The following is a 97475-nucleotide window of genomic DNA, read 5'->3' on the forward strand; positions in this document are numbered from 1 at the left end:
TGACCTCCGGGTTGGCAGTTCGGCCGCCCTTGGAGTGGGACGGGGCGGCCTGTTCGTCCGCATCCGGGGGCTTCTCCGGACCGCCCGGGGAGCCCAGCTCTCCCCGGGCGGGCGTCGGCGTCGGATGGGTCAGGGCAGGAAGCGGGCCGCGGTGCAGGTCGGCGGTATGGAGGACGGTGGTGGTCGCCGCCGCTGCTGCGGTGAGCAGGACAGCGGCCACGAGTCGGTGAATCGAGCGGCGAGGTCCTTTCGAGGTGAGGAGGCTGATAGCAGTCACGCCGCCCATCAAGGCGCTCAGGAGCAGCGCCGGGTGGTGTCTCGTGTCCAGGTCGAGGACGGCGGCGGTGACCAGCCATGCGGTGATGGCCGGGAGGAGGAGCCGGTAGTCGGTTCGGTCGGGGACAGTGGGGGGCAGAGCCGGCATCGGGCACCTCCTCTCGGTGTGTTCGTTGGTCGACTTGTTGATTTGGCGGCTGATGGCGCAGCGGAACGGCCGTGCCACACCAACCAGAGCTGTACGAGGGGCGAGGGGCAGCTCCATATCTGGCAGGCGGTTGCAGAGGCATCGGGTGGGCCCGGACAGAGCGTCGTGCGAGCGGCCGTACCTCCCTCAGTCGGTGGGAACGGGGACGCGGGGCTTCGCTCAGCAACTGGGCGCTAGCTCATGGGCAACCTCCTGGCAGGAGAAGGGTCGTAAGGGTCACAGCGTCAGGAGCGGCTTGAGGTCCTCGTACTTTCGGGGGCCGATGCCGGGGACGTGACGCAGTTGGTCGAGGGACTGAAACGGGCCGTGTGTCAGGCGGTACTGGAGAATGCGCTGGGCCAGAGCCGGCCCTACGCCTGGCAGTGAGTCGAGCTGTTCGGCGCTGGAGTGGTTGAGGCTGACTGGTCCGGCTGGAGCGGCAGGGGCACCGCCGGGGGCGTTTTCGACACCTACGAGAATCTGTTCTCCATCAATGAGTGGGCGGGCAAGGTTGAGCAGGCTGGTGTCCGTCCCGGGGATCGGGCCACCGGCGGCGGCCAGGGCATCCGCGACCCGTGAACCTGCGGGGAAAGTTCGTAGGCCGGGATCCTGGACCTTGCCGGCGATGTGGACGACCAGCGACGGTCCGACTGGTTGGTGCGTGGGTACTCCTTCCGTTGCGCGGTCGGCGGTGGATTCGGCGATGGCAGTGGCGGGGACGGCGACGGGGTGCGGCCGTCCCAACCAGAAGTGCTGTGCGGCGTAGCCGATGGCGAGGACAAGCAGGACGGTGAGGCCGAGAACGGCACGGCGGTCGAAGGCGAAGGCCCCGGGGAACCGGAACCGCAGCGGTAGTCGCGGGTGGTCGGTGTGGTGGGACATGGCGGTCGGTGCGGGAACTGACGGTGCGTCGATCTGGGGTGGCGGATCCGGATCCGACTGGAGGTCGGCCCAGTTGCCCAGCGGGGTGTCAGGAACGGGTGGCGGCAGCGACTCGGCACCGGACGTGGAGGCAGGCGGGTCTCGCTCCGGGATCGCACCAGGCTGAACTCCGGGCAGTCCGACCGCCGGATCCGTGAAGCTCGGAGTGGCCGCGCCTGCCGAGCGCGCGGACGCTCCGTACAGCGCCAGAACGCGCGGCGACGACAGTGCGCGTAGCGGATCTGGAGCGGTCGTCGCACGTGCCACTGCCCACTCCGGCCCGGGAGCAGCACTGGCCGCCACACGAACCGCGGGCACTGACGAGTCGCCACTGCTCAGTTCTGCCGCCCCTGTGGGCTCCGAAGCCCCGGACACTGACTCGGCAGCCAGCCCGGAGGTCGGCCCGGAAGGGCGAAGGTCAGAGGGCTGGAGGGGCGGGAACAGCAGGCCGAGGCGGGCTCGGGCAACGGCGTTGGTCTGGCGACGACGGGCTTGGGGTGTGGTGATGGTCCTCATGGCGAGGAGAGTAGGACCGGCCTGGCATGCCGTCAGGAAATTGGGCCGACCCTGTGGATAACTCGGGCCTGTGGATAACTCTCGTCGCTCGGACGAGTGAGTTTGGTACTGCTCAGCGCGGGGATGCGACGAGCGGTGCCACCACGACGGCCAGCAGGCCGGGGCCGACGTGTGCGCCGATGACGGCGCCGACTTCGCTGACGTAGAGCTCGTTCACCGTCGGCACCCGCTCGCGCAGCCGCTCGGCCAGCGCCTCGGCCCGTTGCTCTGCGGCCAGATGATGGACGGTGATGTCCACCGGCTGTGCACCCGCGTGCTCGACGGCGATCTCCTCGAGCCGGGCGATGGCCCGGGAGGCGGTGCGGACCTTCTCCAGCGGCTCGATCCGGCCGCCTGCCAGATGGAGCAGGGGCTTTACGGCGAGCGCCGAGCCGACCAGCGCCTGGGCGGTTCCGATCCGACCTCCGCGCCGCAGGTGCTCCAAGGTGTCGACATAGAAGAATCCGCTGGTGACGTCGGCCCGCCGCTCGGCAGCGGAGACGACCTGGTCCAGGTCCGTTTCGGTGCTGCGGCGGTCCGCTTCGATGTCGGAGCGAACTGCTGCCACCTCAGCCCGGGTGGCGTCGAGGGCCTCGGCCAGTGCGGCAGCGGCCAGCACACAGCTTCCCAGTGCCATGCCGACCAGCCGACTGTCGACCACCCTGACCGGGATCGGTGCCGTGGCGGCGGCCAGCTGGGCTGCCTCCGCCGTACCGGAAAGCTCGGCGGACAGGTGGACGGAGACGACTCCCCGCGCGCCGGCCTCGGCGGCTGCCCGGTAGGCAGCCGTGAACGTTTCGGGACTGGGCCGGGAAGTGGTCACCCGGCGCTTGGCTCGCAGGGCCTCGGCGACGTCGTTAGGGGAGATCTCGACGCCTTCCGCGAAGACCTCGTCACCGACCGCGACACTGAGCGGTACCACCTCGATGCGGTGCCGGTCCACCGCTTCTTGGGGCAGATACGCAGTGGAATCCGTGACAAGTGCGAGGTGGCCGAGCATGAGGCGGAGGTTACCCTCCGCAGGGCCAGGATGACAGTGCCCGTCCTGTGGCGGTTTGACCTTCGCAGCAGCGGGTAACCCTCAGCGCACGGACAGCAACCACCTCCAGGCGCGGGGTCAGGGGTGGTTAGGTCCGGCCGGGTTCGGCTTGCGCAGGCGGTCGGCGAGGCGGGAGAGCGGCTCGGCAGCCAGCCCGAGAAGCTCCTCGGCACTGGTCTGGCGACCGGAAGCTATCCCCTTCCGGCGGTCGGCGGGGTGATCGGCGGAGGCAGCAGCAGCCCGGGCACCGGCAGTGGGGACAGCGCCGGCAGCGAATTCGGAGTCACGGTCGGCGGCGGGCTCGGCAGGGGTCCAGTGCCGCAGCGCACCGGCCTCATCCTGGCATTCCTTGCTGAGCCGGGCGAGCTCGTCATCCGCGAAGCGGCGCATGCGGTCCTGGGCGGCCCATCGCAGGGAGTCCGCGGAGTGCGTGATCCGTTCGGCACGCTCACGCAGTTCGGGGAGCTTGGCGGTGACGCGGCTGCTCATCGGCTCGCGCTCCAGCAGGCGCAGTTCCGCATCGAGTTCGGCGGCGTGCGAGTCGAGCCGGGCAAGGAGCTGGAGTGAGTCACTGAGCTGGCCATCCTGCGGGAGGCCGCCCTGCAGGACCTGGCGGGTCGAGTCCAGCGCGGTGCGCAGGGAAAGACGGAGGCCGGCGATCTTTCCGTGGTCGCCAGGCTTGGTCATGCTCTTCGCCCTGAGGGCGGCGTTCTCCATCGCCCTCTGAGCGTTGGAGCTGTGCCGATCGATCTTGGCGGCCACCGCCTTCGCCGCCTTGACCGTCCCGACCACTGCCATCACCAACAGCGTCACACCGAGCAGCGCGACCAGCGCTACGACGACACCGAGCGCTTCCATCGGGAGCCCACCTTCCGCCCGTGACCGGCGGCGGTCCACCGAGTGCGGCCCGCCCTGTCCACCGGTCTCCACCGTAGCTCGGCCCGGCAGGAGACAGCAGATGTTCAACCGCTTGGAGATCGGAGATCAGGGACAGCTCAGGGATTTCCCCCAAGCGATCACCCGGAGACCGCCAGTACACACTGCCCGGTCAGACCACCCACGAAGAACGGAGCCACCTTGTTCGAGGCCTTCCACCGCTTCCAGCACATTCGAGCAGTCCGCCGCACTCAAGGAACCCAAGGATCCCGAAGAACCCGACGCATCCCACACGTCTGGCGCGCCCTGCTACTCCCCATCCCCCGGGAATCGGTCTTCCCGTGCCCGTGGACGGCGAAGGGCCGGCCACCCCGAATCCGGGGCGACCGGCCCTGCCGATCTGGCGATGCTTCAGCAGAGGTGGCGTCAGCCGGTGACGATGTTCACCAGCTTCGGGGCGCGGGCGATGACCTTGCGCACCTCCGCGCCGCCGATGGCCGCGACCACGGTGGGGTCGGCCAGGGCCAGCGCCTCCAGCTCGGCGTCCGAGATGGACGGCGAGACCTCCAGGCGGGCCTTGACCTTGCCCTTGATCTGCACAACACAGGTCACGGTCTCGTCGACCACGTATGCCGGGTCGGCCACCGGGTAGTCGGCGAACGCCAGCGACTGCTCGTGGCCCAGGCGGCGCCACAGCTCCTCGGCGATGTGCGGGGCCAGCGGGGCGATCAGCAGGACGATCTGCTCGGCGACCGAACGCGGGGTGGATCCGCGCTTCACCAGGAAGTTGTTCAGCTCGATGGCCTTGGCCACGGCGGTGTTGAACCGCAGGCCCGCCATGTCACCCCGAATGCCGTCGATCGTCTTGTGCAGCGCGCGCAGCGTCGCCTCGTCCGGCTCCTCGTCCGTCACCACCAGCTCACCGGTGACCTCCGAGACGATGTTGCGCCACAGCCGCTGCAGGAAGCGGTAGGAGCCGACCACGGCACGGGTGTCCCACGGGCGGGAGACGTCCAGCGGGCCCATCGCCATCTCGTACAGGCGCAGGGTGTCCGCACCGTACTCGTCGGAGATCTCGTCAGGGGCGACGGCGTTCTTCAGCGACTTGCCCATCTTGCCCGCCTCGCGGCGGACCTGCTCGCCCTGCCAGTAGTACTGGCCGTCGCGCTCCTCGACCTCCGCTGCGGGAACCGGGAAGCCACGGGCGTCGCGGTACACGTCGGCGGTGATCATGCCCTGGTTGAACAGCTTGTGGAAGGGCTCGACCGAGGAGACGTGCCCCAGGTCGTGCAGCACCTTGTGCCAGAAGCGGGCGTACAGCAGGTGCAGCACGGCGTGCTCGGCACCGCCGACGTACAGGTCGACGCCACCGGCCGGCTTGTCGGCGGTCGGGCCCATCCAGTACGCCTCGTTGGCGGGGTCGACGACCGAGGTGGAATTGACCGGGTCGACGTAGCGCAGCTCGTACCAGCAGGAACCCGCCCAGTTGGGCATGGTGTTGGTCTCGCGGCGGTAGGTCTTCACGCCGTCGCCCAGGTCCAGCTCGACGTTGACCCATGCCTCGTTGCGAGACAGCGGGGTCTTCGGCGAGGACGCGGCGTCGTCGGGGTCGTAGGTGTGCGGCGAGTAGTCGTCCACCTCGGGGACCTCGACCGGCAGCATCGACTCGGGCAGCGCGTGCATCGCGCCGCTCTCGTCGTAGACGATCGGGAACGGCTCGCCCCAGTACCGCTGGCGGCTGAACAGCCAGTCGCGCAGACGGAAGTTGACGGTGCCTTCGCCGATGCCCTGCTCGGCCAGCCAGGCCGTCACCCGGGCCTTGGCGTCGATCACGGACAGGCCGTTCAGCGACAGGCCGTCACGCTCGGAGTTGATCAGCACCGAGTCGTAGGTGTCGAAGGCATCGTCCCAGGCGTGCGGGTCCTCGCCGCGGCCATCGGTGGGCTGGACGACGCAGCGCATCGGCAGGTTGAACGCCTGCGCGAACGCGAAGTCGCGGCTGTCGTGCGCGGGGACAGCCATGATCGCGCCGGTGCCGTAGCCCATCAGCACGTAGTCGGCGATGAACACCGGGATCTGCTCGCCGCTGACCGGGTTGGTCGCGAACGCACCGGTGAACACACCGGTCTTCACCTTGGCGTCGGCCTGGCGCTCCACGTCGGACTTGGCAGCAGCGGCTGCGCGGTACGCGGCAACGGCCTCGGCCGGGCTCGCGGCACCACCGGTCCACTCCTCGCGGGTACCGGTCGGCCACTCGGCCGGGACGATGCTGTCGACCAGGGCGTGCTCGGGGGCCAGCACCATGTACGTGGCGCCGAACAGCGTGTCAGGGCGGGTGGTGAAGACCGTGACGGTGGCGCCGCCGACGCCGAAGTCCACCCGCGCGCCCTCGGAGCGGCCGATCCAGTTGCGCTGCTGCAGCTTGATCGCCTCGGGCCAGTCCAGCAGGTCCAGGTCGCTGATCAGACGGTCCGCGTAGGCGGTGATCCGCATCATCCACTGGCGCAGGTTGGACTTGAACACCGGGAAGTTGCCGCGCTCGGAGCGGCCGTCCGCGGTGACCTCCTCGTTGGCCAGCACGGTGCCCAGCCCGGGGCACCAGTTCACTGGCACCTCCTTGGAGTAGGCCAGCCGGTACTCACCCAGCACCTCGTCACGCTCGACACCGGTCAGCTCGGCCCAGGCGCGACCGCCCGGCACCTCGCGCTCGCCGGACTCGAACTGAGCGACCAGCTCGGAGATCGGCCGGGCCTTGGCGGCGTCCTCGTCATACCAGGCGTTGAAGATCTGCAGGAAGATCCACTGGGTCCAGCGGTAGTACTCGGGGTCGATCGTAGAGATCGAGCGGCGAGAGTCGTGGCCCAGGCCCAGTCGGCGCAGCTGCCGGCGCATGTTGGCGATGTTGTCCTCGGTGGACACCCGCGGGTGCACGCCGTGCTGCACCGCGTACTGCTCGGCGGGCAGGCCGAAGGCGTCGTAGCCCAGGGTGTGCAGGACGTTGTGCCCGTTCATCCGCTGGAAGCGGGCGTACACGTCGGTGGCGATGTAGCCCAGCGGGTGGCCGACGTGCAGGCCGGCACCCGACGGGTACGGGAACATGTCCATGATGAAGCTGTGGGGCTTCGCGGCGACGGCCGACCCATCGGCCAGCGGGCCGGTCGGGTTGGGGGCGTTGAACGTCCCCTCCTTCTCCCACAGGTCCTGCCAGCGGGACTCGATCTCGGCGGCCAGCGCGGCGCCGTAGCGGAAAGGCTCGGTGGCGGCTTCGGCCGCGCCGGAAGCGGGGGTCGTCTCGCTCATGGTCCTTCAGGCTCCATCGTCATCAGTCAGCGAACAGGCCGTAGAAAGCAGAAAACCCCTCCGCAGGAGGGGACGCCACGCCGACTCCGGCACCCAAGCCGGTCCTGGTCAGCGCGGCCGGCTAAGAAGCAGGCGCACAGTTCGCATGGGCTCAGGGTACCGCACCCCTTCAACACCCTTTCGCGTCACCGCGTCAATCCCCCAACCACGCCCACAATCACGCCCCGGCCAGCTCCCCCATCCACGAGCGGAGTCGTCTTCCCGCCTGCTGCGCCTGCACCCGTGCCAACGCCCGCACCCGCACCCGCTACCCCGCCCGCTCCGCCCGCTCCCCCTGCTCCGCCGAACCGTCCAGCCGCTGCGTCGGTCCGGCCGCCCGCTCCACCACCCTGGCTACTCGGGCTCGTGCTACGCCTCCGCACGCATCGCGGTGTCGAACTCGCGCAGGGCCCGCGCCACGCGGGCGGACTGCATGCCGGCGGCGAGTTGGCGGGCCCGGTCGGCGGTGTGCTCGGCGTCGGTGCGTTCGCCAGTGCGGCGGTAGGAGTCGGCAAGGCGCACCATCAACAGCGCCTTGACCCGGGCGCGTTCCGGGGTGAACGTCTCGATCGCGCCCTGCAGCAGGCCGCGGGCCTGCTCGTGCTCGCCGAGCAGCAGGAAGCCCTCGCCGATCATGCCTTCCAGGTCGGCGCGTTCCTGGTCGTGCCCGTCCAGCCCCTCCAGCACCCGGAACGCCCGCTCGGCCACCGCCTCGGCGCTGATCTGCTCGCCCTTGCGACCGTGCGCGCGGGCGATCCGGCCGAGTTGCAGCGCCCGCTCACAAGGTGTCAGCACGTCGTCGGCGGCGCGGAGCGCGGTGGACAGCATCGCCACCGGGTCCAAGCCCCGGCCACCGGAGTTGTAGGTCGCCTGGACGGCGAGGCAGCCGACCACGCCGACACCGAGCCGGGAGTCGCCGGAGACGTGGGCGGCACGCAGAGCGGCGACGAAGGCGCGCTGCGCGGCGGCGTCGTTGCCCATGTCGTAGTTCGCCCAGCCGACCAGCCTGGCCAGCTTGCTGGCGGCCCCGTACAGCTCCCGGCCGAGCGGCTCGTCGTAGTTGCCGAGCTCCAGCAGCTTTCCCACCATCGCGAGTTCGGCCTTGGCCAGGTCGAGGATCAGTCCGCCGCCGTAGGCGCGCTCCAGGCGCTGCTTGGACTCGTAGGACAGCCGCAGGTCGGCCAGTTGCTCAGGGGCGATCCGCAGCGCGCCCTCGCCACCGGTGACGGGCGGCGGCGGGGAGGCCCAGTGCCGGGCCGCCTGCTCCAGTTCGTCGCCGCGGAACAGGTCGGTGAGCCGCACCGGTGCGCCGTCCGCGCCGGCCTCGCGGAGCGCGGTCTGCGCGGTGTCGGCGGTCCACGGGTCGGTCAGCAGTCGGGGCGACAGCATCTTGGCGCCCCGGTTGGAGCCCATCTGCCCCCACAGCTGCTCGTACGTGACGGCGATGCCGACACTGCGGCCGAGGACTTCGCAGACGGTCTGGTCGTGCGGCGAGCGCGGCACCATGCCCCGGTCGCGCCACTTGTAGGGCGCGGTCGAACTGATCGCCATGCTGGGCGGCAGCACCGCGTTCACCTCGCGGGCCAGCCGCTCCGGGCTCCATCCCAGCTGGTGGAGTATCCGGGCGAGCTCGTCGTTCCGTTTTCGCGCCAGATCGGCCATGGCACGACGGTAGCCGCCCCGCGCCCCGGGCGGCAGAGGAGGCGACGGAACGACCGAAGGCCGCCCCTTGCGGGACGGCCTTCTGTCTACTGTGGAGCTAAGGAGAATCGAACTCCTGACCTATTGCATGCCATGCAATCGCTCTACCAACTGAGCTATAGCCCCATGCTGTTACTGCTACTACTGCTGTCACCTGCGGTTTTCCTTGCGGTCCCCCTTGGCGACACCGATAACTGTACACGGTCGACGGTCCAGGCCCTAATCCGTTCCGGGCGCACCATGGGCCGCCCCGGGAACGCCGAAGGCCGCCACCCGTCTCGGGTAGCGGCCTCGCGGAACTGCTGTGGAGCTAAGGAGAATCGAACTCCTGACCTATTGCATGCCATGCAATCGCTCTACCAACTGAGCTATAGCCCCGCAACACTGATGACCACTCACGGACCATCGGTGCGGAGTGGAGCTAAGGAGAATCGAACTCCTGACCTATTGCATGCCATGCAATCGCTCTACCAACTGAGCTATAGCCCCGCAGTTCCGCGACTCTCGCCCCCGGTTTCCCGTCTGCGTTCCTCGCTGCGAACGAGGAAGACTCTAGCTGGTCAGAGCCGGAACTGTGAAATCCGGGTCGGGAGACCCTCAGGTCCCGTCGCCGATACCGCCTCAGGTCGTGCCTCAGGTCTCGTCGCCGATGACCGGCTGCGGGAGCGTGCCCGCGTTGTGCTCCTGAAGCCGCCAGCCGCGTGCGTCCTGCCCGAGCACCGACCAGCAGCAGTTCGAGAGACCGCCGAAGCGCTCCCACAACTGCGGATCCATGCCCAGCAGCCGGCCGATCATGGTGCGGATGGTGCCGCCGTGGCTCACCACCACCAGGGTGCCGCCCTCGGGCAGCTTGCCGACGGCGTCCAGCACCACCGGGACGGCCCGATCGGCCACCTCGGTGGAGAGTTCGCCGCCGCCGCGCCGGACCGGCTCGCCACGGACCCATGCCTCGAACTGCTCCGGATACCGCGCCCGGATCTCGGAGTTGGTGAGCCCCTGCCACTCCCCCGCGTAGGTCTCACGGAGACCCTCGTGGTGCTGCACCTCCAGGCCAGTGAGCGAGGCCAGCTCGGCAGCAGTGCGCCGGGCCCGCGTCAGGTCGGAGGAGATCAGCACGTCGGGGCGGAGCGCAGCGAGCAGCCGGGCGGCCCGCTGTGCCTGGAACAGCCCCTGTTCGGTGAGGTCGACGTCAGTGGTGCCCTGGAACCGCGATTCGAGGTTCCAGGGCGTCTGGCCGTGCCGCCAGAGGACGATGCGCGGCCACACCCCCGAGCGGCTCAGAGGTCGCCCCCGGAGACGGCGTTGCCGGCGGCGTCGGTGACGGCGTTCTCGGGCCGGTTGCGGGTCGCCAGCGCGTCCTCGGGGAGCGGCAGTTCGGGGCAGTCCTTCCACAGGCGATCGAGCGAGTAGAAGGAGCGCTCCTCGGAGTGCTGGACGTGCACCACGATGTCCAGGTAGTCGAGCAGGATCCAGCGGCCCTCGCGCTCGCCCTCGCGGCGCACCGGCTTGGTGTCGAGCTTCTCGCGCAGCTGCTCCTCGATCTCCTCGGCGATCGCCCGGACTTGGCGGTCGTTGGCGGCGGAGGCGATCAGGAAGGCGTCGGTGATCGACAGCACCTCGCTGACGTCGAAGGCGATGATGTCGTGCGCCAGCTTGCCGGCCGCCGCCTGCGCGGCGACGGTGATCAGTTCCTGGCTTCGGTCGGTGACGGTCACGATGCTCTTCCGGATCGGCTGTGGGGATACCTTCCCAGGATCTCACGAACGCGCCGGGGCCCCGGAGTGATTTCCACCCCGGGGCTCCGACCGCACAACCGGACCGCACAACCGAACCACACAACCGGACCGCCCGACCGGTCAGCACAACCAGGACTCACAGTCGCGCCTCACAGCGGGGCCAGGCCTTGCCCTGGCACTACGGCGAAGACGGCTGCGGCGGCTGGTAGTCCTTGCCGAGCATCAGCACCAGGTCCGCGTTCTGCGAATCGGTGACCTTCTTCACCACCGACTCCGGCAGCCCCAGGCTGATTGCCAGGGTGCGCGCCGCCTCCTTCTTGGCGTCGTCGGTGTAGCGGATCTCGGAGGTCGCCTGCGCGGAGGCCTTCGCGGTGGACGGCAGCGCTTCCATACCCGAGTTGGTGACGATCACCTTGGCGGCGGTCGCCGCGTTGTCATTGCCGGAGGCGTTGACCACGGTGACGCGGGTGGTGCCGCCGGTGCCCTTGGCCTGGCCGAGGGTGCCGCCGAGGATGTCCTTCACCTGCTTGCCTGCGGTGGCGTCGTCCAGGGTGCCGTCCGGCTTGACGGTGAGCTGGGTGGTGGTCAGGTGTCCGGCCTTCGCCTGCTTGGAGAGGTTGACCAGGACGCCGGCGAGCGCCTTTTCCGGCAGCGACGGGTCGGCGACGGACATCATCCGGTGCACGTCATCGGTGGCGTCCGCCAAGTTGACCGGCATCGTGTTGATCACCCCCGCCATCACCTGCCCGAAGCGGGCGAGTTGGGCCTCCCGGGCTTCGCCGGGGGCCTGCAGGGTGGCGTAGGCGACGGCAGCGGGGCCGCTCAGCAGAACGTCCTTGCCGGCGGCGGCGAGCACCTTGCCGTCCGGCTTGTTCTTCTCGCGTACCTCGGCGTTGGTGTCCACCTTGATGCCGCCGAGCTGAGAGACCAGTATCTGCAGGTAGGGGGTGTCCAGCCGCCAGGTGCCGGCCACCTTGGCGCCGAGCACGGTGGACAGGCCGTCGCGGGTGGCGGAGGGACCGATGGCGTCCATGGACTGGCCGACGGTAACGCTGGCGGTCTCGCCGTTGCTGGGCAGTTGGAGGGTGTCGGGGAGCAGCAGCACGGTCGCCTTCTGCCCGCCCTGGTCGTCGACCAGCAGCGCGGTGGTGACCTTGCCTCCCTCTTCACGCAGGTGCAGAACGTTGACGTACCGTCCGCCGGCCGCCTTGGTCGAGTCGTTGGAGTCGTCGAAGGCGCCGGACCACCACAGGTAGCCCACCGCGCCGGCCGCGAGTACCGCCAGCACCACCAGCAGGGCGATCAGCCGGTTGCGCAGCCGTCGCCGCCGCTCGGCCCGGACTTCACTGCGGGACTCGGCGAACTTCAGCCAGTCGATGGCGTCCTCGGAGTCCTCCGTCACCTCGTCGACGAAGTTGAACTCGCCCGTGGTGTACGAGTCGTTCGCCGCGCCCTTGGCCCGGGCGGCAGCCGCAGCCGCCCGCCCGCCGACCAGTTCGGACGGCTCGGACAGCCCCTCGGCCTCCGGCGCCGCTGCCGACGCTGCCGCAGCCGCCCGCGCCCGGGGCGGCATCCCCGCACCGGCCGGCGCCCCGGCCACCCCGGCCTGCGACGGCACCCGCCCTGCGGTCCCCTGCCCTGCGGCCCCTTGCCTCTCGGTCACTCGGCCGTCGAGCACCTGCCCACCCGGTGCCTGCGCACCCAGTGCCTGAACGCCCGGCGTCTGTCCCGGCACCTGCGGCTGCTGCTGGTAGAACCCCTGCGCGGGCTGCTGCTGTCCGTAGTACGGGTCCTGGGCCTGCTGCCCGTAGGCGTCCCCGACCGTCCCCCCGGCCCCCTGCTGGCCGCCGAACTGCTGCGCGTACCCGCGCTGTTCGAACCCCTGGGCCGCGTGGCCCCGCTGCGCGTACCCGGCCTGCTGCGCGTACCCGGCCTGCTGACCGTGCCCGGGCTGGTCGCCGCCGTACGGGTCCTGTCCGTATGCCCCGTGCTGCCCGACCTGCTGCGCACCCTGCTGGTCGTACCGACCGTAGGAATCGGCCTGCCCGTACGGCGGCTGCTGCTGCCCGTGGCCCGTCTGCTGCTCGTACCCCTGCTGCTCGAACCCGGACCGCCCCTGTCCGGGCTGCTCGTACCCGGACGACTCGTACTCGCCCTGGCCGTACCCACCCTGGCCGTATCCGCCCTGGCCGTACCCACCCTGGCCGTATCCGGCCTGCCCGTACCCGGACGACTCGTACCCGGAGGACTCGTACCCGCCCTGCTCGAACGCCTGCTGCTCGTAAGGCTGTTGTTCATACAGCGACTGCTCGTACGGCGGCGTCTGCTGTTCGTATCCCTGCGGGGGGTAGTGCCCGGGCTGCTGCTGGTAGGGCGATTGGGGCTGGCGGCCGTACCACTGCTCGTCGTCGGACGTTCCGGTCATGCGGTCCCTCCCAGGGATCAAGGCCGGGCCGACGCGTACAGCGCCCGCTTGTGGATGTAACGGACCACGCCGTCCGGCACCAGGTACCAGATGGGTTCGCCCTTGGCGACCCGCATCCGGCAGTCGGTGGAGGAGATGGCGAGGGCGGGCACCTCTACCAGCGAGACGCCTCCGACCGGCAGGCCGGTGTCGGAGAGAGTATGGCCCGGCCTGGTGCAGCCGATGAAGTGTGCGAGGTCGAAGAGTTCCTCGGAGGAGCGCCAGGAAATGATCTGGGCGAGGGCGTCGGCGCCGGTGATGAAGAAGAGTTCGGCGTCGGGGTGCAGGGCCTGCAGCTCGCGGAGGGTGTCGACGGTGTAGGTGGGGCCGTTGCGGTCGATGTCGATCCGGCTGACCGAGAACTGGGGGTTCTCGGCGGTGGCGATCACCGTCATCAGGTAGCGGTCCTCGGCCGGCGAGACCTGCCGGTCGGACTTCTGCCAGGGTTGCCCGGTCGGGACGAAGATCACCTCGTCCAGGTGGAAGGCGCTGGCCACCTCACTGGCGGCGACCAGGTGCCCGTGGTGGATGGGGTCGAAGGTGCCGCCCATCACTCCCAGCCGGCGTCGCCCGCGCGGCGTACTGGCCGGCGCGGAGGTGCCCGGCGCGGTGTCCGTCCCGGGGGTGTCGACCTGCTCTCTCATGGCGCCACACCTTACGCGACCGGGGTGTCCCGGGGATTCCGCCCGTTTGCGGGCCCGGGGCACTCCGTGTCCACCACCGCGACAGGCGGCGGCGCGGCCGGTCAGCGGTCGCGGTTGAAGCGGGTGGTGACGAAGAGCAGCAGCAGGAGGATGGCCAGCGCCGCCCCGCCCGTCAGGAAGGGGTTGAGGCTTTCGTGGTTTCCGCCCTCCTCGGCGAGGACGGCGAGGGTGGGCAGGGCAGCAGAGGTCATGATCGGCGGGACCTTCTCGGCTCGGTGAGGACCAGGCGGTCACGGACCGTGCGGCCCGCGGGGCTCATCGTACGGGGGCCTGACACGCAACCGCGCGGCGGCCCACCGCGTCTGACCACCAGTGAGCGGTCCCCGGCCATCACCCGGTCGCCGGGCTCACGACCTGGGGCAACACCAGCCTCCGGGACTCAGCCCCGCTCGGCCGCCTCGGCGCGGGCCCGCTCGCGCTCGGCGTCGCGCTTGGCACCGTCACGGCCGGCCCGGGCGATCGCCCACACCAGCAGGCCGACTCCGACGAAGGAGGCGATCAGGATGATCCTCAGGAACAGGCCGGGGCCGTTCTCGCTGGAGATCGGTCCGGCGAGCTGGACCAGGTCGGCAGGGGACATCACGGGGCTCCTTTTCGGTACGGCACAGCCAGGGTAGACCCGTTTATCGCCCGACCCGCCCCACACCCCGCCCCACCCGCACCGCCAGGGCCACCCGTGTGCCCGAGCACACAGGCACACGGACGCCCGGGCACAAGGGCACACGAACACGCGAACGCCCGGGCACACGGACGCCCGGGCGCACGGGCGACAGACACCGACGGCGTACCGTGGCGCCCGGGGACGAGTGCGGACACAGCGACGTTAAGAGGAAAGCAGCGGGGGCCGGCCACGGGAGCCGGTGCCGGCGTCGATCCAGGAGAGGTACTCAATGACCGACATGACCAAGGGCAACGCGCCGAGCCGCCGCCGCCAGCGGTTCCCGGAGATCTCCACCCGTGCCTGGGAGCACCCGGCGGACCGTTCGGGGCTGGTGGCCCTGCGCAAGCTGAGCGGTTTCGACGAGATCCTGAAGAAGCTGGCCGGCCTGGTGTCCGAGCGCAGCGTCCGGCTGCTGTTCCTGGCCACGGCGGTCAAGACGTCGGAGCGTCAGTTCCCGGAGCTGTACGACATGGTGCGGGACGCCGCGTACGTGCTGGACCTGGAGAAGGTCCCGGACCTGTACGTGACCCAGGACCCGAAGGTCAACGCGTACTGCATCGGCATGGACACGCCGGTGATCGTGGTGACCACCGGCCTGATCGACCTGATGGACGAGGAAGAGCTGCGCGCGGTGATCGGCCACGAGGTCGGTCACGCGATGTCGGGGCACGCGGTTTACCAGACGATGCTGCTGATCCTCACCAACCTGGCGGCCCGGATCGGCTGGCTGCCGCTGGGCAACCTGGCGATCACCGCGGTCATCACCGCGCTCAAGGAGTGGTTCCGCAAGGCCGAGCTCTCCAGCGACCGGGCCGGTCTGCTGGCCGGCCAGGACCTGCAGGCGTCGATGCGCGGCCTGATGAAGCTGGCCGGCGGCGCGAACATGGCCGAAATGAACGTGGACGCGTTCCTGGAGCAGGCCGCGGAGTACGACAAGGCGGGCGACCTGCGCGACAGCGTGCTGAAGCTGCTGCAGGTGCTGCCGCAGACCCACCCGTTCGCGGTGGTGCGGGTGGCGCAGCTGAAGAAGTGGGCGGAGAGCGAGGAATACCGCTCGATCATGGCGGGCGCGTACCCGCGCCGCGGTGACGACCCGGACACCTCGATCGGCGCGCAGTGGAAGGCCGCCGCCGACTCGTACTCGCAGTCGGTGAAGGAGAGCAAGGACCCGCTGATGGGCCTGCTGCGCGACCTCACCAACGGCGTCGGCACGGTCGGCGGCAAGCTCCGCGACACCTTCACCGGCGCCGGCCGCACCAACGGCAACGGAAGCAGCGGCGAGAAGCAGGACTGACCCTGTCGGGCAAGCGGCTCAACCGGCTCAGCCGGTGATCGGCCCGAGCACCCCGCAACTCTGCCAGGCCGGCCGGCTGTGGTCGGCCGGATTCACGGCGGGCGGGGTGTTCGGGTGCACGCCCGCCGCGGTGGCCAGCGTCGGCTGCAGGTAGTCGCTCTGCACGGTGCCGCAGCCGGTGGGCCCGGCCTGGACGGTGGAGTCGACCACCCGAACGCGCCCGGCGTCCAGGTCGGCCCGGTCGATGTCGATCCGCACCACGCGGCGCACCGAGTACAGGGTCACCGAGGAGTCGCTGGTGGTGCCGGCCGGGCGCAGCGCGTAGACCAGGGTGTGGTCGGCGGTGATCTCCAGCGTGCCGGGGTCGAGTTCGCCGACCTGGACGCCGCCGTTGACCTTCACGGTGTTGGTGGCCAGGGCGACCTGTCCGGGGTCGAAGCGCACCATCCAGCCGGTGGCGGCGTGGTGCTGGTCGTCACGCGGTGCGTTGATGCTGTCGTCGTACTGGGCGAGTTCGCCGGTCGTGAGCAGCTCGCGGACCTGGCCGGTCTCGTTGGCGGTCAGAGTGGCGGGGGTCAGCTCGGAGACCACCAGGTAGTGCTGCACGGAGTCCAGGGCGCGCTGCACGTCCGTCCCACCGAAGTGCGCGGTGGACGAGGCGGGCGGCATGCCGAAGCCGCCCTGGCCGTCCGCGTAGCCGCTCGGCAGTGCGGCGAACGGGTGGGCGGGGTCGGGAACGGCACCGACCGTGCCGGACGGGCTGAGCGGGGTGACGGCGGCGGTCAGCTGGGCGCCGCTGGGCGGGACGGCCTGGCCGTGCGGGGAGCTGACACCGAAGTACACGGCCGCGGCGAACGCCATCGCCACCAGCAGCAGCAGGATCACGGCCTGCCGCGGCAGCGACCCGAACCAGCCCCAGCCACGCGTCCTGGTGGCCCGGCCGAACGCGCCGGCCAGCCGTTCCTGCGCGGAAAGCTCCTGGATCCGGGCAGCTTTCACGAACGATTCGTCGAAGACGACGGACCGGAACTCGTCATCATTGGAACCACCCTCGGGCGTGCCCTCGGGAGGCTCGCGCGGGTCACCCATGAGACCAGGGTAGGCTCGCCCGCCGCGCGCGACGAGAGGGGCGCGGGTAACGAGACCGCCACAGCAGGTGATCTGTGAAGCGGCCCGCTCAGCCTGCCGGGACGGCCGCCGTCACGGGCGCTTGCACCGAGGGCGTCGTACCGGGGCTGCTGGTCCCGCTGGACGGCCGGGCCGGCGACTCGGGGGCGTTGCCGACGCCCCGGTACACGGCGGCGACGGCCAGCGCGACCACACCGATGCCCATCACCAGGGCCAGTACCCAGGCCACCGGCCGGTGCCAGCGCTGCTGGGCGACCGAACCGCCGCGCAGCGGGTCGAAGGCGCGCAGCCGCGAACGGCGGGTGCGCCGGTGCTGCCGGTCACCGCCCGACCACGGGTCGGGGTAGAAGCGGTCCTCGTCCAAGCCGCCGGGCAGCGGGCGCAGCTCCAGCGGCAGCACCTCGTTCCCGGAGGTGAACTCGTAGCTCCGGGCCGCACCGGCCTGTTCCGGCTCGAACCTGGTCTCGGCGGCGGCGAGTTGCCGCTCCCGGGCGCTCGGCTCGTGCACGGCGGCGGAGCGGACGAAGCTCTCGTCGAAGACCACGGTGGCGAACTCGTCGTCCGCACCACCGTGGTCGGCGCCGTCGGAATACGGCGAGCCCCCCACATCCTCAGCCACGGATTCAATGTATTACCGGCCGGGGCTTTTGTCTGTGGGTCGGGCCGATCGGGTATCCGACGCCCGCGGCATCCAGCCGCCGAGTCCGCCGGGGACGCCGGGGACGCCGAGGCCGTCAAGACCCGCCGACGGTCTGCCGGGCCTCGCCGCGCACATGCCCGTCGCCGGTGACGATGTACTTGGTGCTGGTCAGCTCCGGCAGGCCCATCGGGCCGCGGGCATGCAGCTTCTGGGTGGAGATGCCGATCTCCGCGCCGAAGCCGAACTCGCTTCCGTCGGTGAACCGGGTCGAGGCGTTGACGGCCACCGTGGTGGAGTCGACGAGCTGGGTGAAGCGGCGGGCGGCGGCCTGCGAGGTGGTGACGATCGCCTCGGTGTGGCCGGAGGACCAGCGGCGGATGTGCTCCACGGCGGCCTCCAGCGAGGGCACCACGGCGGCGGCCAGGTCCAGCGACAGGTATTCGGTCCCCCAGTCCTCCTCGGTCGCCGGGACGACCGTCGCACCGGTGCCCTCGGCGGCCTTCAGCACCGCGTCGTCGCCGTGCACGGTGACGCCCGCCTCGGCGAGCGCGGTCAGGGCGAGCGGCAGGAAGGCGTCCGCGACGTCCTGGTGCACCAGCAGGGTCTCGGCGGCATTGCAGACGCTGACCCGCTGGGCCTTGGAATTCAGCAGCACGCCGACGGCCATCGCCAGGTCGGTCCGGGCGTCCACGTACACGTGGCAGTTGCCGGTGCCGGTCTCGATCACGGGGACGGTGGAGCCCTCCACCACGGTGCGGATCAGCGAGGCGCCGCCACGCGGGATCAGCACGTCGACCAGTCCGCGGGCGCGCATCAGCTGCTGCACCGACTCGCGGCTCTCCCCCGGCACCAGCTGGATCACGTCGGCCGGCAGGCCCGCCCCGGCGACCGCCGTACGCAGCACCTCCACCAGCGCCGTGTTGGAGCGGTAGGCGGAGCCGGAGCCGCGCAGCAGCACCGCGTTGCCGGACTTCAGGCAGAGCGCGGCGGCGTCCACCGTGACGTTCGGCCGGGCCTCGTAGATGATGCCGACCACGCCCAGCGGCACCCGTACCTGGCGCACGTCCAGCCCGTTCGGCAGGGTGTAGCCGCGCACCACCTCGCCCACCGGGTCGGGCAGGCCGACCACGCTGCGCACGTCGGCGGCGATCGCGGCGATCCGCTCCTCGGTGAGCGTCAGCCGGTCGATCACCGACTCGGCGGTGCCCGCCGCCCGGGCCCGCTCGACGTCCTCGGCGTTGGCGGCGGTGATCTCCCCGGCCCGGGCGACCAGTGCGTCCGCGATCGCCAGCAGCGCGGTGTCCTTCACCGAACGCGGCACTGGTGCCAGGGCGGCGGCCGCCTCCCTGGCACGGCGCGCGGCGGCGAGGACGGGGCTGTCGGAGGTGGCGGTGAGGTCGCTCATGGAGCCAAGCCTAGCGAGACACCCACCCCGCCCCGGCGGACATTTCGCCCGCTGAGACGCGGCCCCCCGAGCCCGTCAGTACGGGTGCACCCCGCCCAGCTGCGGCAGCGGTCCGCCGAAGCCCTCCGCGACCCGCTTGTGGTACGTCGGACGGTCCACCACCTCCAGGCCGACGATCTCCCACGCCGGGAGCTTCGCGCTGGCCTTGTGCTCGCCCCACAGCCGCAGCGCGATCGCCGCCGCGTCGTGCAGGTCCCGCGCCTCTTCCCAGTACCTGACCTCGGCGTGGTCGGCGGCATAACGGGCCGTCAGGAAGAAGGAATGGTCGTGCGCCAGCTTCTCCAGCGCCGCCCGCAGCTCCGGCAGCGGAGTCGCCGCCCCGGCCACACTCAGCACCACGTGCCACAGCCGGCCCTGCTCCGGCTCCCGCACGCCCTCCTGCTCCTCGACGCCCCGGCCGCCCTCGATGCTGGTGAGCCGCCGCTCGGACCTCTGCCCCGGCAGCGCTTCCTCCCGCCTGCGAACCACCGGCGGCCTCCCATTCAGCGTGTCGCGCGGGCCCCCCGGCCCGCTGCTGCCACCCCCCGTACCGGCCCCGCCGCCCGCGCTCAGCCGCGCAGCACGACCAGGTCGTCGCGGTGGACGACCTCGCGTTCGTACGCGGCGCCGAGCTCCTGGGCCAGTTCTCGGGTGGACCGGCCGAGCAGACGGGGCAACTCCCTCGCATCAAAGTTGACCAGTCCGCGGGCGACGATGTGACCGTTTTCGCCAAGAAGGTCGACCGGATCACCCGCGGCGAACTCCCCGTCCACCCCGGTCACCCCGGCCGGGAGCAGCGACTTCCCACCGTGCACCACCGCCGCCACCGCCCCCTCGTCCAGGGTCAGCGTGCCGCGCGGCGTGGACGCGTGCTCCAACCACAGCAGCCGGTCCGCGGAACGGCTGCCGGTCCGCAGGAACAGCGTGCCGGTGGGCCGGCCGGCCAGCGCGTCGGCCGCCTGGCTGGCCGCCGTCAGCACCACCGGGATGCCCGCGCCGGTGGCGATCCGGGCCGCCTCCACCTTCGTCACCATGCCGCCGGTGCCGACGCCCGCCTTGCCGGCGCTGCCGACCTCCACGCCGGCCAGGTCCGCCGGGCCGCGCACCACGTCGAGCCGGCTGCTGCCGGGCTTCGCCGGGTCACCGTCGTACAGGCCGTCCACATCGGACAGCAGCACCAGCAGGTCGGCCCGCACCAGGTGCGCCACCAGCGCCGCCAGCCGGTCGTTGTCGCCGAACTTGATCTCGGCGGTGGCCACCGTGTCGTTCTCGTTGACGATCGGCATCGCGCCCATCGTCAGCAGCTGCTCCAGCGTCCGGAACGCGTTGCGGTAGTGCGCCCGCCGGCTGGCGTCCTCGGCGGTCAGCAGCACCTGCCCGACCCGCACCCCGTACCGCGCGAACGACGCCGTGTAACGCGCCACCAGCAGGCCCTGCCCGACACTGGCCGCCGCCTGCTGCCGGGCCAGGTCCTTGGGCCGCTTCTCCAGCCCGAGCGGCGCCAGGCCGGCAGCGATCGCACCGGACGAGACCAGCACGATCTCCGGCGCGTCCTTCCCCGTCCGCGCCCTCGCCAGCGCGTTCACCAGGGCGTCCACCCGGTCCGCGTCCAGCCCGCCGGCGGCGGTGGTCAGCGATGACGACCCGACCTTCACCACGATCCGCCGCGCCGAAACGACCTCCTCGCGGAGCAACTGATCCACCATCAGTCCGACCCTTCCGACACGACGTCCTGTACGCCCGCAATGTAGCCATTCGGCAGACACGGTACGAAATCGGCGCAAGGCGTGAGACAACGCAGGCGGGCGCGAAACCAGGAGCGCGGGGAACTGCGCGAAGCGGAAGACACCCCACCGCAAGATCGCGACGCAGGACAATGACCTGCACTTGCTCGCGACCTTGCGGACGGGCTTGCGCTTGTCGCGCAGTTCCCCGCGCCCCTGTTTTCGCGCCCAACCGCTCGCGCGAATCTCCTCGCGCCCCCGGTTTCGCTCCCGCTTACTGCTCCAGCTGCTCCCGGCCGGAGCTGAGCGCCTCGAAGTCCAGGTACTCCTGCTCCGCCGCGTCGCGCCCGCGCTGCTTCTCGCGGCGGCGGTCGACCGCAGGCCGCTGGGTCTCGAAGCGGTGGTCCTCGCCGCGGCGGCCGAGCATCTCCGCGCCGGCGGCCATGGTGGGCTCCCAGTCGAAGACCACGGCGTTCTCGTCGGGGCCGATGATGACGGTGTCGCCCTCCTTGGCGCCGACCTTCCAGAGTTCCTGTTCGACGCCGAGCCGGGCGAGCCGGTCGGCGAGGTAGCCGACGGCCTCGTCGTTGGCGAAGTCGGTCTGGCGGACCCAGCGTTCGGGCTTGCCGCCGCGGATGCGGTACGCGCCGTCCTCTTCCTCGATGGTGAAGCCGGCGTCGTCCACGGCGGTCGGGCGGATGACGATCCGGGTGTTCTCCTGGGCCGGCTTGGCGGCGCGCGCGGCGGAGACGATCTCGGCCAGCGCGAAGGAGAGTTCACGCAGGCCCTTGTGGGCGAGCGCGGAGACCTCGAAGACCCGGTAGCCGCGTTCCTCCAGCGAGGCGCGGGTGAGGTCGGCGATGTCCTGGCCGTCCGGGACGTCGATCTTGTTGAGGGCGACCAGTCGCGGCCGGTCCTCCAGGCCGCCGTACTGGGCGAGTTCGGCCTCGATGGTCTCCAGGTCGGTGAGCGGGTCGCGGCCCGGCTCCAGGGTGGCGCAGTCGAGGACGTGGACGAGCACCTCGCAGCGCTCGACGTGCCGCAGGAACTCCAGGCCGAGGCCCTTGCCCTGGCTGGCGCCGGGGATCAGGCCGGGCACGTCGGCGATCGTGTAAACGGTCGAACCGGCCGTCACCACACCGAGGTTGGGGACGAGGGTGGTGAACGGGTAGTCGGCGATCTTCGGCTTGGCCGCGGAGAGCACCGAGATCAGCGAGGACTTCCCGGCGCTCGGGTAGCCGACCAGCGCGACGTCGGCGACGGACTTGAGCTCCATCACGATGTCGCGGGCCTCGCCGGGCTCGCCGAGCAGCGCGAAGCCGGGGGCCTTGCGGCGGGCGGAGGCCAGCGCGGCGTTGCCGAGGCCGCCGCGGCCGCCCTGGGCGGCGACGAAGGTGGTGCCGTGGCCGACCAGGTCGGCCAGCACGTTGCCCTTGCGGTCGAGGACGACGGTGCCGTCCGGGACGGGCAGGATCAGGTCCTGGCCTTCCGCGCCGGTGCGGTGACCGCCCGCGCCGGGCTTGCCGTTGGTGGCCTTGCGCTTGGGCGAGTGGTGGTACTCGAGCAGCGTGGTGACCTGCGAGTCCACCACCAGGGTCACCGAGCCGCCCTCGCCGCCGTTGCCCCCGTCGGGGCCGCCGAGCGGCTTGAACTTCTCGCGGTGCACGGAGGCGCAGCCGTGGCCCCCGTTACCCGCGGCGACGTGCAGTTCGACGCGGTCCACGAAGGTGGTCATGTGTCTGCCTCCAGTGCGAAGAGAAAAGGGTTCCTGCTGGTAAAGCACGAAGGGTGGGCCCGGATAGTCCCGGCCCACCCTTCACAGCGAGTCTGTACAGACTCAGGCCTCGACGGCCACGATGTTGACGACCTTGCGGCCGCGACGGTTGCCGAACTGAACGGCACCGGCGGTCAGGGCGAACAGGGTGTCGTCGCCGCCACGGCCGACGTTCGCACCCGGGTGGAAGTGGGTGCCACGCTGGCGGACGATGATCTCGCCGGCGGAGACGACCTGACCGCCGAAGCGCTTCACGCCGAGGCGCTGGGCGTTCGAGTCACGACCGTTGCGAGTGGAACTCGCACCCTTCTTGTGTGCCATCTGGCTATCCCCTTTCTAGGAAGACCGCAGTAAGTGTGATTACTTGCTGACCGAGTCGATGCTGGTGATGCGCACCGCGGTGTACTTCTGGCGGTGGCCCTGACGACGGCGGTAGCCGGTCTTGTTCTTGTAGCGCAGGATGACGATCTTGTCGCCCTTGGTCTGGTCGACGACCTCGGCGTGAGCCTTCACGCCACCGAGCACCCACGGGTCGGAGGTGACGGACTCACCGTCGACGACGAGGATGGTCGAGAGCTCGACCGAGTCACCCGGCTTGGCTTCGATACGGTCGATCTCCAGCACGTCGCCCACGGCGACCTTGTGCTGGCGGCCGCCGGCGCGAACGATCGCGTACATGCGGTACCTACTTTCCTAACTCGGTCGGAACTCCGGATGCCAGCGGCCTGGGTATGGACACAGGCTGCCTCCCCCGGAAAGAGCCGAAATCGGCTCCCACCCGGGAGGTGAGATGCTCAGGAGCATGGCGTCAACACGCCGAGGGTCAAGAATACGGACCTGTCCATCCGAAGACAAACCGGGCCGTGCGAAGGGCCGGGACCGAGGTCCCGGCCCTTCGTGGCCTCACTCTGCGGCGCCGTCACCTTCGGCGGCCGCGGCCTTCTTGGCCGCCGCGCTGGTCCGCTTGGTGGCGGTCTTGCGGGCGGTGGTCTTCTTGGCCGCCGCGGCGGTGGTCTTCTTCGCCGCGGTCTTCTTTGCGGTGGTGGTCTTCTTCGCCGCAGTGGTCTTGGCGGCCGTCTTGCGGGCGGCCCGCTTCTTCGGCGCCGGCTCATCGGTCTCGACCGCCGCGGCGACCTCGGCCTCGGGCTCCACCGCGGCGACGGCCTCGGCCGTCACCTCGGCAGCGGTCTCGGCGACCGGCTGCTCGACGGCGGACTTCTCCGCGGCGCTCAGCGCGGCCTCCATCGCGGCCTCGGCGCGGGCCTGCAGCACCACGATCTCGGCCTCGCCGGACGCCCCGGCCGGAGCGGTGGCCTTGCGCACCGCACGGCGCCGGGTACGGCCCGCCGGGGCAACGGCCGGCGGGATCTCCACCAGGCTCGGCTTCTCCTCGGCGACCGGCTCCTCGGCCGCGGGCTCCTCGACCACGACGGTCTCCACGACCTCGACCGGCGCCTCGACCTGCTCCGGCTCCTCGACGGCCTCGACCGCGACCGCGGCCTCCACCGGCTCGGCGCTCTCGACCGTCTCGACGGCCTCCGCCTCGGCCTGCCCGGCCCCGCCGCGGCCCCGGCGACGGCGCTTGCCGCCGCCCTCGCCCGCACCGGTGACGGTGGCAGCCGCAGCGGCACCGCCGCCGTGGCTGTGCGGCTGGTCCATGTGGACGATCACGCCACGGCCGTTGCAGTGCACGCAGGGCTCGGAGAAGGACTCCAGCAGGCCCTGACCGACCCGCTTGCGGGTCATCTGCACCAGGCCGAGCGAGGTGACCTCGGCCACCTGGTGCTTGGTGCGGTCGCGGCCCAGGCACTCCAACAGGCGGCGCAGCACCAGGTCGCGGTTGGACTCCAGCACCATGTCGATGAAGTCGATCACGATGATGCCGCCGAGGTCGCGCAGCCGCAGCTGGCGGACGATCTCCTCGGCCGCCTCGATGTTGTTGCGGGTGACGGTCTCCTCGAGGTTGCCGCCCTGGCCGACGAACTTGCCGGTGTTGACGTCGATGACGACCATCGCCTCGGTCCGGTCGATCACCAGCGAACCGCCGGAGGGCAGCCAGACCTTGCGGTCCAGCGCCTTCATCAGCTGCTCGTCGATCCGGTACGTGGCGAACACATCGACGTCCGAGGTCCACTTCTGCAGGCGCTCGGTGAGGTCGGGGGCGACGTTCGAGACGTAGTCGTGGATGGTGTTCCAGGCGTCCGTGCCGCTGACGATGACCTTGGTGAAGTCCTCGTTGAAGATGTCGCGGACCACGCGCACCGTCATGTCGGGCTCGCCGTAGAGCAGCGCCGGGGCGTTGCCGGAGGCGGCCTTCTTCTGGATCTCCTCCCACTGCGTCTGCAGGCGCTGGACGTCGCGGGTCAGCTCCTCCTCGGAGGCGCCCTCGGCGGCGGTGCGGACGATCACGCCCGCGTCGTCCGGGACGATCTTCTTGAGGATCTGCTTGAGGCGGGCCCGCTCGTTCTCCGGCAGCTTGCGGGAGATACCGGTCATCGAGCCCTCGGGCACGTACACCAGGTAGCGGCCGGGCAGCGAGATCTGGCTGGTCAGGCGGGCGCCCTTGTGGCCGATCGGGTCCTTGGAGACCTGGACCAGCACGGACTGGCCGGACTTCAGCACCGACTCGATCCGGCGCGGGCCGCTGTGGCCGCCCAGCGCACCGAAGTTGACCTCGCCGGCGTACAGCACGGCGTTGCGGCCCTTGCCGATGTCGACGAACGCGGCCTCCATCGACGGCAGCACGTTCTGCACCTTGCCCAGGTACACGTTGCCGACGTAGCTGGTGGCCTGCTCCTTGTTGACGTAGTGCTCGACCAGCACGCCGTCCTCGAGCACGCCGATCTGGGTGCGGGTGCCGCTCTGGCGCACCACCATGACCCGCTCGACGGACTCGCGGCGGGCCAGGAACTCGGCCTCGGTGATGATCGGCACCCGGCGGCGACCCAGCTCGCGGCCCTCGCGGCGGCGCTGCTTCTTGGCCTCCAGGCGGGTGGAGCCCTTGATGGACTGCACCTCGTCCGGGTCGAACGCGGGCTCGGTGGAGCGGCGGCGCGGCTCGCGGACCTTCACCACGGTGCGCACGCCGTCCTCGGTGGTCTCCGCCGCGTCGGCACCGCCCTCACCGCTGCGGCGGCGACGGCGACGGCGACGGCGCGAGGAGGACAGGCCGGCGGCCAGGTCGTCCTCGTGGTCCTCGTCCTCGTCGTGGCCTTCCTGGGCCTCGGGCTCCTCGTGGGTGTCCTCGGTCTCGGTCTCGACGGTCTCGGTGCCCTCGGCCGGCTCGCCCGCGTCCTCGGCCTCACCACGACGGCGACGACGGCCGCCCCGACGGCGACGGCGGGACGGACGGCCGTCCTCCTCCCACTCCGACTCCTGCTCCGGGCCGGTGGCGGGCGCCTCGACCTCGGCCGGGGCCTCGGCCTTCACCGGCTGCGCGGCCTTGGCGGGCTGGGCGACCTTGGCGGCCTTGGCCCCCTTCGCGGGCTGCTGGACGCGCACCTGGGTGCGCACCCGGCGGCGGCGGCCGACGCCGCTGTACTCGAACTCGTCGTCGGTCTCGGCCTCGTCCTGCGGCGCGGCGGCCGGGGCCGGCTCGGCCTTGGCGGCGGGCGCGGCGGCTGCGGGCGCGGCCGCGGGCTCCTGGAAGACCGGCGCCTGGAAGATCGCGGTGGAGGGGCGGACGGCACGGCGGCGGGCGCGCGGCGGCTCGGCCGGGGTCTCGACGACCGGCTCGGCGACCGGCTCCTCGGCGACCGGCTCGGCCTCGGGCTCCTCCTCGACGGCCGGCTCCTCGGCCGGCACGGGGCTCTGGGCGGGCGCGGAGACGCGCTTGCGCGCCCGGCGGGCGCGAGCGGGCTTCTCCTCCGCGGCCGGCTCGGCGGCGGGCTCCTCGGCCACCGGCTCGGCGGCAGCGGGGGTGGTGGTCTCGGGCGCGGTGGCCGGGGCCTCGACGCGCTTGCGGGTACGCCGGGCCCGGACGGGCTTCTCGGCGGCCGGCGGCTCCTCGGCACTCGCCGGGGCGGCCGCGACGACGGTCTCGGCGCTCTCGCTCGCGGCGCCCTGCGGGGAGCCGGCCGGGCGGGAAACCGCCCGGCGCCGGCGGCGCGGCGGGGCGGCGGAGGCGCCGTCGTCGGTGTTGTCGGCCGCAGCGGACTGCGGTTCGGTGTTTTCGAGCATGCGGGTGTGTCTCCCGTCAGGCCCCCGGGCTCCGCATCCGGGCACGACGTGCCACCGCATTCACCAGCCGGCCGCACCTTTCGGGCGGTTCCGGCTCCCACGGTGCCGTCGTTCGGACGCGAGGCCGCACAGGGGCTCGTAGTCTCGCTCGACCCCCGCAAGGCGCGGGGAGTCGAAAAGTCTTCTGGTTTGACCAGTCTTCTCAGTTTTCAAGGGCCGGGCCGAGGGACGGCCGGGCCTTCGCGCAACGACGCTCGCTCCCCTGGGGAGCCGCGGAGGCCGGGGAGCCGCAGGCCCGGAGATGAGCTCCGTGCCTGCGCTCCCGCCCACTCGGCGGACGGCGGATGCGCGCGGCGGGGCGGCCTACCGGCCGACCTCGGCCGCGGCGCGGTCGAGCGCCAGCGGGTCGGTCACCGTGCCGGTCTGCTCGTCGAGCGGCCCCTGCGCCAGCCTGGTCACCTCTGCGGGGACCGGCGGCGCGAGGTCGGCCGTCGAACGGAGGCCGGACAATACGTCGTCGGGTCGTACGGCGGGTGTGGCGTGTCGTACTACCAGGCGCAGTATCGCACAGGGAGCACCCGTACGAACATCGTCCGCACCCTCGGTGAGTGTGTCGTCACCGATCCCGACCTGCACGGAGCCCTCCGGGAGCAGCTCCATGGCCGCGACGGCGGAGCGCGCGTCGAAGGTGCGCAGGCCGTTCTTGGTCATCCGCTGCACCTCGACCGCCTCGGCGGCCAGGAAAACGGCGGCGGCCCGCTCGGCCTCCGCGGGCTCTACGCCGGGCAGGCGCAGCAGCCACTCGGAAGCCTCCAGCCGCTCCACGAAGTTGCTGGTGCGCACCTCGACGGCATCGGTGATGTCCAGACCGGGCGGCAGCGACTCGTCGAGCTGGCGGCGCAGCGCCTCCGGGTCACGGGGCGCGGCGAGACCGATCTCCAGGTACTCGGCCTCGCTCGCGGTACCGGTGGGGGCGGCGTTCGCGTAGGAAACCTTGGGGTGCGGGGTGAAGCCCGCGGAGTAGGCCATCGGGACGGCCGAGCGGCGGAGCGCGCGCTCGAACGCCCGCTGGAAGTCCCGGTGGCTGGTGAAGCGCAGACGGCCGCGCTTGGTGTAGCGCAGACGGATGCGCTGCACCGTCGGCGCGGGCGGCGGACCGTCGGGCGTGCGGCGTGCCAGGGAGCTCAGTCCTTCGTCAGTGTGTCCCCGTCCGGCCTCGCACCGCTTGCGGCTCCGGCCGAACTCTGTCGTTCCAAGGGTACGCGGTGCTTCAGCCCAGCAGCGTCCGGCGTACCTCCCGGGCGACCCGACGGATCTCCGCCTTGACCGGCCACCACACCTGGCGACGCACCCAGCGGCACGGACGCACCACCGTGAAGCGCCAGATCCGGCCGCCCAACCGCCACGCCCACACGAACGCCAGCCACAGCGCGCGCAGCACCGGGAACAGCACCGGCCGCCACAGCCCGTAGTAGAGCCCCTTGCCGAGCGGCACCAGAATCCACCGCCACACCGCCCGGGCCGGCACCGCCACCAGGTACCAGGCCAGCCAGGAGACCCCCCGGCCGAGCCCCACCGCGACCGCCCGCACCCCGCGCCCGATCGGCGCCAGCACCCAACGCCACAGCCACTCCAGCGTCGGCCGCACCACCCAACGCCACAGCCGGCTCAGCGGTATGACGACCAGCCATCTCAACAACGGCTCCAGCACGTACCGCCACAGCAACCGCAGCGGCCGCACCAGCACCTTGTCGCACACCCACCCGATCCCCCGGGCGATCAGCAGCACCAACTCCCACAGCAGCCGCAGCGGAACCACCACAGCCACCACCACCGGCCGCACCACGGCCACCAAACACCCGCCGCCGCCCTGCTGTTGCCGCTGCTCCACCGCTGCCACTCCCCGTCCGAACGATCGACCGATGGTAGACCGGGCCGATTTTCCGACACAGCGCGAAGCCCCCGCCGCAACGGGTGCGACGGGGGCAATGACCGCTGGGGGAACGTCAGTTGTTGACGACCGTCAGGGGCAGGAGCTTCTTGCCGGTGGGGCCGATCTGGATGTGGGTGTCCATCTGCGGGCAGACGCCGCAGTCGAAGCACGGGGTCCAGCGGCAGTCCTCGACCTCGACCTCTTCGAGGGCGTCCTGCCAGTCCTCCCAGAGCCAGTCCTTGTCGAGGCCGCTGTCGAGGTGGTCCCAGGGGAGGACTTCCTCGTAGGTGCGCTCGCGGGTGGTGTACCAGTCGACGTCGACGCCGGTGCCGGCCAGGCCCTTCTCGGCGGAGGCCATCCAGCGGTCGTAGGAGAAGTGCTCGCGCCAGCCGTCGAAGCGGCCGCCGTCCTCGTAGACGGCGCGGATGACGGCGCCGAGGCGGCGGTCACCGCGGGAGAGCAGGCCTTCGACGATGCCGGGCTTGCCGTCGTGGTAGCGGAAGCCGATGTTCTTGCCGAACTTGCGGTCGCCGCGGATGGAGTCGCGGAGCTTGGTGAGCCGCTCGTCGGTGGCTTCGGCGGACAGCTGCGGCGCCCACTGGAAGGGGGTGTGCGGCTTGGGGACGAAACCGCCGATGGAGACGGTGCAGCGGATGTCGTTGGTACCGGTGACCTCGCGGCCCTTGGCGATGACGTTCTTCGCCATCTCGCCGATCTGGAGGACGTCCTCGTCGGTCTCGGTGGGCAGGCCGCACATGAAGTACAGCTTCACCTGGCGCCAGCCGTTGCCGTACGCGGTGGCCACCGTGTTGATGAGGTCCTCCTCGGACACCATCTTGTTGATGACCTTGCGGATCCGCTCGGAGCCGCCTTCGGGGGCGAAGGTGAGGCCGGAGCGGCGGCCGTTGCGGGAGAGCTCGTTGGCGAGGTCGATGTTGAAGGCGTCGACCCGGGTGGAGGGCAGCGAGAGGCCGATCTTGTCCTCGGCGTAGCGGTCGGCGAGGCCCTTGGTGACGTCGGCGATCTCGGAGTGGTCGGCGGAGGAGAGCGAGAGCAGGCCGACCTCTTCGAAACCGGTGGCCTTCAGGCCGCGCTCGACCATCTCGCCGATGCCGGTGATGCTTCGCTCCCGCACGGGGCGCGTGATCATGCCGGCCTGGCAGAAACGGCAGCCGCGGGTGCAGCCGCGGAAGATCTCCACGGACATCCGCTCGTGCACGGTTTCGGCGAGCGGGACGAGCGGCTGCTTGGGGTAGGGCCACTCGTCGAGGTCCATGACGGTGTGCTTGGAGACCCGCCACGGCACGCCGGGGCGGTTGGGGACGACGCGGCCGATCCGGCCGTCCGGCAGGTACTCGACGTCGTAGAACCGCGGGATGTACACGCCACCGGTCTTGGCGAGGCGCAGCAGCAGTTCGTCGCGGCCGCCGGGGCGGCCCTCGGCCTTCCAGGCGCGGACGATGTCGGTGATGTCGAGGACGGCCTGCTCGCCGTCGCCGATGACGGCGGCGTCGATGAAGTCGGCGATCGGCTCGGGGTTGAACGCGGCGTGGCCACCGGCCAGCACGACCGGGTCGTCCATGGTGCGGTCCGCGGCGTTCAGCGGGATGCCCGCCAGGTCGAGCGCGGTCAGCATGTTGGTGTAGCCGAGCTCGGTGGAGAACGACAGACCGAAGACGTCGAAGGCCTTGATCGGGCGGTGCGCGTCCACCGTGAACTGGGGAACGCCGTGCTCGCGCATCAGGGCTTCGAGGTCGGGCCAGACGCTGTAGCTGCGCTCGGCGAGGACACCCTCGCGCTCGTTCAGCACCTCGTAGAGGATCATGGTGCCCTGGTTGGGCAGGCCGACCTCGTAGGCGTCGGGGTACATCAGCGCCCAGCGGACGTCGCAGGCGTCCCAGTCCTTGACGGTCGAGTTGAGCTCGCCACCGACGTACTGGATCGGCTTCTGGACGTGCGGGAGGAGGGCCTCCAGGCGTGGGAAGACCGATTCGACAGTCATGCGCAAGGACCTTTACGGCAGAAAAAGCAGTGACCCTTCAGGGTAGCCGAGCCCCGAGGGTCACTGTTTCCGCGCCTGACGGCGGCCAGGGCCGGTCCGGCCCTAGATCGCTATCGGCCGCTGTGAGCGCACGGACTGCAGCAGCCCGATCGCGACCCACACCGCGAACATCGAGGAACCGCCGTAGGAGACGAACGGCAACGGGATGCCCGCGACCGGCATGATGCCGAGGTTCATGCCGATGTTCTCGAAGGCCTGGAAGGCGAACCAGGTGACCGCGCCGGCCGCCATGATCGTGCCGAACAGGTCGGTGGCCTGACGCGCTATCCGGCAGGCCCGCCACAGGATGATGCCGAGCAGGCCGATCATCACCATGGCGCCGATGAAGCCGAGTTCCTCGCCGGCCACGCTGAACACGAAGTCGGTCTGCTGCTCGGGCACGAACTGGCCGGTGGTCTGGGTGCCGTGGAACAGGCCCATGCCGGTCAGGCCGCCGGAGCCGATGGCGATCCGGGCCTGGGCGGTGTTGTAGCCGACGCCGGACGGGTCGAGCGCCGGGTTGGCGAAGGCCGCGAAGCGGTCTATCTGGTACTGGCTGAGGATGCCGAGCTTCCACACCGCGAGCGCGCCGGTGGTGCCGCCGGCCAGCAGACCGATCACCCAGCGGTTGGCGGCGCCGGAGGCCATCAGCACACCGAGCGTGGTGACGGCCATCACCATCACCGAACCGAGGTCGGGCATCAGCATGACCACGCCCATCGGGAAGGCCGCGACGGCCAGCGACTGCAGCACGCTGCGGGTGGGCGGGAACTCGCGCTCGCCGGCGTCCACCCGGGCGGACAGCACCACGGCCATGCCCAGCACGATCGCCAGTTTGGCGAACTCGGCGGGCTGGATGGAGAAGCCACCGCCGAACTGGATCCAGGAGTGCGCGCCGTTGATGGTGGAGCCGAGCGGGCTGAGCACCGCGAACAGCATCAGGATCACGGCCAGGTAGACGAACGGCACCGCGGTGCGCAGCCGCCGGGTGCCGAGCGCGATCACCCCGACGCACAGGCCGATGCCGATCACCAGGTTGGTCAGGTGCCGGTACAGGAAGTACTGCGGGTCGCCGTGGGTCAGCGAGTCGCGGCCACGGGTGGCGGACCAGACCAGCAGCGAGCCCATGAAGGACAGCGCCAGCGCCGCCAGGATCATGATCCAGTCGAGCCGCCGCAGCGGGGAGTCCTTGGCCAGCGCCCGGGAGAGCGAGGAGCGCCGCGGGGCGAGCCGCACGGTGCGGTACGAGCCGTAGGAGGTCATGACCGGCCCCTTCCGTAGCTGCCGGCCCGGTTGGGCTCCAGCGCGGCCAGCGCCACCGCGGTGGCCGGGCCGGCCTGGGCCGGGCGGGCCGGGCCCAGGAAGGTCCGGTCGCCCTCGTAGCTGTACGAGGCCTGGAGGATCGCGGTGCCGTCCGGGTTGAACTTGGGCAGTTCGGCCTGCGGCTTCGGCAACAGCGCCTTGGCGTTGTCGACGTTGCCCTTGTCGTCCACGCCGTACAGCGCCTGGTAGATCCGGCGCACCGAGTCGCCGGAGCCACCGGAGCCGGTGCCGCCTTGGCTTATCGTCATGACCACCGCGTAGTCCTTGCTGTAGGTGGTCAGCCAGGAGGTGGTCTGCTTGCCGGCGACTTCGGCGGTGCCGGTCTTGGCGTGCAGTTCGATCTTGCCCTGCGGCCAGCCGGCGCCGGTGAACTTCCAGGCGGCGGTACCGGCGGTGACGACGCCGGCAGTGGCCTGGTCGATGTACTCCAGCAGCTGTCCCTGGGCGGGGATCTTGCCGTCCTCGTGCGGGGCGATGTCGCGCACCAGGGTGCCGTCGGGGCTGACCACCGCCTTGCCGATGCTGGGCCGGTACAGGGTGCCGCCGTTGGCGAGCGCCGAGTAGATCCGGGCCATCTGCAGCGGGGTGACCAGGGTGTCGCCCTGGCCGATGGCGAAGTTGACCATGTCACCGGCGCGCATCTGGTTGCCGTCGGCGCAGTTCTCGCGGGCGATCTCGTCGGCGTACTCGTGGCCGCCCTTGGCCGCCTGGTCGCACCAGGACTGCTTCATCGCGTCGTAGTAGGCCTGCTTCCACTGCCGGTCGGGAACCCGGCCGGTCACCTCGCCCGGCAGGTCGATGCCGGTCTTGGCGCCGAGGCCGAACTCGTGGGCGGTCTTGAAGAACCAGTCCGGGGCGTCCTTCTTGGGCTTGAGGCCGCCGTCCTTCATCCACTGGTCGTAGGCCAGGCCGTAGAACACGGTGTCGCAGGAGACTTCGAGCGCCTTCTCCAGGGAGATGTCGCCGAATTGCTCGGACTCGAAGTTCTTGAACTCGCGGCCGCCGATGGTCAGCGACTTCGGGCACGGGTAGTGCCCGTTGAGGTCGTATCCGGCCTGCACGGCGGCGGTGGTGGAGATCACCTTGAACGTCGAGCCGGGTGCGGACTGACCCTGTATGGCCCGGTTGATCAGCGGGTAGTTGGAGTCCTTGCTGTTCAGCGCCTCGTAGTCCTTGGCGGAGATGCCGCCGACCCACAGGTTGGGGTCGTAGGTGGGGGCGCTGGCCATCGCGACGATCCGGCCGGTGTGCACGTCCATCACGACGGCCGCGCCGGAGTCGGCGAGGTAGTTCTTGTTGGTCTCCTTGTCGAACTGGGTGCGCGCCTCGACCATCGCCTGGTTGAGCTGGTCCTCGACCACCTTCTGCACCCGGGCGTCGATCGAGGTGACCAGGTTGTTGCCGGGCTGGGCGGGGGTGGTGCCGGCGCTGCCGATCACCCGGCCGAGGTTGTCGACCTCCAGCCGGTCGACGCCGGTGGTGCCGCGCAGGTCGTCGTCGTAGACCGACTCCAGGCCGGCCCGGCCGATCTGGTCGGACGGCAGGCGGCGTTCGCGGCCGGACTTGTCGGCGGTCTTGGTCACTTCGTCGTCGGTGACCGGCGACAGGTAGCCGAGGATCTGGGCGGCGCTGGCGCCCTCCGCGCCGGTGTAGCGGCGCAGTGCGGTGGGCTGGGCGGTGACGCCGGGGAAGTCCTCGCGGCGCTCCATTATCTGCATCGCCTGCTGGGTGGTGGCCTGCTGGGTGACCGGGATCGGCTGGTACGGGGAGCCGTTCCAGCACGGCTGCGGGGTCTTCGCGTCGCACAGCCGGACCTTGTTCTTGACGTCGTCGGCGGGCACGCCGAGGACGTCGGCGAGCCGGGACAGCACCGCCTTGCCGTGGTCCTTCTGCTGCATCAGCGCGGTGCGGGACACCGACACCACCAGCTTGGTCTCGTTGCCGGCCAGGATCCGCCCGGCGGCGTCCAGGATCTCGCCGCGGACGGCGGGCTCCACCACCTCGCGGATGTGGTTGCCCTGGGCCTTGGCGGTGAACTCCTTGCCGTTGCGGATCTGCAGGTACCACAGCCGGCCGCCGAGGGTGGCCAGCAGCGACAGCACCAGGATCTGCAGCACCACCAGCCGGATCGTCACCCGCCGGGTACGGCCGGTATCGGGAATGTTCGTCACGTACGCGTACTCCGTCCCGGCTCAGGGGCGCTTGGCGAGGCCGAGCGCGCGCTTCTTCTTGTAGGAGGCGGTGGGCGAGGCCTCGCGGGTGGTGCGGTAGCGGGCCAGCGCGCCGAGGCCGGAGCCGCCGTCCGCGCCGCGCACCGTCTCGTTGACCACCCGGTCGCCGTCGAAGCGGCGGGCCAGCAGCATCACCAGCGGCACCGTGAACGGGGCCAGCAGCACGTCGTACAGCAGGGCGCTGAACACCAGTCCGGTCAGGCCGACGTGCCGGGCCGCGGTGTCGCCGACCAGGGCGCCGACGGTGGCGTACAGCAGGGTGGAGACCACTGCGGCGACCGCCACCACGCCGATCGCGCTGAGCGCGGAGCGCTGCCGGCCGCTCTCCGGGCGGAGCAGCCCGGCGCCGTAGCCGACCAGGCAGAGCACCAGCGCGTAGCGGCCGACCGCGTGGTCGGACGGCGGGGCGAGGTCGGCCAGCAGGCCGGCCAGGAAGCCCGCCAGGCAGCCGCCGGTCGGGCCGTACACCAGACCCAGGCCGACCACCACCAGCATCAGCAGGTCGGGGGTGGCGCCGGGCAGTTGGAGCCGGCCGAGGACGCTGACCTGGATCACCAGGGCGAGCACCAGCAGGACGGCGGACAGCAGGATCCGAGACGGACGAAACATCAGTTCCCCCCGGTGGTGGGCGGTGCGGCGATCGGCGCCTGCGGGTTGCCCGCGGCGCCGGCGGAAGCGGCGGGGACCGGCGGCAGCACCGCGTCCCGCGGGTCGGTGCGCGGCGGCACGACCACCACGCCGACCAGGTCGAGGCGGGTGAACTGCACGTACGGCTCGACCAGGATGGTCTTGGTGAGCTGGCCCGGGGTGGCCTGCACCTCCTTGACGGTGCCGACCGGGACGCCGGGGACGAACGGGCGCCCGCTCTGCGAGCCGAAGGTGACCAGCCGGTCGCCGGCCTTCACCTGGGCGCGGCCGTTCAGCAGCTCGATCTTCATCGGCGAGGCCCCCTGGCCGGCCGCGAAGCCGATCTCGTTGTTGCCCTCCAGCCGGACGCCGGCGGTGAAGCCGGGGTCGGAGGCCAGCAGCACGGTGGCGGTGGTCGGGGCGACGGTGGTGATCCGGCCGACCAGGCCCTGGCCGTCGATGACGGTCATGTCGCGGGTCAGACCGTCGTCGCTGCCGGCGTCGATGGTGATGGTCCAGGAGAAGCCCTGGGCCGCGCCGACCGCGATCACCTGCGCGGCCTTGATGGTGTAGCCGCCGGTGCCTGCGGTGCGCAGCATGTCGTCCAGCTGCTTGGTGCGGCCGGCCGCGGCGTCCGAGGAGGCCAGCTTCTGGCGCAGCTCGGTGTTCTCGCGGGTGATCTGGTCCAGGCGCTGCTGGTGGGTGCTGGCGTCACGGATCGCGCGGATGTACCCGGCGACCGGGTCGACGGCGCCCGCCGCCGCGTTCTCCACCGGGCCGAGCACGGACGCGGCCGCCCGGCGCGGGGCGCCGAGCGGCGAGTCCTGGCCGCCCTTGATGTCGACGGTGATCAGGGCGAATGCGAGCGCGACCAGCAGGACCAGCAGTAGTCGACTCTGTCGGGTGTCCCTCACGGTGCTGGTGCCGCCCCTTCGTGCTGAGTGTCCATCTGCTGGTCCATCAGCTCTGTCAGCTCTGTCTGTTGTTCAGTTGGAAAGTTGTCTAGCGACGCGGCTGGGCGTCGAGTACCTGCTGGAGTGCCTCGAACTCCTCGACGCACTTGCCCGCCCCCAGGGCCACCGAGTCGAGCGGGTTCTCCGCGATGTGCACCGGCATGCCGGTCTCCCGGCGCAGCCGCTCGTCCAGGCCGCGCAGCAGGGCGCCGCCGCCGGTGAGCACGATGCCGCGGTCCATCACGTCACCGGCCAGCTCCGGCGGGCACTGGTCGAGGGTGGTCTTCACCGAGTCGATGATCGAGTTCACCGGCTCGTCGATGGCCTCGCGGACCTCGGCGGCGGAGATCACCACGGTCTTCGGCAGGCCGGAGACCAGGTCGCGGCCGCGGATCTCGGCGTGCTCGTCCTTCTCGCCCTCCAGGCCGAACGCGGAGCCGATCGACATCTTGATCTGCTCGGCGCTGCGCTCGCCCAGCAGCAGGCTGTACTCCTTCTTGATGTGCTGGACGATCGCGTTGTCCAGCTCGTCGCCGGCCACCCGCAGCGACTGGGCGGTGACGATGCCGCCGAGCGAGATCACCGCGACCTCGGTGGTGCCGCCGCCGATGTCGACGACCATGTTGCCGGTCGGCTCGTGCACCGGCAGGCCGGAGCCGATCGCGGCGGCCATCGGCTCCTCGATGATGTGCACCTGGCGGGCGCCGGCCAGCATGCTGGCCTCGACCACGGCGCGGCGCTCGACGCCGGTGATGCCGGACGGCACGCACACCACGACCCGGGGGCGGGCCAGGTAGCGGCGGCGGTGGATCTTCAGGATGAAGTACCGCAGCATCCGCTCGGTGATCTCGAAGTCGGCGATCACGCCGTCCTTCAGCGGCCGGATCGCCACGATGTTGCCGGGGGTGCGGCCGATCATCTGCTTGGCCTCGGCACCCACCGCGAGGATTCCGCCGGTGTTGGTGTTCACCGCGACCACCGACGGCTCGTTCAACACGATGCCCTTGCCCCGGACGTACACCAGTGTGTTCGCGGTGCCGAGGTCGATCGCCAGGTCCCGGCCGAGGAACGACAGGTTGTTCGCCATGGGATGTCGAGTGCCTTCCCGAATGTGGATCAAGGGCGGGGGGAGAGAGCCGGCCGCGCGGGCCCGCAGCGGGGCTGACGGCGGCTGAGCAGCCGCTCCGGGCCCGTGAGTTGGGTCCATCGTAATCACGCCGGACGGTGCGAACGGCGGGCACGGAGTCCCGCCCATTCTCCGGCGACGGATCGGCTTCTCCTGGCATTGGGACGCCGTGTCGGAGCGCAGGGTTCCGTGATTTGAGGATTAACGCCCAGTTGGGCGAAGTGCCCCTGCCGAGGCAGGGGCACCGGGGCCGTTCAGGACTTCTACCGGATCCTCAGACCTGGGACGGGAAGAAGATCTTGATCTCCCGCTCGGCCGACTCCGGCGAGTCCGAGGCGTGGATCAGGTTCTCGCGGGTGATCGTCGCGTAGTCGCCGCGGATGGTGCCCGCGCCCGCCTGCAGCGGGTCGGTGGCGCCGGCCAGCGCGCGGATGCCCGGGATCACGTTCTCGCCCTCGACGATCAGCGCGATCGACGGGCCGGAGGTCATGAACTCCAGCAGCGGCTCGTAGAACGGGCGGCCGACGTGCTCGGCGTAGTGCTGCTCAAGGGTGCCGCGGTCGAAGGTGCGGAGCTCCATCGCGGCGAAGCGCCAGCCGGCCTTGCGCTCGATCCGGCTGATGATCTCGCCGGCCAGGCCGCGCTTCACGGCGTCGGGCTTGAGCAGGACGAGAGTGCGCTGGGACACGGGGCGGCTCCTGAGATCGTGGTCGTGCGGTGTGTGCACCTGACACTACCCCGGCCGGGTGGCCGCCCCCGCGACCAGCCCGGTCAGGCGGTCGCCTCGGCCGCCGCCGCGCGCTGCGCCTTGAGTTCGTCGATCTTGCGGCCGTAGTGCACCGAGCACCACCACAGGCCGCCGAACACCACACCGAAGGCGAACATCGTCGGCAGCACCAGGCCGCTGGCCAGCACGCCGAACTGCAGCGCCCAGCCGACCCAGACCGCGCCCGGCCGGGTGATCGCGCCGCACAGCAGCACACACAGCAGGATGGCGATACCGCTGACCGTCCAGATGGCGCCGGTGCCCACGTCGGTCAGCTTCATCGCGACCAGGCCGGCGAACATGATCAACAGCGCCTCGCCGATCAGGGTGGAGGAGCACAGGGTGCGCATCGGCCGCTACTTCCTTCCGAACAGCAGGCGCGCCTCGCCCACCGTGATGACGGAGCCGGTGACCAGGACCCCGGCGCCGCCGAGATCCTCCTCCTCGGCCAGGGTGACCGCGGCGTCGATGGCGTCGTCCAGCCGGGGCTCGACCTGCACCCGGTCCTCGCCGAACACCTCGACGGCCAGCGCGGCCAGCTCGTCGACGGGCATCGCGCGGTGGGTGGAGTTCTGGGTGATGACGACCTCGGCGAGGATCGGCTCGAACGCCTCCAGCAGGCCGGTGACGTCCTTGTCGCCGCTGGTCCCGATCACGCCGACCAGCTTGGTGAAGCCGAACGCCTCGCCGAGCGCGGCGACCGCGGCCTGCGCGCCGTGCGGGTTGTGCGCGGCGTCCAGGATCACGGTGGGGCTGCGGCGGACGACCTCCAGGCGGCCCGGCGAGGAGACGCCGGAGAACGCCTGGCGGACCTTGTCCTCGTCCAAGTGCTCGGCGCCGCCCTGGCCGACGCCGAAGAACGCCTCGACGGCGCTCAGCGCGAGGGCCGCGTTCTGCGCCTGGTGGTCGCCGTGCAGCGGGAGGAAGACGTCCTGGTACTCGTGGCCGCCGAGGCCGCGCAGGGTGACCAGCTGGCCGCCGACGGCGACCTCGCGGCGCAGCACGCCGAACTCCATGCCCTCGCGGGCCACGGTGGCATCCACCTCGACGGCCCGGCGCAGGATCGTCTCGGCGGCGTCCAGCTGCTGCTGGGCGACCACGGCGAGCGCGCCCGGCTTGATGATCCCGGACTTCTCCACCGCGATCTTGCCGGTGGTGTCGCCGAGCTTGTCGGTGTGGTCCAGGCCGATCGGGGTGATCACCGACACCTGGGCGTCGATCACGTTGGTGGCGTCCCAGGAGCCGCCCATGCCGACCTCGACCACCGCGACGTCCACCGGGGCGTCCGCGAAGGCCGCGTACGCCATGCCGGTGAGCACCTCGAAGAAGGACATCGCGACCGGCTGCGCCGCGTCCACCATCTGCACGTAGGGCGCGATGTCGCGGTAGGTCTCGACGAACTTCTCCGGGCTGATCGGCGCCCCGTCCAGGCTGATCCGCTCGGTGACGGACTCCACGTGCGGGGAGGTGTAGCGGCCGGTGCGCAGCTCGAAGGCGCCCAGCAGTTGCTCGATCATCCGGGCCGTGGAGGTCTTGCCGTTGGTGCCGGTGATGTGGATCGACGGGTAGGAGCGCTGCGGCTGGCCGAGGATGTCCATCAGCGCCTCGATCCGGTCGAGCGAGGGCTCCAGCTTGTTCTCCGGCCAGCGGGTGGCCAGCTCGGCCTCGACGGCGCGCAGTTCGGAGTCGGTGCCGCCGGCGTCGGCGGGACGGACGGTGTAGGGGTTGGGCTCGGCCTTGTCGCTCACCCTGCCAGTCTAAGGACTCCCGACGTCCGTCCCCGACGGCCACCCCGGTGGCCTGCGGACCGGCTCCGGACCTCTTGACACCGCCATTGATCCACTCCGCCGCGTGAGTCGCTCGTCCAACTCCTTGGCTCCCCCGCACCGCAATCCCACCCGCGCGCCGTGCCGCAGCAGCACCACGGCACCGACGGCACCGGGCCCGGCGGGGAGCTCCCCGCCGGGCCCGGCAGTGACGATCCGTCACGTGGTGACGCGGGGCGTGGGCAGCCGGGCGGCGTGACGGCGGCGCAGTTCGGTGGCGATCTCCTCAGCCTCGCCGTCCGGCAGCAGCGGCAGCATCATCGCCACCGCCTGCACCAGGCCGCCCAGCAGGTAGGTGGTGTCGGGAGTACCGGCCACCAGGGCGCGGACCGCGGCGACGTCCCCGTCCGCGACCGCCTCCAGCAGCAGCGCCGCGCCGGCCGTCTCCTCGTCCACCGCGACCTCGCACGTGCCGTACGGGGCGCGCCGGGCCAGGCCGCGCAGCACCCGGTCGGCGACCTCGGGGGCGTACGCCTTGCGGACCGCCTCGGCGGCGATCCACACCAGCAGGGTGGTCGCCTCGCGCTCGGCGTTCTCGGCGAGCAGCAGGTCGAGTTCGGTGTCGAAGGCGAGCTGGTTTCCGTGCCGGAATGCCAGCAGGAGGGTTGCCGCCCGGGCCTTGGCCGCCTCCACCTCCGCCATCGGAAGTTCGTCGGCCAACTCCCTGGTCGCCACCATGCGTCTGCCCTCCGTTCGATGCCCCGCCCGAATGGGAACTCCGCCCCACCGTACACATTCGATGTGCGAAGTTCGCTGAACGCGCGGGGGGCGGCAACGCGATGTATTCCCTTTGGCGGAGTGCGCCAATTGCCGGGAATACTGGACGAATAGCCGCAGCGAAACCGTTACGACGACGCGCGGCCAAGGGAATTGACAAACCGCCGGCGCCAACTCGGGAAAAGCGAAGGGCCGCTGCGCCCGCAGTGCGGGAGCAGCGGCCCTTCCTGACGCGCGGTCAGCCCTGCGGCAGCGCCGCGAGCTGGGCGGTGATCCGGGCGATGTCGGCCTCGGCGGTCTCCAGCCGGAGCCGGATCTTGGCGACCACCTCGTCCGGCGCCTTGGCCAGGAAGGCCTCGTTGCCGAGCTTGCCGTTGCTCTGCGCCTTCTCCTTCTCGGCCGCCGCCAAGTCCTTCTGCAGGCGCTTGCGTTCGGCCGGGACGTCGATGGTGCCGGACAGGTCGAGCGAGACGGTGGTGCCGGCCACCGGCAGCGAGGCGGTGGCGTGGAAGCCCTCCTCCGGCGCCGTCAGCCGCAGCAGCGAGCGGATCGCCGCCTCGTGCACCTCCAGCCGGTGCCCGGCCAACTCCAGCTGCGCCGGGACCTTCTGGGTGTCGCGCAGGCCCTGGTCGTTGCGGAACCGGCGGACCTCGGTGACCAGCTGCTGGAGCTGGGCGATCTCCGACTCGGCGTCGGTGTCCCGGTAGCCGGAGTCCTTCGGCCACTCGGCGACCACCACCGACTCGGCGCCGGTGAGCGCCGTCCACAGCGCGTCGGTGACGAAGGGGACGATCGGGTGCAGCAGACGCAGCGTCACGTCCAGCACCTCGCCGAGGACGCGGCGGGCGTGGTCGGCCTGCGCGCCGCCCTTGCCCAGGGTGGTCTTGGACAGCTCGACGTACCAGTCGAAGACCTCGTCCCAGGCGAAGTGGAACAGCGCGTCGGAGACCTTCGCGAACTCGAAGTCCTCGTACAGCGCGTCCACTTCGGCCACGGTGGCGTTCAGCCGGGACAGGATCCAGCGGTCGGCCGCGGTCAGCTCCTCCGGGGCCGGCAGCGGGCCCTGGACGGTGGCGCCGTTCATCAGCGCGAAGCGGGTGGCGTTCCAGATCTTGTTGCAGAAGTTCCGGGCGCCCTTGACCCAGTCCTCACCGATCGGCACGTCCGCACCGGGGTTGGCGCCGCGGGCCAGCGTGAAGCGGACGGCGTCGGCACCGTAGGCGTCCATCCAGTCCAGCGGGTCGACGGCGGTGCCGGAGGACTTCGACATCTTCTTGCCGAACTGGTCGCGGACCAGGCCGGTCAGCGCGATGGTCTTGAACGGGATCTCGCCGTCCATCGCGTACAGGCCGAACATCATCATCCGGGCGACCCAGAAGAAGATGATGTCGTGGCCGGTCAGCAGCACGTCGGTCGGGTAGAACTTCTCCAGGTCGGCCGTCTTCTCCGGCCAGCCCAGCGTGGAGAACGGCCACAGGCCGGAGGAGAACCAGGTGTCCAGGACGTCCGGGTCCTGCACCCAGCCCTCGCCGGTGGGCGGCTGCTCGTTCGGGCCGACGCAGACGACCTCGCCGTTGGGGCCGTACCAGACCGGGATCCGGTGGCCCCACCACAGCTGGCGCGAGATGCACCAGTCGTACATGTTGTCGACCCAGTCGAAGTAGCGGCGCTCCAGCTCCTTCGGGTGGATCTCGACCCGGCCGTCGCGGACGGCGTCGCCCGCGGCCTTGGCCAGCGGCTCGACCTTGACCCACCACTGCAGCGACAGCCGCGGCTCGACCACGGTGTGGCAGCGCGAGCAGTGGCCCACGGCGTGCTCGTAGGGGCGCTTCTCGGCGACGATGCGCCCCTGCTCGCGCAGCGCGCCGACCACGGCGGAGCGGGCCTCCAGCCGGTCCAGGCCGAGGAACGGGCCGTGCACGGTGATCACACCGCGCTCGTCCATCACGCTCAGGTTCGGCAGGTTGTGCCGCTGGCCGATGGCGAAGTCGTTCGGGTCGTGGGCCGGCGTCACCTTGACGGCGCCGGTGCCGAACTCCGGGTCGACGTGCTCGTCGGCGACCACCGGGATCTCACGGTCCGTCAGCGGCAGCTTGATGGTCCGGCCGACCAGGTGCGCGTAGCGCTCGTCGGACGGGTGGACGGCCACCGCGGTGTCGCCCAGCAGGGTTTCGGCGCGGGTGGTGGCGACCACGATCGAGTCGTCGCCGTCGCCGTAGCGGATCGAGACCAGCTCGCCCGGGACGTTCTCGTGCTCGACCTCGATGTCGGACAGCGCGGTCAGGCAGCGCGGGCACCAGTTGATGATGCGCTCGGCGCGGTAGATCAGGCCGTCGTCGAAGAGCTTCTTGAAGATGGTCTGGACGGCCTGCGACAGGCCCTCGTCCATGGTGAAGCGCTCCCGCGACCAGTCCACGCCGTCGCCGAGGCGGCGCATCTGGCCGAGGATCCGGCCGCCGTAGTTCTCCTTCCACTCCCAGACCTTCTCGACGAAGGCCTCGCGGCCCAGGTCGTGCCGGGACAGGCCGGACTCGGCGAGCTGCTGCTCCACCTTGTTCTGGGTGGCGATGCCCGCGTGGTCCATGCCCGGGAGCCACAGCGCCTCGAAGCCCAGCATCCGCTTGCGGCGGGTCAGCGCGTCCATCAGCGTGTGCTGGAACGCGTGGCCCAGGTGCAGCGCACCGGTGACGTTCGGCGGCGGGATGACGATGGTGTACGCGGGCTTGTCGCTCTTCGCGTCGGCGGTGAAGTAGCCACGCTCTACCCAGCGCTCGTACAGCTCGCCCTCTACCTCGGCCGGGGCGTAGGTCGTCGGGAGGGTGGCTGCTTCGTCCCCGGGCTTGCTCGCGGGGCGCTGGTTCGTCGTGTCGGTCACGACGCACAGTTTACGGAAGCCGCGGCGGCAGTTGTGACCCGACAGTGCGGCGACCGGTCGGGCGCGCTGGGGGGGCTGTACGGTAGCGTGCCCGCATAGTCGACCGGACGGGGCCGCGCAACAGAGGCGGCGGGGGAGAAAAGACATATGTACGGCCAGGGCCAGGGACCGCAGCAGTATCCGCAGGGGCAGCCGCAGCAGCCGTACGGTGCTCCCCCGCCGCAGCCCGGCTACGGCGCTCCGCAGCAGCCGCCGGCCTATGGCGCCCCCCAGCCGCCCGCGTACGGCGCTCCGCAGCCGCCGGCCTACGGCGCTCCGCAGCCCCCCGCCGGGCAGCCCGGCTACGGAGCCCCCCAGCCGCCCACCGGGCAGCCGGGGTACGGCTACCCGCAGCAGGCGCCGCCGCCCCAGCAGCAGTGGGGCGGCATGCCCCAGCAGCCGGGTCAGCCCGGCCAGCCCGGCTACGGCGGCTTCCCGCCGCCGGCCGCCCCGTCCAAGGGCAAGGGCGGGATCATCGCCCTGGTGGTGGTCCTGGTGCTGGCCGCCGGCGGCGGCGCCGCCTGGTGGGCGCTGAGCGGCACCAAGGGCTCGGACACCGAGGGCAAGTACAAGCTGTCCGCGCCGGAGAGCGCCGCCGGCTACACCAAGAAGAACGCCGACGAGAAGGGCGGGCTGAAGGGCCTGGAAGGCGTCGGCACCTTCGAGGGCACGCTCTCCGCGACCTACCAGAAGACCACCACCGATGCGGCCAGCCTCAGCGGTTCCTGGGGCAAGATCCCGGACCCGGCCAAGGCGCTCGACACGGTCACCAAGAAGATCAACGAGGGCGACAGCAGCGACGCCTCCGCGGGCAAGCTGGTCTGGAAGCAGGAACTGACGGACGTCGACGCCAGTGACCCGACGGACCCGGGCGCCAAGCTCCGCTGCGGTGTGGGCACCTCGGACACCGGCACCGGCAAGGCCTCGATGGGCATCCCGATGTGCCTGTTCGCCAGCCACTCCACCATCGGCGTGGTCGCGTTCGTCTCCCTGGACCCCTCCGGCAAGAGCATCAGCACCACCGAGGCCGCCACCCGCGCCCGCCAGCTGCGCGACGCCGCGACCGTCACCAAGTAGCCACCACAGCACCGCACTTCACGCTCGAACGGAGTATCGCCCCGTGTCCGACAACCAGTTCGGCCCGCCGCAGCCCGGCTTCGGACCCCCGCCTGCCCAGGACGGTTCGATACCCCCGCAGGACGCGCCCGCCGCGCCCCAGGGCGGCTACGGCCAGCCGACCGTGCCCGCAGCACCCCAGGGCGGCTACGGCCAGCCGGCCGCCCCGCAGCAGGCCTGGGGCGGTGGCGGCGTGCCGCCGCAGGCGTTCCCGCCCGGCACCCCCGGCGGTTACCCGCCCGGTTACCCGGTGGCGCCGAAGAAGTCCCGCAAGGGCCTGTGGATCGGTCTGTCCGTGGTGGCCGCGGTGGTTCTCGGCGGCGCGGGCGTGCTCGGCTACCTGATCTACGACACCGCGGCGGAGACCGGCAAGAACAAGGTCGTCCTGCCGCAGTCCTTCCACGACATGACCAACGACCCGAACGACGCGGACGCCAAGGACCTGGCCAGCGAGCTGCAGAGCGGCATGCAGGCGGAGAAGGACTCGTTCACCAACCCCGAGCCGGTCAGCGCCATCTACCGGTCCTCGGACGAGGAGAAGATGCTGCTGGTGTCCGGCCTGACCGGCCACGTGCTGCTGCCGTCCAAGCAGGTCGACGCGCTGTACAGCAGCCTCCCGGGCGGCGGCGCCACCAACCGCACCGACGTCGACGCGGGCCCGCTCGGCGGCCGGATGTCCTGCGGAAACCTGGAGTTGGGCGGCCAGAACGGCGGCATCTGCGTCTGGGCCGACAGCTCCTCCGTGGTGATGGTCCTGGAGCTCGACATGTCCGCCGAGGACGGCGTCACCAAGGAGAAGGTCATCGCGGACGCCCAGGAGCTGCGCAAGCTCGCCGAGGTCCCCAAGTAGCCTCCGCCGCACGGGACATGAAAGGGCCCCGCACCGTTCACCGGTGCGGGGCCCTTTCGCTGTCGCCGGGTTGACGCCGGGTCAGGCGCTCTTCTCGCGGCGCTCACGCTTGATCATGTCGCGCGGGACCAGGGTCGGGATGGCGTGCTTGGAGACCACATCCCCGGTGACCACCACGCGGGCGACGTCCTGACGGGACGGCACCTCGTACATCACGGACATCAGCACCTCCTCCATGATGGCCCGCAGACCGCGCGCGCCGGTACCCCGCAGGATCGCCTGGTCGGCGATCGCCTCCAGCGCGTCCCGGGTGAACTCCAGCTCCACGCCGTCGAGTTCGAACAGCTTGCGGTACTGCTTCACCAGCGCGTTCTTCGGCTCGGTGAGGATCTGCAGCAGCGCCTCGCGGTCCAGGTTGTGCACGCTGGTGATGACGGGCAGGCGGCCGATGAACTCCGGGATCATCCCGAACTTCACCAAGTCCTCCGGCATCACCTGACGGAAGTGGTCCGAGGCGTCCAGCTCGCGCTTGGAGCGGATGGTGGCGCCGAAGCCGATGCCCTTGGCACCCGCCCGGCCCTCGATGATCCGCTCCAGGCCGGCGAACGCGCCACCCACGATGAACAGCACGTTGGTGGTGTCGATCTGGATGAACTCCTGGTGCGGGTGCTTGCGGCCCCCCTGCGGCGGCACCGAGGCGGTGGTGCCCTCCAGGATCTTCAGCAGCGCCTGCTGCACGCCCTCGCCGGAGACATCGCGGGTGATCGACGGGTTCTCGCTCTTGCGGGCGACCTTGTCGATCTCGTCGATGTAGATGATCCCGGTCTCGGCCTTCTTGACGTCGTAGTCGGCCGCCTGGATCAGCTTCAGCAGGATGTTCTCGACGTCCTCACCGACGTAGCCGGCCTCGGTCAGCGCGGTGGCGTCCGCGATCGCGAACGGCACGTTCAGCATCCGGGCCAGGGTCTGCGCCAGCAGCGTCTTGCCGGAGCCGGTCGGGCCCAGCAGCAGGATGTTCGACTTGGCCAGCTCGATCGCGTCGTCCCGGCCGGAGCCGGAACGGCCGGCCTCGCCCGCCTGGACGCGCTTGTAGTGGTTGTAGACCGCGACCGACAGCGCCTTCTTGGCGAGGTCCTGGCCGACCACGTACTGGTCCAGGAACTCGTAGATCTCGCGGGGCTTCGGCAGTTCCTCGAAGCGCACCTCGGAGCTCTCGGCGAGCTCCTCCTCGATGATCTCGTTGCACAGGTCGATGCACTCGTCGCAGATGTACACGCCTGGCCCGGCGATCAGCTTCTTCACCTGCTTCTGCGACTTGCCGCAGAACGAGCACTTGAGCAGGTCGCCACCGTCTCCGATGCGTGCCACGAGGTGCTTCCCCTTCGCCAGGGGCCCCGCGGGGGTCGGGGCCTGGTGCTGTGAGACCGGCTGCGCCGTCGGCGGTCGGTCTGGTATCCGACGGTACTCTGCCGAGCCGTTGTTTCCGCCGACTTCGGCCGCTCTGCCCTACGCCCTGGGCGAATTGATACCGAACAGATGCCGTCCCGGGTGCATGACCCGACAGCCATTGTGCCGGGGCGGCGGCCCCGACCGGAACGCCCCGGGGCGGGGCGTACATCACGTACGCGCCGCCCCGGGGCGAGGGTTCAGTCGGTGTACGAGTTCTTCCGGGTCGAGATGATCTGGTCGACCAGGCCGTACTCCAGCGCCTCTTCGGCGGTCAGGATCTTGTCGCGCTCGATGTCCTCGCGGACCTGCTCGACCTCCTTGTTGGAGTGCTTGGCCAGCATGCTCTCCAGCTGCTCGCGCATCCGGAAGATCTCCTTGGCCTGGATCTCCAGGTCCGACACCTGACCGCGGCCGGTCTCGGTGTACGGCTGGTGGATCAGCACCCGGGCGTTCGGCAGCGCCATCCGCTTGCCGGGGGTGCCGGCGGCCAGGATCACCGCGGCGGCCGAGGCGGCCTGGCCCATGCAGACCGTCTGGATGTCGGGCTTCACGAACTGCATGGTGTCGTAGATCGCGGTCAGCGCGGTGAACGAGCCGCCCGGGGAGTTGATGTAGACCGAGATGTCGCGGTCCGGGTCCATCGACTCCAGGCAGATCAGCTGCGCCATGATGTCGTTCGCGGAGACGTCGTCCACCTGCGAGCCGAGGAAGATGATGCGCTCCTCGAACAGCTTGGCGTACGGGTCGTACTCGCGAACGCCCTGCGAGGTGCGCTCGACGAACCGCGGGACGATGTAGCGGCCCTCGGCCCGCATGTCCTCCAGGCGGGCCTTGGCACCGGACAGGCTGGGGATGTTCATGTTCTCAGGTCCTCCGAAGCGTGCGGTCTGGGTTCCGATACCGGTCAGCCGGCCTGGCCGGCGCCGGTGCCGCCGCCGCCCGGGACGTCCGCGGCGCTGTGCATGATGTCGTCGATCAGGCCGTACGCCTTGGCCTCCTCCGGGGTGAACCAGCGGTCGCGGTCGGAGTCTGCGGTGACCTGCTCGAAGGTCTGCCCACTGTGGTGGGCGATCATCTCCGACATCCGCTTCTTGGTGCGCAGCAGCTGCTCCGCCTGGATCCGGATGTCGGTGGCGGAGCCGCCGAGGCCCGCGGAGGGCTGGTGCATCAGGATGTTGGCGTTCGGCAGCGAGAAGCGCTTGCCCGGGGTGCCCGCGGTCAGCAGGAACTGGCCCATCGACGCGGCCATGCCCATGGCGATGGTCACGACGTCGTTCTTGATGTACTGCATGGTGTCGTAGATCGCCATGCCGGCCGAGATCGAGCCGCCCGGGGAGTTGATGTAGAGAAAGATGTCCTTCTCAGGGTCCGCCGCGAGCAGCAGGAGCTGGGCGGTGATCTTGTTGGCGATGTCGTCGTCGACCTGCTGGCCGAGGAAGATGATGCGCTCGTTGAGCAGCCGGTTGTAGACCTGGTCGCCCAGGCCGCCGCCCACGTCGCCGCCGGCGGCGTGCGGTGCCATCAGGCCAGGCATCTGCATCTGCGGGAACGTCACTTAGCCACCTGCTCAGTCGATCTGCGTGTGTGTCGCTGTCCACCGACCCTAACGCGCAGGCCCCGCCGCTGAATCCCCCACGCAGAACTGTTCGCTGTGAGCGCAGGGTGACTGGGCCCCACGCGAACGGGCCCGGGCACCATGCGGTGCCCGGGCCCGTCCCGGTGCTGCGATCCGCCGGATTCCCGGCGGTTACGAGGCTCAGGCCTCGGTGGTCTCCTCGGCGGCGGCCTCGGTGACAACCTCTTCCTCGTCGTCCTCGAACGAGACGACCTCACCGTTGGTGTCGGTGACCTTGGCGGCCTCGACCACCAGGGCCAGCGCCTTGCCGCGGGCGACCTCGCCGACCAGGAGCTGGACCTGGCCGCCCTGGACGACCTGCTGGGCGAACTGGTCCGGGGTCAGGCCGGAGCCGGCGGCGCGACGGATGAGGTGCTCGGTGAGCTCCTCCTGGTTGACGCCCAGCTCCTCGTTCTTGACGATCTGGTCCAGCACGAACTGGGTCTTGATGCCCTTCTTCGCCTGGTCCTCGGTCTCCTTGTCGAAGTCCTCGCGGGACTTGTCCTGGGAGGCCAGGTAGGTGTCGAGGGTCAGGCCCATCGGCTCCAGCTGGTGGTGCTCCAGGTTGTGCTTGCGGGTGCCGATCTCGTCCGCGAGCAGCTTCTCCGGGTAGTCCATCTCGACCCGGGTCAGCAGCTCGTCGAGGACCTTCTCCTGGGCCTGGGTGGCCTGGTCGAACTCCTTCATCCGCTCAAGGCGCTTGCGGGAGTCCCCGCGCAGCTCCTCCAGGGTGTCGAACTCGCTCGCGAGCTGCGCGAACTCGTCGTCCAGCTCCGGGAGTTCCTTCTCCTGGACGGTGGTCACGGTGACGGTGACCTCGGAGTCCTTGCCGACCTGGGTGCCACCCTTGAGGGTGGTGGTGAAGGTCTTGGCCTCGCCGGCGGACAGGCCGATGACGGCCTCGTCGATGCCGTCCAGCAGGCGGCCGGAGCCGATCTCGTAGCTCACGCCGGTGGCGGTGCCGTCCTCCGGCACCTCACCGTCGACCTTGGCCTCCAGGTCGATGACCACGACGTCGCCCTCGGCGGCGGCGCGCTCGACATCCTTCACGGAGCTGAAGCGCTCGCGCAGCTGCTGCAGCGACTTCTCGATGTCCTCGTCGGTGACCTCGACCGGGTCCACCACGACGGCGATCTCGGCGAAGTCCGGCAGGGTGACCTCGGGACGGACGTCGACCTCGGCGGTGAACTTCAGGTCACCGCCGTCGACCAGGTTCTCGACACCGGCGATGTCGGTGATGTCCGGCTGGCCCAGCACGTCGATCTGGCCCTCGTCGACGGCCTGCGTGTAGAAGCGCGGAAGCGCGTCGTTGACGGCCTCCTCCAGCACCGCGCCACGGCCGAAGCGCTGGTCGATGACCCGGTTCGGGATCTTGCCCTTGCGGAAGCCCGGGACGGTGACCTGCTGGTTGATCTTCTTGTACGCCGCGTCGAGGCTGGGCTTGAGCTCCTCGAAGGGCACCTCGACGGTGAGTCGAACCCGGGTCGGGTTCAGAGTCTCGACGGCGCTCTTCACGGTTAGGTCTCCTAGGGGGCTTGCGGTCAGGGCGATAGGCGGTTGGGGCTGCAATGCTGTCCGTACTACCGCCAGCGGTCCATCCTACCGGTACCACGAAAGCGACTGTGCCCGGCACCGGGTGCACGCCGGAGCAGGCCCACCGGGCCCGCGCCCCACAACGACAACAGGGCCCCGCCCACGGACGAGACCCTGCCGCACGGTCGGGGTGACCGGATTCGAACCGACGGCCTTCCGCTCCCAAAGCGGACGCGCTACCAACCTGCGCCACACCCCGTGGTGCCGAGCAGAAGAGTACACGTCGGGCCGCCTCCGGCCGGGGCGATATTCGCGAGCCGACAACGCGGAAGGAGTGTGCAATCCACCGGCTCGACCAGGTACCCTGATCCAGTCCTCGCCACCGCGACGCGGTGCGGGTACGCCTTTGCGGGTGTAGCTCAATGGTAGAGCCCCAGTCTTCCAAACTGGTCACGCGAGTTCGATTCTCGTCACCCGCTCCACGCGGCCAACGGCCCCGACTGCCAACGCAGTCGGGGCCGTTGCCGTTCCACGGCGCGGTCGCCGCTTCCTGGACAGCCCGAAGGCCCCGGGCAGCCTGGGTGGCTGCGCGGGGCCTTCGGGGGGTGAGGCGGGGATCAGACGTTGACGCCGTGGGCCGCCAGGTAGGCGACGGGGTCGATGTCGGAGCCGTAGTTCGGGGTGGTGCGGATCTCGAAGTGCAGGTGCGGGCCGGTCACGTTGCCGGTGGCGCCGGAGAGACCGATCTGCTGACCCGCCGTCACGGCCTGGCCGGCCGAGACGGAGATCGAGGACAGGTGGGCGTACTGGGCGTACTTGCCGTCGGCCAGCTTGATGATGACCTGGTTGCCGTAGGCGCCGCCGTTGCCCGCGGAGACCACGGTGCCCGCGGCGACGGCCTTGAGGCTGGTGCCGGTGGCGACCGGGAAGTCGATGCCGGTGTGGTAGCCGGAGGCCCAGTTGGAGCCGGCGACCTTGTAACCGGTGGTGACCTTGCCCGGCGCGGGGGCGACGTAGGTGGCGGACGCGCTGGTGCTCGCGGCGGCCGGGACGGCGGTGACCGCGGCGGCGGCCGGGGCCGGGGGCACGGGCTGGGCCTTGACGGTGCCGGTGGTGGCCGACTTGACGGTGCCGGTGGCGGCCGGCTTGGTGGTGTCGGCCGGCTTGACGGCGACCTTCGGCGCGGCGGCGGTGTCCGTGGAGGTGGACTTGGCGGCCGGGGCCTTCGCGGGGGCGGCGGCCTGGCCGTTGATCGCCAGCTTCTGGCCGGGGAAGATCAGGTCGGGGTTGCCGCCGACCACGGAACGGTTGTCCTGGTACAGCTTCTCCCAGCCGCCGTCGACGTGCTGCGCGGCAGCGATCTTGGACAGGGTGTCGCCGGAGGCGACCCGGTAGCTGTGCGGGGCGGCGGCGTCGGCGACGGGGGTGGCCTCCGCCGTGACCGTGGCCGGGCGGCTGCCGGCCTGGTCGGTGGAGGTGTGCGCGGAGGCGGCGGTGACCGGGAGGCCGATCGCGGCGCCGGCCACACCGGTGGCGATGGCGATCCGGGCGATGGTGGCCAGGCGCGGCTTGCGGTGCTTGCCCTGAGCGGACATGAAGGCGTTCCTCTCCGACGCCTGCGAGGTGAGCTGTCGGGTTCGGGCGAGAGTTGCCCGGCCGCGGAACTGCGGCTTCACCCCGAGCCGTTCCCGGTTGTTCCCGGGCCCGGCGACTTACCTGTGGTTCCCCCGCTCCTGCCGTGGCGTGGTATCTGGTCGGCACCGGACGACGGCAGGACTAGGCGTTCCGTCCGGTGGCCCGCCCGGTCGCTGGCCGGGCTGCGGAGGAAGCAAATCCCACGGCCCGTGAGGCTGGCAAACGCCGATCGGCCCCGCTCCCGGGATCGGGAAGGGGCTGACGATCCACCAGGTCACGCTGTGCCGACACCGCCACTGCGGTGCGCGTACGGGATCATGACGGTGCGCGTACGAACCCCGCACGGTGGGCGACTTCGGCCACCGTGCGCGTTCGGGCGCGGACCTGGCGTGACGTCGCGGGTGAGCCTGGTCACCCGCGGGCAGGCCGAATGGACGGCGCGGGGGTGCATCCCGCCCGTCGTGGCGTGCCGCCGGGGAGCCGACAGGCCGTCAGCCCGCGATCGACGCGATGGCCTTGGAGACCGAGGTGAGGAACTGCTGGATCGGGCCGGCCATGGTCGACTGGCTGAGCATGAAGCCGAACAGGGCGGCGACGATGGCGTGCCCGGTCTTCAGCTGCTTGTTGCGAATGAAGATCGCGACGATGATGCCGAACAGGACAAGCGCGGAGACGGAGAAGGCCACCGGGACTCACTTCCTCGATTCATGGCGGGGGTTCGGTGGAAGCCGGCGTTGGCTCCCAGGCGGAAACCGGCCCCTGCCCCCCGTGTCCCCACCACTCCATCCGGACTCAGTGTGGTCTCTCGTGCTGAGTGCGTAAAGGACTTGCCCGGTCGCTCGGTGCCCGAACCCGCCTGGCAGGACTGATTTTCGCCGACCGCGACGATAGCGGACTGGTTCTGACAACCCGTCGGCGGGCGGCGGTCGGTGCTGGCCGGCGCGGCAAACCGGCAGGCAGATCCGGCATCGGCGCCCGGCCCGGGCGGCGTACCGGAATTGGCCGAAGATCATCGCCCGGGTTTGACACTCCGTGGACACTCCGCGCTCACCGAGTCTGCACCTGACGGAAGTTCAGCGGCGCCAGATCAGCAGCACCGCGCGGTCGTCGTTGACGTGCTTGGCGACGGTGTCGATCAGCCGGACCGCGGCGCCGGACCGGACCGCCCCGGGGGCGGTGGCGACCAGCCGGTCGGCCTCGCCCATCAGCCGGTCCATGCCCTCGGTGAGGTCGCGGCCGGGGATCTCCACCATGCCGTCGGTGCACAGCATCAGGAGGTCGCCGGGGCCGAGGGTGCCGCGCACCCCTTCGAACTTGGCCTCGTCGTAGATGCCGAGCAGCGGGCCCTCGGCCTCCTTGACCTCCCAGTACCCGGCCCCGGCGAGGCGGTGCATGCCGGGCAGGTGGCCGGCGGAGAGCAGTTCGTACTCGCCGGTGTCCAGGTCGACCACCAGGTGGACGGCGGTGGCGAAGCCCTCCGCCCAGTCCTGGCGCAGCAGGTAGCCGTTGGCGGCGGGCAGGAAGTCGTGGGCGGGCAGCGAACCGAGCAGGCCGCCGAAGGCGCCGGACAGCAGCAGGGCGCGGCTGCCGGCGTCCATGCCCTTGCCGGAGACGTCGGCGAGGACGGCTTCGAGCATCCGCCCGCCGGGGCCGGTGCGGGCGGCGACCATGAAGTCGCCGGAGAAGGACTGGCCGCCGGCCGGGCGCAGCGCGGTGTCGGTGTGCCAGCCGTCGGGCAGGTGCGGGAAGCGGCCCTGGATCCGGATCCGTTCACGCAGGTCGAACAGCATGGTGGAGCCGCCGCGCCAGGGCACGCCGATCCGGCGGCGGAACTGGGCGACCAGCAGTCCGGCGACGCCGACCGCGCCGACCACCAACGCGGAGCCGGGGGTGACGCCGTGGGTGTAGGCCTCGGGCCGCGCGCTCGCGACGCGTTCGCCGGTGTGCACCAGGGATTCGGTGATCAGTCCGGCGGCGGCGACGGCGTACAGCAGCACCAGGGTGCCGGGGCGCAGCAGCAGCGCGCCGGCCAGCACGGGCAGCACCAGGGCGGTGGGCGGGGCCCAGTCGGGGAGCAGGATGTTCAGGAGCACCAGGACGGGCACGGCGAGGGCGAGGGCGGCGAACGCCCACCAGTCGGCGCCGTCGCCGCGGAAGTAGTCGACGCCGGTGCGGCGCAGCCTGCGTCGGGCCCGGTACAGCGCAGCGCGCAGCCGGGCCGTCACGGGCTCGCGGGACGGTCCGCCGTCCCGGCCCGTCGCTCTGGGGCGCGCACTGCCGGCCATGGGGACCGACCTTATCCACCGCCGGTGCGCGCGTCGACGGCCCGGTGGCACCGAGTGCAACGGGGGTGGCACGCTCCGGCGGGTTTCGGCCGTGCGCCGGATATCGGGTGACGGCATGGGCGCGACAAATCGGTCGCGCGGTTCCGGATCGGGTGGTAGGCAGGGCCTCATGACGATTCGACACCCCGATCTGTCCGTACGGCCGCTGCGCGCCGAGGAGTGGGACACCTGGTACGACGTGCTGGACGTGGCCTTCGGCGGGGCCGGCGAGGCACCCGAGGAGCGGGCGCTGTGGCACGAGTTGACGGAGGTGGAGCGCTCGCTGGCGGTCTGCGAGGGCGAGCGGATCGTCGGCACCGCGTCCGCGTTCAGCTTCCGGCTGGTGGTGCCGGGCGGCGCGGTGGTCCCGGCGGCGGGTGTGACGATGGTGGGTGTGCTGCCCACCCACCGGCGGCGCGGCGCGCTGACCGCCATGATGCGCCGTCAGCTGGACGAGGTGCGTGCGGCCGGGGAGTCGCTGGCGGTGCTGACGGCGTCCGAGCCGGCGATCTACGGGCGGTTCGGCTACGGGCAGGCCACCCGCAAGGCGGTGGTGTCGATGGCCCGCGGCCGGGTGCGGGTGCACACCCCGGAGCGGCGTGGCGATGTGGTGCTGCGGCTGGTCGATCCGGCGGCCGAACTGGCGCGCTGCGAGGAGCTGTACGCCCGTCTCGCCACCGGCCGTCCGGGCATGCTGCTGCGCCTGCCCGGCTGGGAGAAGCTGCCGGTGCTGGACGCGCCTCAGTCCCGCGGGGGCTTTTCCGCGTTGCAGTCGGTGGTGGCGGAGGACCCGGCCACCGGTGAGCTGCTCGGCTACGCCAGGTACGCGGTGAAGAGCGAGTGGAACGAGCGCGGCGCGGCCGGGGTGGTCCGGGTCCGCACGGTGCAGGCGGAGCAGCCCTGGGTGTACGCCCGGCTGTGGGAGTTCCTGCTGGACCTGGACCTGACCGAGCGGGTGGAGGCGTTCAACCTGCCGGCCGACGACCCGCTGCTGCACCTGGTGTCGGACGTCCGACATCTGACGCCCCGGCTGGTGGACGCCATGTTCGTGCGGCTGGTGGATCTGCCGAAGGCGCTCGAGGCGCGCGGCTGGGCGCAGCCGGTGGACGTGGTGCTGGAGGTCACCGACGCGTTCTGCCCGTGGAACGCGGGCCGTTGGCGGCTGACGGCCGCGCCGGGGAAGCCGGCCTCCTGCGTGCGGACCGACGAGCCGGCCGAACTGGAGCTGGACGTCCGCGAGTTGGGCTCGGCCTACTTGGGCGGCACCTCGCTGGTGGCGCTGGCCGCGGCGGGGCTGGTGCGGGAGCTGCGGCCGGGGGCGCTGGAGCCGGTGTCGGCGGCGTTCCGCTCGGGCCTGGAGCCCTGGCTGCCGCACAACTTCTGATCAGCTGCCGGAAAGCGCGCGCCCGCCCGGGACGACTCCCGGGCGGGCGCGGTGCGTTGTGGCCGGATCAGCCCTGCGGGTGGTGGGCCGGGACGGGCGGCAGTTCGCCGGTGGTCTCGTACTCGGAGAGCATCTCGATCCGGCGGGTGTGCCGGGGCTCGCCGCTGTACGGGGTGTTGAGGAAGATCTCGACGAACTTGGTGGCCTCGTCCAGGGTGTGCATCCGGCCGCCGACCGAGATCACGTTGGCGTTGTTGTGCTCGCGGCCGAGGGCGGCGGTCTGCTCGCTCCAGGCCAGCGCGGCGCGGACACCCTTGACCTTGTTGGCGGCGATCGCCTCGCCGTTGCCGGAGCCGCCGATCACCACGCCCAGCGCCTCGGGGTCGGCGGCGGTGCGCTCGGCCGCCCGCAGGCAGAACGGCGGGTAGTCGTCCTCGGCGTCGTAGATGTGCGGGCCGCAGTCGACCGGCTCGTGCCCGGCCTCCTTCAGCCACTCGACGAGGTGGTTCTTCAGTTCGTATCCGGCGTGGTCGGAGCCCAGGTAGACGCGCATGGAGACGAGTGTGACATGCCACCGGGCCCGCACCCCGGCAGGGGCGGCGGGCCCGGTGGGCGACGGGTTGTCAGCGGCGGCCGACGAGCTTCCAGGTGAGCGGCAGGACGCCCATCGCGAGCGCCATCTTCAGCGCGTCGCCGATCAGGTACGGGTACATGCCGAGGCTCGCGGCCTTGGCCAGCGGGACGTCCAGGGCGTAGGCCAGGTACGGCACGCCGACCGCGTAGATCACCAGGCTGCCGAGCGCCATCGCGCCCGCGGTGTGCAGCGGGCTGCGGTCGGCGCCGCGGCGGGCCAGCGCGCCGGTGAGGGCGGCGGCCAGCACGAAGCCGATCACGTAGCCGAAGGTGGCCATGCCCGCGCCAGAGGTGCCCTCGGCGAACCAGGGCAGGCCGGCCGCGCCGGCCACCAGGTACAGGCCGAGCGCGGCGGCGCCGCGGCGGGCGCCGAGCGCGGTGCCGACCAGCAGCGCGGCGAAGGTCTGGCCGGTCACCGGCACCGGCGAGCCCGGCACGGGAACGGACAGCTGGGCGGCGATGCCGGTCAGCGCGGCGCCACCGGCCACCAGGGCCAGGTCGCGGGCCCGCGCGCCGATCCGGGTGGACGCCTGCGGCAGCAGGTCGGCGAGGACGGCGGTGGACGGTATCGACGCGGCGATGGCCATGGCTGCTCCCGGGTTTCCGATGGATTGATCACCAGTGAACCTAGCCGCGCCGGGGCTCGGCCGCCGCGTCGGGGCACGACAAAGCCGACCGGGCCGGGCTTGTCGGGTCCGGCCTGTGACCAAGCCCTCACCGAGTGCACACGGTGGCGTGGTCGTCACGGTCCGTCGGAAAGGCGTCCGGATGCCGGTCCCGATTGGGGCGTCCACGCCATATGCCGAATAGTGGACAGATCCCGCCGAAATGGTCGGGCTGTCGCACAGTCTGGAAATCCCCCCGCATGACCCGTACTCCCACCTCAGCCCGCGCGTCCGCCAGGCCGGACGCCGCCGGCGCTGCCGAGGACGCCGGCCTGGCCCACGGACTCAAGCAGCGCCACCTGTCGATGATCGCGCTCGGTGGAGTGATCGGGGCCGGCCTCTTCGTCGGCTCCGGCGCAGGGATCGCCGCCGCCGGGCCCGCCGTGGTACTCGCCTTCGCCGCCTCCGGGCTGCTGGTGATGCTGGTCATGCGGATGCTCGGCGAGATGTCCGCCGCCCGCCCCGCCTCCGGCTCGTTCTCGGTGCACGCCGAGCGCGAGATCGGCCCGTGGGCCGGGTTCACCGCCGGCTGGCTGTTCTGGGTGCTGCTGTGTGTCGGTGTCGCCGTGGAGGCGATCGGCGCGGCCGGCATCGTCTCCGGCTGGTTGCCCGGCGTCCCGTCCTGGATCTGGGTCGCCGTTTTCATGTCCTTCTTCTGCGTCACCAACCTGGCCGCCGTCCGCAACTTCGGCGAGTTCGAGTTCTGGTTCGCCGCGGTCAAGGTGCTCGCGATCAGCGCCTTCCTGGTGATCGGCGTCCTGGCCGTGCTCGGCCTGCTGCCCGGCACCTCCTCCCCCGGCACCTCCAACCTGACCGGTCACCACGGCTTCCTGCCGCACGGCACCGCCGGACTGGTCACCGGACTGCTGGCCTCGGTCTTCGCGTACGGCGGGCTGGAGACCGTCACCATCGCCGCCGCCGAGTCGGAGAACCCCCGGCGCAGCGTGGCCCTCGCGGTGCGCACCGCGATGTGGCGGATCGCCCTGTTCTACGTCGGTTCGATGGCGGTGATCGTCACCCTGGTGCCGTGGGACGACCCGTCCGTGGTTCGGCCCGGCCCCTACGTCGCCGTGCTGCACACCCTCGGCATCCCGGGGGCCGCGGAGCTGATGAACGTGGTGGTGCTGATAGCGCTGCTCTCCGCGATGAACGCCAACATCTACGGCTCCTCCCGGATGGCGCACTCGCTGATCGCCCGCGGCCACGGCCCGCGCGCGCTGGCCCGCGTCTCCGGCGGCGTGCCGCGGCGCGCCGTGCTGGCGTCCTGCGGGTTCGGGTTCCTCGCCGTGCTGCTGTCCTACTGGTGGCCGGAGACGGTCTTCTCCTGGCTGCTGAACATGGTCGGCGCGGCCGTCCTGGTGGTGTGGGCCTTCATCGCCGTCGCCCAGCTGCGGATGCGCCGGAAGCTGCCGGCGGCGCAGCTCCCCGTCCGGATGTGGGCGTTCCCGTACCTGACGTACGCGGCGCTGGCCGCGATCGCGGTGGTCCTGGTGCTGATGACGCTGGACTCCGCGAACCGCATCCAGCTGTACTTCACCGCCGGCCTGACGGTCGTGCTGGCCGTCGTCGGCCACCTGCGCGGCCGTCGGGCGGCACCGGCGGCCTGACGCAGACAGAAGCCCCCGCATCGGATGCGGGGGCTTCTGCGGGTGCGGGCTACTCGAACGACGGCCCCGCGGTGCGGGTGCGCTTGATCTCGTAGAAGCCGGGCGTGGAGGCGACCAGCAGCGTGCCGTCCCAGAGCCGGGCGGCCGCCTCGCCGCGCGGGGTCGGGGTGACGACGGGGCCGAAGAAGGCGATCCGGTCGCCGTCCGGGCCGTCCACGGCGATCACCGGGGTGCCGACGTCCTCGCCGACCAGGCCGATGCCCGCCGCGTGCGAGGCGCGCAGCTTCTCGTCGTAGGCGTCCGTGTCGGCGGCGTCCGCGAGCTCGGCGGGCAGCCCGGCGGCGGTGAGTGCGGCGACCACGGTCTCCCGGGTGTTGGGCAGGCCCTGGTTGTGGAAGCGGGTGCCGAGCTCGGTGTAGAGCCGGCCGAGCACCTCCTCGCCGTGCGCCTCGGCGGCGGCGATCAGTACCCGCACCGGGCCCCAGCCGGCGGCCAGCAGCTCGCGGTACTGCTCGGGCAGATCCTCGCGGTTCTCGTTGAGGACGGACAGGCTCATCACGTGCCAGCGGGTGTCCACGGGGCGGAGCTGCTCGACCTCCAGCATCCAGCGGGACGTCATCCAGGCCCACGGGCAGATCGGGTCGAACCAGAAGTCGGCGGTCTTGCGAGAGTCAGCGGTGCTCACGGGCGGCGTCCTCGGTGTCGGCGATCGAGAAGGTGCGGGGGCGTCGCCCCCTCGGAACCCCAACCCGGACCCGGGCGTGATGATTCCTCATCCAGTGCAATGGCACCGCGGGAACGGCGTGAAAGGATGCCCCCGAAGGGGTGCCATGAACACTCCCAAAGCCGTGTGTTCCATACAGAGGAGTACCGCCGTGCCGGGTAAAAACCTGAGCCGTGAGGAGGCCCGAGACCGGGCCGGGATCATCCGGGTGGAGAGCTACCGCGTCCACCTGGACGTGAGTGCGGCGGCCGACCCCGGCCGGCCCACCTTCCGTTCCACCACCCGGATTTCCTTCGACTGCGCCACCCCGGGCGCGTCCAGCTTCGCCGACCTGCTCGCCCCCGAGGTGGTCTCGGTCGAGCTGAACGGGCGCCGGCTCGACCCGGCCGAGGTGTTCGACGGCGCCCGGGTCGCGCTGCCGGAGCTCGCCGACCGCAACGAGCTGACGGTGGTCGCCGAGTGCGCCTACAGCCGCACCGGCGAGGGCCTGCACCGCTTCGTCGACCCGGCGGACGGCGAGACCTACCTGTACACCCACTACGAGCCGGCCGACGCCCGCCGGGTGTTCGCCAACTTCGAACAGCCCGACCTGAAGGCCCCGTTCAGCTTCACGGTGACCGCCCCGGCGGCCTGGGACGTGTACGCCAACGCGGTGCCCGCCCGGATCACCGAGGACGGCGACACCCGCACCTGGGAGTTCGCGCCGACCAAGCCGATCTCCACCTACCTGACCGCCGTGGTCGCCGGCCCGTACCACGTGGTGCGCGGCCACTACTCGCGCGAACTGCCCGACGGCACCGTGCTGGAGATCCCGCTCGCCACCACCTGCCGCCAGTCGCTGGCCCCGTACTTCGACGCCGACGAGATCCTCACCGTCACCAAGCAGGGCCTGGACTTCTTCCACGACGAGTTCGACTACCCGTACCCGTTCGGCAAGTACGACCAGTGCTTCGTCCCCGAGTACAACATCGGCGCCATGGAGAACCCGGGCTGCGTGACCTTCCGCGAGGAGTTCATCTACCGCTCGAAGGTCACCGAGGCCGCCTACGAGTCCCGCGCCAACGTGATCCTGCACGAGATGGCGCACATGTGGTTCGGCGACCTGGTCACCATGAAGTGGTGGGACGACCTGTGGCTGAAGGAGTCGTTCGCCGACTTCATGGGCTCGTTCGCGCAGATCGAGGCCACCAAGTACCGCTCCGCCTGGATCACCTTCGCCAACCGCCGCAAGGCCTGGGCGTACCGGCAGGACCAGTTCCCCACCACCCACCCGATCACCGCGGACATCCGCGACCTGGAAGACGCCAAGCTCAACTTCGACGGCATCACCTACGCCAAGGGCGCGTCCGTCCTCAAGCAGCTGGTCGCGTACGCCGGCCGGGACGCGTTCTTCGAGGGCGCCCGCCGCTACTTCAAGAAGCACGCGTTCGGCAACACCGTCCTCGGCGACCTGCTGGACGCCCTGGAGGAGACCAGCGGCCGCGACCTGCGCGCCTGGTCCGCCGCCTGGCTGCAGACCTCCGGCGTCAACACCCTCACCCCCGAGGTCGCACACGACGCCGAGGGCCGGATCACCGAACTGGCGATCCGCCAGGACGGCGACGTGCTGCGCCCGCACCGGATCGCGGTCGGCCTGTACGACCGCGCCGAGGACGGCTCGCTGCGGCGCACCGACCGCCACGAGCTGGACGTCACCGGCGCCCGCACCGTGGTCGCCGAGGCGGCGGGCCGCTCGCTGCCCGCGCTGGTGCTGCTCAACGACGACGACCTGACGTACTGCAAGGTCCGCTTCGACGAGCGCTCGCTGGAGACCCTGCGCACCGGCCTCGGCGACCTCACCGGGGAGACCGGCCTGGCCCGGGCGCTGGCCTGGTCCGCGGTGTGGAACCTGACCCGGGACGGGCTGATGCCCACCCGCGACTACCTCGACCTGGTGCAGCGCTTCGCCGGCCGGGAGTCCGACATCGGCGTGCTGCAGTCCCTGCACCAGCAGGCCGGCACCGCCCTGGAGCTGTACGCCGACCCGGCCCGCCGCGCCGACTACGGCACCGCGCTCGCCGAGATCGCGCTGCGCGAACTCGCCCAGGCCGCCCCCGGCAGCGACCACCAACTCGCCTGGGCCCGCTTCCTGGCCGACACCGCCGAACGCGCCGACCACCTGCAGCTGCTGCGCGGCCTGCTGGAGGACACCACCCGGATCGACGGCCTGACGGTGGACCAGGAACTGCGCTGGAACCTCTGGCTGTCCCTCGCCACCAACGGCGCGGCCGACACCGAGGAGCTGGCCGCCGAACTGGCCCGCGACAACACCGCCAGCGGCCGCCGCCAGCACACCCAGTGCCTGGCCGCACTGCCCACCCCGGGCGCCAAGGCCGCCGCCTGGTCCTCGGTCGTCGACTCCGACGAACTGCCCAACGCCCTGGTCGAGGCGCAGATCGCCGGCTTCAACCAGGCCGGGCAGCGCGAGCTGACGGCCGCCTACGCCGAGCCGTACTTCGAGATGCTGGAGTCGATCTGGGCGGACCGCTCGATCGAGATCGCGATGCGGATCGTCGGCGGCTTCTACCCGCGTTACCAGACCACGCCCGAGACCCTGGCGGCCACCGACGCCTGGCTGACCGCCCACCAGGAGGCCGCGCCCGCGCTGCGCCGCCTGGTGCTGGAGTGCCGCGACGACCTGGCCCGCGCCCTGCGCGCCCAGGCCTGCGACGCCCAGTAGTAGCCCACCCGTGCACAACGGCCCGGCCCCCGCTCCGAGTTGGAACGGGGGCCGGGCCTTCTGCCGTACGGCGGACGCTACTTGAGGGTGGCGGAGGTCAGACCCGCCTGGACCTGGCGCTGGAAGGACAGGTACACCACCAGGACCGGCAGCATCGCGATCGTCATACCGGCGAACAGCGCCGGGGCGTCGCTCTTGTAGCCGGACTGCAGGGCCAGGTTGACCAGGCCCTGGGCGAGCATCGAGTGGTCGGCCTCGCCGGCCGTGGTGGGCTGCATCAGGGTGACCGGCAGGATGTACTGGTTCCACTGGCCGAGCACGTTGAAGATGCCCACGCTGATCAGGCCGGGCTTGGCCATCGGCACCATGATCTGGAAGAACGTCCGGGTGTGCGAGCAGCCGTCCAGCATCGCGGCCTCGTGCACCGCGCTCGGCAGGGTGCGGAAGAACGAGTACATGAAGAACACGGTGAACGGCAGCGAGTAGGCGACGTACACCAGGATCAGGCCGGCGTAGCTGTTCAGACCGAGGTACGGCGAGATCTCACCGAGGTTGCGGACCATGAAGAACAGCGGCACCAGGGCCAGGTACACCGGGAACATCGAACCCGCGACGAACAGGTAGTAGATGAACCGGTTGCCCTTGAACTCGTAGCGGGCCAGCACGTAGGCGGCCATCGAGCCGAGCAGCATGGTCAGGGTGACGGAGCCCAGCAGCACGATGACGGTGTTGGCGAAGAAGCCGCCGATGCCCTTGGACCAGGCGCGGGAGAAGGCGTCGAAGCCCCAGTGGGCCGGCCAGCTCCAGGCCGAGCCGTTGATCTGCGCGTCGGTCTTGAACGAGCCGAGCACGACCCAGAGCAGCGGCAGCAGGATCAGCACGGCCCAGATGGCCAGGAAGCCGTGCGAGAAGACGTTCAGTACGCCGCCGCTGTCGGCGAAGCGCTGGTCCTTGCCCGGCTTGGGCTTGCTGCCGCGCTGACCGGGGACGCTCGCGGTCTTGTCGAGAGTGCTCATGTCCGGTCCCCGCTCAGTACTCGATCTTGTCGCGCTTGGTGGCCCACAGCGAGACGATGGTCAGAATGAGGGTGAAGAAGAAGATCACCACACCCATCGCACAGGCGTAGCCCGCCTCACCGTTGCGCAGGAAGCTGCGCATCAGGTAGGTCGAGATGAGCTCGCTGTGGTGGTCGGGACCACCGCCGAAGTACGCGCCGGGGGTGATCGAGGAGACCAGCGCGAAGGCGTCCATGGCGACGATGGCCAGGTAGACCCAGGCGGTCTGGACGGTCTCCCAGAGCAGCGGCAGGGTGATCTTGAAGAAGGTCTGACCGCGCTTGGCGCCGTCCAGCAGGGCGGCCTCGTAGATGTCCTTCGGGATGCCCTGCATGGCGGCCGAGAACAGCACCAGGTAGAAGCCGACGCCGGACCAGACCAGCACCGCCAGCACGCACCACATGACCAGGTCGGGATCGGACAGCCACTGCACCGGGTCGTTCACGGTGGCCAGGCCGAGCTTGATCAGAATGCCGTTGGCCAGGCCGGACTGGTCGGTGCGGTACACCGCGCCCCAGAGCACGGCGAGGATGGCGATCGACAGCACCTGCGGGAAGAAGAAGACGACCTTGTAGAACGGCGCGCCCTTGACGCCCTGCACGCCACCGGTGCCGCCCTTGCCGCCGACGTTCAGCATGAAGGCGAAGAACAGCGCGATCAGGATGGTGACGACCGGAAGCAGGATCAGCAGCAGCAGGTTGTGCCAGAGGGCACCGGCGAAGACCTCGTCATCGAGGAGTCTCGTGTAGTTGTCCAGGCCGATGAAATCCATCTCCTGGCTCGCCCCGGACCAGTTGGTCAGGGAGTATCCGAAGGTCTGCAGGTACGGCCAGAGCACCAGGCCGACGTACAGCACGATCGGAAGGAAGAGGAACCCCACGATGAAGGGGTACTTGCCGTGACGCATGGTCACTTTCTCCTGTCCGTCAGGAAGACGCACCGGGGGCGCCTCGGTGCCCCCGGTGCGCTGATCGAGTGACCGATCAGGCGGTCTTGTTCTTGGCGGCCGACTCCTTGGCGCGCTTGATCCACTCGTCGGGACCGATGCGCTTGGCCATCAGCTCGCCGGAGGCGTTCTGCAGGTCCTCGTCGAACTTGGACGCGGTGTTGATGTACTGGAAGTTGAAGGTGTTGGCACCCGCGGCCTTCAGCGCCACCACGGTGGAGGCGGTGCCCGGCTTCAGCTGGACCTCCGGGCCGACACCGTCCTTCAGGCAGGTGAGGCTGTTGGCGGTCTGGGCGAACTTGCCCGAGGCCTCCTTGGTCAGCATCATCCGCAGGAACTCCAGGCCGCCGGCCACGTTCTTGGCCTTCGACGGGACGATGAACGGCTCACCGGCACCGGCGCGGATGGCCTCGAAGGGCAGCTTGTCACCGGGCAGCGACGGCATCGGCAGGAACTTCATGTCGAAGTCGGCCGGGGTGGTCGGCAGCTGCTCGTTCTCCAGCCAGGAGCCGGACGGGATGAACGCGGCCTTGTACTGGTTCCACGCCGTCTGCGACTCGGTGTGGGTCATGCCGTTGGTGCCGGGGAGCAGGAAGTCCTTGTCGACGATCTGGTAGAACGCGTCGAGCACGGTCTTCACGGCCGGGTCGTCCCACGCGGTGGCGTCGAGGGTGTCGATCCGCTTCATGAGGTCCAGGCCGCCCTGCTTGGCGATCATGTCCATCATGACGACGTTGATGTAGTACGGGTACTTGCCCTGGTGCGCGACCGGGGCGATGCCCTTGGCCTTGATCTGCTCGCACAGGGTGATGAACTCGGCCCAGGTCTTCGGCGCGGTCCAGCCGTTGTCCTTGAACAGCTTGCCGGAGTACCACCAGCCCCAGACGGTGTACACGTAGGACAGGTTGTAGACCTTGCCCTTGACCGTGCCGGACTCGATCGTGCCGGGCATCAGCACGTCGCGGACCTTCTTCGACGGGTCGTCGATGTAGGGCGCGTCCAGCAGCGGGGCCAGGTCGGTGAGCTGGTTGGAGTCCGCGAGGACGTCCAGCTTCATCTGCTTGGCGCCCGAGTCGTCGATGACGTCCGGCGGGGAGCCGGCGTTGAAGCGCGGCTGAAGCTTGCCGGTGACGTCCTTGTCGGCCTGGTGGTTGACCTTCGCACCGGGGAACTGCTTCGAGTAGATCGCCTCGAACGCCTTGGCGTACTCGTTGCCGTAGCCGCCGTCGAAGATGAAGACCTCGAGGCCGTCGGAGTCCTTGACCCCGAACGGGTTCTTGGCGTCGCTCAGGTTGAAGCCACTCGCCGCCTTGGTGCCCTTGTCGGAGCTCCCGGTACCGCCGGCGCAGGCCGCGAGCAGCGAGCTGCTGCCGGCCGCCAGGACGGTGATCGCGGCCGCGCGCTTGAACAGGTCGCGGCGGTTGTACTCAGTTGCAGAGCCCATGCGTGCCCTAACCCCTCAGTTCCAGAAGATGTGAGCCGGAGTTGACGTCGCGTCAACTTCCTTGGCCCGAAAGGTGCCCAGCGGCGAATATGCCGGTCAGAGGCGGTGTGATGATGCGCAAAGGTATAGTCCACTGTTCATCTGACAGCAATAGGCCGCCGGTCTGATAACAAACCTGACAGTCAAAGCGTTGTCGGCGGTGCAGCATGTGCAATGTGCAGGGACCCTGCACATTACGTGTCCGCGCCAGACCTGATCGCGAATCTAGCGCGGTTATGTTCGTTTGAACATAGAAACGCGCAGCTTCGCGCATCACGTTAGGGAACTGTGACGGCAAAGCTGCGCGCGGTGATCGCCTGACGGACCCTCAGTCTCAGTCGTCCCGAAGCCCCTTGTCCAGAGCGACGATCATGCTGCCCTGAACGTAGCGGGCCTTACGGGTCGCCACCTCCGGGCTGTCGCTGCCGGCCCGGCCGCCCGGAAATGGCAAAGAGCCGCACCACTCCACGCGGGAGCGGTGCGGCTCTTCAGTGACGCTCTGTCAGCCGATCAGGCTGCGCAGCACGTACTGCAGGATGCCGCCGTTGCGGTAGTAGTCCGCCTCACCGGGGGTGTCGATGCGCACCACCGCGTCGAACTCGACCGCGCCAGCCTTGACCTTGACGGTCTTCGGGGTGCGGCCCTCGTTCAGCTCGGTGACACCGGTGATCTCGAAGGTCTCCTCGCCGGTCAGGCCCAGCGAGTCGGCGTTCTGGCCGGCCGGGAACTGCAGCGGCAGGACGCCCATGCCGATCAGGTTGGAGCGGTGGATGCGCTCGTAGGACTCGGCGATGACGGCCTTGACGCCGAGCAGCGCGGTGCCCTTGGCCGCCCAGTCGCGGGACGAGCCGGAGCCGTACTCCTTGCCGGCCAGGACCACCAGCGGGATGCCCGCGGCCTGGTAGTTCTGCGAGGCGTCGTAGATGAACGACACCGGCGCGTCAGCCTGGGTGAAGTCGCGGGTGTAGCCGCCCTCGGTGCCCGGCGCGATCTGGTTGCGCAGGCGGATGTTGGCGAAGGTGCCGCGGATCATGACCTCGTGGTTGCCACGGCGCGAGCCGTAGGAGTTGAAGTCACGCTTCTCCACACCGTGCTCGGTGAGGTACTGCGCCGCCGGGGTGCCCGGCTTGATGTTGCCGGCCGGGGAGATGTGGTCGGTGGTGACCGAGTCGCCCAGCTTGGCCAGCACGCGGGCGCCGGCGATGTCCGTCACCGGGCTCGGGGTCTTGGCCATGCCCTCGAAGTACGGGGGCTTGCGGACGTAGGTGGACTCGGCGTCCCACTCGAAGGTGTTGCCGGTCGGGACCGGGAGCGACTGCCAGCGGTGGTCGCCGGCGAAGACGTCCGAGTAGTCCTTGGTGAACATGTCCTGGTCGATGGAGCCGGCGACCACATCGGCCACCTCCTGCTCCGACGGCCAGATGTCGGCGAGGAAGACGTCGTTGCCGTCGGCGTCCTGGCCCAGCGCGTCCTTGGTCAGGTCGATGTTCATGTTGCCGGCGAGGGCGTAGGCGACCACCAGCGGCGGGGAGGCCAGGTAGTTCATCTTGACGTCCGGGTTGATCCGGCCCTCGAAGTTGCGGTTGCCGGAGAGCACCGAGACGACCGCCAGGTCGGACTCGTTCACCGCAGCGGAGACCTCCTCGGGCAGCGGGCCCGAGTTGCCGATGCAGGTGACGCAGCCGTAGCCGACCAGGTTGAAGCCCAGCTTCTCCATGTACGGGAGCAGGCCGGCCTTCTCGTAGTAGTCCATGACGACCTTGGAGCCGGGCGCCAGGGTGGTCTTGACCCACGGCTTGACCGTGAGGCCCTTCTCCACCGCCTTCTTCGCCAGCAGGGCGGCGCCCAGCATGACGGAGGGGTTGGAGGTGTTGGTGCAGGAGGTGATCGAGGCGATCACGACCGCGCCGTTGTCGATCTCGTAGGACGAGCCGTCGGCGGCGGTGACGGCGGTCGGCTTCGAGGCCTCGGCGGAGTAGGTCGGCAGCGCCTCGGCGAACTTCTCGGCGGCCTCGGCCAGGATCACGCGGTCCTGCGGGCGCTTCGGGCCGGAGATCGACGGGACGACGGTGGAGACGTCCAGCTCCAGGTACTCGGAGTAGACCGGCTCGACCGACGGGTCGTGCCAGAGGCCCTGCTCCTTGGCGTACGCCTCGACCAGGGCGAGCTGCTGCGCGTCGCGGCCGGTGAGCTTCAGGTAGTTGATGGTCTCGGCGTCGATCGGGAAGATCGCGCAGGTCGAGCCGAACTCCGGCGACATGTTGCCGATGGTGGCGCGGTTCGCCAGCGGGATCGAGGTGACGCCCTCGCCGTAGAACTCGACGAACTTGCCGACCACACCGTGCTTGCGCAGCATCTCGGTGATGGTGAGCACCAGGTCGGTGGCGGTGGTGCCGGCCGGCAGCTGACCGTTCAGCTTGAAGCCCACCACGCGCGGGATCAGCATCGAGACCGGCTGGCCGAGCATCGCGGCCTCGGCCTCGATGCCGCCGACGCCCCAGCCCAGCACGCCCAGGCCGTTGACCATGGTGGTGTGCGAGTCGGTGCCGACGCAGGTGTCCGGGTACGCCTGGCCACCCCGGACCATGACCGTGCGGGCCAGGTGCTCGATGTTGACCTGGTGGACGATGCCGGTGCCGGGCGGGACGACCTTGAACTCGTCGAACGCGGTCTGGCCCCAGCGCAGGAACTGGTAACGCTCCTTGTTGCGGCCGTACTCGATCTCGACGTTCTGGACGAAGGCGTCCGGGGTGCCGAACTTGTCGGCGATGACGGAGTGGTCGATGACCAGCTCGGCCGGCGCCAGCGGGTTGATCTTGGACGGGTCGCCGCCCAGCTCCTTCACGGCCTCACGCATGGTGGCCAGGTCGACCACGCAGGGCACGCCGGTGAAGTCCTGCATGATCACGCGGGCCGGGGTGAACTGGATCTCCTCGGACGGCTCGGCCGTCGGGTCCCAGCCGCCCAGGGCGCGGATGTGGTCGGCGGTGATGTTGGCGCCGTCCTCGGTGCGGAGCAGGTTCTCCAGCAGGACCTTGAGGCTGTACGGCAGCCGCTCGGAACCCTCGACGGCGGAGAGCTTGAAGATCTCGTACGACTCGTCGCCCACCTGCAGCGAGCTGCGGGCGTCGAAGCTGTTCGCGGACACGACTGACTCCTTCTTGGTCCACCCGGTGATAAGGTAAGCCTTGGCTGACCTGACGGCCGCCGCCTACCGGGCCGAAGATGGAGGCCCGCCGAACGCGGGGCCTGCGCCTCTCGGCAAGTATCTTGACGTCAAGATAAAGTCTAACGCGGAATGTATCTCGATGTCGAGATAAACCATAGTGCATGGCTCCGTCCAAACTTCACCGGCACATCCTGTAACGCAACCGCAGCCCCGGGGCATCTGTCTTCATGTACTGAGCGGCGCCGCAAACGGCTGGCGGGCCGCCGGAACGCGGCACGTGGCAAGGGGTGCGGATGGCGATGGGGCGGCGACGGGCCGAGGAGCGGCGCGAGTTCGAGGAGTTCGCGCACGCCAGCGGCACCGCACTGTTCCGCACCGCCCTGCTGTTGTGCGGCGACTGGCACCTCGCCGAGGACCTCACCCAGACCGCGCTCGCCCGCATCTACGCCTCCTGGGGACGCGTCCGGCAGGCCGACAACCCGGTCGCCTACGCCCGCACCGTCCTGCTCCGCTGCTACCTCTCGCACCGGCGGCTGCGCCGCAGCACCGAACTGCCCGGCCTCGACCACCTCCCGGAACAGGCCGCCCCCGACACCGACCCGGCACTGCGCGTCGCCCTGCTCGCCGCACTCGCCGAACTGCCGCCCAAGGACCGGGCCGTGCTGGTGCTGCGGTACTGGGAGGACCGCAGCGTCGAGGAGACCGCCGCCGAACTCCAGCTCGCCCCCGGCACCGTCCGGGTCCGCGCGCTGCGCGCCCTCACCCGGCTACGCCGTCAACTCGCCCCGCAGCTGGACACCCTGGCGTCGTGACCGAGCCCGCGCCACTCCCCCGTCTCCGAACCGGCCGGTCGGCTGCCCCGCGACCCGACCGCCCGACCACCAGAAAGCGAGAGACCCCCATGCCCCAGCCCGAGGCCGAGCCGGAGCTGAGCGACGTCTTCGAATGGGCCGTCGGCGACGCCGTGCCCGACCTCGGCCTGCTCGTCGCCGGGGCCACCGCCGAGGGCAGCGCCATCCGGCGGCGACGGCGGGCCGCACTCGGCGGGGCCGTCGTCGCGGTCGCCGGTCTGGCGCTCGGCGGCGGACTGCTGCTGCGCCCCGGCACGCCCACCGCCGCCGTCTCCCCCGGCGCCGGCAACTCGGCACCATCCGCCCCCGCACCGGAGGCCACCCTGCCGCCGGACCCGGTGCCGTTGACCGGCGCCGCCGGCATGGTCGTGCTCGGCCGTCTGATCGGACCCGACCTGGTGGTCGACAGCTGGAGCAGCAACGCCAACCCCGTCAGCACCGACCGGCGCACCGTCATCGTCGCCCGCGTGCACGAGCGCGGCACCAAGCGGATCAGCACTATCGAGATCGAAGTGCTGGCCGCCGGCAACGGGCCGCTGCCGACCTCCGAACGTCTCGACTGCGCCGACCGCCCCGGCACCGGGCTCTGCGAACCCGTCAGGGGCCTCAACGGCGAGTACGGAGTGATGTACACCTTCCGAAGCGACAGCCAGCAGATCGGCTACGCGACGAAGCTCCGGCGGCCGCGCGACGGCGTTCAGATCTCCCTCTCCGTCACAGGTATGGCGGGGACGGAACCGGCGGTGCCCCTGAGCACCGTCTCGAAGTGGGCGCTCTCCACGGACTGGCAGCCCACCATCGACCGCCGGCAGGCCGAGCTCGCCGAGCAGCAGGTGAAGACCTTCACCCACCAGGTCCCGGTGGACCAGCCGAGCCCGTCGCTCAGGACGCCGGATTCGGGCACAGGCACCTGGCCGAGCCAGGGCCCGACGGGAGACGGGACCACGCCGTAGCGGGGCGCCCTGGTGCCCGGCGGGCACGGACCTGGGTGCTGGGAGCGGACCTGCGTGGCGGGGGCGGACCTGCGCGGTGGGCACGGACCTGCGCGGTGGGGGCGGACCTGTGCGGTGGGCACGCACCTGGGTGGTGGGAGCGGCGGTTGGGCACCCCGGTGCCGTGCTGCGACACGGGCGGGCTACCGTGGGCGGGTGATCGTGGTGGACGCTTCTGCGGTGGTGCTCTCGCTCGCCGACCAGGGGCCGCGCGGGGCCGCGGCCCGGGCCGCGCTGGCCGCCGACCCCGACTGGGTCGCGCCCGAGCATGTGCTGATCGAGGTGATGCAGTCCCTGCGCGGGCTCTACCTCGCCAAGGAGGTGACGGCCGCGCAGGCGGCCGACATCGCCCGCCGGCTGTCGGAGCTGACGATCCGCAAGGTGGAGATCGCCCCGCTGCTCGACCGGATCTGGGAACTCAAGGACAACCTGACCCCGGACGACGCCGCCTATGTCGCGGTCGCCGAGTACTGCGGTGCCCCGCTGATCACCGCCGACCTGCGGCTGATGCGCGCCAGCGGGCCGCGCTGCGAGATCCGCGGCATCACAGCCGCGGGCTGAGACCTCCGGCCGGTCCGGGGCCTGCCGCTTCGGGCCCGCGCTGGGCCGGGCGTTCTCGTACGGGTGGTTGCGGGTGGCGGTGCGGCACGGCGGCGTGCGGGGCGGGGCGGACGGCCGCCACGGTGGGCGGTGTTCCCTGACGGTCCGTCGGAAGGTTCGCGATGCCCCTGTCCTCTGCCGCCGGTGCACTGCTGGTGCCGCTCACTCTGCTGCCGATCGGGCCGCCCGGCGTCCCCGGCGCCGCCCCTCGCCCTGGTGGGACAGCCGTGGCGGCCGTCCCCGACCAGGTGGTGGACGCCCAGTTCGACCGTGCGAACGGCATCGTCCCCGCCAAGGCGATCACCCACGCACCCGAGCTGGTGCCGTACGGCGCGCAGGTGCGGGTCACCGTCCACCGCGAGGAGGGCCGGACGACCGTCGCGGTGGAGATCGCCGGGGTGTCCGGCCCGCACGAATTCCCGGCCCACGTGCACACCGGCTACTGCGGCACCGACCCGGCGGCGTCCGGGCCGCACTACCAGCACGTGGCGGGCCTGGACGCCGAGGACAACGAGGTGCGGATGACGGTGCGCACCGACCCCGGCGGGGCCGGCGACGCCTCGGCGGCCGTCCCCTGGACGTTCCGGCACGACGAGGCGCACTCGCTGGTGCTGCACGCCGGCACCGACGCCGGATCGCACGCCCCCACCGACCGGGTCGGCTGTGTGGACGTCGACTTCTGACCGGCGTCCGGCCGACAGCCGGGAGCGGTGATCAGGAGCCGAGGGTCGCCACCATCACGGCCTTGATGGTGTGCAGCCGGTTCTCGGCCTGGTCGAAGACCACGGAGTGCGCCGACTCGAAGAGTTCGTCGGTGCACTCCAGCTCGGACATGCCGGTGAGTTCGAACATCTGCCGACCGATCTCGGTGCCGAGATCGTGGTACGCCGGCAGGCAGTGCAGGAACTTGACCGCCGGGTTTCCGGTGGCGCGCACCGTGTCCATCGAGACCTGGTAGGGCTTCAGCAGGGCGATCCGCTCGGCCCAGACCTCCTTGGGCTCGCCCATCGACACCCAGACGTCGGTGTACAGGAAGTCCGCCCCGGCCACGCCCGCCGCCACGTCCTCGGTCAGGGTGACCCGGGCGCCGCTGGCCTCGGCCAGCGTGTGAGCGGCCTTCTGGACATCCTCCGACGGCCACAGCTGCGCCGGGGCGACGATCCGGATGTCCATGCCCAACAGCGCACCGGTGACCAGCAGCGAGTTGCCCATGTTGGAGCGGGCGTCGCCGAGGTAGACCAGGGTGATCTCGTTCAGCGGCTTGGTGGAGTGCTCCTGGATGGTGAGCACGTCGGCCAGCATCTGGGTGGGGTGCCACTCGTCGGTCAGACCGTTCCAGACCGGGACACCCGCATGGGCCGCCAGCTCCTCGACGATCTCCTGGCCGTCGCCCCGGTACTCGATTCCGTCGAACATCCGGCCCAGCACCCGGGCGGTGTCCTTGACCGACTCCTTGTGGCCCATCTGCGAGCCGGCCGGGTCCAGGTAGGTGGTGGACGCGCCCTGGTCGTGGGCCGCCACCTCGAACGCGCACCGGGTGCGGGTGGAGGTCTTGGCGAAGATCAGGGCGATGTTCTTGCCGCGCAGCCGGGGCTGCTCGGTACCGGCGTACTTGGCGGCCTTCAGCTGCGCAGCGAGGCCGACCAGGTGACGGAACTCCTGGGGAGTGAAGTCGGTCTCCTTGAGGAAGTGCCTGTTCCGGAGGTTGAACGCCATACCGGTCTCCTGGGTCGGTCAACGGACTGAGACGGGAAGTGTATACGAGTATTCGAATATTCATGCAACGTCGGGCCCACTCACGGCCGCCGGGGCCGGTGCGGACGGCGGAACCGTCCGCACCGAGCGCGACATGAGTGCCGGGTGTCAGAGGCGGGGGTCGACCGGCTCGGACTCCAGGGCCAGTACCGCGAACACCGCCTCGTGCACCCGCCAGAGCGGCTCACCGGCCGCCAGCCGGTCCAGCGCCTCCAGGCCGAGCGCGTACTCACGGAGGGCGAGCGAGCGCTTGTGGCCCAGCGAACGCTGCCGCAGCCGGTCCAACTGCCGGGTGTAGTCCGGGCCGTAGATGATCCGCAGGTACTCGCGGCCGCGGACCTTCAGTCCGGGCTGGACCAGCCGCCCGGTGCCGTCCCGGTGCAGTGCCTCGACCGGCTTGACCACCATGCCCTCGCCGCCCGCGCCCGTCAGCTCCTCCCACCAGGCGACGGCGGCGGCCACCGAGGACTCGTCCTCGGTGTCGACCAGCATCCGCCCGGTGCGGTGCAGCACCGGGGTGATGCCGCTGGTCTCCGCCGCGAGCCGGTGGTCGGCGTCCACCAGGCGGTCGATCAGGTCGAGGTGCTCGGTGTGCGGGCGCAGCGCCAGGTTGGCGCCCTCGGCGGCGAGCAGCTGGAACGGGGCCAGCCGGATGCCGTCGAGCCCCTCGGTCGGCCAGCAGTAGCGCCGGTACGCCTCGGTGAAGGCCAGCGCGTCGGTGCTGCGCTGCTGCTGGCGTTCCGCCAGTTCCGTCACGTCCAGTCCGCGGGCGGCGGCCTTGGTGAGGGCGTCGAGCGCGGCGGGCAGGGCGGCGCCGGCGGCCGCGCCGACCGCGGCGTACTGACGGCGCAGCAGCTCGACGGCCTTCAGCGACCAGGGCATCAGCTCGGCGTCCAACAGCAGCCAGCCGGTGTCGAGTTCGTCGAACAGGCCGGACTGCTCGGCGGCGGCCCGCAGCCGGTCGAGTATCGCGCCGGTGAGCTGATCGTCGGACAGGAAGGCGCGGCCGGTCCTGGTCCAGATCGCGCCCGGGCCGGGCAGGCCGAAGCGCTTGTCCAGCGCGGTGTCGTCGCGGGCGACCAGGACGACGGCGCGCGAGCCCATGTGCTTCTCCTCGCAGATCACCTGCCGCACCCCGTCGTGCCGGTAGGCGAGGAACGCCTCCTCGGGGTGTTCCAGGCAGCCTTCGCGACGGGAGGTCGGCGAGGGTGCCATGGTCGGCGGCAGGTAGGCGAGCAGCCGCGGGTCGAGCGCGAAGCGGCTCATCACCTCCAGCGCGGCGGCGGCGTTCTCCTCCCGGACGGCGACGTTGCCGAGCGTCCTGGTCTCCACCACGCGGCGGCCGGCCACGTCGGCGAGGTCGAGCGGACGGCCCTCCCGGCCGCCGGGCGCGTCGCCGCGCAGCGGGCGGACCGGCTCGTACCACTCCTGTTCGGCGGGCACGGCGACGATCTCCCGCTCCGGGTAGCGCAGCGCGGTGAGACTGCCGCCGAAGACGCAGCCGGTGTCCAGGCAGATGGTGTTGTTGAGGAAGCTCGCCACCGGCACCGGGGTGTGGCCGTAGACCACCAGGGCGCGGCCGCGGTACTCCTCGGCCCACGGGTAGCGCACCGGCAGGCCGAACTCGTCGGTCTCGCCGGTGGTTTCGCCGTACAGCGCGTGCGAGCGGACCCGGCCGGAGGCCCGGCCGTGGAGCTTCTCTGGCAGACCGGCGTGGCAGACCACCAGCGCACCGTCGTCCAGCAGGTAGTGGCTGACCAGGCCGCGCATGAACGACCGCACCTGGGCACGGAACTCTTCGCTCTCGCCGGACAGCTGGTCGATCGTCTCCTGCAGGCCGTGCGAGACGGTGACCTTGCGGCCGTCCATCCAGCGGCCGAGCTTGTTCTCGTGGTTGCCCGGCACACAGAGGGCGTGGCCGGCCGCGACCATGCCCATCACCAGGCGCAGCACACCCGGGCTGTCGGGGCCGCGGTCGACCAGGTCGCCGACGAACACGGCGGTCCGGCCGTCCGGGTGCGCGGCATCGATCGGGCGGCCCTGCTCGTCGCGGACGATCGCGTAGCCGAGCCGGCCGAGCAGGGTCTCCAGCTCGGAGCGGCAGCCGTGGATGTCGCCGACGATGTCGAACGGGCCGGTCAGGTGCCGCAGGTCGTTGAACCGCTTCTCCGGGACGATCTCGGCGCGCTCGATCTCCTCGACCCCGCGCAGCACGTGCACCTTGCGGAAGCCCTCGCGCTCCAGGCCGCGCAACGAGCGCCGCAGGTCGCGCTGGTGGCGTGGGATCACGTGCGCGGGCAGCTGCCGGTCCGGCCGGGCCCGGTTGCGTTCGGCGCACACCTCGGCGGGCACGTCCAGCACGATCGCGATCGGCAGTACGTGGTGCTCCCGGGCGAGGGCGATCAGCGCGCGGCGGGCGTGCTGCTGGACGTTGGTGGCGTCGACCACGGTGAGCCGGCCGGCCGCGAGCCGCTTGCCGACGATGTAGTGCAGCAGGTCGAAGGCGTCGGTCGAGGCGGACTGGTCGTTCTCGTCGTCGGAGACCAGCCCCCGGCAGTAGTCCGAGGAGATCACCTGGGTGGGCAGGAAGTGCTTCCGGGCGAAGCTGGACTTGCCGGAGCCGGTGCTGCCGATCAGCACCACCAGCGAGACATCGGTGACGGGGAGGCGCCGGCCGGTCGGGGCGCCGATCTCCGGGGTTTCGGCCTCCGGGGTTTCGGTGGTCATCGGTTCGCGCTCCCTTCCGGGGCGAGGTCGTTCGACGGGGCGTCGGTGCGGTCGGTGGTCGTTGTCGCGGCTGTTGTTGTGGTGCCGGCAGTGGATGCGGCCGGACGTCCAGGTGCCGTGGTGGGCTCGGCAAGGCGGAAGTGCGCGAGCTGGGTGGGTGCACCGACCTCGGGGTCGAGCGGGCCGACCGGCTCGAACGCGACCGTGTAGCCGTAGTTGTCGGCCACCCGCGCCGCCCAGGCGGTGAACTCGGCGCGGCTCCACTCGAACCGGTGGTCGCCGTGCCGCAGGTGCCCGGCGGGCAGGCTCTCCCAGCGCACGTTGTACTCGGCGTTCGGGGTGGTGACCACGACGGCGGCGGGCCGGGCCGCACCGAACACCGCGTACTCCAGCGCGGGCAGCCGGGGCAGGTCGAGGTGCTCGATCACCTCGCACAGCACCGCCGCGTCGTAGCCCTTCAGCCGGGCGTCGGTGTACGTCAGCGCGCCCTGGACCAGCCGCACCCGGCTCGCCTGACGCTCCGACATCCGGTCCAGCCGCAACCGGCGGGCGGCGATCGTCAGCGCCCGCGAGGAAACGTCCACCCCCAGTACCTCGGTCACCCGCGACTCCTTGAGCAGCGCGCCCACCAACTCGCCCTGGCCGCAGCCCAGATCGAGCACCCGGGCGGCACCGGTGCGGGCCAGCGCGGCCAGGATCGCCGTCCGCCGCTGGGCGGCCAGCGACTCACCGCGCCCGGTCGCCTCGTCGGCGGCAGCGGGGTGCCCCGGCTCCGGCTCGGCAGTCGGCTCCGCCTGCACCGGAGTTGGCGCGGCGTCGGCAGGGAGGTCGGCCGCACGGTCGGCGGTCGGGTTCGTGGTGGGGGCCGTGATCGGGTCGGCGGTCGGACCGGCCTCACGGTCGGCAGTCGGGTCGGCGGCGGTCACCTCCTCCGGGGCGTCGGGTACAGCGTTGTCGATCTCCTCGGCCTCGCGGTCGTCGGCCTCGGCCAGCCGGGCCAGGGCGAGGCGTTCGGTGGCGAGCCTGGTCAGCGACCAACGGCGGGACAGGTAGCGGCGGACGATCAGGGCGCGTTCGGGGTGGTCGGCGAGCCAGCCCTGGCCGGCCGCCAGCAGCTTGTCGACCTCGTCGGGCGCGACCCAGTAGTGCTTGGCACCGTCCAGCACCGGCAGCAGCACGTACAAGTGCTGCAGGGCGTCGGCCAGCCGCAGGGTGCCGGCGAGTTCGAGCCGCACGTACCGGGAGTCGCCCCACTCGGGGAAGGACTCGTCCAGCGGGACGGGCGTCGCCTCGACCTGCCAGCCCAGCGGGGCGAACAGCCGCTCCACCAGGGCCGGTCCGTCGCCTGCCACCGGGACGGCGGGCAGCGAGATCCGCAACGGCATGGCGCGGCCGGGCAGTTCGGGGCGGTGCGTGCACTCGCCCTTCATCGCGGACCGGAACACCGTGCGCAGCGCCACCGCGAGCAGCGAGGACGCGGCGTACGGCCGGTCGTTGACGTACTCGGCGAGCGCCAGGTCGGGCGAGCCGGAACGGCCCTTGCCACGGCCGTGCCGCAGCAGCGCCGCGGGGTCGACCTCCAGCAGCAGCGCGGCGGTGCACGTGTGCTCACCGGACTCGGGGTAGAAGACGTGCGCGGTGCCGTGCGCGGTGGTGAACCGCTGCACCTTGTCGGGGTGCTTGTGCAGGAGGAAGCCCAGGTCGGAGGCAGGATTCTCGGCAGTGCCGGTGGTGGAGATGGATACGAACACCCGGTCGAGTATGGCCCGTGGGCTTCTTCCAGGGCATCAGGTTTTGTCCGTCCGGTGAGCGTGTTGGTCAGCCCTTGCCCCAATTGGTTAACGTGCGGGATGTGACTGCTGAGACCTCCACTTCCGTAAACGGTGCGGTGGCTGTCGGCCTGGCGACCATCGCCGCCGACGGCACCGTTCTCGACACCTGGTTCCCCGCGCCCGAGCTGGCCGCCGCCCCCGGCCCGTCCGGCACCGTCCGGCTGAGCGCCGAGGAGGCCGAGCAGGCGCTCGGCCCGGGCGCCGCCGAGGCGCTGCGCGCCGATGCACGGCGCGGCGTCGAGGTGGTGGCGGTGCGCACCGTGATCTCCTCGCTGGACGAGAAGCCGCTGGACGCGCACGACGTCTACCTGCGCCTGCACCTGCTCTCCTCCCGTCTGGTGAAGCCGCACGGCCAGAACCTGGACGGCATCTTCGGCCTGCTGGCGAACGTCGCCTGGACGTCGATCGGCCCGGTGCCGGTGGGCAATGTGGAGCAGGCCCGGCTGGCGGTGCGCGCCCAGGGCGGGCAGCTCGCGGTGTACGGCATCGACAAGTTCCCGCGGATGACCGACTACGTGGCGCCGAGCGGAGTGCGCGTCGCCCACGCCGACCGGGTCCGCCTCGGCGCGCACCTGGCCGAGGGCACCACCGTGATGCACGAGGGCTTCGTCAACTTCAACGCCGGCACCCTGGGCACCTCGATGGTGGAGGGCCGGATCAGCGCGGGCGTGGTGGTCGGCGACCACAGCGACATCGGCGGCGGCGCCTCGATCATGGGCACCCTGTCCGGTGGCGGCAAGCAGGTCGTCTCGGTGGGCGAGCGCTGCCTGCTGGGCGCCAACGCGGGCATCGGTATCTCGCTGGGCAACGACTGCGTGGTGGAGGCGGGCCTGTACGTCACCGCCGGCACCCGGGTCACCGCCCCGGACGGCAGGGTGGCGAAGGCGGTGGAGCTGTCCGGCCAGGACAACCTGCTGTTCCGCCGCAACTCGCAGTCCGGTGCGGTCGAGGTGATCGCCCGCACCGGTTCGTGGGGCGGCCTGAACGCGGATCTGCACTCGCACAACTGACCTCCTTCCAGGTCATCTCCGTTCAGCAGCCGCGGTGCGGCTGTCCGGCAGCCGCCCGACGGCCGCCACGGCGTCCCGCTCCCCGCTCGGTGCTGTAGCCGAGTGGGGGCCGGGCTCGCAAACTCGGCTCACCCCTGGGGCTGACCGGGCCCGAGGGTTGGACCTCTACGGGTGGTCCGGGGTGACCGCGTGCGGCGGGGGCTCGTTGGACCGGCGGCGTCGACCCCCGGCGCTTCACACCGCACCACCGAGCTGAAGGGGCCCCCTCATGTCCGAGCCCTGGACCGAGCCGCCCACCCCGGGCACCCCCACGGGCGGCGCGCCCGTCACCAACAAGTCGCTGCTGGAGCAGATGCAGGAACTGCTCGCCTCGATCAACACCGACCTGGCCGGACTCGACTCCGAACTGCGGGACACCGCACCCCGGAGCGAGCCGGACGACTCGGCCCGCGACTGAGCGCACGCCACCGGAACCGGCGGGCCCAGCGGGACCACGAGCCTCGGCTCCCCCTCCCGCCGGGCCCCGCCCGGCACCGTCTCCTCCTCCGACGATGCGGCGAATGCCGCCGACGACGCTCCCCCGGCCCCGCCCTCCACATCGTCCGGGCTTTCCGGTGACGCCTCGTCGGCCGCCGTGACCCGCCGCTGCTCGCGCAGCAACTCGGCGACCAGATCTCGACATTCGGAGCTCGCGTCGAGCCCGTCGATGCAGGTCCAGTACAGGCTTTCGGTCTCCGCGCCGCAGGCCAGCACCACCAGGTTCTCGCTGGTCTCCGACAGCAGCCCGGCCAGCTCCACCAGTACCGGTTCGAGCTCGCCGAGTTCGGTGAGCCGCTCGGCCGGCCCCGGCCCGGACCAGTCGCCGAGCCCGCCCACGAGCCCGCCGCCGAGCGTGCCACCGGGCCCGTCGAGGCCTGGATCGGGCGCTTGTCTCAGGCAGCTCGCGGTGTGCGCCCCGGCCTCCGAGAGCTGCTGCCCGAGGACGGCGAACTCCTCGCCGTCGTGGTCGGCGAGCCGTGCGCCGACGGCCTCGGTGAGCAGGACGGACTGCCAGGCCTGGTGCAGGATGTCCCCCGTCGCCCGGGCCTCGGCCAGGGCATGCCGGACGGTCTTGATCAGTCGCAGTGCCTCCACGGCGCGCTCCCCTCGTTCGCCGCCACCGCCGCCGGTCGGGCGGTAGGTCGGTCAGGGCTCAGCGTGCCGCCGACGGCCGGGTGCTCCCAGCGCATTCCTCGCACCTGTGGACAACCCGGCCCTGTGGAAAACTCCCGTCCCCCGCAGGAGGGAAATCCGGATGATTTCCCCACCCACCGGGAACCCGCCACGACCCTCGACGAAAGAACCGGAAACCCGCAGCGAACGGCGACGGCGCACCGAACTACGAGCCGCCCCCGGCCGCCGGAAACCGGCTCTCGTTGCGCTCGATCTTCTCCGCCAGCGCCCGCAGCGGATCCACCTCCAGCACGGTGCACAGCTGCAGCAGGTAGGCCAGCACATCGGCGACCTCGTCGCGGACGCGGTGCGCCGCGTCCGCGTCGGCCATCACCGCATCGGCCTGTTCGGGCGTCAACCACTGGAAGATCTCCAGTAGTTCGCCGGCCTCGACGGTCAGCGCCGAGGCCAGGTTCTTCGGGGTGTGGAACGGCTGCCAGTTCCGGGCGGCCGCGAACTCGGCCAGTCGCCGCTGGAGTTCGGGCACCGTCAGTTCGTCGCTCATTCCCCCAGGTCTACCACCGCGGCCTCGTCGGGCGCGGTGCCCTGGGCGGGCACCCGGGGGGTGGGTTCGGTGCGGCGCAGCAGGCTGTGCCCGGTGGCGGGATCGCGCCGGCATTCGACCAGTTCGACGCCGTCCAGGCCGAGCGCGGGCCCGGGTTCCTGGAGGGTGGCGAGCAGCCGGATGTCGCCCTTGCCGGTGACCTCGCGGGCCAGCCGCAGCAGCGCGCCGACCTGCTCGGCCGCCAGTCCGGCCCCGAGGTCCTCGGCGAGCAGCACCAACTGCCGGTGTGCGTCGGGAACTTCGCCGGCCGGGTCAACATCGATGACGTCGGCGCCGGTGAGCAGGACGGCGGCGAAGGCGAGCAGCCGCAGCATGCCGTCGGAGGCCTGGTCGGCGCCGGTGCGGCCGAGCACGCCCTCGTCGAAGACGGCGATCAGCCGTTGCTGCGCGCCCTCGCCGCGCCGGGCGATGTCCAGGCCGAGCAGCGGGTGCGGAGCGGCGGCCTGGACGGTGCGCAGCAGCCGGGCCCAGCGGCGCTGGCATTCGTGTTTGAGGCGGCCGAGGACGGCGGAGATGTTGGCGGCGGTGCCGAGCAGCCGGGCCTGCGGTTCGGGCCGGGCCCAGCCGCGCATGGCGGCGGGCACGGGGTGCAGGTTGAACACTTCGCGCAGGGCGGTGAGCAGTTGTTCGGAGGCGGCGAGCACCTTGCGTTCGCCCTTGGACGATCCGGCGACCCGCAGCGGCAGTTGGGCGGTGATCAGGCTGCTGCTGGACAGTGGGGCGCTAATGTCGCCCTGCCGGGAATCGTTGTGCCAGGTGACGTTGACCCGGCCGCGGGTGAGGTCCTGTTCGCCGGTCTCCATCAGGGTCTGGCCGTCGAGGGTGAGCAGTTCGCGGGCGATCCGGACGCGTTCGTCGGTGCGCACCACCACTTCGAGCCGGACCGGCCCGATGCTGGAGCGGACGGTGCAGCCCAGGATGATCGCGTTGCGTCCGTGCGGCACGCAGCCGATCAGTCCGCCGCGCACCGGGGTGGCGAGCGGCCCGCCGATACCGCCGATGCCGTCCAGCGAGGGTCTGATCTCCTCGCCGAGGGCGAGCCGGGAGAGCACGCAGAGGGCGTCCAGCGCATTGGACTTGCCCGCCCCGGACGGGCCGTGCAGGACGGTCAGCGGCAACAGCGGCAGGGTGGCGCGCCGGTAGGACTTGAAGGACGTCAGTCGCAGTTCCTCGACGGTCGGGCGCTTCACCAGGGGGGCGGGCGGGCGCCGGCCCGGCTGGACGGAGGAGCGGTCGGGCGGCCCGACCGGGGGCGGGGCCAAGGGGGCTTCGCTGGTCACCCGGAGCACTTTAGGCGCGCAGTGAGCTGGAGAAACGTCTCTCCTGACGCCCTTTCACCCCTTCGAGTCCCCACCTGTCCCCGGCCCGCGGGGTGTCACTCGTACGCGGTGATCCGCACCGAACCGGTGACCTCCACCGGCTCCGGCAGCGCGTCCAGTGCGGCGGCCAGCGCGGCCGGGTCGGTGTGCCAGGCGCTCGGCCCCATCCCGACCACCGCGGCGGCGTCCGCCCGCGACAGCCGCAGGGTGAACTCCACCTCGGTGCGCCCCACCGGCGCGAACCACGGGCCGAGCTTCTCCTCGATCCGCCGGTCCTTGTCCTCGTCCACCGACAACAGGCCCAGCGCGCCCACCAGCTCCCGCAGGTGGCGGGAGGTCGGCGCGGCCACCAACAGCCGCCCGCCCGGGCGCAGCACCCGCCGCATCTCCGGCCCGTTGCGCGGCGCGAACACGTTCAGCAGCACGTCCGCCGCACCGTCCCGCAACGGGAGCGGGCGCCAGGCGTCGCACACCACCGCACCGATCCTCGGGTGCGCCTTCGCGGCGCGCCGCAGCGCGTACTTCGACAGGTCGAGGGCCGCGCCCGCCGCGCCGGGCCGCGCCTGGAGCACCCGCGCCAGGTAGTGGCCGGTGCCCGCGCCCAGGTCGGCCACCAGGCCGGTGTCCGCCGCGACGCCGGCCGCGGCCTCGGCCAGCGCCTGCTCCAGCGGACGGTAGTGGCCGGCCGCCAGGAACTCGCTGCGGGCGGCGACCATCTCCGCGGTGTCGGCGGTGCCCGCCTTCGCGTCACCGGCCAGCAGGCTGACGTAGCCCTGCCGGGCCTGGTCGAAGCTGTGGCCCTGCGGGCAGCGCAGGGTGCGGCCGTCCAGGGTCAGTGGGTGGGCACAGTGCGGGCAGACCAGATAGGGCTCGATGTCCTGCAGCAACTCGGTCGCATCCTCGCGGGATCGTCAGGGGCCGGGGGAACGTCGAGGGTATCCCGGCTGCGGACGCCTCGTCGCTCTCCCTGCCCCTGACCCCACCGGCTCCGGCGTGCCGACGGCTCACTCCTCGCCGTCGTCGCCGACCTCTTCCTCCTCCGACTCGTCGACCACCCACATCGCCAGCCGCTCCGCCACGCCCGTGATGCCGAGCTTGCCCTCCCGGATCGCCCGGGCCAGGCTGCGCACCTCCCGCGCGGTGGTCGCCACCCGGCAGCCGCTGGCCACCAGGTACGCGTAGGCCACGGCGGTGGCGAACAGCTCGTTGTTGCGCTCCAGCGCGGGGACCCGGATCAGCTGGTGCATCAGCGCGGCCGCACGGTCCTGCGGCTCCGGGTAGACGGCGATGTCGAAGATCTCGGCCTGGTGCCTGGTGACCGCCGCGAGCAGCGATCCGTAGTCGGTGACCTGCGGGTCACCGGGCGTGTACTGCTCCGCGGTCATGAGCAGCCACGAGAGGTCGACCTCAAGTTTCAACGGCGCACGTCCTGGAGTTCGCTCGGCGACCCGAACTCGGCGAGGAACGCCGCCTCGTGCTCCTTCATGAACTGCGCCGCGGCATCCACGAAATTGCGCCCCGCCTCGCCCATGTCCTGCTGCACCAGACGCTCGATGTACTGGTTCATGCTGATCCCCTGCTGTTCGGCCCGCTCGCGGGCCATCTCGGCGGTGGTCGCATCCACCCTGACGTTCAGCTGCTTCTTGGCCATACCTCAAGCTAGCGCCGAGGTGCTAGCACAACAAGGGCGCAAACCGGCCGCACCCCCACTCCCCCAACCCTGTCCGCCCGCGCCCCCACGAAAACCGGCCACGCCCCAAAACGCCGCACGGGCGCGGGAGAGGCTCCCGCGCCCGTGCTGACGGTGGTTCGGTTACTGCCGGCCGGCGATCGGCTCCAGGATGGCCACGCACTCGAAGTGGTGGGTCATCGGGAACAGGTCGAAGGCCCGCAGCGAGACCGGCCGGTAGCCGCCCTCGCGGAAGAAGGCCAGGTCGCGCGCGAGGGCGGCGGGGTCGCAGGCGACGTAGGCGATGCGGCGGGCGGAGAGCGAGCAGAGGTGGGCGACGGTGTCGCGGCCGGCGCCGGCCCGGGGCGGGTCGAGGACGATCAGGTCGGTCGAGGTGATGCCGGTGCGGGGCAGCAGGGTCTCGACCTTGTCGCACTCGATCCGGACGTTCTCCAGCGCGGCAAGGTTGTGCCGGGCGTCCAGGACGGCCTGCTTGCCGGACTCGATGCCGAGCACCGCGCCGTCCTCGCCGACCCGCTCGGCGAGCGCCCCGGCGAACAGGCCGACGCCGCAGTACAGGTCGAGGGCCATCTCGCCCCACTGCGGGTCGAGGCCGGTGAGGACGGCGTCGACCAGGGTGTCCGGGGCCTCGGGGTGGATCTGCCAGAAGCCGCCGTTGGAGACCCGCCAGGTGCGGCCGGCGGCGCGCTCGCGGACGAAGGCGCGGCCGTGCACGCGGTGGAACAGGTCCTGCTCGTCGATCCGGGCGATCGAGGCCTCCCGGTCGAGTTCGACCAGCGGCAGCTGCTTGCCGGGCTGCGGCCGCAGGATCACCTGCCGGTCGGAGGAGCCGGATGCCGCGATCGCCTCGACGGAGGCGATGCCGGTCCAGTCGCGGGACTCGATGCCGAGCTCGGTGACGCCGGGCGCGGCGATCAGGCAGCGGTCGATCGGCTGGATGTCGTGCGAGCGGTGCTTGCGCAGCCCGATCGCGCCGTCCTCGCCGACGGCGTACTGCACCCGGGTGCGCCAGGCCGGGACCTCGCCGGGCTGGAGCTTGCCGCCGACCGGCTCGACCGAGCCGTCCCAGCGGGCTTCCTCGGGGGTGAGGCCGGCCAGCTTGGCGAGCTGCTCGGTGAGCACCGCGCCCTTGAGCTTGCGCTGCCCGCCGGGGGTGACGTGCTGCCAGTCGCAGCCGCCGCACTTGCCGGGGCCGGCGAACGGGCAGGGCGCCTCGATCCGCTCCTTGGCGGCCTCCAGCACCTCCACCGCGTCGGCCCGCAGGAAGCGCGAGGTGGTGGTGCCGTCGGTGACCTGCGCGATCACCCGCTCACCGGGCAGCGCGTGCCGGACGAACAGCACCCGGCCCTCGTGCCGGGCCACGCAGTGCCCGCCGTGCGCGACCGGCCCGACCTCGACCTCGTAGCGCTCGCCGACCAGCGGGTCGCCGGACGGCTGCCGCAGCACCGGCTGGGCGGACCGCAGCGCCTTCGACGCCCGCACCGCACCGGGCTTGCGCCCCTGCCGCTCGGCCTTCTTCGCCTGCCCGCCCTGGCCACCCTGCCCGCCCTTGCCGCCGGACGCGCCCTTCCCGCCCGGCGCGCCCTTCCCCTGCGCCGGCCGTTCCGCCGCGGGCCGCTGCTCGCCGGGCACCGGCGGCAGGCTGCGGGCAGTGTTGCCTTCCCGGTCGGTGGCCTCGGGCCGCGAGGGCCGGCTGCTCCAGCGCGGGTGCGCCACCTGCCCGGGCTTGGCGCCGGACGTGCGGCCGGGGCGGCCCTGGCGACCGGAGGAGCGGGGCGGGTTGTTGCGGGTCACGGGGCGCTTCCTTACGCGATACGGAACGACGAAACGACGGACTGACGAACATACGGACGGACGGACGGGACGGACGGTGGAGAACAACGGCGGCCCGTGGCAGACCGGGAACGATCCGCCACGGGCCCATTGAAGGCCATCAGGAGGCCGGACGGGCTGCGCCGCTCAGTCGCGCGGCGCGGCTTCGTCCTTGCCGCCCGAGGACTCCCCGGTGGCCCGCCCGGCCTGCGGGCGGGGCTCGCCGCGGCGCACCGCGCCAGGCGCGGACCACGCCTTGGGCGCCTTGCGCCGTTCCGAGGACTCCAACTGCCAGGGTACGGACGTCACCATCACACCGGGCTTGAACAGCAGACGTCCCTTGAGCCGCAGCGCGCTCTGGTTGTGCAGCAGGTGCTCGTACCAGTGGCCGACCACGTACTCGGGGATGTAGACCGCGACCACGTCGCGCGGGCTGTCGCGGCGCAGGTTCTTGACGTAGTCCAGCACCGGGCCGGTGATCTCCCGGTACGGCGAGTCGAGGACCTTCAGCGGCACGTCGATGCCGCGTTCGTCCCATTCCTGGCGCAGCGCCACGGTGTCGGCCGGGTCCACGTTGACGGTGACGGCCTCCAGTATGTGTGCCCGGGACAGCTGGGCGTACGCGAGGGCGCGCAGCGCCGGCTTGTGCAGCTTGGAGACCAGGACGACGGCGTGCACCCGGGTCGGCGGGGCGACGTCCTCGGGCTCCTCGGCGGCCTTCAGCTCGGAGTTGACGCTGTCGTAGTGGCGGCGGATCGCCTTCATCATCACGAACAGCACCACCATCAGCGCGATCGCGATCCAGGCGTGGCCGATCTTGGTGGCGAGCACCACGATCAGCACGGCCATGGTCATCACCAGGCCGAAGGTGTTGATCGCCCGGCTGCGCTGCATGCGGGCGCGCTTCTTCGGGTCGGTCTCGGTCTTCAGCAGCCGGGTCCAGTGCCGGATCATGCCGGACTGGCTCATGTTGAACGCCACGAACACGCCGACGATGTACAGCTGGATCAGCCGGTTCGGGTCGGCGCCGAACGCCACGATGAACAGGATGGCCGCACCGGCGAGCAGCACGATGCCGTTGGAGAACGCCAGCCGGTCGCCGCGGGTGTGCAGCTGCCGCGGCAGGTAGCGGTCCTGGGCGAGGATCGAGCCGAGCACCGGGAAGCCGTTGAACGCGGTGTTCGCGGCCAGCACCAGGATCAGGCCGGTGGTGCCGGCGACGAAGTAGAAGCCCGGGGTGAAGTTGGAGAACACCGCCTCGGAGATCTGCGCCAGCACGGTCTTCTGGTGGTAGTTCTCCGGCGCGCCGATCAGCTGCTCGGCCGGGTTCTCGGCCATCTGCGTCCCGGTCAGGTGCGCCAGGTAGATGATGCCCATGAACATCGTCACAGCGATGCTGGCCATCATCAGCAGCGTGGTCGCCGCGTTCTTGCTCTTCGGCTTGCGGAAGGCCGGCACGCCGTTGGAGATCGCCTCCACACCGGTCAGCGCCGCACAGCCCGAGGAGAACGCCTTCAGCAGCAGGAACACCAGCGCGAACCCGCCCAGCGCCCCGTTCCCGGGCGTCGCCTCCAGGTGGAACGCCGAGCTCTCCGCGGGCAGCGCCGCGTCGAACCCGAAGTGCCGCACCATGCCGTAGACCACCATGCCGAGCACGCCCACCATGAACGCGTACGTCGGGATCGCGAAGGCGGACCCGGACTCGCGGACACCGCGCAGGTTCATGCCCATCAGCAGGATGACCAGGGTGACCGACAGCGCCATCTCGTGCCCGCGCAACGCCGGCACCGCCGACACCACGTTGGCCACGCCCGAGGTGGTGGACACCGCCACGGTCAGGATGTAGTCGACCATCAGCGCACTCGCCACCACCAGGCCGGAGTTCGGCCCGTGGTTGACGGTGGCGACCTCGTAGTCGCCGCCGCCGCTGGGGTACGCGTGGACGTTCTGCCGGTACGAGGCGACCACCGCGAGCATCACGATGGCGACCACGACACCGATCTGCCAGGAGAAGTGGATCGCCCCGGCGCCGGCCAGCGACAGCGTGAGCAGGATCTCCTCGGGCGCGTACGCCACGGAGGACAGGGCGTCCGAGGCGAACACCGGCAGCGCGATGCGCTTGGGGAGCAGCGTCTCCCCCAGCTTGTCGCTGCGCAGCGCACGCCCGATCAGGATGCGTTTCGGTAGGTCAGCAGGCATAGGCACAGCAAGGAATCGTAAAGGCTCGCACTGGCAGCCGACGCCGCACGGGGGCCACCTTGGTCGCGACTGTGTTCGGCGGACCGGCTAGCGTGTCGGATTAAGGGTTAGCGGGCAACACCTCGTTGCCCCTCGCGTCGGATCACAGGCGCGGCCGACAATTGGCCCCCTCAATCGGGGGCACGGAAGGACGATGAGCGGTGTTTACGCAGGTCATGACCCCAACGGATCGGGTGAGGTAGTCGCGTGCACATCGTCATCATGGGTTGCGGGCGCGTGGGCTCCGCCCTCGCCAGAACGCTTGAGAAACAAGGCCACTCGGTCGCGGTGATCGACCAGGACCCGACCGCCTTCCGTCGGCTCGGCGCGGGCTTCAACGGCCGCCGGGTCACCGGCGTCGGCTTCGACCAGGACACCCTGAGGGAAGCCGGCATCGAGGAGGCGGGCGCCTTCGCCGCCGTCTCCAGCGGTGACAACTCGAACATCATCGCGGCCCGGGTGGCCCGCGAGAACTTCGGCGTCGAGCACGTCGCGGCCCGCATCTACGACCCGCGCCGCGCCGAGGTCTACCAGCGCCTGGGCATCCCGACCGTCGCGACCGTCCGCTGGACGGCCGACCAGATGCTGCGCCGGCTGCTGCCCAGCGGCGCCGAGCCGGTCTGGCAGGACCCGTCGGGCGCCGTGCAGCTCGCCGAGGTGGCGTTCGCCCCCGCCTGGATAGGCCACCGCCTGTCCGAGCTGGAGGCCTCCGCCGGTGTCCGGGTGGCGTTCGTCACCCGGGTCGGCGAGGGCGTGCTGCCCACCCCGCAGATGGTGGTGCAGGAAGGCGACCTGGTGCACGTGATGCTGCGCCGCAACGAACTGACCGCGGTCGAGGCGGCCTTCGCCAAGGGCCCCGAGGAGGCTGGTCACTGATGCGCGTCGCAATCGCCGGAGCCGGTGCCGTCGGCCGTTCCATCGCCGGAGAGCTGCTGGAGAACGGCCACGAGGTCCTGCTGATCGACAAGAACCCGAACTCCATCTCGGTGGAGCGGGTCCCGCTGGCGGAGTGGCTGCTCGCCGACGCCTGCGAGATCACCTCGCTGGACGAGGCCGCCCTGCAGCGCTGCCACGTGGTGATCGCCGCCACCGGTGACGACAAGGTCAACCTGGTCGTCTCGCTGCTCGCCAAGACCGAGTACGGGGTGCCCCGGGTGGTCGCCCGGGTGAACAACCCGAAGAACGAGTGGCTGTACAACGAGTCCTGGGGCGTGGACGTCGCCGTCTCCACCCCGCGCCTGATGTCGGCGCTGGTCGAGGAGGCCGTCAGCGTCGGCGACCTGGTCCGGCTGATGCGCTTCTCGCAGGGCAACGCCAACCTGGTCGAGCTCACCCTGGCCGCCGACGCCGGCCTGGTCGGGACGCGGGTCTCGGACGTGGCCTGGCCGGTGGACACCGCGCTGGTCACCATCATCCGGGGCGGCCGGGTGCTGGTCCCCGGTGGCAGCGACACCCTGGAGGCCGGTGACGAGCTGCTGTTCGTCGCCGCCCAGGAGCGCGAGGAGGAGCTGGAGACGCTGCTCGCCGGCTGATCCGTCCCGCCGTACGGCGAAGGGCCCGCGCATCGCGCGGGCCCTTCGCTCACTTCCGGGGTTCCTCTTCGTCCTCGGGCAGCTCGGCCTTGATCGGCGGCGGCGCCTTCAGCAGGATCTGCCAGGTCACGTACATCGCCAGCAGCATCGGCGGAATGCCGAGGGCGACCTTCAGCCAGCCCAGCAGGTTGACGTTGTGGGTGAAGTACAGCGGGAACAGGATCGCCGGCTTCAGGCCCATGATCAGCACCCAGGCCCAGGTCGCCCGGGTGTAGGCGGCCAGCCGGCCCGGGTTCTGCTTGCGCCAGGTGAACATCTCGCCGGTGATCGGGCCCAGCATCAGTCCGATCATCGGCCAGCGCACCAGCGCGGAGACCGCCAGCGCCACGCAGTAGCCGACGTTCCACAGCAGGCCCGGCAGGTAGAAGTCCTCGGCCTTGCCGGTCTTCATCGAGATCCAGGCGCCGATCGCCACGCCGAACACGCCGGAGAAGGCGTGCTGGATGGTCTCCCGGCGGGCCAGCCGGACCACCACGAACACCGCGCACAGGGCCAGCGCCGACCAGGCGGCCACCGGCACCTTGTGGGTGATGTTGAAGGCGATGATGAACACCAGGCCGGGCAGCGTCATGTCGACCATGCCGCGGATCCCGCCGAACGCCTTCAGCACCGTCTCGGCCGCCTCCTTGGAAGCGTCCCGCTCATGCACGCTGCCCTGCTCGTCGCCCTGCGGGTCGTGGGTGGTCACCCGGACCGCCTCGGCCTCGTTGCTCACGCGGACTCGCTCCCGTGTCCGACCGGACGCAGCTCGTAGCGGGGGTTGAAGAGCACGCGGCGCCCGCGTGCGTGGCCGATCCGGCCGCTGGCGATCAGTCGGCGGCCCGGCTCGATTCCCACGATCGAGCGACGGCCCAGCCACACCACGTCCAGCGCCTCCGTGCCGTCGAACAGCTCGGCCTCCAGCGCGGGCACACCCGCGCGGGGGCGCAGCGTGACGGTCCGCAGCGTTCCGGCCACGGTGACGATCTCACGGTCGCCGCAGGCGGCGATCGGGGTGCAGCCCGCCTCGGCGGTGTCCTGCCGCAGTTCCTGGGCGGCCAACTCCTCCGAGGAGGACGTCAGCCGACTCAGCATGCGGCGGAAACGGCCCTGCGGCTGGTCGCCGATGTTGTCACCACTCATGCCGGAAGGGTACCGGTTCACCCCTGCCCGATGGCAGAGCCACAGGTGGGCCCGGTCACGGCTCGAAGCGGTAGCCCATGCCCGGTTCGGTGATGAAGTGCCGGGGGTGCGACGGGTCGGCCTCCAGCTTGCGGCGCAGCTGTGCCAGGTAGACCCGCAGGTAGTTGGTCTCCTTGCGGTAGGCCGGGCCCCACACCTCCTGCAGCAGCTGGGTCTGGCTGACCAGCCGCCCGGAGTTGCGCACCAGCACCTCCAGCAGGTGCCACTCGGTGGGGGTGAGCCGGACGTCGGCGCCCTGACGGTTGACCTTCTTGGCGGCCAGGTCGACGGTGAACGACTCGGTGGCGACCACCGGCTCGCCCTCGGCGGTGACCGGCTCGGCACGGCGCACCGCGGCCCGCATCCGGGCCAGCAGCTCGTCCATGCCGAACGGCTTGGTGACGTAGTCGTCGGCGCCGGCGTCCAGCGCCTCGACCTTCTCGTCGGAGGCGTGCCGGGCGGACAGCACGATGATCGGCACCCGGGTCCAGCCACGCAGGCCGCGGATCACCTCGACGCCGTCCATGTCGGGCAGGCCGAGGTCGAGCACCACCACGTCGGGGTGGCGGGCGGCGGCCAGTTCCAGGGCGCTCGCGCCGTCGTGCGCGGAATCGACCTCGTACTTGCGGGCCTTGAGGTTGATCACCAGGGCGCGGACGATCTGGGGTTCGTCGTCCACCACGAGGACCCGGGTCATGCGGGACCGGCCTTTCCGTTGTCAGGATGGTCGTGCAGATCGACGGCGGGCAGCGAGACCACCATGGTCAGCCCGCCGCCGGGAGTGTCCTCGGCGATGACGGAGCCGCCCATCGCCTCGGTGAAGCCGCGCGCCACCGCCAGGCCGAGGCCGACCCCGGTGCCGCGCGGGGCGTCGCCGTAGCGCTGGAACGGGGCGAAGATCCGTTCCCGGGCCTCCTCCGGGACGCCCGGGCCGCGGTCGACGACGCGCAGCTCGACCCGGCCGTCGCGCGGCAGCAGGTCCGCCTTGACCAGCACCGGGCTGCCGGACGGGCCGTACTTGACGGCGTTCTCCACCAGGTTGGCCAGCACCCGCTCCAGCAGCCCGGCGTCGGCGCGCACCATCGGCAGCGACTCCGCCACGTCCAGCCGGACGCTGCCCGGCGGGACGCCGCCGAGCGCGAACGGCACCACCTCGTCCAAATCGGTGGGCTGCACCAGCGGGGTGACGGTGCCGGTCTGCAGGCGGCTCATGTCGAGCAGGTTGTTGATCAGGTGGTCGAGGCGGTCCGCGCCGGACTCGATGCCGGCCAGCAGTTCGGCCTCGTCCTCCGGGTCCCATTCGACGTCCTCGGCGCGCAGCGAGGTGACGGCGGCCTTGATCCCGGCCAGCGGGGTGCGCAGGTCGTGCGAGACGGCGGCGAGCAGCGCGGTGCGGATCCGGTTGCCCTCGGCCTCGCGGCGGGCGGCGGCGGCCTCGCCGGCCAGTCGGCGGCGCTCCAGCAGGACGGCGGCCTGGTTGGCGAACGCGCCGAGCATCCGCCGGTCCGCGGCGGGCAGCACCCGGCCGCGCAGCACCAGGGCGAGGCGTTCACCGACCGGCACGTCCACGTCCGCCTGCTCGGGCCCGGCCGGCGGGCGCGGGCCGACCGAGGCGGCGGCGTGCCAGGCGGAGTGCGGGTCGGCACGTTCGACCAGCGCCACGGCGTCCTGCTGGAAGGTCTCCCGGACCTGTTCCAGCAGCGCCGTCAGTACCCCCTCGCCGGTGGGGGCGCCGCGCAGCACGGTGCCGGCCAGCGCGGACAGGGTCTGTGCCTCGGCCTGGGCGCGGGCCGCCTGGTGGCTGCGCCGGGCGGCCAGGTCGACCACGGTGGCGACCGCGATGCCGACCGTGGTGAAGATCGCCACCGCCAGGATGTTCTGCGGCTCGGCGATGGTGAAGGTGTGAATGGGGGGCGCGAAGTAGTAGTTGAGCGCCGTCGATCCGACCAGTGCCGAGGCGATCGCCGGGTACAGCCCGCCGACCAGCGCCGCGCACACCGTCAGCGACAGGAACAGCAGCATGTCGGTGGAGAGTCCCTGCCCGTGGAACCGGCTCAGCACCAGCGCCAGCAGCGGCGGCCCGGCCACGCCGATCAGCCAGCCCGCGATCGTCCGGGTCCGGCCCAGGTCGGTGACCTTGCGGATCGGGATCCGGCCCCGGCCGCGTGCCGCGTGCTCGTGGTTGACCATGTGGACGTCGATGTCGCCGGAGTCCCGGGTCACCGTGAGGCCGACGCCCGGCCCGTAGATGTACTGCCAGACCTTGCGGCGGCTGGTGCCGATCACGATCTGGGTGGCGTTGACGCCGCGCGCGAAGTCCAGCAGCCCGGCCGCCGGGTCGTCGCCGAGCACCGAGTGGAAGCTGCCGCCGAGGCTCTCCACCAGCGCGCGCTGCTCGATCAGCGTCTGCGGCGAGGACCCCGACAGTCCGTCGGAGCGCGAGATGTGCACCGCCAGCAGTTCGCCGGCGCTGGCCCGGGCCGCGATCCTGGCGGCTCGGCGGATCAGGGTGGCGCCCTCCGGGCCGCCGGTCAGGCCGACCACGATCCGCTCCCGGGCCTGCCAGGTGCCCTGGATGCCCTGCTCGGCCCGGTACCGCTGCAGGTACTCGTCGACCCGGTCCGCCGTCCACAGCAGCGCCAGTTCGCGCAGCGCCGTCAGGTTGCCGAGCCGGAAGTAGTGGGCGAGCGCCGCGTCCACCTTCTCCGGCGCGTACACGTTGCCGTGCGCCAGGCGGCGGCGCAGTGCCTGCGGTGCCATGTCGACCAGCTCGATCTGGTCGGCGCGCCGCACCACCTCGTCCGGGACGGTCTCCCGCTGGCGGATGCCCGTGATGCCCTCGACCACGTCGCCGAGCGACTCCAGGTGCTGGATGTTGACGGTGGAGATGACGTCGATCCCGGCCGCCAGCAGCTCCTCGACGTCCTGCCAGCGCTTGGTGTACCGCGAGCCGGGGACATTGGTGTGGGCGAGCTCGTCGACCAGCACCACCGCCGGGTCGCGGGCCAGCACCGCGTCCAGGTCGAGCTCGGTGAACTCGGCGCCGCGGTGGGTCAGGGTGCGGCGCGGGACGGTCTCCAGTCCGTCCAGCAGTTCGGCGGTGTGCACCCGTCCGTGGGTCTCCACGAAGCCGATCACCACGTCCGCGCCGCGCCCCAGGCGCCGGTGCGCCTCGGCGAGCATGGCGTACGTCTTGCCGACACCCGGGGCCGCCCCGAGGTAGATCCGCAGCCGGCCGCGGCCTGTGTGCACCATGCCCTTGAGGTTAAGCCCTGCAATCTGAATATCCGCTGATCAGAGTGGTTTGACTGAAGAATTGTCAATTTCTTGACGGTCGTTGCGCCAAAATGTCGAACGGAAAGATCGACCCGAAGGAAACCACCATGCGCGGACTCGTACTCGGCGGCGGCGGACTCGCTGGCATCTCCTGGACCACCGGACTGCTCCACGGCCTCGCCGAAGCCGGCCTCGACCTCCCCGGCACCGCCGACCACATCCTCGGCACCTCCGCCGGTGCCACCGTCGCCGGCCAACTCGCCTCCGGCTTACCGCTCGCCGAACTCCACCTGCGACAGACCGACCCCGCGCGGCAGAACCACGAGATCGTCCCGCCCCTCGAAACCCTCGGCACGCTCCTCGAAGCCCTCGCCGTGCTGCAGGCCGAAATCACCGACCCCGCCGAACTGCGCCGCCGCATCGGCCGCCTCGCCCTGGACACCGACACCGTCCCCGCCGCCGACCGGCGCGCCGTCATCGCCGACCGCCTCCCCGTCCACGACTGGCCCAGCCGGCCGCTCACCCTCACCGCCGTCGACGCCGACACCGGCGAACCCCGCACCTTCGACCGCCACAGCGGCGTTCCCCTGGTCGACGCCGTCGCCGCCAGCTGCGCCATCCCCGGCATCTGGCCCACTGTCGAAATCGACGGCCACCGCTACATGGACGGCGGCATCCGCACCTGCACCAACGCCGACCTGATGACCGGCCAGCAGACCGTCCTGGTCATCGCCCCGATGCCCGACCCCAACCTCCCCGTCGAACTGGAGACCCTCCGGGCCGGCGGCACCGCCCTCGCCATCACCCCCGACGAGGACGCGCTCGCCTCCTTCGGCGTCAACCCACTCGACACCACCGTCCGCGCACCCGCCGCCGAAGCCGGCCGGGCCCAGGCCCGGCAGGTCGCCGACCAGGTCCGCAAGCTCTGGACCTGAGGTTCCCGGCGGCTATTCGACGATCTTGCCGTCCCGCAGCTCCAGCACCCGGTCCGCCAGGTCCATGAGCTGCGGGTCGTGCGTCGCCACCAGCGCCGTCACGCCCTCGCTGCGCACCACCGCCCGCAGCAGCTCCATGATCGCCAGACCGGTGTCCGAATCCAGCTGCCCCGTCGGCTCGTCCGCGATCAACAGCGCCGGCTCGTTCGCCAACGCCCGTGCCACCGCCACCCGCTGCTGCTGACCACCCGACAGCTCCGTCGGCCGCTGCGCCGCGTGGTCCGCCAGACCCACCAGCGCCAGCAGCGTCCGCACCCGCTCCTCGCGCTCCTTCACCGCCACCCGGCGCAACCGCATCGGCACCCCGACGTTCTCCGCCGCCGTCAGCACCGAGATCAGCCCGAACGACTGGAACACGAAACCGATCCGGTCCCGACGCAGCGCCAACCGGCCCGACTCGTCCAGACCCGACAGGTCCATCCCCGCGATGCTGATCCGCCCCGCCGACGGCGTGTCCAGACCACCCACCAGGTTCAACAGCGTCGTCTTCCCCGACCCCGACCGGCCCCGCAGCGCCGTCAACTCCCCGGCCCTCACCGTGAACGACACCCCGCGCACCGCATGCACCGCCCGGTCGCCCGCACCGAACGTCCGGTGCACGTCCTCCACGACCACCATCGCGCCACTCACCCGCGTACCTCCGAACCCTCCGCGCGCCACACCCTGATGTGGTCCTCCTCCAACGCCAGCCGCACCCGACGGCTCAGCCCCAACGCCTCCGTGAAATCCTGCGGCAACTGCAACCGGCCCACCCGGTCCAGCACCGCGTACTCCACCCCAGGCTCACCCCGCTCCGGACGCAGCACCTCCGTCGATGTCCGACCGTTGCGGATCCGCACAGTACGCCGCACCTCCTGCGCCACCATCCGATCGTGAGTGACGATCAGCACCGTCACCCCCAACTCCTCGTTCACCGACCGCAGCGCCGCGAAAATCTCCTCGCTGGTCGCACTGTCCAGCTCACCCGTCGGCTCGTCCGCCAGCAGCAGCGCCGGCGAGTTCGCGTTCGCCACCGCGATCGCCACCCGCTGCTGCTCACCACCCGACATCTCCGCCGGCCGACGCCCCGCCAGATGCCCGATCCCCAACATCCCCAACAGGTCCGCCGCCAGCCGCTGCCGCTCGCGCCGCGGCACCCCCGCGTACCCCATCGGCAGCATCACGTTCTCCACCGCCGTCAGATACGGCAGCAGATTCCGCGCCGTCTGCTGCCAGACGAACCCCACCGTGCGGCGCCGGAACGCCAACCGCTCCCTCTTGTCCATCGCCAGCAGATCGTTCCCCGCCACCCGGGCACTGCCCGCCGTCGGCACGTCCAGCCCCGCGAGGATCCCCAGCAACGTCGACTTCCCCGAACCCGACGCGCCCACCACCGCGATCAACTCGCCGTCCTCGACCGTCAGATCGAGCTTCTGCAGGGCCTGCACCTCGACGCCCTCGGAACGGTGGATCCGCACCAGGTTCTCGCACACCACCATGCCCTCGGCCGACGGCGGCCCCGCCGCGGCCGCGCGCCTGCGCAGCTCCGCCAGCCCTTCGGGCTCCGCCACGACCGGCACCCCCACCGCCTCAGCCCCCACCGCGTTCCCCTCCGACCGTCGAACCCGCGGCTCACCACGGCCTGCGCTCCGGGCCGACACCCGGCCGGACAGCCGGGGCGCAGTCCCCTGTTCTGCCCCGACCGCCCAACCGGGCGTACCCCCGCGGGCCACCACCCCGATCGGCAGCGGCCTCACCACACCAACGCGGCCCGGAGCGGACCGGTTGCACCGGTGCGCGGACTTTCTTCAAAACCCTTCGGGCACCGCCTGATTGAGCTCCGACGCGGGCCTCAGCCCTCCCCCGGCCCGGGCGCGCGCAACCGCAGGAACTCCAGCGCCGACTCCCGGAACGGATCCGACAACCCCGCCGCCGGCACCACCCCCCGCCCACCGCGACGCACCGTCAACACCGCCACCATCGTCCCGCTGATGTGCACCGCCACCTCCTCCGCGTACGCCACCGGCTGCCGCACACCCAACGCCACCACCGCACCGACCTGCTGCTCCACCGCCCAGCCCGCCCCCGAGCTCACGCACTCCCCGCCCACCAACAGCCGGGACGCCTGGTGCTCCGCCTCCAGCGGCGAACCGAACCGCATCACGATCTGCTGCGCCGACGCCTCCGGGTGGCCGGCATCCACATACCGCTGCCCCCACAACTGCTCGGCGCCCGACGTACCGACCAACCGCGGCACGCACCCGTCCGCGAACGCGTCCGGACCGGGCGATCGCGACGGGCTGCTTGACGGGCTGTCTGATGAACTGCCTGATGGACTGCTTGATGAACTGCCTGATGGGCTTCTGCTCGGGGAGGCGCTGTTGGTGGCGGTCGGATCGGCGCTCGTGGTGGGACCGGGCGTGGTCGGACCACTCGGGGACGCGCCCCCGGACGGACCGGCTGCCGCCGGGTCCACAGCCGGCAGCGCCGTCCACGGGCCGTACCCGCCCAACACGCTCGGCAGCCTCGACACGTCCAGCACCAGCGCCCGCGCCATCGGGTCGGCCGACTCCAGCGATGCCCACTCCAGCACCCAGTTCGGCGACGGAAGCAACGGCAACTGCGGCTCCGGCAACGGCACTTCGACCTTCGGGGCAGGCGCCGCAGCCGTCGGAGGCACCGGATGCGCCGCCACCCCGTGCCCCACCGGCCCGGGCACCATCGCCGCCGCGGACCACAGCACCGCGACGCCCAGCACCCCCGCCCCTGCCATCGCTCCCACCCGACGCCGACGCCGCCTCACCCCACGACGCACCACCTCCGCACTCGGCGGCACGGGCACGGCAAGCACCACCTCCCGCCTCAGCCCGTCGAACATGGTCTCCAGCCGAGCCGCCCCGATCGCCGGACGGTCCTCCGCCCCCACAACCCCCGTGGCCCTCGCCGTCTCCGCCTCGGGCCTAGACATGCGAACCGCAGTCTTCCGCCACCCGCACCTGAGTCCCCTGAGTTTCCGTCACCTGCACCGGCTCCCCGCCACCGCCGCCGCCCGTCAACTCCGCTTCCCCTGCTGCCCGTTCACCCGTGGCAGGCGCCGGAGCCGATCGCAGCGGCGCGACCGTCGGCTCCTCCACGACCGCCGCCGGCTCTTCCCCCAACAACGCCGCCAACGCCTGCCGCCCCCGATGCAACCGCGCTTTGACCGTCCCCACCGGCACCCCCTCGTCCGCGGCAATCTCCGCCACCGAACGACCCCCCATGTGATGCCACACCAACGCCGACCGCTGCGCCTCCGGCAACTGCCGCAACGCCTCCACCAGCGCCACGGTCTCCGGCCCAGGCCCCGGAACCGGCAGATTCGCGTCCCCGTGCCGAATCCAGCTCTGCAACGCCGTCCGCGCCCGCCGCCACCGACTGATCGCGATCCGCTGCCCCGTCAGCCGCACCCACGCCACCGGATTCTCGTGCGACACCAGCCGCCCCCAGTGGTTCCACGCCCGGACGAACGCCTCCTGGGCGGCGTCCTGCGCCTCACCCAGATCGCCCGTCAGCGCATACAAGTGCGCCACCAGCTGACCGTACGCGGCCTCGTAGAACACCCGAAAGTCGTCGCCGCCCCGGCCGGCTCTGCCACCGGCCCCCTCGCCCTGCTCCACGACCATGACGCCACAGTGTGCCGTGCACCGAATCACCCGGCAACAGGCCATGCGGTCTTCGGGAATCCCCCCGAAATGCAGAAAGGGCCCCAGCCTTTCGGCTGGAGCCCTTTCCAGAAGAATTGTTCGGCGGCGTCCTACTCTCCCACAGGGTCCCCCCTGCAGTACCATCGGCGCTGTGAGGCTTAGCTTCCGGGTTCGGAATGT

General features: G+C 71.2%; 81 protein-coding genes, 5 tRNA genes, 1 rRNA gene and 1 riboswitch (1 of these 88 only partly in view). Of the genes, 15 read left to right on the forward strand and 72 right to left on the reverse strand.

Annotated features, from left to right (window positions below; all coding sequences use genetic code 11):
* The 15 genes from ACFV18_RS15520 to ACFV18_RS15590 form a co-directional block, all read right to left on the reverse strand.
* Positions 1-424 carry the 5' end (the start) of a ComEC/Rec2 family competence protein gene (locus ACFV18_RS15520; protein WP_380483329.1) on the reverse strand. 2366 nt of this gene lie to the left of the window's left edge, so the window shows 424 of its 2790 coding nt (coding positions 1-424); it begins with the start codon at positions 422-424; its stop codon lies beyond the left edge, outside the window.
* Between the two features lie 276 nt (positions 425-700).
* Positions 701-1345, reverse strand: a complete 645-nt coding sequence (locus tag ACFV18_RS15525; RefSeq protein ID WP_380483331.1) for a helix-hairpin-helix domain-containing protein — start codon at positions 1343-1345, stop codon at positions 701-703.
* A gap of 667 nt (positions 1346-2012) precedes the next feature.
* Positions 2013-2939 carry a DegV family protein gene (locus ACFV18_RS15530; RefSeq protein ID WP_380483333.1) on the reverse strand — a complete coding sequence of 309 codons (927 nt, stop codon included), beginning with the start codon at positions 2937-2939 and terminating at the stop codon, positions 2013-2015.
* Between the two features lie 117 nt (positions 2940-3056).
* Positions 3057-3836, reverse strand: a complete 780-nt coding sequence (locus ACFV18_RS15535; protein WP_380483335.1) for a hypothetical protein — start codon at positions 3834-3836, stop codon at positions 3057-3059.
* A gap of 444 nt (positions 3837-4280) precedes the next feature.
* Positions 4281-7154 carry a leucine--tRNA ligase gene (leuS, locus tag ACFV18_RS15540; RefSeq protein ID WP_380483337.1) on the reverse strand — a complete coding sequence of 958 codons (2874 nt, stop codon included), beginning with the start codon at positions 7152-7154 and terminating at the stop codon, positions 4281-4283.
* A 408-nt stretch (positions 7155-7562) separates the two neighbouring features.
* On the reverse strand, positions 7563-8855 hold the full coding sequence (locus ACFV18_RS15545) for a tetratricopeptide repeat protein (protein ID WP_380483339.1): 1293 nt from the start codon (positions 8853-8855) through the stop codon (positions 7563-7565).
* A gap of 92 nt (positions 8856-8947) precedes the next feature.
* Positions 8948-9020, reverse strand: a tRNA-Ala gene (locus tag ACFV18_RS15550).
* A 179-nt stretch (positions 9021-9199) separates the two neighbouring features.
* Positions 9200-9272, reverse strand: a tRNA-Ala gene (locus ACFV18_RS15555).
* A 38-nt stretch (positions 9273-9310) separates the two neighbouring features.
* A tRNA-Ala gene (locus tag ACFV18_RS15560) sits at positions 9311-9383 on the reverse strand.
* A gap of 144 nt (positions 9384-9527) precedes the next feature.
* Entirely contained in the window at positions 9528-10160 is a 633-nt protein-coding gene (locus ACFV18_RS15565; protein ID WP_380483341.1) for a histidine phosphatase family protein, read from the reverse strand.
* 11 nt (positions 10161-10171) lie between these two features.
* Positions 10172-10609, reverse strand: coding sequence for a ribosome silencing factor (gene rsfS, locus ACFV18_RS15570; protein WP_380483343.1), 438 nt, complete (start codon positions 10607-10609; stop codon positions 10172-10174).
* 199 nt (positions 10610-10808) lie between these two features.
* Positions 10809-13055, reverse strand: a complete 2247-nt coding sequence (locus tag ACFV18_RS15575) for a LytR C-terminal domain-containing protein (protein ID WP_380483345.1) — start codon at positions 13053-13055, stop codon at positions 10809-10811.
* A 17-nt stretch (positions 13056-13072) separates the two neighbouring features.
* Complete coding sequence (gene nadD, locus ACFV18_RS15580) at positions 13073-13738, reverse strand: nicotinate-nucleotide adenylyltransferase (RefSeq protein ID WP_380483347.1); 666 nt, start codon at positions 13736-13738, stop codon at positions 13073-13075.
* Between the two features lie 101 nt (positions 13739-13839).
* A complete protein-coding gene (locus tag ACFV18_RS15585; protein WP_380483349.1) occupies positions 13840-13989 on the reverse strand; it encodes a hypothetical protein in 150 nt (49 codons plus the stop codon).
* A gap of 188 nt (positions 13990-14177) precedes the next feature.
* On the reverse strand, positions 14178-14378 hold the full coding sequence (locus ACFV18_RS15590; protein ID WP_380483351.1) for a hypothetical protein: 201 nt from the start codon (positions 14376-14378) through the stop codon (positions 14178-14180).
* A 310-nt stretch (positions 14379-14688) separates the two neighbouring features.
* Here ACFV18_RS15590 and ACFV18_RS15595 point away from each other — a divergent pair, with 310 nt between their 5' ends.
* Positions 14689-15753, forward strand: a complete 1065-nt coding sequence (locus tag ACFV18_RS15595; protein WP_380483353.1) for a M48 family metallopeptidase — start codon at positions 14689-14691, stop codon at positions 15751-15753.
* A gap of 27 nt (positions 15754-15780) precedes the next feature.
* Here ACFV18_RS15595 and ACFV18_RS15600 read toward each other — a convergent pair whose 3' ends face one another.
* From ACFV18_RS15600 to ACFV18_RS15705, 22 genes are all read right to left on the reverse strand, one after another.
* A complete protein-coding gene (locus ACFV18_RS15600) occupies positions 15781-16842 on the reverse strand; it encodes a hypothetical protein (protein WP_380483355.1) in 1062 nt (353 codons plus the stop codon).
* Between the two features lie 88 nt (positions 16843-16930).
* On the reverse strand, positions 16931-17500 hold the full coding sequence (locus ACFV18_RS15605) for a hypothetical protein (RefSeq protein WP_380483357.1): 570 nt from the start codon (positions 17498-17500) through the stop codon (positions 16931-16933).
* Positions 17501-17615: 115 nt separating this feature from the next.
* On the reverse strand, positions 17616-18926 hold the full coding sequence (locus ACFV18_RS15610; protein ID WP_380483359.1) for a glutamate-5-semialdehyde dehydrogenase: 1311 nt from the start codon (positions 18924-18926) through the stop codon (positions 17616-17618).
* 75 nt (positions 18927-19001) lie between these two features.
* Positions 19002-19454 carry a hypothetical protein gene (locus ACFV18_RS15615; protein WP_380483361.1) on the reverse strand — a complete coding sequence of 151 codons (453 nt, stop codon included), beginning with the start codon at positions 19452-19454 and terminating at the stop codon, positions 19002-19004.
* Between the two features lie 80 nt (positions 19455-19534).
* Entirely contained in the window at positions 19535-20671 is a 1137-nt protein-coding gene (gene proB / locus ACFV18_RS15620; RefSeq protein ID WP_380483363.1) for a glutamate 5-kinase, read from the reverse strand.
* A gap of 292 nt (positions 20672-20963) precedes the next feature.
* Positions 20964-22424 carry a GTPase ObgE gene (obgE, locus tag ACFV18_RS15625; RefSeq protein ID WP_380483365.1) on the reverse strand — a complete coding sequence of 487 codons (1461 nt, stop codon included), beginning with the start codon at positions 22422-22424 and terminating at the stop codon, positions 20964-20966.
* A 102-nt stretch (positions 22425-22526) separates the two neighbouring features.
* Positions 22527-22784: a 50S ribosomal protein L27 gene (gene rpmA, locus ACFV18_RS15630; protein WP_014135732.1), complete on the reverse strand. Its 258-nt coding sequence runs from the start codon at positions 22782-22784 to the stop codon at positions 22527-22529.
* Between the two features lie 39 nt (positions 22785-22823).
* On the reverse strand, positions 22824-23141 hold the full coding sequence (gene rplU, locus ACFV18_RS15635) for a 50S ribosomal protein L21 (protein WP_035862741.1): 318 nt from the start codon (positions 23139-23141) through the stop codon (positions 22824-22826).
* Positions 23142-23366: 225 nt separating this feature from the next.
* Positions 23367-26642, reverse strand: coding sequence for a ribonuclease E/G (locus ACFV18_RS15640; RefSeq protein WP_380483367.1), 3276 nt, complete (start codon positions 26640-26642; stop codon positions 23367-23369).
* 363 nt (positions 26643-27005) lie between these two features.
* Positions 27006-27779, reverse strand: coding sequence for a TIGR03936 family radical SAM-associated protein (locus ACFV18_RS15645; RefSeq protein WP_380483369.1), 774 nt, complete (start codon positions 27777-27779; stop codon positions 27006-27008).
* 133 nt (positions 27780-27912) lie between these two features.
* On the reverse strand, positions 27913-28533 hold the full coding sequence (locus ACFV18_RS15650; RefSeq protein WP_380483371.1) for a hypothetical protein: 621 nt from the start codon (positions 28531-28533) through the stop codon (positions 27913-27915).
* A 115-nt stretch (positions 28534-28648) separates the two neighbouring features.
* On the reverse strand, positions 28649-30577 hold the full coding sequence (locus ACFV18_RS15655; RefSeq protein WP_380483373.1) for a TIGR03960 family B12-binding radical SAM protein: 1929 nt from the start codon (positions 30575-30577) through the stop codon (positions 28649-28651).
* A 102-nt stretch (positions 30578-30679) separates the two neighbouring features.
* Positions 30680-31879 carry a rod shape-determining protein RodA gene (gene rodA, locus ACFV18_RS15660; protein WP_380483375.1) on the reverse strand — a complete coding sequence of 400 codons (1200 nt, stop codon included), beginning with the start codon at positions 31877-31879 and terminating at the stop codon, positions 30680-30682.
* Positions 31876-34110: a penicillin-binding protein 2 gene (gene mrdA, locus ACFV18_RS15665; protein WP_380483377.1), complete on the reverse strand. Its 2235-nt coding sequence runs from the start codon at positions 34108-34110 to the stop codon at positions 31876-31878. Before mrdA ends, rodA begins: the two co-directional genes overlap by 4 nt.
* Before the next feature lie 21 nt (positions 34111-34131).
* Positions 34132-34779, reverse strand: coding sequence for a rod shape-determining protein MreD (mreD, locus tag ACFV18_RS15670; RefSeq protein WP_380483379.1), 648 nt, complete (start codon positions 34777-34779; stop codon positions 34132-34134).
* On the reverse strand, positions 34779-35711 hold the full coding sequence (gene mreC, locus ACFV18_RS15675) for a rod shape-determining protein MreC (RefSeq protein ID WP_380483381.1): 933 nt from the start codon (positions 35709-35711) through the stop codon (positions 34779-34781). The genes mreD and mreC overlap by 1 nt, the downstream gene beginning before the upstream one ends.
* 88 nt (positions 35712-35799) lie before the next feature.
* A complete protein-coding gene (locus ACFV18_RS15680) occupies positions 35800-36825 on the reverse strand; it encodes a rod shape-determining protein (RefSeq protein WP_380483469.1) in 1026 nt (341 codons plus the stop codon).
* Positions 36826-37150: 325 nt separating this feature from the next.
* On the reverse strand, positions 37151-37564 hold the full coding sequence (gene ndk, locus ACFV18_RS15685) for a nucleoside-diphosphate kinase (RefSeq protein ID WP_380483383.1): 414 nt from the start codon (positions 37562-37564) through the stop codon (positions 37151-37153).
* 83 nt (positions 37565-37647) lie between these two features.
* Positions 37648-37992, reverse strand: a complete 345-nt coding sequence (locus ACFV18_RS15690) for a DUF4233 domain-containing protein (RefSeq protein ID WP_380483385.1) — start codon at positions 37990-37992, stop codon at positions 37648-37650.
* Positions 37993-37998: 6 nt separating this feature from the next.
* The gene (locus ACFV18_RS15695) at positions 37999-39390 is read right to left on the reverse strand and encodes a bifunctional folylpolyglutamate synthase/dihydrofolate synthase (protein ID WP_380483387.1); all 1392 of its coding nucleotides are present in this window, start codon (positions 39388-39390) and stop codon (positions 37999-38001) included.
* A gap of 237 nt (positions 39391-39627) precedes the next feature.
* Positions 39628-40146 (reverse strand): hypothetical protein, encoded by a 519-nt coding sequence (locus ACFV18_RS15700; RefSeq protein WP_380483389.1) that lies wholly within the window; start codon positions 40144-40146, stop codon positions 39628-39630.
* A gap of 277 nt (positions 40147-40423) precedes the next feature.
* On the reverse strand, positions 40424-43060 hold the full coding sequence (locus ACFV18_RS15705) for a valine--tRNA ligase (protein WP_380483391.1): 2637 nt from the start codon (positions 43058-43060) through the stop codon (positions 40424-40426).
* 147 nt (positions 43061-43207) lie between these two features.
* Here ACFV18_RS15705 and ACFV18_RS15710 point away from each other — a divergent pair, with 147 nt between their 5' ends.
* Both ACFV18_RS15710 and ACFV18_RS15715 read left to right on the forward strand, forming a co-directional pair.
* On the forward strand, positions 43208-44176 hold the full coding sequence (locus ACFV18_RS15710) for a hypothetical protein (RefSeq protein ID WP_380483393.1): 969 nt from the start codon (positions 43208-43210) through the stop codon (positions 44174-44176).
* Positions 44177-44219: 43 nt separating this feature from the next.
* Positions 44220-45065 carry a hypothetical protein gene (locus ACFV18_RS15715; RefSeq protein WP_380483395.1) on the forward strand — a complete coding sequence of 282 codons (846 nt, stop codon included), beginning with the start codon at positions 44220-44222 and terminating at the stop codon, positions 45063-45065.
* An 81-nt stretch (positions 45066-45146) separates the two neighbouring features.
* On the opposite strand, the gene clpX is transcribed toward ACFV18_RS15715, so the two are convergent.
* The 5 genes from clpX to ACFV18_RS15740 all read right to left on the reverse strand — a co-directional run bounded on the left by clpX (position 45147) and on the right by ACFV18_RS15740 (position 49921).
* On the reverse strand, positions 45147-46433 hold the full coding sequence (gene clpX / locus ACFV18_RS15720) for an ATP-dependent Clp protease ATP-binding subunit ClpX (protein WP_073812376.1): 1287 nt from the start codon (positions 46431-46433) through the stop codon (positions 45147-45149).
* A gap of 278 nt (positions 46434-46711) precedes the next feature.
* The gene (locus ACFV18_RS15725) at positions 46712-47374 is read right to left on the reverse strand and encodes an ATP-dependent Clp protease proteolytic subunit (protein ID WP_380483397.1); all 663 of its coding nucleotides are present in this window, start codon (positions 47372-47374) and stop codon (positions 46712-46714) included.
* 44 nt (positions 47375-47418) lie between these two features.
* The gene (locus ACFV18_RS15730) at positions 47419-48048 is read right to left on the reverse strand and encodes an ATP-dependent Clp protease proteolytic subunit (RefSeq protein WP_380483471.1); all 630 of its coding nucleotides are present in this window, start codon (positions 48046-48048) and stop codon (positions 47419-47421) included.
* Between the two features lie 222 nt (positions 48049-48270).
* The gene (gene tig / locus ACFV18_RS15735; RefSeq protein ID WP_380483399.1) at positions 48271-49644 is read right to left on the reverse strand and encodes a trigger factor; all 1374 of its coding nucleotides are present in this window, start codon (positions 49642-49644) and stop codon (positions 48271-48273) included.
* A 203-nt stretch (positions 49645-49847) separates the two neighbouring features.
* Positions 49848-49921: transfer RNA gene (locus tag ACFV18_RS15740), tRNA-Pro, on the reverse strand.
* 149 nt (positions 49922-50070) lie between these two features.
* On the opposite strand from ACFV18_RS15740, the gene ACFV18_RS15745 reads away from it, so the two are divergent.
* Positions 50071-50144 (forward strand) — tRNA-Gly (locus tag ACFV18_RS15745).
* Between the two features lie 135 nt (positions 50145-50279).
* On the opposite strand, the gene ACFV18_RS15750 is transcribed toward ACFV18_RS15745, so the two are convergent.
* The 3 genes from ACFV18_RS15750 to ACFV18_RS15760 form a co-directional block, all read right to left on the reverse strand.
* Entirely contained in the window at positions 50280-51257 is a 978-nt protein-coding gene (locus tag ACFV18_RS15750; protein WP_380483401.1) for a peptidoglycan DD-metalloendopeptidase family protein, read from the reverse strand.
* Positions 51258-51262: 5 nt separating this feature from the next.
* A riboswitch (cyclic di-AMP (ydaO/yuaA leader) is annotated at positions 51263-51416 on the reverse strand.
* Positions 51417-51788: 372 nt separating this feature from the next.
* Positions 51789-51983: a hypothetical protein gene (locus ACFV18_RS15755; protein ID WP_035862776.1), complete on the reverse strand. Its 195-nt coding sequence runs from the start codon at positions 51981-51983 to the stop codon at positions 51789-51791.
* Between the two features lie 387 nt (positions 51984-52370).
* Positions 52371-53582: a PP2C family protein-serine/threonine phosphatase gene (locus ACFV18_RS15760; protein WP_380483403.1), complete on the reverse strand. Its 1212-nt coding sequence runs from the start codon at positions 53580-53582 to the stop codon at positions 52371-52373.
* A gap of 169 nt (positions 53583-53751) precedes the next feature.
* On the opposite strand from ACFV18_RS15760, the gene ACFV18_RS15765 reads away from it, so the two are divergent.
* A complete protein-coding gene (locus ACFV18_RS15765) occupies positions 53752-55005 on the forward strand; it encodes a GNAT family N-acetyltransferase (RefSeq protein ID WP_380483405.1) in 1254 nt (417 codons plus the stop codon).
* 67 nt (positions 55006-55072) lie between these two features.
* Here the strand turns inward: ACFV18_RS15765 and ACFV18_RS15770 are convergent, their stop codons facing one another.
* A complete protein-coding gene (locus ACFV18_RS15770) occupies positions 55073-55558 on the reverse strand; it encodes a ribose-5-phosphate isomerase (RefSeq protein WP_043913997.1) in 486 nt (161 codons plus the stop codon).
* A gap of 70 nt (positions 55559-55628) precedes the next feature.
* Positions 55629-56225 carry a biotin transporter BioY gene (locus ACFV18_RS15775; RefSeq protein ID WP_380483408.1) on the reverse strand — a complete coding sequence of 199 codons (597 nt, stop codon included), beginning with the start codon at positions 56223-56225 and terminating at the stop codon, positions 55629-55631.
* A gap of 278 nt (positions 56226-56503) precedes the next feature.
* On the opposite strand from ACFV18_RS15775, the gene ACFV18_RS15780 reads away from it, so the two are divergent.
* Entirely contained in the window at positions 56504-57910 is a 1407-nt protein-coding gene (locus ACFV18_RS15780) for an amino acid permease (RefSeq protein WP_380483410.1), read from the forward strand.
* A 49-nt stretch (positions 57911-57959) separates the two neighbouring features.
* On the opposite strand, the gene ACFV18_RS15785 is transcribed toward ACFV18_RS15780, so the two are convergent.
* On the reverse strand, positions 57960-58595 hold the full coding sequence (locus ACFV18_RS15785; protein WP_380483412.1) for a DsbA family protein: 636 nt from the start codon (positions 58593-58595) through the stop codon (positions 57960-57962).
* A gap of 190 nt (positions 58596-58785) precedes the next feature.
* Between ACFV18_RS15785 and pepN the strand changes: the two genes are divergently transcribed.
* Entirely contained in the window at positions 58786-61353 is a 2568-nt protein-coding gene (pepN, locus tag ACFV18_RS15790; protein ID WP_380483414.1) for an aminopeptidase N, read from the forward strand.
* A gap of 77 nt (positions 61354-61430) precedes the next feature.
* Here the strand turns inward: pepN and ACFV18_RS15795 are convergent, their stop codons facing one another.
* The 4 genes from ACFV18_RS15795 to acnA form a co-directional block, all read right to left on the reverse strand.
* Entirely contained in the window at positions 61431-62369 is a 939-nt protein-coding gene (locus tag ACFV18_RS15795; protein WP_380483416.1) for a carbohydrate ABC transporter permease, read from the reverse strand.
* A gap of 13 nt (positions 62370-62382) precedes the next feature.
* Positions 62383-63315: a carbohydrate ABC transporter permease gene (locus ACFV18_RS15800; RefSeq protein WP_043914005.1), complete on the reverse strand. Its 933-nt coding sequence runs from the start codon at positions 63313-63315 to the stop codon at positions 62383-62385.
* A gap of 76 nt (positions 63316-63391) precedes the next feature.
* The gene (gene ngcE / locus ACFV18_RS15805) at positions 63392-64798 is read right to left on the reverse strand and encodes an N-acetylglucosamine/diacetylchitobiose ABC transporter substrate-binding protein (RefSeq protein ID WP_380483419.1); all 1407 of its coding nucleotides are present in this window, start codon (positions 64796-64798) and stop codon (positions 63392-63394) included.
* A 541-nt stretch (positions 64799-65339) separates the two neighbouring features.
* Positions 65340-67985, reverse strand: a complete 2646-nt coding sequence (gene acnA / locus ACFV18_RS15810; RefSeq protein WP_380483421.1) for an aconitate hydratase AcnA — start codon at positions 67983-67985, stop codon at positions 65340-65342.
* 314 nt (positions 67986-68299) lie between these two features.
* Here acnA and ACFV18_RS15815 point away from each other — a divergent pair, with 314 nt between their 5' ends.
* The 4 genes from ACFV18_RS15815 (at position 68300) to ACFV18_RS15830 (ending at position 71132) form a co-directional block, all read left to right on the forward strand.
* Complete coding sequence (locus ACFV18_RS15815) at positions 68300-68818, forward strand: SigE family RNA polymerase sigma factor (protein WP_380483423.1); 519 nt, start codon at positions 68300-68302, stop codon at positions 68816-68818.
* A gap of 89 nt (positions 68819-68907) precedes the next feature.
* Complete coding sequence (locus tag ACFV18_RS15820) at positions 68908-69810, forward strand: hypothetical protein (protein WP_380483425.1); 903 nt, start codon at positions 68908-68910, stop codon at positions 69808-69810.
* Positions 69811-70005: 195 nt separating this feature from the next.
* On the forward strand, positions 70006-70410 hold the full coding sequence (locus ACFV18_RS15825) for a type II toxin-antitoxin system VapC family toxin (RefSeq protein ID WP_380483427.1): 405 nt from the start codon (positions 70006-70008) through the stop codon (positions 70408-70410).
* Positions 70411-70571: 161 nt separating this feature from the next.
* Positions 70572-71132 carry a hypothetical protein gene (locus ACFV18_RS15830; RefSeq protein WP_380483429.1) on the forward strand — a complete coding sequence of 187 codons (561 nt, stop codon included), beginning with the start codon at positions 70572-70574 and terminating at the stop codon, positions 71130-71132.
* Positions 71133-71163: 31 nt separating this feature from the next.
* On the opposite strand, the gene argF is transcribed toward ACFV18_RS15830, so the two are convergent.
* From argF to ACFV18_RS15845, 3 genes are all read right to left on the reverse strand, one after another.
* Positions 71164-72165: an ornithine carbamoyltransferase gene (argF, locus tag ACFV18_RS15835; RefSeq protein ID WP_380483431.1), complete on the reverse strand. Its 1002-nt coding sequence runs from the start codon at positions 72163-72165 to the stop codon at positions 71164-71166.
* Between the two features lie 147 nt (positions 72166-72312).
* Complete coding sequence (locus ACFV18_RS15840; RefSeq protein ID WP_380483433.1) at positions 72313-74931, reverse strand: polynucleotide kinase-phosphatase; 2619 nt, start codon at positions 74929-74931, stop codon at positions 72313-72315.
* Positions 74928-76682, reverse strand: coding sequence for a 3' terminal RNA ribose 2'-O-methyltransferase Hen1 (locus ACFV18_RS15845; protein WP_380483435.1), 1755 nt, complete (start codon positions 76680-76682; stop codon positions 74928-74930). The genes ACFV18_RS15840 and ACFV18_RS15845 overlap by 4 nt, the downstream gene beginning before the upstream one ends.
* A 101-nt stretch (positions 76683-76783) precedes the next feature.
* Between ACFV18_RS15845 and dapD the strand changes: the two genes are divergently transcribed.
* A complete protein-coding gene (gene dapD / locus ACFV18_RS15850) occupies positions 76784-77773 on the forward strand; it encodes a 2,3,4,5-tetrahydropyridine-2,6-dicarboxylate N-succinyltransferase (protein WP_380483437.1) in 990 nt (329 codons plus the stop codon).
* Between the two features lie 234 nt (positions 77774-78007).
* On the opposite strand, the gene ACFV18_RS15855 is transcribed toward dapD, so the two are convergent.
* The 8 genes from ACFV18_RS15855 to ACFV18_RS15890 form a co-directional block, all read right to left on the reverse strand.
* Positions 78008-78907 (reverse strand): DUF6099 family protein, encoded by a 900-nt coding sequence (locus ACFV18_RS15855; RefSeq protein ID WP_380483439.1) that lies wholly within the window; start codon positions 78905-78907, stop codon positions 78008-78010.
* Between the two features lie 244 nt (positions 78908-79151).
* Positions 79152-79490, reverse strand: a complete 339-nt coding sequence (locus ACFV18_RS15860; protein ID WP_380483441.1) for a nucleotide pyrophosphohydrolase — start codon at positions 79488-79490, stop codon at positions 79152-79154.
* Positions 79487-80830, reverse strand: coding sequence for an AAA family ATPase (locus tag ACFV18_RS15865; protein ID WP_380483443.1), 1344 nt, complete (start codon positions 80828-80830; stop codon positions 79487-79489). The genes ACFV18_RS15860 and ACFV18_RS15865 overlap by 4 nt, the downstream gene beginning before the upstream one ends.
* 95 nt (positions 80831-80925) lie before the next feature.
* Positions 80926-81756 (reverse strand): putative RNA methyltransferase, encoded by an 831-nt coding sequence (locus ACFV18_RS15870; protein ID WP_380483445.1) that lies wholly within the window; start codon positions 81754-81756, stop codon positions 80926-80928.
* A 117-nt stretch (positions 81757-81873) separates the two neighbouring features.
* Positions 81874-82287, reverse strand: coding sequence for a hypothetical protein (locus tag ACFV18_RS15875; RefSeq protein WP_043914018.1), 414 nt, complete (start codon positions 82285-82287; stop codon positions 81874-81876).
* On the reverse strand, positions 82284-82520 hold the full coding sequence (locus ACFV18_RS15880) for a toxin-antitoxin system HicB family antitoxin (protein WP_035862820.1): 237 nt from the start codon (positions 82518-82520) through the stop codon (positions 82284-82286). The genes ACFV18_RS15875 and ACFV18_RS15880 overlap by 4 nt, the downstream gene beginning before the upstream one ends.
* Before the next feature lie 162 nt (positions 82521-82682).
* A complete protein-coding gene (locus ACFV18_RS15885; protein ID WP_380483473.1) occupies positions 82683-84023 on the reverse strand; it encodes a class I SAM-dependent RNA methyltransferase in 1341 nt (446 codons plus the stop codon).
* 495 nt (positions 84024-84518) lie between these two features.
* Complete coding sequence (locus tag ACFV18_RS15890) at positions 84519-86570, reverse strand: APC family permease (RefSeq protein ID WP_380483475.1); 2052 nt, start codon at positions 86568-86570, stop codon at positions 84519-84521.
* Between the two features lie 246 nt (positions 86571-86816).
* On the opposite strand from ACFV18_RS15890, the gene ACFV18_RS15895 reads away from it, so the two are divergent.
* Together ACFV18_RS15895 and ACFV18_RS15900 are read left to right on the forward strand one after the other, a co-directional pair.
* Entirely contained in the window at positions 86817-87485 is a 669-nt protein-coding gene (locus ACFV18_RS15895; RefSeq protein WP_380483447.1) for a potassium channel family protein, read from the forward strand.
* A complete protein-coding gene (locus ACFV18_RS15900; protein ID WP_380483449.1) occupies positions 87485-88141 on the forward strand; it encodes a potassium channel family protein in 657 nt (218 codons plus the stop codon). The genes ACFV18_RS15895 and ACFV18_RS15900 overlap by 1 nt, the downstream gene beginning before the upstream one ends.
* Positions 88142-88190: 49 nt before the next feature.
* Here ACFV18_RS15900 and ACFV18_RS15905 read toward each other — a convergent pair whose 3' ends face one another.
* The 4 genes from ACFV18_RS15905 to ACFV18_RS15920 are packed head-to-tail and all read right to left on the reverse strand — an operon-like array spanning position 88191 to position 92617.
* A complete protein-coding gene (locus tag ACFV18_RS15905; protein WP_380483451.1) occupies positions 88191-88916 on the reverse strand; it encodes a DUF3159 domain-containing protein in 726 nt (241 codons plus the stop codon).
* Complete coding sequence (locus tag ACFV18_RS15910; protein ID WP_073812423.1) at positions 88913-89323, reverse strand: OB-fold nucleic acid binding domain-containing protein; 411 nt, start codon at positions 89321-89323, stop codon at positions 88913-88915. The genes ACFV18_RS15905 and ACFV18_RS15910 overlap by 4 nt, the downstream gene beginning before the upstream one ends.
* A gap of 55 nt (positions 89324-89378) precedes the next feature.
* Positions 89379-90059 carry a response regulator gene (locus ACFV18_RS15915; protein ID WP_380483453.1) on the reverse strand — a complete coding sequence of 227 codons (681 nt, stop codon included), beginning with the start codon at positions 90057-90059 and terminating at the stop codon, positions 89379-89381.
* Positions 90056-92617 carry an ATP-binding protein gene (locus tag ACFV18_RS15920; RefSeq protein ID WP_380483455.1) on the reverse strand — a complete coding sequence of 854 codons (2562 nt, stop codon included), beginning with the start codon at positions 92615-92617 and terminating at the stop codon, positions 90056-90058. The genes ACFV18_RS15915 and ACFV18_RS15920 overlap by 4 nt, the downstream gene beginning before the upstream one ends.
* 128 nt (positions 92618-92745) lie before the next feature.
* On the opposite strand from ACFV18_RS15920, the gene ACFV18_RS15925 reads away from it, so the two are divergent.
* Positions 92746-93573, forward strand: a complete 828-nt coding sequence (locus tag ACFV18_RS15925) for a patatin-like phospholipase family protein (RefSeq protein WP_380483457.1) — start codon at positions 92746-92748, stop codon at positions 93571-93573.
* A 12-nt stretch (positions 93574-93585) separates the two neighbouring features.
* On the opposite strand, the gene ACFV18_RS15930 is transcribed toward ACFV18_RS15925, so the two are convergent.
* The 5 genes from ACFV18_RS15930 to rrf all read right to left on the reverse strand — a co-directional run.
* Positions 93586-94251 carry an ABC transporter ATP-binding protein gene (locus ACFV18_RS15930; protein WP_380483477.1) on the reverse strand — a complete coding sequence of 222 codons (666 nt, stop codon included), beginning with the start codon at positions 94249-94251 and terminating at the stop codon, positions 93586-93588.
* An 8-nt stretch (positions 94252-94259) separates the two neighbouring features.
* Positions 94260-95111, reverse strand: a complete 852-nt coding sequence (locus ACFV18_RS15935; protein ID WP_380483479.1) for an ABC transporter ATP-binding protein — start codon at positions 95109-95111, stop codon at positions 94260-94262.
* Positions 95112-95464: 353 nt separating this feature from the next.
* Positions 95465-95869 carry a hypothetical protein gene (locus ACFV18_RS15940; protein WP_380483459.1) on the reverse strand — a complete coding sequence of 135 codons (405 nt, stop codon included), beginning with the start codon at positions 95867-95869 and terminating at the stop codon, positions 95465-95467.
* 703 nt (positions 95870-96572) lie between these two features.
* Positions 96573-97274, reverse strand: a complete 702-nt coding sequence (locus ACFV18_RS15945) for a SigE family RNA polymerase sigma factor (protein WP_380483461.1) — start codon at positions 97272-97274, stop codon at positions 96573-96575.
* A gap of 118 nt (positions 97275-97392) precedes the next feature.
* Positions 97393-97475, reverse strand: a 5S ribosomal RNA gene (rrf, locus tag ACFV18_RS15950); the annotation flags it as partial.

It is taken from the genome of Kitasatospora sp. NPDC059673 (assembly GCF_042734215.1).
GTDB lineage: Bacteria > Actinomycetota > Actinomycetes > Streptomycetales > Streptomycetaceae > Kitasatospora.

Bases quoted from the DNA above. Each gene is read 5' to 3' on its own strand.
- ACFV18_RS15815 (WP_380483423.1), top strand. From the start codon at position 68,300: ATGGCGATGGGGCGGCGACGGGCCGAGGAGCGGCGCGAGTTCGAGGAG.
- argF (WP_380483431.1), bottom strand. From the start codon at position 72,165: ATGGCGTTCAACCTCCGGAACAGGCACTTCCTCAAGGAGACCGACTTC.
- ACFV18_RS15525 (WP_380483331.1), bottom strand. From the start codon at position 1,345: ATGTCCCACCACACCGACCACCCGCGACTACCGCTGCGGTTCCGGTTC.
- ACFV18_RS15760 (WP_380483403.1), bottom strand. From the start codon at position 53,582: ATGGCCGGCAGTGCGCGCCCCAGAGCGACGGGCCGGGACGGCGGACCG.
- ACFV18_RS15935 (WP_380483479.1), bottom strand. From the start codon at position 95,111: ATGGTGGTGTGCGAGAACCTGGTGCGGATCCACCGTTCCGAGGGCGTC.
- ACFV18_RS15910 (WP_073812423.1), bottom strand. From the start codon at position 89,323: ATGAGTGGTGACAACATCGGCGACCAGCCGCAGGGCCGTTTCCGCCGC.
- proB (WP_380483363.1), bottom strand. From the start codon at position 20,671: ATGGTGGATCAGTTGCTCCGCGAGGAGGTCGTTTCGGCGCGGCGGATC.
- ACFV18_RS15730 (WP_380483471.1), bottom strand. From the start codon at position 48,048: ATGCCTGGCCTGATGGCACCGCACGCCGCCGGCGGCGACGTGGGCGGC.
- ACFV18_RS15830 (WP_380483429.1), top strand. From the start codon at position 70,572: ATGCCCCTGTCCTCTGCCGCCGGTGCACTGCTGGTGCCGCTCACTCTG.
- obgE (WP_380483365.1), bottom strand. From the start codon at position 22,424: ATGACCACCTTCGTGGACCGCGTCGAACTGCACGTCGCCGCGGGTAAC.
- ACFV18_RS15595 (WP_380483353.1), top strand. From the start codon at position 14,689: ATGACCGACATGACCAAGGGCAACGCGCCGAGCCGCCGCCGCCAGCGG.
- ACFV18_RS15690 (WP_380483385.1), bottom strand. From the start codon at position 37,992: ATGCGCACCCTGTGCTCCTCCACCCTGATCGGCGAGGCGCTGTTGATC.
- mreD (WP_380483379.1), bottom strand. From the start codon at position 34,779: ATGTTTCGTCCGTCTCGGATCCTGCTGTCCGCCGTCCTGCTGGTGCTC.
- ACFV18_RS15700 (WP_380483389.1), bottom strand. From the start codon at position 40,146: ATGGTGGCGACCAGGGAGTTGGCCGACGAACTTCCGATGGCGGAGGTG.
- ACFV18_RS15750 (WP_380483401.1), bottom strand. From the start codon at position 51,257: ATGTCCGCTCAGGGCAAGCACCGCAAGCCGCGCCTGGCCACCATCGCC.
- ACFV18_RS15945 (WP_380483461.1), bottom strand. From the start codon at position 97,274: ATGGTCGTGGAGCAGGGCGAGGGGGCCGGTGGCAGAGCCGGCCGGGGC.
- ACFV18_RS15890 (WP_380483475.1), bottom strand. From the start codon at position 86,570: ATGCCTGCTGACCTACCGAAACGCATCCTGATCGGGCGTGCGCTGCGC.
- ACFV18_RS15545 (WP_380483339.1), bottom strand. From the start codon at position 8,855: ATGGCCGATCTGGCGCGAAAACGGAACGACGAGCTCGCCCGGATACTC.
- ACFV18_RS15590 (WP_380483351.1), bottom strand. From the start codon at position 14,378: ATGTCCCCTGCCGACCTGGTCCAGCTCGCCGGACCGATCTCCAGCGAG.
- nadD (WP_380483347.1), bottom strand. From the start codon at position 13,738: ATGAGAGAGCAGGTCGACACCCCCGGGACGGACACCGCGCCGGGCACC.
- ACFV18_RS15640 (WP_380483367.1), bottom strand. From the start codon at position 26,642: ATGCTCGAAAACACCGAACCGCAGTCCGCTGCGGCCGACAACACCGAC.
- rplU (WP_035862741.1), bottom strand. From the start codon at position 23,141: ATGTACGCGATCGTTCGCGCCGGCGGCCGCCAGCACAAGGTCGCCGTG.
- ACFV18_RS15840 (WP_380483433.1), bottom strand. From the start codon at position 74,931: ATGACCACCGAAACCCCGGAGGCCGAAACCCCGGAGATCGGCGCCCCG.
- ACFV18_RS15925 (WP_380483457.1), top strand. From the start codon at position 92,746: ATGCGCGGACTCGTACTCGGCGGCGGCGGACTCGCTGGCATCTCCTGG.
- ACFV18_RS15585 (WP_380483349.1), bottom strand. From the start codon at position 13,989: ATGACCTCTGCTGCCCTGCCCACCCTCGCCGTCCTCGCCGAGGAGGGC.
- ACFV18_RS15800 (WP_043914005.1), bottom strand. From the start codon at position 63,315: ATGCGTCACGGCAAGTACCCCTTCATCGTGGGGTTCCTCTTCCTTCCG.
- ACFV18_RS15600 (WP_380483355.1), bottom strand. From the start codon at position 16,842: ATGGGTGACCCGCGCGAGCCTCCCGAGGGCACGCCCGAGGGTGGTTCC.
- ACFV18_RS15900 (WP_380483449.1), top strand. From the start codon at position 87,485: ATGCGCGTCGCAATCGCCGGAGCCGGTGCCGTCGGCCGTTCCATCGCC.
- ACFV18_RS15770 (WP_043913997.1), bottom strand. From the start codon at position 55,558: ATGCGCGTCTACCTGGGCTCCGACCACGCCGGATACGAACTGAAGAAC.
- ACFV18_RS15820 (WP_380483425.1), top strand. From the start codon at position 68,908: ATGCCCCAGCCCGAGGCCGAGCCGGAGCTGAGCGACGTCTTCGAATGG.
- ACFV18_RS15575 (WP_380483345.1), bottom strand. From the start codon at position 13,055: ATGACCGGAACGTCCGACGACGAGCAGTGGTACGGCCGCCAGCCCCAA.
- leuS (WP_380483337.1), bottom strand. From the start codon at position 7,154: ATGAGCGAGACGACCCCCGCTTCCGGCGCGGCCGAAGCCGCCACCGAG.
- rpmA (WP_014135732.1), bottom strand. From the start codon at position 22,784: ATGGCACACAAGAAGGGTGCGAGTTCCACTCGCAACGGTCGTGACTCG.
- ACFV18_RS15535 (WP_380483335.1), bottom strand. From the start codon at position 3,836: ATGGAAGCGCTCGGTGTCGTCGTAGCGCTGGTCGCGCTGCTCGGTGTG.
- ACFV18_RS15795 (WP_380483416.1), bottom strand. From the start codon at position 62,369: ATGAGCACTCTCGACAAGACCGCGAGCGTCCCCGGTCAGCGCGGCAGC.
- rodA (WP_380483375.1), bottom strand. From the start codon at position 31,879: ATGACCTCCTACGGCTCGTACCGCACCGTGCGGCTCGCCCCGCGGCGC.
- ACFV18_RS15725 (WP_380483397.1), bottom strand. From the start codon at position 47,374: ATGAACATCCCCAGCCTGTCCGGTGCCAAGGCCCGCCTGGAGGACATG.
- ACFV18_RS15920 (WP_380483455.1), bottom strand. From the start codon at position 92,617: ATGGTGCACACAGGCCGCGGCCGGCTGCGGATCTACCTCGGGGCGGCC.
- ACFV18_RS15775 (WP_380483408.1), bottom strand. From the start codon at position 56,225: ATGGCCATCGCCGCGTCGATACCGTCCACCGCCGTCCTCGCCGACCTG.
- ACFV18_RS15530 (WP_380483333.1), bottom strand. From the start codon at position 2,939: ATGCTCGGCCACCTCGCACTTGTCACGGATTCCACTGCGTATCTGCCC.
- ACFV18_RS15780 (WP_380483410.1), top strand. From the start codon at position 56,504: ATGACCCGTACTCCCACCTCAGCCCGCGCGTCCGCCAGGCCGGACGCC.
- ACFV18_RS15860 (WP_380483441.1), bottom strand. From the start codon at position 79,490: ATGAGCGACGAACTGACGGTGCCCGAACTCCAGCGGCGACTGGCCGAG.
- ACFV18_RS15610 (WP_380483359.1), bottom strand. From the start codon at position 18,926: ATGAGCGACCTCACCGCCACCTCCGACAGCCCCGTCCTCGCCGCCGCG.
- ACFV18_RS15915 (WP_380483453.1), bottom strand. From the start codon at position 90,059: ATGACCCGGGTCCTCGTGGTGGACGACGAACCCCAGATCGTCCGCGCC.
- ACFV18_RS15930 (WP_380483477.1), bottom strand. From the start codon at position 94,251: ATGGTGGTCGTGGAGGACGTGCACCGGACGTTCGGTGCGGGCGACCGG.
- ngcE (WP_380483419.1), bottom strand. From the start codon at position 64,798: ATGGGCTCTGCAACTGAGTACAACCGCCGCGACCTGTTCAAGCGCGCG.
- ACFV18_RS15765 (WP_380483405.1), top strand. From the start codon at position 53,752: ATGACGATTCGACACCCCGATCTGTCCGTACGGCCGCTGCGCGCCGAG.
- ACFV18_RS15655 (WP_380483373.1), bottom strand. From the start codon at position 30,577: ATGACTGTCGAATCGGTCTTCCCACGCCTGGAGGCCCTCCTCCCGCAC.
- ACFV18_RS15880 (WP_035862820.1), bottom strand. From the start codon at position 82,520: ATGGCCAAGAAGCAGCTGAACGTCAGGGTGGATGCGACCACCGCCGAG.
- ACFV18_RS15710 (WP_380483393.1), top strand. From the start codon at position 43,208: ATGTACGGCCAGGGCCAGGGACCGCAGCAGTATCCGCAGGGGCAGCCG.